Genomic DNA, 114,527 nt, shown 5'->3' with positions numbered 1-114,527 from the left:
CGATTCCACCGTGATATCGGACTGCCGCAGGTGCGCGTACGGATTGAGGGCACCGTTGCGACGATCCTTGGCGGCGACGATCGCGCCGACGTGGTCGGGCGCGCCGGACCGCCGGATGTACGAGCGCACATGCGGCGCGAAATAGCCGCCCGCCCCGGCGCCCACCGGCATCTGGAACGGCGGCAGGATCGACAGGCCCCACATGGCGTTGGACTCGGACTGCTTCTCGAAAGCCACCGTCAGCACTCGTTTGTGCACCCCGGCCTGCACGAGCGACGCCGCCACGAGCGCGGTCGAGCCGCCGACCGAACCGGCGGTGTGCACGCGCAGCAACGGTTTCCCGGTCGCTCCGAGCGCGTCAGCGAGGAACAGTTCGGGCATCATCACGCCCTCGAACAGATCCGGCGCCTTGCCGAGGACGACGGCGTCGATGTCGTCCCAGCCGGTCCGGGCGTCGAGCATCGCCCGGTCGATGGCCTCCCGGAGCAGCCCGGGCATGGACACGTCGGTGCGTTTGGCCTTGTGGTGGGTCTGGCCCGTTCCCAGTACGGCCGCGAGGTGCTTCACGAGAGGACCTCCAAGGTCGCGACCAGGTTCTGCTGGAGGACGGGGCCGCTGGTCGCGTGGGCGAGGGTCTTGCGCGCGCTGCCGTCGAGGATGCGGTTCGCCGCCTCGCCGATCCGCGCCAGCCCCGCCGAGAACATCGGATTGCCGGTCAGGACGCCGCCGGAGGGGTTGATCCGGACCTGGTCGCCGAGGCCCAGCGCGTCGCGCAGGATCAATTCCTGATGGGTGAACGGCGCGTGCAGTTCCGCGATCTCGACGCCGTCGAGATCGAGCGCCCGTCCGGCGGCCACCGTCGAAGGCGACTTGGTCAGATCCCGGACGCCGAGCGCGGGGGAGTCGACGCGGTGTTCGATCCCGGTGATCACCGCCGGGCTGTCGACGAGGTCCGCCGCCCGCTCGGCCGACGCGAGCACGACGACGGCGGCGCCGTCGGTGATGGGAGCGATGTCGTGGGCCCGCAAGGGATCCGCGAAGTAGGGGGCATCCAGGAGTTCGGCGATCTCGACCGTTCCGGAGACCTGCGCGGCCGGATTGCCGGCGGCGTCCGCGCGGCTCCGCGCGGCGACCTCGGCGAGATCTTTTTCCGACCAGAGCCCGGATTCGAGCCCCAGGCGCGCCTGGATCCCGGCGACGCTCACCGAGTCCGGCCACAGCGGCGCGACCACGTACGGGTCCATTTGCAGGGCCAGCACCCGGCGCAGCTGCCCGGCGGAAGACTTGCCGAAGCCGTAGACGAGCGCCGTGTCGACCTCGCCCATCCGGATCTTCAGCCAGGCCTCGTACAACGCCCAGGCGGCGTCCATCTCGACATGCGACTCGTGGATCGGCGGGAAGGCACCGATGGCGTCGACGGCGGCGATGAACGAGAACGCGCGGCCGGCGAGATAGTCCGAGGAACCCGAGCACCAGAATCCGATGTCCTCTTTGGATAGACCGGTGCGCTCGAAGACCTCGGCGAAGATCGGCACCAGCATTTCCACGCCGTTGGTGGTGCCCGGGGTGCTGCGGACGTTGGGGGCCTGCGCGAAGCCCACGACTGCTACATCTGGCACGGTGGTCCTCACAGATGGTGGGCGAAGGATTCGTACGGTGCGTCGGGCTCGCAGGTCGGCTCGAAATGGCCGATGTTCTCCAGCGACGTCCACCATTCGTCCCGCGGTTTCCACGCGGCCCGGACCCGCATGCCCATCCGGACCTCGGCGGCGTCGCAACCGAGGACCAGATGCAGGAACGCGATGTCCGCGCCGTCCAGCAGGATGTACGCGGCCACGTAGGGCGGTTTGATCTTCTGGCCGAGGAACGGCACGTTCACGATGCAGAACGTGGTGACGATGCCGGTGTCGGGCAGCTCGACCTCGTCGGTGGTCGGCACGCCGTCGGTCGGGCAGGCACCGCGCGGCGGGATGTAGACCTTCTCGCAGGACGGGCAGCGCTGGCCGATCAGCTTCCCCTCGGCGAGCCCGCGCAGGTACCGGCTTTCCTCCGGCGACGCGGAATGCTCGTAACGCAGGTGGATCGGCGTGATCACCACGCTGACCGGCGCGCCCTCCTCGCGTTTCGCGACCGGGGGAGGAGCTTCGGTGACTTCGGTGTCGGGGCCGTCGGCGGGGACGAAGTAGGCGATGTCGCGGATGTGGCCGACGGTCTCGTCCGCCCAGCGGATCCGCACCCGCTGTCCAGTGTGGACGTTCGACGGGCTGCCCGCGTCGACCGCGTGCAGGATCGAGGTGTCGGCGCCGTCGAGCCGGATCAGCGCCCACGCGAACGGCCGCGACAACGGCTGGCCGTCGACGGGTTCGGCGATCCAGGACCAGGAGACGATCACGCCTTCGGCGGCCACCGGCACGAATTCGGACAGCGCCTCGGCGGTCACGGGATCGTATTCCAGCGGTGGCACGTGGACGCGGCCGTCGCTGCCCCGGACGCCTTCGACGCGGCGCTCACGCAGGGCGTTGACGAACCGGCCGAGCACCGGGCCGACCGAACGCGTGTAGTCGAAGCCCACGTTGAGCGGGGCCGACAGCGGGAGTTCAGGTGCGCTCACATCTTGAGTGAAACATGTTCTCGATTTTCGAGCAAGACTGCCCATCTGGGCCTTGCTGACGGTTGCTCTTGAGTGGAACGCGTTCTAGATTTGCGAGTATGTCGACTGCCGCCGGGACACTTGGGGTCTGGAACATCGCCGAACGCCGGCCGGAGCGGGTCGCCCTCGTCGATCCGGACGGGCGCTCCATCGGATACGGAGAGCTCGCCGCGAAAGCGAACGCGTACGCACGGGGGCTGCAAGCCCTCGGGCTCGAGGCCGGGGACGTGGTCGTCGTTCTGCAGCCGAACGGCGACGAACTCGTCGCGGCCTACTTCGCCGCCATCCAGTCCGGTCTGTACATCGTGGTGGTCAACTGGCATCTGGTCGGGCCGGAGGTCGCCTACATCCTGTCCGACAGCGGCGCCAAGGCGTTTCTCGCACACGAACGCTTCGCCGACGTCGCGATCGCGGCCGCGGACGAGGCCGGGATCCCGGAGCGCGGGCGGTTCGCCGTCGGCGACGTCGAGGGTTTCCGCCGCATCGAGGAACTCGGCTCCGGCGAGGGCGACGGGCGTCCGGAGCGGCGCACGGCGGGCTCGCCGATGCTCTACACGTCAGGCACCACGGGGCGGCCCAAGGGGGTCCGCCGGCCGCTGACCGGCGCCGATCCCGACTCCGTCCCGGGCGCGTCGACGTGGTTCTTCGGCATCTTCGGGCTCGCGCCGCACGACGACCACGTGCATCTGTGCGGGTCGCCGCTCTATCACACGGCGGTGCTCAACTTCGTCGCGATCTCCCTGCAGCTGGGGCATACCGCGGTGCTGATGGACCGCTGGGACGCGGAGGACATGCTGCGGCTGATCGAGCGGCACCGCGTCACGCACAGCCATATGGTCCCGACGCAGTTCCGGCGCCTGCTCGCGCTGCCGGACGACGTCCGCGCGGCCTACGACCTGAGTTCGCTGCGCGTGATGATCCACGGCGCCGCGCCCTGTCCGCTGGAGGTCAAACGCCGGATGCTCGACTGGTGGGGCCCGGTCGTCACCGAGTACTACGCCGCCACCGAAGGCGGCGGGACGGCGATCTCGGGGGAGGAATGGCTCAGGAAACCGGGTTCGGTGGGCCTGCCGTGGCCGGGTTCGACGATCAAGATCCTCGACGACGAGGGCACGGAACTGCCCGCCGGCGAGACCGGCACGGTGTACATGAAGATGGGCGACTCGAAGTTCGAGTATCACAAGGACCGGGCCAAGACGGACAAGGCGCGGGTCGGGGATCTGTTCACCCTCGGCGACGTCGGGCATCTCGACGAGGACGGCTATCTCTTCCTGCACGACCGCAAGGCGGACCTGATCATCTCGGGCGGGGTCAACATCTACCCGGCGGAGATCGAGGGCGAACTGGTGATGCACCCGAAGATCGCCGACGTCGCCGTGTTCGGCGTCCCGCACGAGGACTGGGGCGAGGCGATCAAGGCTGTCGTCCAGCCCGCCGACGGCGTCGAGCCCTCGGAAGAGCTGACCGCGGAGATCCTCGAATACGCGGCGTCGCGCCTCGCGAAGTTCAAACTCCCGCGTTCCGTCGACTACTTGCCCGAACTCCCGCGCGACCCGAACGGGAAGCTCTACAAGCGCAAGCTCCGCGACCCCTACTGGGCCGGTCACCCCGTCCCCTGACGCAATTCGTCACCTACTTGCGACGTCTTCCTTCGCAAGTAGGTGACGAATTGCGGGGGTCAGCGGCCCCGGAAGACGGGTTTGCGCTTCTCGGCGAAGGCGCGGGGGCCTTCCTTCGCGTCTTCGCTCGCGAAGACCTCGATGCCGTACTGGGCGTCGAGTTTGAAGGCCTCTTCCTCGTGCATGCCCTCGGTGTCGCGCATCGTCTTGAGGATCGCGCGGACCGCCAGCGGGCCGTTCGCCGCGATCAGGCCGGCCAGCTCCATGGCCTTGTCGAGGGCCTTCCCGTCCGGGACGACGTGGCCGATCAGGCCGATCTCCAGCGCCTCGGCCGCCTTGATGTGCCGTCCGGTCAGCAGGAGGTCGGCTGCGACGGTGTACGGGATCTGACGGGGGAGCCGTACGGCCGAACCGCCCATCGGGAACAGGCTCCACCGCGCCTCGGACACGCCGAACTTCGCGCTCTCACCCGCGACGCGGATGTCCGTACCTTGCAGGATCTCCGTCCCGCCCGCGATCGCGGCGCCTTCGACGGCGGCGATCAACGGCTTCGTCAGCCGGCGGCCCTTGAGCAGGCCCTCGATCCGGCTGGGGTCGAACGTGCCCTTCTCGAACGAGTCGGACGGCGAGTTCTTCGACATCGACTTCAGATCCGCGCCCGCGCAGAACGCGCCCCCCGCGCCGGTGAGCACGCAGCACCGGATGTCGTCGTCCTCGTCGACCCGGTTCCACGCCTCGACCATGATCCCGAGCATCTCGCCGCTGAGCGCGTTGCGGGCCTCCGGCCGGTTCATCGTGACCACGAGGGTGTGTTCGATCTTTTCCACCAGCGCGTGCGGTTCGCCCACCGGGACCTCCGTCAAAAGAGCGGCCATTGCCCAGAACGATAACATGTTCTACTTTGTGGGAGTGGCACTCAACATCGCGGATCTACTCGAGCACGCCGTCGACGCCGTGCCGGAGCGCATCGCGGTCGTCTGCGGCGATCGGCGGGTCACCTTCGCCGAACTGGAAGAGCGCGCCAACCGGCTGGCGCACCATCTCGCCGCACACGGCGTGGGACCCGGATCCCACATCGGTGTCTATTCCCGGAACTCGATCGAGGCCCTGGAATCGATGATCGCCGCGTACAAGCTGCGCGCGATCGCGGTCAACGTCAACTACCGCTACGTCCACGGCGAACTGCGGTACCTGTTCGACAACGCCGACCTCGTGGCGCTGGTCCACGAGCGCCAGTACGCGGACAAGGTCGCCGCCGTCCTGCCGGAGACGCCGAAACTGAAACACGTTGTCGTTGTCGATGACGGAAGCGACGGCGACTACTCGTCTTACGGCGGCGTGGACTACGAAGCCGCGCTCGCCGAAGGATCCCCCGAGCGGGACTTCGCCGAGCGCAGCGCCGACGACATCTACATCCTCTACACCGGCGGCACCACCGGGTACCCCAAGGGCGTCCTGTGGCGCCACGAGGACATCTGGCGCGCGCTCGGCGGCGGCATCAACTTCGTCACCGGCGAGTACGTCCCGGACGAATGGACGCTCGCCGAACAGGGCAAGTCGGGCAGCCTGGTCCGGCTCCCCGCCGCGCCGCTGATCCACGGCGCCGCGCAATGGGCCGCGTTCGGCGCGCTGTTCACCGGCAGCCCGGTCGTGTTCGTCCCGCGGTTCGACGCGCACGACGTCTGGAAAGCCGTGCAGGACAACAAGGTCCAGGTGCTCACCATCGTCGGCGACGCGATGGCGCGGCCGCTGATCGACGCCTACCGCGAGGGCGACTACGACGCGTCGTCGATCGTCGCGGTGTCGAGTCACGCCGCCCTGTTCTCCCAGTCGGTGAAGCAGGAATTCCTGTCGCTGCTGCCGCACGTGGTGATCACCGACGCGATCGGCTCGTCCGAAAGCGGGTTCACCGGCATCGGCATGGTCAGCAAGGACAGCGATCATTCCGCCGGCCCCAGGGTCAACTTCGGCAAGGACGCGATCCTGGTGGACGACGACGGCGCGCTCGTCGAGCCGAAACCGGGCGCGATCGGCCTGATCGCCCGGCGCGGCCACGTCCCGCTCGGCTATTACAAGGATCCCGCGAAGACCGAGAAGATCTTCGTGGAGGTCGACGGCAAGCGTTACGTCGTCCCGGGTGACTACGCGCGCTACGAGGAAGACCTCACGGTGACCCTGCTCGGCCGGGGATCGCAGTGCGTGAACACCGGCGGCGAAAAGGTGTATCCGGAGGAGGTCGAGGGCGCGCTCAAGTCGCATCCGGACGTCTTCGACGCGCTCGTCATCGGCATCCCCGACGACCGGCTCGGCCAGCGGGTGGCCGCGGTGATCCAGCCGCGCTCCGGCAAGGAGCTCGATTTCGCCGCGCTCGAAGCACACGTGCGGACCGAGATCGCCGGGTACAAGGTGCCGCGCAGTCTCTGGCTCGCCGAGGAGATCGGGCGATCACCCAGCGGGAAACCGGACTATCCCTGGGCGCAGCGCTACGCCGCCGAGCACGAGCCCATCACCAGCCAACCGGCGTGAGCAGCCTGTCGGCGGAGCTGAAGAGTCACCTGGAAAGCGACCAAACGCGTGAACCCGCCCGGCCGCAGGCCCCGCTATCGCGGTGGCAGGACGCCCTCTCCGCATTGGTGAGGCCGAGGACGGTCGGCGTCCTGCCGACGTCGATCGCGGACGCGGGTTCACCAACCGGCGTAAGGAGTTACATGCGGACGTCTCTGTGCGAGCGGCTCGGGATCGACCTGCCGATCGTCGGGTTCACCCCGTCCGAGCACGTCGCCGCGGCGATCAGCCGGGCGGGCGGTCTCGGCGTGCTGGGCTGCGTGCGGTTCAACGACGCCGCCGAGCTCGACGCCGTCCTGTCCTGGATGGACGAGAACACCGGCGGGAAGCCCTACGGCGTCGACATCGTGATGCCCGCGAAGATCCCGGCCGAAGGGACGTCGATCGATCTCGCGAAACACATCCCGCAGGGGCATCGCGACTTCGTGGAGCGGACGCTGCGCGATCTCGCGGTACCGCCGCTGCCGGACGACACCGATGAACGCGCGGGAGTGCTGGGCTGGCTGCATTCGGTCGCCCGGTCCCATGTCGAGGTCGCGCTGAAACACCCCATCCGGTTGATCGCCAACGCGCTGGGGTCGCCGCCGGTGGACGTCATCGAGCAGTGTCACGCGAAGGGCGTGCCGGTCGCGGCCTTGGCGGGCAAGGCCGAACACGCCGTGCGGCACGTCGACAACGGCGTCGACATCGTGGTGGCGCAAGGTTACGAGGCGGGCGGGCATACCGGCGAGATCGCGTCGATGGTCCTGCTGCCCGAGGTGGTGGACGCCGTCGGCGACCGCGTCCCGGTGCTCGCCGCCGGCGGGATCGGCTCGGGCAGGCAGGTCGCGGCGGCGCTCGCGCTGAGCGCGTCCGGGGTGTGGATGGGTTCCTTCTGGCTCGCCACCGAGGAATACCTCCAGACCATGGGGGAGTCCGAGGCGATGCAGCGGGCGCTGGTCGCGGCGGGTTCGTCCGACACCGTCCGGACGCGGATCTACACCGGAAAACCGGCGCGGCTGCTCAAAACGCGGTGGACCGAGGCGTGGGCCGCGCCCGACGCGCCCGAACCGCTGCCGATGCCGTTGCAGAACCTGCTGGTCTCCCACGCCCACAACCGGATCCACCACGCGGCCGATCCGAGCGTGGTCTCGATGCCGGTGGGGCAGATCGTCGGGCGGATGGACCGGGTGCGCCCGGTCGCCGACGTGATCGCGGAGCTGGTGTCGGGCTACGAAGAGACACTGTCGCGTTTGGACAAAACCCGCTGAATTGCCCGCAAAGTCCGTGAAGGCCTCCTTGCCTACCCTGAAAGTAGGGAAGGAGGCCTTCACCACGACGGCTGACGTGAGGCTGAGGCGCCGGCACCGAGTTCGTGTCGCGAAAGCCACTTTCGCGACGTCTGATGTCCCGAAAGTGGCTTTCGCGACACGGTGTCCCGGGCACTGCCCCGTGAACGAGAAGGTCCCCTTCACCACGCCGTTGTGGTGAAGGGGACCTTCAGGGCATGCCGTGCGAGAGGCTAGAGACCGGCGGCCGCGTTCTTGATCGCGGTCGCGAAGGTGCTCACCTCGGTGTAGACGCCGGGAGCGTGCGCCCGCGCGCAACCCTCGCCCCAGCTGGTGATGCCGACCTGGATCCAGGCGCCGGCGCTGTCGCGACGGAACATCGGGCCGCCCGAGTCACCCTGGCAGGTGTCGACGCCGCCGGAGCTGACGTTGCCCGCGCAGATCTCGGCGCTGTCGATCAGGTCGGCGTAGCTGCCGCCCTGCGCCTTGCAGGTCGAGTCGGAGACGAACGGCACGTTGGCCTTGAGCAGGTAGCGCTGCTGCGCCCCGCCCTCGGTCGCGGCACCCCAGCCCGCGACGGTGAACGTGCCGCTGTTGTAGCCGGTGGTCGTGGCGATCGGCAGCGTCGGGATGCCGCTGACCGGGCTGGCGAGCTTGATCAGCGCCCAGTCACCGCCGGTGGAGGTGGGGTAGGTCGGCGACCGGTGCACATAGGTCGACTTGACCTTCGTGGCCGCCGTGCTCTGCAGGTCCACGACGCCGAGGGTGGCGGTGATACCCGTGTTGGCCCCGGTCCGCGACACGCAGTGCGCGGCCGTCAGCACGATCTGCGGGGTGTACAGCGCACCACCGCAACCCATGGAAAGCCTGACCATCCAAGGGAATTCACCCTGAGCGGCGCGGGTGCCACCGACCACGTCGGTGGACGGCGGCTGGGCGGCCGCGGCTTGTGGAGCGGTGGCGAGACCCGCCAGGGTTCCGGCCGCCGCGACGGCGATCAGGGTCTTTTTGAGCAGGCTGAACCGACGCTTGATGTCCAAGGGTTCATTCCTTCCGGCTGTCCACAGTGGAGGCAGGGAGACTGACTGCGGCCAACTGACTACAGCAGGTGGGCATACACCGGGACAACCAACTTTCTTCGGATCTTTCGGCCGATGATGGTGATTAACGGACGTTCGCGCCTGGTCGCCGACGAATGGCGTAGGCCGGAGCGCTCAACGCCCCTACTCCCGGAGCGGCGATCGCGGGAACCGCCGGAAGGCTGAACGCCCGCCGAAGGTGCCCTTTTCGGCCACCAGTGTGAGCGTGGCATGAACACTTCGTTCGGGTCAGTACAGGCATGGGGAAACGGGCCTAGGATCTGGATCGTGAAAGCGCGTTCGCCAAGACTTCATCCACCCGCCGACGGCCCGGTTCGGGACGGAATTCCCGAGCACGGCCGCATTCCCCGCTATTACGCGGTCAAAGTCGATCTGCTCGACGTGATCTCGGAATTAGGGCAAGGAGCGGTACTTCCCACCGAAAGGGAACTGTCCGAACGATTCGAGGTTTCCCGCGCGACGGTCCGCCAGGCCGTCGGTGAACTCGTGCTCGAAGGGCGCCTGAGCAGGCGGCAGGGCAGCGGCACGTACGTCGCGGGCCCCAAGCTCGTCCAGCCGCTCGCCTTGGTGAGTTACACCGAAGGACTCAGGAGGCAGGGCATTCAGCCGGGCCGGAATCTGATCTCATTGGAACGCCGGGAAGCGGGCCCGTCGCTGGCTTCGGAACTGGAAATCGATCCCGAAGACGACGTCATCCACATCGAACGGGTGCTGCTCGCCGACGACGAGCGGGTCGGGCTGGAATCGACCTATCTCACCGCCGCGCGATTCCCGACGCTGATGGATGTGTTCGATCCCACACAGTCGCTCTACGCCTGTTTGCGGGAACGGCTCGGCGTCGTCTTCGACGGAGCGGAGGAGCGGGTCGAGACCGTGCTCGCCACGCCCCGGGAGGCTCTGCTGATCGGGACGAACCCGGCCCTGCCGATGCTGCTGATGCACCGGACGTCGTGGGGGCCGGACGGGATCCCGTTCGAGCGCGTCCGGTCGCTGTTCCGCGGCGACCGGCTCTCCTTCGAGACCCGATTGGGCCGCGTGGAGTAGCCGCCCGCCGCATTTGGTCCTCTGAACGCGATACTTGCGGATTCAACGACCGCATCCAGAGGACGGAACGCCGGGGGTAATGTAACGCGAAGATAACAGGTCTGGTCCATATTTCGGAGGTCCTTCACCTGCGGTTAGGGCGGGGGTCACGGAGCGTTGGTGCGCGCAGGCGAGCGTCTGCGGTGTGCGAATCCTCATCATCGGCGGCGGAGTGCTCGGCACCCAGCACGCCTGGCAGGCCGTCGAACGCGGCCACGACGTCGTCCAGATCGAACGGGAACCCGAGGCCAGGGGCGCGTCCGTGCGCAACTTCGGCCTGGTCTGGGTCGGCGGCCGCGCCAGTGGCCCCGAACTGGAGACGGCCGCGCGGGCGCGAGTGCTGTGGGAGCGCATCGGGGAACGGGTCGAAGGGATCGGCTTCCGGCCGAACGGCTCCCTCACCGTCGTCCGTACGGAGGCCGAACTCGCCGTCGCCGAGGCCGCGGCCGCGAGCACGGAGGACCGTGGCTTCAAGCTGCTCGACGCCGCCGAGACCCGGGAGCTGAACCCGGCCCTGCGCGGCGACTTCCTCGGCGCGCTCTGGTGCGACCGCGACGCCGCCGTCGAACCGCGCGTCGCCCAGCCCGCCCTGCGCGCCGAGCTGGCGAAATCCGGCCGCTACACCTGGCTGCCCGGCCGCGAGATCCGCGACCTGACCGATCGTGGCGTCGTCGACGACGCGGGTGAGATCCACGAAGGCGACGTCGTGGTGCTGTGCACCGGCGCCTGGACCGGTGGCCTGGTCAAGGAACTCGCCGGCCAGACCCCGGTCCGCCGGGTGCGGCTGCAGATGGCCCAGACCGAGCCGCTCGGGGAAACCCTCACCACCACGGTCGCCGACGCGGACAGCTTCCGGTACTACCCGGCGTACCGCGGCGAGGCACTCGACGGCCTCAACGCGGGCCAGCCGCAAGGCGAAGTCGCCGCGACCCACAAGATGCAGTTGCTCATGGTCCAGCGGCTCGACGGCTCGCTGACCATCGGCGACACCCACGAATACGACGAGCCGTTCTCGTTCGACACCACCGAAGACCCGTACGACCACCTGGCCGAGGTCGCCGGGGCGCTGCTCGGACGGCCGCTCCCGCGCATCGCCCGCCGCTGGGCGGGCGTCTACGCCCAGACCACCGACACCACCCGGATCGTGCACCGCGCCCGCGTCGCGGACAACGCGTGGCTCGTCACCGGACCGGGTGGCCGGGGGATGACCTGTTCCCCCGCCATCGCCGAAGACACCGCAGAGGAGCTCTCCTGGTGAACACCGAACTCGTCGTCCTGGACATGGCAGGCACCACCGTCGCCGACGACGGCCTGGTGATCCGCGCCTTCACCGCGGCGATCGCCGCCGCCGGAGTGTCCGAAGAGGACAGCCGCTTCCCCGGCATGCTCGACTACGTCGTCGAAACGATGGGACAGTCCAAGATCGTCGTCTTCCGCGCCCTGCTCGACGGAGACGAAGAACTCGCCCGGCGCGCGAACACCGCCTTCCAGGACGCCTACGAGAAACTCGTCGCCGACGGCCACTGCGAGCCGATCCCCGGCGCCGAGCAGACGATCCAGGAACTGCGCGCCCAGGGAGTGAAGGTCGCGCTCACCACCGGCTTCGCGCCGGCCACGCAGAACGCGATCCTGGACGCGCTGGGCTGGCACGGCCTCGCCGACGCCGTGCTGGCGCCGGGCGAGGGTGTTCGTGGACGCCCGTACCCCGATCTGGTCCTCGCCGCCGCGTTGCGGCTCGAAATCACCGACATCCGCAGGATCGCCGTCGCCGGTGACACCCCTTCGGACGTCCAGACCGGGCTTCGCTCCGGCGCTTCGATCGTCGCCGGCGTGCTCACCGGATCGGCGAAGAAGCCGGAGCTCGAAGCCGCCGGCGCCACCCACGTCCTCGAATCCGTCCGCGACCTCCCCGCCCTGCTGTCCTAAAAGGAGCTTTGACGACATGAAGAAACTCGCGGCCACCGCCCTCGCCGGGATGCTCGCCCTCACCCTGGGCGCCTGTGGCGGAACCGCCGGCGGCGCCTCCGGCGACCAGACCGTCACGCTGTACACAGTGGACGGTCTCGAAGACTGGTACGCCCAGCGCTTCGAGGAGTTCAAGGCCAAGACCGGGATCACCGTCCAGGCGGTGACCGCCGGATCGGGCGAGGTCGCCTCGCGGGTGGAGAAGGAGAAGGCCAACACCCAGGCCGACATCCTGGTCACGCTCCCGCCCTTCATCCAGCGGGCCGCGTCGCAGGGCCTGCTCGCCACCACGGCCCCCGCCGGGATCGACCAGGTCGCCGCCGGGCAGAAGGACGGCCAGGGCCGCTACTTCGCGATCATGAACAACTACCTCAGCTTCATCCGCAACCCGCAGGCCTCGCCCAAGACCTGGGACGACCTCCTGTCCCCGTCGCTCAAGGGCAAGCTCCAGTACTCGACCCCCGGCGAGGCGGGCGACGGCACCGCGGTCCTGCTGCAGCTCCAGCACGTCCTCGGCGACCAGGGCGCGCTCGATTACCTCGCGAAGCTCGAAGCCAACAACGTCGGCCCGTCGTCGTCCACGGGCAAGCTGCAACCGAAGGTGGCCAAGGCCGAGATCCTGGTGGCCAACGGCGACGTCCAGATGAACCTGGCCGCGATCGAGAAGAGCGGCGGCCTCGAGGTCTTCTTCCCGGCCGACGCGCAGGGCAAGCGCTCCACCTTCGCCCTCCCGTACTACGCGGGCCTGGTGAACAACGCGCCGCACGCCGAGAACGCCAAGAAGTTCCTGGACTTCCTGCTCTCGCCCGAGGTGCAGGGCAAGGTCGTCGACGCCTTCGGTGCCCCGTCGCGGACCGATGTCACGCCGTCCGGCCCGCGGGCGGGCAAGGTGAAGGCCGCACTCGACGGCGTCGAGATCTGGCAGCCGGATTGGGACGCCGTCCTCGCGAAGCTCGACGCCGACCTGGCCGCGTACAAGAAGGCCGTGGGCCGATGACCCCGGCGGTCGAATTCCGCGGCGTTTCCGTCCGCTTCGGCCAGACGACTGCCCTTTCGCCACTGGACCTCACCGTGGCGAGAGGGGAGACGCTGGCGATGCTCGGGCCGTCGGGCTCCGGCAAGTCGACGGCCTTGAAGGCGCTCGCGGGTTTCGTCGTGCCGAGCACCGGCCGGGTCCTGCTCGACGGCGAGGACGTCACCGATCTGCCGCCGCACCGGCGCGGTCTCGGCGTCGTCGTCCAGAGTTACGCGCTGTTCCCGCATATGCGGGTCGAGGCCAACGTCGCCTTCGGCCTCAAGGCGAGGAAGACACCTCGCGCCGAGACGGCGAGCCGGGTCGCCGAAGCGCTGGAGCTGGTCGGGATGGGCAAGTACGCCCGTCGCTACCCGCGTGAGCTTTCGGGCGGGCAGCAGCAGCGGGTCGCGCTCGCGCGGGCGCTGGCGATCCGGCCACGCGTGCTGCTGCTCGACGAACCACTGTCCGCTTTGGACGCCGCCCTGCGCGAGGACATGGTCGCGGAACTGCTGCGGCTGCGGGCCGAACTCCCGGACACCACGCTGATCTACGTCACCCACGACCAGGGTGAGGCGCTGGCGCTGGCCGACCGGATCGCCGTCATGCGCGACTCCGAACTCGTCGAACTCGGCCCGAGCCGCGAGCTCTATCAGCGTCCTTCGACGGAGTTCACCGCGAGCTTCCTCGGTGCTTCCAACCTCATCCCGGTCGAGCTGATCCACCCCGATGGCACCAGGGTCCGGCTCGGCGACCGCGAACTGGCCGCCGACCCGTCCGGCGTGATCCGGGCGGGGCAGCCGGTCGCGCTCGGCGTCCGGCCACACCGGGTCGGGATCACCGCGGTGGACGCCCCCGGCGCGCTGCCCGCGGTGCTGCGCGGTGTCCAGTGGCGTGGCACGGGCTTCCGGCTCGACCTCGAACTCGCGCACAACGGGGACGAGGTCCGGGCCGAAGTGCCGGACATCGAAGGACTTCCGAGTGTGGGGGAGCGGGTCGGAGTGTCCATTCCGGACGGTTGCCCGCTGGTGGGCGTCGGATGACGGGCCTGGCACTGGCCGCGACGGCGGCACCGGCGCGGCGGCGGGAGAGACAACCCGGACGCGGATGGTTCCTGCTGCCGCCGGTGCTCGTCCTGCTCGGCTTCTTCGGCTATCCGCTCGTGCTGGTCGTCCTCCAATCCCTGGAGTCGAAAACCGGCGAGGTCGGCCTTTCGGTGTGGCTGGAGGTCCTGGGATCGGCGGAATTCCGGGACGCCGCCTGGAAGACCGTCGCGCTCGCGCTCGGCGCCACCGCGGGCTGCGTGCTGCTGGGGACGTTCCTCGCGCTGGTGATCGCGTTCGTGCCGTTCCCCGGCGCGCGGACGCTTTCGCGGCTGGTGGACACCGTGCTCGCGTTCCCGTCGTTCCTCATCGCGCTCGCGTTCACCTTCATCTACGGCAGCGCCGGGATTCTGGGCGCGGGCGGGTTCCTGTACTCGCCGTTCGGGATCCTGCTGGCGGAGATCACCTTCTACACGCCGTTCGTGATGCGGCCGGCGCTCGCCGCGTTCGGCCAGGTCTCGTCGGCGCAGATGGAGGTCGCGGCCAGCCTCGGCGCGAAACCCGGCCGCGTGCTGCGCCAGGTGATCCTGCCGGAAGCCTTGCCGTCACTGGCTTCCGGCGCCTGCCTGACCATGCTGCTGGCGATGAACGAGTTCGGCATCGTGCTGTTCCTCGGTGCGAAGGACGTCACGACGCTGCCGATGCTGGTCTACGGCAAGGGAATCGTCACCTTCGACTTCCCGCAGGCCTGTGTCATCGCGGTGGTCAACGTGGTCTTCTCCCTCGCCCTGTACGGAACCTACCGGCGACTGACGAAGGGAGGCCGCCGTGCTGCTGTGGACCAGGCGTAGCCGCGTCCTGCTGTGGGCGGTGTTCGCGGTGCTGTTCACCGCGATCGTGCTGGCGCCACTGCTGATGATCGTGCTGGCATCGGTCGCCGGGAACTGGACGGGGTTGCTGCCGGGTGCGCTCACCGGCTCGCATTTCGGGCAGGCGCTCTCCGGGGAGACGTTCGCGAGTCTTTCGGTGAGCATCCAGACCGGCGTCATCGCGTCGGTGGTCTCGGTGCTGCTGGGGACGTGGGCCGCGCTCGCCGCGCAGTCCGCGCCGTCGAAGCTGCGGAAGGCCGTCGACACCCTGTTCCATCTGCCGATCGCCGTGCCGTCGGTGGTGCTGGGGCTGGCGCTGCTGGTCGCGTTCAGCCGTCCGCCGCTCGCCTTCAACGGCACGCGCTGGATCGTGCTGCTGGGACACGTGATGATCCTGCTGCCGTTCTCCTACAGCACGGTCTCCGCCGCGATCGCGCGGATGGACCCCCTGCTGGCGCAGGCGGCGGCGAGTCTCGGCGCTTCGCCGGTCCGAGTGCTGCTGCGGGTGCGGCTGCCGGTCCTGCTGCCGTCGATCTCGGCGTCGGCGAGTCTCGCGCTGGCGATGTCGATGGGCGAACTGGGCGCGACGATGATGCTGTACCCACCGGACTGGCGCACGCTGCCCGCGAGCATTTTCGCGCTCACGGACCGGGGACAGGTGTTCCTGGCGTCGGCGAGCACGGTGCTGCTGCTGGCCGTCACGCTCGCCGGGGTGGTGCTCCTCGGGCTGGTCCGCGGCCGCGCGGCGCAGCGCTGATGCAACCGTCGGTGAGGTTCGTTCCGTCCTGGAACCATGATGAAGGCAGCGAAGACGCTGGGCGTGGGGCTCGTGCTCGCCGCGACGGCGGCCTGCGGCGCGGGCGGCCCCGGGGCACCGGCGAACACGAGCACCCCACCGGTCGTCACCACACCCCCGGATCTGCCCACCTCGCTCCCGGCGAGCCCGCCGGGAGCGAAACCACCGATCTCACGGCCGACCGTCGGCCCGCCTCCCTCGGACAAGATGCTGCCGCCGTCGCAGGTCGACACCAAGCTGCCCGCACAGGTCAGCGCCGAGAACGGCGGCTTGAACGTGCACCTCGAACTGAGCGGTTGCGACCAGGCGACGGCGAACCTCGCGGAAGAGAACGCGCAACGGGTCGTGGTCCACGTGACGATCGACCACGGGAAGCCAGGGGAGATGTGCCCGCAGGTGATCCGCTACGCCGTCCTGCCGGTGAAACTCGCCGAGCCGCTCGGGGCGCGGACCGTCGTTTTGTAAACGGGGCGAGCTCCTGTGCAACCCCCGAGCGGCCTCGTTCCGTCCTAGCCACATGAGGTACTTAACGAATGTCATCGGCCTTGGCCTGATCGTCGTTGCGGTATCCGCCTGCGGGGCGCAGAACCAGGCAGCGGAACCCGCGGCCGGACCCGGGAGCGGCACCCTGAGTACCGTGCCGCCGTCCCCGACCGCACCGCCGACCACGCCGTCTTCGTCCCCGACGCCCGCGCCGGGAAGCCAGCCGGGTGTGCCGGGCGCGCCTCGCCAGGAGGTTCCGGAAGGCAGCACCAAGCTGCCGGACAAGCAGCTCGACGCGTCGGCGCTGCCCGCGGACTATCCGCGTGAGGTGTACACCAGCAACGGCGGGACGATCTTGAACATCCGCGGCCAGGAAGGCGGTTGCGGGCACGCGACGGCGGAGGCCGCGCAGCAGGACGGGACCAGGGTCACCGTCAACCTGACCGAACTGAAGGGCCAGACCGGCCAGATGTGCACGATGGACATCCGGCATCCGGTGCTCTCGGTGACGCTGTCGGCGCCGCTGGGGGAGCGGACCGTGGTCCTGAAGCAGATGCGCTGACCGACCGGAATGCCGTGAAGGCCTCCTTGAGGGACCCAGAGTCCCTCAAGGAGGCCTTCACGGACCGGACGGTGACTACCGGAAGCTGATCTGCAGCACCGGCTCCGACGTGGCCTCGAAGAAGTCGTTGCCCTTGTCGTCGATGACGATGAACGCGGGGAAGTCCTCGACCTCGATCTTCCAGACCGCCTCCATCCCGAGCTCGGCGTACTCGAGGACGTCGACCTTCTTGATGCAGTCCTGCGCGAGCCGCGCGGCCGGGCCGCCGATCGAGCCGAGGTAGAACCCGCCGTGCTCGTTGCACGCGGCGGTCACCTTCTTGGACCGGTTGCCCTTCGCCAGCATCACCAGCGAGCCGCCGGCGGCCTGGAACTGCTCGACGTAGGAGTCCATGCGGCCCGCGGTGGTCGGCCCGAAGGAGCCCGACGCGTACCCCTCGGGAGTCTTCGCCGGGCCCGCGTAGTACACGGGGTGGTCGCGAAGGTACTGAGGCATCTCTTCACCCGCGTCGAGCCGCTCGGCGATCTTCGCGTGCGCGATGTCGCGGGCGACGACGAGCGGACCGGTCAGCGACAGGCGGGTCTTCACCGGCAGCTGCGAGAGCTGCGCGCGGATCTCGGCCATCGGCCGGTTGAGGTCGACGGTCACCACCTCGTCGGACAGATCGTCCTCGGTGACGTCCGGCAGGAACCGCGCCGGGTCGCGTTCGAGCTGCTCCAGGAAGACACCGTCGGCGGTGATCTTCGCCTTCGCCTGGCGGTCGGCCGAGCACGAGACGGCGACCCCGACCGGGCAGGACGCGCCGTGGCGCGGCAGGCGGATCACGCGGACGTCGTGGCAGAAGTACTTGCCGCCGAACTGCGCGCCGATGCCGAACTGGCGCGTCATCTCCAGCACCTGCTGTTCGAGGTCGACGTCGCGGAAACCGTGGCCCAGCTCGGAACCCTCGGTGGGCAGGTCGTCGAGATAGCGGGCGGAAGCGAGCTTCGCGACCTTCAGGTTGAACTCCGCCGACGTGCCGCCGACGACGATCGCGAGGTGGTACGGCGGGCAGGCGGCGGTGCCGAGGCTGCGCAGCTTCTCGTCGAGGAACTTCGCGAGCCGCTTCGGGTTCAGGACGGCTTTCGTTTCCTGATAGAGGAACGTCTTGTTCGCGCTCCCGCCGCCCTTGGCCATGAACAGGAATTCATAGCTCGGGTCGCCTTGACCGTCTTTGTGATAGAGCTCGATCTGCGCGGGCAAGTTGGTGCCCGTATTGCGCTCATCCCAGAAATTCACCGGCGCCATCTGCGAATAGCGCAGATTCAACTCCTGATAGGCGTCGAAAATACCGCGCGACAGCGCACGCTCGTCGTCGGCGCCGGTGAGCACGCCCTCGCCGCGTTTGCCGATCACGATCGCGGTGCCGGTGTCCTGGCACATCGGGAGCACGCCGCCGGCCGAGATCGCCGCGTTGCGCAGCAGGTCCATCGCGACGAAACGGTCGTTGCCGCTGGCCTCGGGATCGTCGACGATCGCGCGCAGCTGAGCCAGATGTGACGAGCGCAACAGGTGCTGGATATCGGTGATCGCGGTCTTGGCGAGCTTGGTCAGCGCCTCGGGCTCGACCTTGAGGAACTTCCGCCCCGCGGCTTCGACGACCTCGACACCTTCGGTGCCGATCAGCCGGTACTCGGTGCGGGTGTCCTTCGCGAGGGGAAGGACTTCGGTGTACTGGAACGTGGTGGGCGCCACTGCGCGGGCTCCTTTGCCGGCATCGGGAACCCGCCCACGGTACCCAAGCCCGGGGCCCGGTCCGGAGAGGCCACGGCGGAAGTAACCAGGGCCACTGCCGGTGGGTGCCAGTGCACGTGGGCCGTGAGTGGTAAGTGTCGTTAGAACGACACTTACCACTCACGACCCACGGGAGCGCGTGCAATTCCCGCGCTGCAATTTGTCGCCGGGCCCCACAAATTAGTTCGGGAGGCCGGGCCCACCCCGACGGACCCGACCTCCCGGGGAAAGCGATCCGGGTGCGAACACCCGACCGCGAAGACTTATTACCTGCTCGACGGTCTCGTGACGCAGGTCATAAGTCAACGCTGCCGAACGGGTGTTGCTTTCCGAGCCGAAACGGATCGGTGCCCGTTGGACAACCCGCGTCCGCGATCGCCTGCCACCGCGATAGCGGGCCTTCAGCTCCGCCGAAAGGGCCTTAGGGCATTACGAAGCGTAGGCGCGCAGGCGGTCCGCTCGCTCACCCTGACGCAGCTTCGACATGACCTCTCGCTCGATCTGCCGAACGCGCTCACGGGAAAGCCCGAAGTGCTTGCCGATCTGGTCGAGCGTGCGCGGCTGGCCGTCGTCGAGGCCGTAACGCAGGCGGATCACCTGGGACTCGCGGTCGTCCAGCGTCGCGAGCACGCGGCGCAGGTCGTCCTGGAGCAGGCCGGAGATCACGGCGCTCTCGGCGTCGGTCGCCTCGGAGTCCTCGATGAAGTCACCGAGCGGGGCGTCCTCCTCGGTGCCGACCGGCATGTCGAGGCTCACCGGGTCACGCGAGTGGTCGAGCAGGTCGGAGATCTTGTGCGCCGGAATGCCCGATTCGGCGGCCAGCTCCTCGTGGGTGGCGTCCCGGCCGAGCTGCTGGTGCAGGTCGCGCTTGATACGCGCCAGCTTGTTCACCTGTTCCACCAGGTGGACCGGCAGCCGGATGGTGCGTCCCTGGTCGGCCATCCCTCTGGTGATGGCCTGGCGGATCCACCAGGTGGCGTAGGTCGAGAACTTGAACCCCTTGGAGTAGTCGAACTTCTCCACCGCGCGGATGAGACCCAGGTTCCCCTCCTGGATCAGGTCGAGCAGCGGCATCCCCCGGCCGGTGTAGCGCTTCGCGAGCGAGACCACGAGGCGGAGGTTGGCCTCCAGCAGGTGGTTCTTCGCGACGTGGCCGTCACGCACGAGGGCGGACATCTCCGAACGCCGCTTCGGCGTGAGGCCCTCGGCCGTGTCGAGCATGTGCTGGGCGAACACGCCCGCTTCGATGCGCTTGGCCAGCTCGACCTCGTCGGCGGCGGACAGCAGCGCCGTCTTGCCGATTCCGTTGAGGTACACGCGAACGAGGTCCGCGGCCGGGCTCTGGGCGTCGAGGTCGGCGTCGGTGAGCGCCCCCGTGCTCACCGGCTCCTGGGTGGATTGCGCCGGGATACGGCGCTCGCGAATCCCGCGCGCTTCGCGTTCGAGAGTCTGGACTGACATTCTGCCTCCCCGGTCACGGGCTGAACGTGCTGCGGTTGTCCGCCGGGTCCGTCTCGGCGTAGCAGGCCCTGTGGAAAACCGGCTACTCCTCCTCGGCCCAGCTTGGCTGGACACTTGGCTCAACGCCGGGAGGTCCGAAAACGTTCCCGGCCGCTACAGAGGAGACGGGCGGCTGACCTGGGGCGTTGCTCCACCAACCCTGAGCTTTTCCTGAGAATGCCCGTGCCGGGGAGAGGGAAACGTGGTCTAGACCTCTATGAGGAGGGTGAACGGACCGTCGTTCACGCTCCGGACCGCCATCATGGCCCCGAAGCGGCCGGTTTCGACCCGTGCGCCGCGTTCGCGCAGGGCGTCGACGACGGCCGTCACGAGGGGTTCGGCGACCTCGGGCCGGGCCGCCGCCGTCCAGGACGGACGGCGGCCTTTGCGGGTGTCGCCGTAAAGAGTGAACTGGCTTACGACGAGCAGGGGAGCGCCGGTGGTGGCGCACGACTCCTCGTCGCGAAGTATGCGAGCTTCGTGCAGTTTGCGTGCCATCGTGGCGGCTTTCGTCACGTCGTCGTCGACGTGGATTCCCAGCAGTACCAGCAAACCCGGCTCGTCGATGGCGCCGGTCACCTCGTCGCCGACGGTCACGCTCGCTTCCGTGACCCTCGCCACCACCGCCCGCATCAGACGGCCGGGAGGAGCATGCCGTGCCGGACCAGTTCCCGGACGACGGGCAGCGCGGCTTCGGCCAGTTCCTCCGGTTCGAGCCCCTGAGCGGCCGCCAGGAGCACGGTCAGGTCCTCCAAGGGCAGCGCGCCCTGGCAGCCCGCGAGCAGCCGTGTCGCGAGTTCGTCCACTTCGTGCGACCACCCGGGACCGTCGGTGCGGTGCAGCCGCTGGACGGTCGTGGCCCAGCCTTCCGCACCCGGCTCGGCGACGCTTTCCAGGAGAACCGTTTCCGGCACCCGGAAACGGACGTCGAGGAGCGAATCACCGTTGGCGCGAAGCCATTCCACCCGATCCAGCCAGTTCGCGGCCTCGGCGCCCAGCGGGTCGTCGTAGGCCTGGCGCAGGTCTTCGCACACGATGGTCGGAGTCGCGCCGTCCGCCCGCCGGAGGGTGACGAAGCCGAACCCGATCCCCTGGACGTCGTTTTCGGCGAACCAGTCGAGCCACGCTCCGGATTTCGCGCGGCCTTCGGGGGAGCGGGGATCGATACCCGCGTCACGCAGCCACGTGCCGACATACAGTCCCGGGTCCGCGATGTCCCGCTGGACGAACCACGCGTCGGTCTCGGCGGGCAGCCAGCGGGTCACCCGATCGCCCCAGTCCTCACCCTTCACGTGCAGCCAGGACGCCAGGAGCTGGCCGGTGCCGCCGTCGTTGAGGAACCCGGGCAGCTGCCGCACCACGAGCGCGCTGGCGTCGTCACCCGCGAGACCGGAGTCGCGGTAGGTGTAGTCGACCCGCGGCGGGCCGACCACGAACGGCGGATTGCACACGATCTGGTCGAACCGGCGCCGCGCGACCGGCGCGAACCATTCGCCACGGACGAGCTCGACGTCCAGCTCATTGAGCCGGAACGTCGCCGCCGCCAGCGCCAGCGCGCGGGCCGAGACGTCGGTGGCGGTGACCTGCTTCGCGTGCCGCGTGGCGTGCAGCGCCTGGACACCGTTGCCGGTGCCGACGTCGAGCAGGCTGGCGACCTCGCGGCGGCTGGTGGCCCGGATCAGGCTGAGGGACGCGTGCCCGACGCCGAGCACGTGGTCTTCGGGGACGGTCGTGCCCAGGACGTCGGCGTCGAGGTCGGAGACGACCCACCACGAGCCTTCGTCGTCGCCGTGAGGGCGGACGTCCAGACCGGCCCGGTAGCCGTCGGTGGCCGGCACGAGCAGCGTGGCGGCGACCGCGTCATCGAGAGACAGTGGCGCGAAAGCGGCCTCGACGTCCTTCTCCGGTTCGGTCGAGCCCAGCAGGAACAGCCGGATCAGCGTGCCGAGTTCACCCGCGTCGCGGGTCGCGCGGTAGGCGAGTTCCGGTTCGCCGCGGCCGAGGGCGGCGTGCGCGGAGCCGAGGGCGCCGACCACGCCGTCGGTGTCGTACCCCGTCCGGCGGAAGGCGTCCCGCAACCTCGCGCAGACGTCGTCGGACAGGTCGGGGAGGGCCGCTCGTGTGCTCACGGTGGGTAATACTGCCAGGATGACGTCGTGAGCCTCGAGAGTGTCCTGGCACCGCTGCAGGCGGCGCTGCCCGGATTGGAAGACCTGTACACCGACCTCCACCGGCATCCGGAGTTGTCGTTCGCCGAAACCCGCACCGCCGCCGAACTGGCGAAGCGGCTGGAGGCCGACGGCTACGAGGTGCACACCGGCATCGGGCGCACCGGCGTCCTGGGCGTGCTGCGCAACGGGCCCGGCCCGAAGGTGATGCTGCGCGCCGACATCGACGCGTTGCCGGTCGAGGAGAAGACCGGCCTGCCGTACGCGAGCACCGCGCGCGGGATCGACGCCGACGGCCGCGACGTCCCGGTGATGCACGCCTGCGGCCACGACATGCACGCCACCTGGCTCTCCGGCGCCGCCTCGCTGCTCGCGGCCGGACGCGAGCACTGGTCCGGCACGCTGATGATCGTCTTCCAGCCGGGGGAGGAGGCGGGAGACGGCGCCGTCGGCATGGTCCGCGAGGGGGTCTTCGGGCCCGCCGGAAAGCCCGACGTCGTGCTCGGCCAGCACGTCGTACCCGGCCCGGCGGGCTGGGTGCTGACCAGGCCGGGGGTGATCATGGCGGCCACCGACGCGCTCCGCATCACCCTGCACGGCCGCGGCGGGCACGGCTCGCGGCCCGAAACCACGGTGGATCCCGCGGTGCTCGCCGCGTCCGTGGTGCTCAAGCTCCAGACCATCGTGTCGCGGGAGATCCCGGCGACCGAGCCGGCGGTGGTGACCGTCGGGTCGCTGCACGTCGGCACCGCGCACAACATCATCGCCGACCACGCCGTCCTCGAGGTCAACATCCGGTCGTTCGACCAGGCCGTGCGGGAGAAGGTCGTCGCGGCGGTCGAGCGGATCGTCCAGGGCGAGGCGGCCACCGCGGGCGCGCCGAAACCGCCCGAGATCGAGCGCATCGGCGCGTTCCCGGTCACCGAGAACGACGACGCGGCCACCGAGGCGCTCACCGCGGCCTTCCGCGACCACTTCGGCGAGAGCCGGGTGATGCCCGCGCCGCTGGTCACCGGCAGCGAGGACTTCAGCGAATTCGGCCGCGCGGCCGGTGTCCCCTCGGTGTTCTGGCTGGTCGGCGGCCTGGACGAGGGCAAGGTGATCGCCGCGATGACCGCCGGGCGCTTCGAGCAGGACATCCCGTCGAACCATTCGCCGCTCTTCGCGCCGATCCCGCATCCGACGCTTTCGGCCGGCGTTGAGACGCTCGTGGTCGCGGCTCTGCACCGGCTCACCCACCCGGGTGTCGGATGAGCCCGGCGAGTGGGAGCATGGAAGCCGGAGGTGGTGCTGTGAACGCGCCCGCCCACGGTCCCGAGCCGAGGGAACCCGCTCCGGTGCTGATCACCGAAGCCGCCCCGTCCTACGAAGACCAGCTGGCCAAACGGAAGCGGAAGTACATCATCATGATGTCGTTCCGCATCCCGTGCCTGATCCTCGCCGGGATCTTCTACGAGACCTGGTGGCTCGCGCTGGCGCTGATCGCGATCTCGATCCCGCTGCCCTGGGTCGCCGTCCTGATCGCCAACGACCGGCCGCCGCGCAAGAGCGAGAAGGTCAACCGCTACCAGGCCGAACCGACACGGATCGAAAGCTCCGGCCATCGCGTCATCGACGGCGGCTGACCCGTTTCGCACTTCGTGAGAGGTAAGGACGGGGTGGCTCAGGTACCGACCGCCGGTGTGCGAGCGGCGGTTTCGCGTGACTGACCGGACGACACGTGTGATCAGACGGACGACTCGCGTGATCAGACGGACGACTCGCGGCGAACCCCGGCCGCGGTCGTGTCGTCCATCCAGTCACGTGTGATCGCCGGTCAAGCCTCGCGAGTGGTAAGGACGGTCAAGGGTGCCTTCGGCACCTACGTGAATTCCGGCTGTAGTCGTCGAGTCCGTGAAGGCCTCCTTGAGGGACTCTGGGTCCCTCAAGGAGGCCTTCACGGCCACTCTTGCCTCACAGGCACCACGAGGCGTGTGGCTAGGGCTGCGGCCCGACCTTCGCGACCGCCTGGGCACCCAGCCGCGTCCCGGCCCGAAGCACCTCCACGGTGGACTCGCCGCGCAGCCACGCCGCCAGCACACCGGCGTCGAACGCGTCGCCGGCGCCGGTCGAGTCGACGCACTCCGCGGGCTGGGCGGGCACCGAGGTGATGGTGCCGCTCGCGTCCACCCAGCTGGCGCCGTCGAGACCGGCGGTGACCACGACCTCGCCGACGTAGCCCAGCAGTTCCTTCGCCGCCTCGGGATCGCTCGACCCGGTCAGCGCGATCAGTTCGCTGGTGTTCGGCATCAGCAGGTCGACGCCGCGCACGTCGTCGAGGAAGGCCGCGGGATCGGTGATCAGCGTCGCCGCCTGCGGATCGACCGAGGTCGTCAGCCCCGCCTTCTTGGCCGCCGCCAGCGACGCGAGCGCCGCGGGCCGTGACGACGGGTACAGCAGGACGTAGCCCGAGAGGTGCAGGTGGCTCGCGCCGCTCAGCGCCGCTTCGGTGATGTCCTCCGGGCTGAACCGCGCGTTCGCGCCGCGGTCGGCGAGCATGCTCCGTTCACCGGCGCCGTCGACGAGCACCACGACGCAGAAGGTCGGCTCTTCGGGATCGACGGCGAACTCGCACCGGACACCGGCCGCCTCCAGTTCGCCCTTCACCATGCGGCCGCCGGAATCGTCCCCGATCCGCGCGATCAGTGTGGTCTCCACGTCCTCGGCCCGCAGCCACAGCGCGGTGTTCGCGCCCGCGCCGCCGCTGGTGAAATGGACCTTCGCGCGGATGTCGCCGCCGTGCGGGATGGGGCCTTCGTGCCGCGCGACCACGTCCAGGCCGACGTCTCCGACGACCACGATCCCGCTCATGCCGCGCTCTTCACGAGCGCGACGGCGACCGAAGCGGCCAGCTCCGCGTTGGACAGCACCAGCGCCTCGTTCGCGTCGAGGCTCGCGCCTTCGCTGGCGGTGTGGAAGTGCTCCAGCAGTACCGGCGTGACGTCCTTGCCGTGCACGCCGCGTGCCTTGAGGAGCTCCAGCCCTTCGGCGAGCAGCCGGTCGTGCAGCTCCCTGTCCATTTCGGACGCTTCCGGGATCGGATTCGCCAGCAGGACACCGGAATCCGCGTGCGCCCGGTGGGCGGCGATGACCGAGGCGGCCTGCGCGGCGTCGTCGACCCGCCACGGCACCTCGAAGCCGGACGAGCGGAGGTAGAACGCCGGGAACTCGCCGGTGCGGTACCCCAGCACCGGTACGGAGTTGGTCTCCAGCACCTCGAGTGTCGCGGCGATGTCGAGCACCGACTTCACGCCGGAGCAGACGACCGTGGTCGGCACCTTCGCGAGCACACCGAGATCCGCCGAGACGTCCCAGCTCTGCACCGCGCCCTGGTGCACGCCGCCCAGGCCGCCGGTGGCGAACATCCCGATCCCCGCCGCGGCGGCCAGCGCCGCGGTGCTGGCGACCGTCGTCGCCCCGGAGCGGCCGAGGCCGACGGCCGGGCCGATGTCGCGCAGGGAGAGCTTGTCCAGCTCCGCACCGGGCGCGCAGACCCGTTCCAGCTGCTCGCCGGTGAGGCCGATCAGGGGGACGCCGTCGAGGACGGCGATGGTCGCGGGGACGGCGCCGCCGTCGCGCACGACCTTCTCCAGCCGCCGGGCGACGTCGAGGTTGCGGCCGGGCGGGAGACCGTGGGAGAGGATGGTGCTCTCCAGCGCGACGACGGGGTCACCGCCGGCGAGGGCGGAGGCGACCTCTTCGTGAAGGGACAGTTGCGGAGTCACGAACGAACATCATCGGTGATGTGGGTCCGCGTCACGCCATCGGGTCAGTTCGTGCGCGAGGTTGGCGCGCGCCTTGTTCTCCCAGCGTGCCCGCGCGATGTCGCTGCGGTACAGCCGCGGCCTGGCCAGCAGGTTCTCCAGCACGGCCGCGCGTCCCGCCCGCCAGTCCTCGTCCGAGTAGATCGAGTACTCCTCTCGGACGCCGTTCGCGTACTCCTCGTAGCGCCCCGGCGTGGCGCCGAGGATCGCGAGGTCGGCGTCGAGCAGCGCGGTGGCGAGGAGGTCGTCGTCCGGGGCGGCGTGATGGATCGTGCTCAGGACCAGCTCCCCAGCGCGTTCGACATCCGCCTCGGGGACGCCGGCGTTGGCCAGTTCGTCGCGTGTCCAGGCCGCGCTCGCCCGTTCGTCCTCGCCGGGGCGTGCGTCGTACACGACGTCGTGCGTCCACGCGGCGACGGCGACGAGAGCTCGCTCGCGAGACCCCAAACCGAAGGCGACGGCGAGGTCGCCGCTGTCGCGGGCGACGGCCGTGACGTGCCGGAGATCGTGATAGCGGCGATGCGGTTCGGCGTAGCGGGTTCGGAGGTCGTTCCACGCGACGGCGGCGATCAGGTGATCGCCGCCGAGCCGGGTGATCGCGGTGGGCCAGTCCATCAGTCGAAGATCCCGCGCGCTTTGGCCACCTCGTGCAGCCAGCCTTCGAGCTGTGGCTCCCACTGGAGCCGGTCCAGCGCCGCGTGGTCGACCTTGAACAGGCCGAGGAACTCCTGGCCGCGTCCGCCGAATCCGCCGCTCTTGGAGACCCGGACCCGTTTGGTCACCTCCAGCACGACCTGCGTCTCCGACGGCGACGACAGGAAGGTCACCGCCACGGAGGTGAAGACGGGCGCGAACCGCGGCGAAGGGGTGAAGCGGATCTCCTGGAAGAACGGCAGCTGCTGGACGGCGCCGTTGATCCGGCCGCGTTCCAGCACGGCCTCGCGGAAGACGAAGCCGATCCGGCTGAAGGCGTCCAAGATCCGTTTCTGCGCGGGCAGCGGCTCGATCGCGGCGCCGTCGACGTCGACCGGGTCGGTGACGGAGTTCGCGATGTCGAGGCTGGTCTGCAGGCCGACGGCCATCCCGGTCAGCGGTTTGCCGAAGACGCTCGAGATCGGCGTCTCCCAGGGCAGGGCCACCTCGAACGGGATCCGGACCTGCTGTCCCGGCCCGATCCGCTCGTTGCCCGCCAGCTGCTGGGTACCGAACTCGAGGTCCTCGACGCCGGGGCGGCGTTCGTCCGGGAGGGTGACCCGGGCGAGCAGCTTCACCGAGAGACCGTTGATCTCTTGATCGACTTCGCCGCCGAGCAGCAGGACCTCGCCGCGCAGCGGGCGGCCGGGGGAGACCGTGCGGTCGAGCAGCCGGGCGTCGATCTTCGCCCCGCCCGAGCCGAACGTCGCGAGCACCTTCTGGAACATGGGCGAGATCCTGCCAGGTCGCCGGTGTGCGCAGGAGGATTTGGGGCATTATGGAGGGGTGAGTACACAGACCCTTCCGAAGCCGGATACCCGTCCCGAGGGCACCGACGGCACCGACGACGACGCGCCGAAGATGTTCCACTACGTGCGCAAGAACAAGATCGCCGAAAGCGCGGTCATGGGCACGCACGTGGTGGCGCTGTGCGGCGAGGTCTTCCCGGTGACGAAGTCGGCGAAGCCCGGTTCGCCGGTCTGCCCGGACTGCAAGAAGATCTACGACGGCCTCAAGCCGGGCGACTGAGTGTCCGTCCGGTGTCCGAAACCGGACAAAATCTGAAAATCCTTCACATGGTGGCTGCCCGTCCCGGTTTTCGCTGGTAATCAGTACGCGCCAGCGAAAACCCGCCGGGACGGAGCCTTCATGCGTAGAACCGGGATCGTGCTCGCCATCGCCGCGTTGGTCGCGGTGTTCTCACCCGCCGCCGCCCAAGCCGTCACCGGCTGGACCACGGTCGGCTCGGACAACGCCCGCCCGCTCGACGAGGGCCAGGGCCTGGCCACCATCGAACGGCCGTCCGGGACGATCTACCGCTACACCGGGATCGCGACGGTTCCCATGAGCCTGTCCACCCAGGGCTGGAACCACGTCGGCGACCCGGGCTCCGCGCAGGGCTGGTACGTCGAGCCGTATCAGCGCGACGACCGGGGAGCGAAGCTCTTCCGCGTCGAGTCGCCCGACGGAAAGTGGGCGAACTACACGCACACGCTGGAGTCGTGGGAGGCGAACAACAACTCGTTCGCCGCCGTGACCCCCGACGCGCGCTGGATGGTGGCGGGAGAGTGGGGCACGATGGACCGGCTCCTGGTGCACCCGATGCCCGGGGTCGCGCACACGGATCCGTCGGCGAACCTGCCGTACGCGTCCGCGATCCGGCTCGACAAGCCGGTGCGGGACATCCAGGGCTGCGACTTCGTCACCGCGACCCGGCTGCTGTGCGCGTCCGACGACCCCGAAGGCTCGCTGTTCGGGAGCACCAAGCCACTGCTGCAGGTCGACCTTTCCGGCGCGCTGTCCGGTGCGGACGTGACCGGGCGGGTCACGTCGCTGGGGCAGCTGCCGCTGAAGAGCACCTGCAGCGGGAACTTCGAGACCGAGGGCATCGACGTCGCCGCCGACGGGACCCTGCGGGTGATCATGCTTTCACCCTCGTGGTGCGTGGCGTTCGACAGCAAGACGTGGCGGTTCCGGAAGGCGTGACTCGCGTAGTACGTGAAGGCCCCCTTCACTGCGTCTAGCGCAGTGAAGGGGGCCTTCACGTACTTGGGGCAGGCGCCAGGTCTACGAAGTCGGCTCGGGCGTCAGCGTTTCGGAAGACGGCGCTTCCGAAGGCGACCGGCGGGCGTCCTTCTTCGCACGGCGACGCTCTTTCCGGGTCTCGACCGTCGTGTACAGCGTCGGCACCAGGATCAGTGTCAGCAGGGTCGAGCTGACCAGCCCGCCGATGACCACGATCGCCAGCGGCTGCCCGATGAACCCGCCCTGGCCGGTCAGCCCGAGCGCCATCGGGATCAGCGCGAAGATGGTCGCCGCCGCCGTCATCAGGATCGGCCGCAGCCGTCGCCTGCCGCCTTCGACGACGGCGTCGGCGACGCTCATCCCCGAAGCCCGGTACTGGTTGATCAGGTCGATCAGCACGATCGCGTTGGTCACCACGATGCCGACGAGCATCAGCATCCCGATCAGCGCGGGCAGGCCCAGCGCGGTCCCGGTGGCCAGCAGCAGCCCGATCGCGCCGGTCGCCGCGAACGGGATCGACACCAGCAGGATCAGCGGCTGGATCAGGCTGCGGAACGTCGCCACCATGATCAGGTACACGATCGCCACCGCGGCCAGCAGCGCGAGGAACAGGTTCCCGAAGGCCTCCTGCTGGTCCTCACTGACGCCGCCGAGCTTGTACGCCGCGCCGCCGGTGAAGGTCAGGCCGTCCAATTTGGACTGGATGGCCTTCGTGGTGGCTGCCAGGTCCGCGCCGGTGTTCTTGGCGGTGACCGTGGTGCTCAGCTCGCCCGAGGTGCGGTGCACCGCGGCCGGGCCGTCCACTGTGGACACGTTCGCGACCGAGTCGAGCCGGACGACGCCGGTGGCGCCCGGGATCGGCAGCGCCTTGACCGCGTCGACCGACACCGGGGCCGTGCCCGCGCGCAGCACGATGTCCGTGCGCCGGCCGTCGACCGGCAGCTGGGTCACCGTGCGGCCGGCGATGGCCTGGTTCGCGATCTGGCCGATCGTGGTCGTCGAAAGCCCGCTCGCGGCGGCCTTGGCGGCGTCGACCTCGACCTGCACGCGCGGCGAACCCTGCGCGAGGTCACTGGTCACCTCGGTGAGGTCCGGGACACCGGACAGAGCCTGGCGGACCTGCTCGGCGGCGGGCTTCAGCGCCGCTTCGTCCGGTGCGGTGACGGTGATCGAGATCTGGTCCGAGTTGAACCCGCCCGCTTCCGCGCCGATCTTGACTTCGCCGAGTTCCGGCTTGTCGAGCTTGCCGCGCAACCGCTCGGAGAGCGCGTCGAGGTCGGTGTCCTTGGCGACGGTGACCTGGATGCTGGTCGCCATCCCGCCGCCACCGAAGAAACCGCCCCCGCCGATGCTCACCTGGTAGGTCTCGACGGCGGGTTCGGCGGCGAGCGCCTGCTCGACCGCGCCGGCTGCCTTCTCCTTGGCCTCGGAACTGGTGCCGGGCGGCAGCTTCTGCGAAAGGCTCAGCGTCGTCGAGCCGGACTGGTCGAGGAAGTTGGTGTTCAGTTGCGAGGCCAGCCCGACCGTGCCGCCGAAGATGATCAGCGCCAGCAGGACCACGGTGACGCGGCGCCGCGTGGCGAACCGGATCACCGGAACGTATCCGCGCTGCAGCAGCCCGCGGCGTTCCTTGTCTTCCGCGGCCTGGCGCGTGAGCTCGGCCTCGTGCTCGTTCGCGGGGGTCTTGGGCGGCTTGAGGAACCAGTACGCGAGCACCGGCACGATCGTCAGCGACACCAGCAGCGAGGCCAGCAGCGCCACGGTGACCGTGATCGCGAACGGCGAGAACAACTCGCCGACGAACCCGCCCACGAAGGCGATCGGCAGGAACACCGCGACCGTGGTGAGGGTGGACGACGTCACGGCGCCCGCGACCTCGCGCACACCGTCGAGGACCGCGCGCTGTTTCTCCTCGCCGTACGCCAGATGTCGTTTGATGTTCTCCAGCACCACGATCGAGTCGTCGACCACCCGCCCGATGGCGATGGTGAGTGCGCCGAGGGTGAGCAGGTTCAGCGACAGATCGCCGGTCCACAACGCCAGCAGCGCCACGACCACCGACAGCGGGATCGACACCGCCGTCACCAGCGTCGAGCGCACCGACATCAGGAACAGCAGGATCACCACGACCGCGAACGCCAGCCCGAGCAACCCTTCGGTGGTCAGGCCGCTGATCGCGTCCTTGACCGGGGTGCCCTGGTCGAACACGACGCTCATCTCGGCGCCGATCTTCTTCGACAGCTCGGGCAGTTTGTCCCGCACCGCTTCCGAGATCGCGACCGCGTTCCCGTTCTCCACCATGGTGATCGAGAGGCCGAGACTCGGCTTGCCGTTGGTGCGCGTGATCGACGTCGGCGGCGCGAACCCGGCCTGGACGTCGGCGACGTCACCGAGCTTCACGGGTTCGCCCGCCTGCGCGCCGGGACGGGAAGGCTGCGAAGGCGTCAGGTACAGGTTCTTGATCGTGTCCACAGTGGTCGGTCCGCCGCCGACCTGGACGGTGAGCGTCTTGTCGCCTTCGGTCAGCGTCCCGGCCGGGACCGCGGCACCGGCGGTCTGCAGCGTGGTGCCGATCGACGACGGATCGACCCCCGCGGCGGCCAGCTTCGCGTAGTCCAGCGCGATGGTCACCCGTGGCTGCCGCGCGCCGGTCACCTCGACCTCGCGGACACCGTCGATCTTCCGCAGTTCCGGCGCGACCTCCCCGGTCAGCGCGGGGGCGAGCGCCTGCGGATCACCGGTGGTGCCGGCGGCGAGCAGCACGACCGGGATGTCGTCGGTGGAGCCCGCCGACACCGACGGCTCGCTGTTCTGCGGCAGCCGTGCCTTCAGCCCGTCGACGACGCGCTGGATCTGCCCGACCGCCGCGTCGATGTCCGTGCCGAACTCGAACTGCGCGGTGATCCGCGACAGCCCCTCCGACGACGTCGAGTTCAGCTCTTCGAGCCCCTTCAACCCCTGCAGCCCGCCTTCGAGCGGCTCGGTGACCTGACGGTCGACCGCGTCCGGCGACGCGCCCGCGTACGGCGTGATGATCTGCGCCTGCGGGAACTGCAGTGACGGGAACAGTTGCTGCTTCAGCTGCGGCAGGGCGAAGGCGCCGAAGCCGATCACCACCAGGGCGAGCAGCCCGATGAGACTTCGGTTGCGCAGGCTCAGTCTGGCCAGCGTGGACATGGCGGTATCCCCCAGGAAATAGCTCGGAACGGGCGGGTTACCGCGAGCTTTTCACGGCGAGGGGTGGAGTGGATTCACACCACGGGTGGAATCGGGGTACGACTTCGGGATGAGGTCTTACTCCGACCGGCCTCAAATTCGCCGTTCGGTCACCTGGTCGGCTTCGCTCTGCGTTTCTTCGTTCACCGATTGTTCCGGCGCGTGTTCGGCGTCACTGTCCGGGGAATCGCCGTTCTGGCGAGGGCGGCGGAGCGGGACCGTCGTCCGTTCCCACAGTTTGCGGCCCTCTTCGGCACGGATCCGTTCGTTCGCGCGTTCCATTTCCAGCCGCCGCCATTTCCGGCGCTGCCGTTTCGTCGCCTTGGCGGGCCACAGTTCCTGGATCGCGCTGTTGAAGTACGCGCCGCCGACCACCGCGAGCCCGATGAAGAACATCAGCAACAGGAACGCGATCGGCGCGGCGAGCGCGCCGTAGGTGTAGCCGGTCTTGGTGATCCAGTTCAGATAGATCCGCAGCCCGATGCTGGAGAGCAGGAACACGACCATGGCGAGCATCGCGCCGGGGAGCCCGCGGTGCCACGGCAACCGGCGCGGCAGGGCCAGCTTGTACAGCGTCGTCAGCGCGAGCACGATCATCACGGCCAGCACCGGGTAGTACAGCGTGCCGACCCAGTACGACACCGTGCCGCGCCAGTCGGTGGGGAAGAACTGGGGGAGCAGGTCCGGCCCGATCGCCAGCAGCGGCAGCCCGACCACCAGGATGACCAGCCCGGCCAGGTACAGCAGCAGCGCGAAGATCCGCTGCCAGACGTCGTTGCGGACGCCGTACTGGTCGTGCGCCACGGTGATCGCGTCGACGAACGACGACATCGCCGACGAACCCGCCCACAGGGAGATCAGGAAGCCGACGGAGACGATCTCGCCCTTGCCGACGAACAGGATGCTGTTGACCGTCGGCTCGATGATGTCGTGGACGGCGTTGTCGCTGAAGATCGTCTTGCTGAAGGTGATGATCCGGTCGTGGACCGCGGTCACGACCTCCTGGCCGAACCAGTCGCCGACGAAGCCGAGGCAACCGAGGAGACCGAGCAGCAGCGGCGGCAGGGAGAGCGTCTGCCAGAAGGCGGCTTCGGCGGCCTCGGAGAAGATGTTGCCGTCCCACGCCTTGCTGAGCGTGCGGCTGAGCAGGCGCAACGGACCCCTGCGGCCCTTCGCGACCTCGGCGGCCGTATCCGGACGGCCGTTCTCCTCGCTCATGCAGCTCCTCCGACGGCGCGCGCGCCCTTGACGGTGTCCAGCATGGTCCATGCCACGCCATTCGGCTCGCCACCCCTGGTTTTTCGGGTGAGTAACCCGACAACGGGGGTGGCGCTTCCGGCGTTCCACGAGCCCGCGAGGTAGGCTCCCCGGAGTGCCCTCACCTCAGGCGCCGGCGTCGCGGCCGGATACCCAAGTGGGGGTTTTCGCTTGTGTCAGGGTGGATGACCAGGCGTTTCGGGTGAGGGAGGAGGGGAACCTGCATGTCGGAAACCGTTGAACGCGATCGAGGCGAGCTGGGCGCGCCTCCCGCGGCGAAGGACAGCACGGCCCGCCCGCTGCGTGCCTGGCAGCGGCGAGCGCTGACGAAGTACCTCACGAAGAAACCGCAGGACTTCCTGGCCGTCGCGACGCCGGGCGCGGGCAAGACGGTGTTCGGTCTCCGGATCGCCGCCGAGCTGCTGAGCGACCGGACCGTCGAGCGGATCACCATCGTCGCGCCGACCGAGCACCTGAAGCACCAGTGGGCCGCCTCGGCCGCGGCCGCCGGGATCGCGATCGACTCGAACTTCCGCAACGGCACCGGCGTCACCTCGCGTGACTACCAAGGTGTCGCGGTGACCTACGCGCAGGTCGCCGCGCATCCGACGCTGCACCGCGTGCGCACCGAGAACCGCAAGACCCTGGTCATCCTGGACGAGATCCACCACGGCGGTGACGCGAAGTCGTGGGGCGACGCGATCCGCGAGGCGTTCACCCCCGCCGTCCGCCGCCTGGCGCTCACCGGGACGCCGTTCCGCAGCGACGACTCGCCGATCCCGTTCGTCACCTATGAGGCCGACGGTTCGGGTTTCCAGCGCAGCAAGGCCGACCATGCCTACGGCTACGCCGACGCGCTCGCCGACGGCGTGGTCCGGCCGGTCGTCTTCCTCGCCTACTCCGGTGAGGCCTCCTGGCGCACGAGCGCGGGGGAGGAGTTCACCGCGCGGCTCGGCGAGCCGCTGACCGCGGAACAGAACGCACGGGCCTGGCGCACGGCGCTCGACCCGGCGGGCGAGTGGATCCCGTCGGTGCTCCAGGCCGCGGACACGCGTCTCGCGCAGCTCCGCGCCAACGGCATCCCGGACGCGGGCGGCCTGGTGATCGCCACCGACCAGGATTCGGCGCGGGCCTACGCCAAGATCCTGGAGCGCATCTCCGGCCAGACCCCGACGGTCGTCCTGTCCGACGATCCCAAGGCGTCCGGGCGGATCAAGGAGTTCTCCGATTCGACCGACCGCTGGCTGGTCGCGGTCCGGATGGTGTCCGAAGGCGTCGACGTGCCGCGGCTGGCGGTCGGCGTCTACGCCACGAGCGCGTCGACCCCGCTGTTCTTCGCGCAGGCCATCGGCCGGTACGTGCGTTCGCGCAAACCCGGCGAGACCGCTTCGGTGTTCCTGCCGAGCGTTCCGGTGCTGCTGGAACTCGCCAGTGAGCTGGAGGCGCAGCGCGACCACGTCCTCGGCAAGCCGCACCGCGAGAAGGAGGGCTGGGACGACGAACTCCTGGCCCAGGCCAACCGCACCGAGGACGAGCCGGGCGAGGAGGAGAAGGCGTTCACCTCGCTGGGCGCCTCCGCCGAGCTCGATCAAGTCATCTACGACGGCAACTCCTTCGGCACCGCGGTGTTCTCCGGTTCCGACGAGGAGCAGGAGTACCTCGGCCTGCCGGGGCTGCTCGAACCGGATCAGGTCCGCGCCCTGCTGCGGAAGCGGCAGGAAGAGCAGCTCTCCGACGAGAAGCGGCGCAAGCCCAAGGCCGAGGAGGCCGCTCCGGTCGCGCGGCCGCAGTCGGTCAGCGAGCGGCTCGGCAGCCTGCGCAAGGAGCTGAACGCGCTGGTGGGCGTGCACCACCACCGGACGAAGAAGCCGCACGGCGCGATCCACAACGAACTGCGCCGGGTCTGCGGCGGGCCGCCGACCGCGATGGCTTCGGTGGAGCAGCTCGAAGAGCGGATCGTCACCCTGCGTTCCTGGTGACCGCCCGTACCCCGTGCAATGAAGGGGCCTTTCATTGCACGGCGCGCGGGCATGGGGCGCGCGAAAGTACGGGGTCGTGAGTGTCTTGGGTGCGGGCTGCTGTGCTCGAACGGACGACACGCGTGATCAGGCGGACGACTCGCGGTGGCCCCGGCCCTACGCCGTGTCGTCCGTCCAATCACGCGTGTCGTCCGTCCGGTCACGCGTAACCAGCGGGTCGTCGGCGAATAGCCCGGTCCCCGCAGCGTGATCAGCAGCGCTGATCACGCTGAGTGAGTGGTGGCGGTCACACCGTCAGCGCACCTAGACTTCGTACGCCTTGCTACGGCCACGTTGCCAAACCGTGTCCATTTGAGGTGGCTTAATCGATCCAGCCGTCTTCCGCGAAACCCGTTCGGCGGCATATGTTGTCGCCCACAACATATGCGCGATGGTGCGACCGGTCCTTCAGGATCGCCGCCCGCGAGCAAGATCCGGAAGGAACGAGGATGCGCAGCAGAACCCTTACCCTCCTCGCCGCGACGGTGGGCGCCGGCCTGGTGCTCTCCGCCTGTGGCGCCAACACCGCCGACTCGGGCAGTGGCAACTCCTCGCAGTCCGCACCCGCCCCCGGCGGTGCCGCCGCCGGTGGCAAGGTCGGCGTCATCCTGCCGGAGACCGCCACCTCCGCGCGCTGGGAGTCCTTCGACAAGCCGTTCCTGACCAAGGCGCTCAAGGACGCGGGCTTCGACGCCGACGTCCAGAACGCCCAGGGCGACGTCCAGAAGTTCACCACGCTGGCCGACGGCATGATCGCGCAGAACGTCAAGGTCCTGATCATCGCCGCCATCAACGGCGAGGTCGGCGCGGCGGTCGCCCGCAAGGCGCAGGCCGCGGGCATCCCGACGATCGACTACGACCGCCTGAACCTCGGCGGCAGCTCCGACTACTACGTCTCGTTCGACAACGAGAAGGTCGGTCAGCTGCAGGGCCAGGGTCTCGCCGACGCGCTGAAGGACAAGAAGGGCGCCGAGGTCGTCATGATCGAGGGTGCCCCGACCGACAACAACGCGACGCTGTTCGCCAACGGCCAGAAGTCCGTGCTGCAGCCGAAGTTCGCCGCCGGCGACCTGAAGCTCGTGCGGGAACAGGCCATCGACAACTGGGACAACCAGAAGGGCGGCCAGACCTTCGAGCAGATCCTGACCGACAACAAGGGCAGGGTCGACGGCGTCGTCGCCGCGAACGACGGTCTCGCCGGCGCGGTCATCACCGTGCTGAAGAAGAACGGCCTCAACGGCAAGGTCCCGGTCACCGGCCAGGACGCCACCGCGGACGGCCTCATGGCGATCCTGCGCGGCGACCAGTACATGACCGTCTTCAAGCCGATCAAGGAAGAGGCCGAAGCCGCGGCGAAGCTCGCCGTCCTGCTGGCCAAGGGCGACAAGGCGGGTGCCGACGCGCTGGCCACCGGCAAGGCGAAGGACCCGAAGGGCAACCGCGAGGTCAAGTCCGTGCTCCTCGAGCCGAAGCTGACCACCAAGGACGGCGTCAAGGAGGTCGTGACGCAGGGCTACGTCAAGGCGGCCGAGATCTGCGGCGGCGACCTGGCCGCGGCGTGCACGCAGCTCGGTATCTCCTGACCCGTTCAAACCAGACGACCGGGCCGGTGCGTTCTCCCGACAGCGCGCACCGGCCCGGTACCCAGCCGGGAGAATTCGAGAACCCCCATGAGTGAACCCATCCTCGAACTGAAGCAGCTGAACAAGAGCTTCGGGCCGGTCCACGTCCTCCACGACGTGGACTTCAACGTGCGCGCCGGCGAGGTCACCGCGCTGGTCGGCGACAACGGTGCCGGTAAGTCCACTTTGGTCAAGTCGATCGCCGGAATCCACGGCTACGACTCGGGAACGGTGACGTTCCAGGGCAAGCAGGTCAACATCCACGGTCCGCGTGACGCCGCGGATCTGGGGATCGAGGTCGTCTACCAGGACCTCGCGCTGGCCGAGAACCTCGACATCGTGCAGAACATGTTCCTCGGCAGGGAACGCGGCAGCAAATGGCTGCTCGACGAGGCCAGCATGGAGAAGGCCGCCCGCGAGACGCTCGCGTCGCTGTCGGTCCGCACCGTGAAATCGGTCCGTACGCCCGTTTCGGCCCTCTCGGGCGGCCAGCGGCAGACCGTCGCGATCGCCAAGTCCGTGCTGTGGGACTCGAAGGTCGTCCTCCTCGACGAGCCCACCGCCGCGCTCGGTGTCGCGCAGACCCGCCAGGTGCTCGACCTCGTCCGCCGCCTCGCCGAACAGGGCCTCGGCGTCGTGCTGATTAGCCACAACATGGCCGACGTCTTCGAGGTCGCCGACCGTATCGCGGTGCTCTACCTCGGCCGTCTCGTCGCCGAAGTGCACACCAAGGACGTCACCCACGGCCAGGTCGTGGAACTGATCACCGCCGGTCGCTCCGGCGACCTCGGCCTTGCCCGCCCCGAAGCCGCCGTCCTCTGATCCGAGGCGAGAAAGAACCGGAAATGACTGAGACACCTGCAAAGTCCGCCTCGCCGGAGGGGGGCAAGTCGGCGGCCGCCGCGCTCAACCCGTCGGCGGCCATCACCGACTTCGGCATCGACACGACATCGATGTCGACACGCGAGGCCGTCGGCGACTACTTCTCCCGGCTCAAGGCGGGACAGCTGGGTTCGCTCCCGGCGTTGCTCGGCCTGCTCGTGCTGGTGATCGTGTTCGCCTCGCTGTCGGACACCTTCCTGACGATGAACAACATCGCGAACCTGATGGCGCAGGGCGCCGGCAAGGCGATCATCGCGATGGGCATCGTGTTCGTGCTGCTGCTCGGCGAGATCGACCTGTCCGCGGGCACCGCGTCCGGAGTCACCGCCGCGGTCCTCGCGATGCACTACGTGCGCAACGGAAACCTGTTGGGTGGCATGGGGAACGGCGTGTTCATCGCGTTCCTCGTCGTGCTCGCGATCGCCGCGCTGCTCGGCGTGGTCCTGCGGATCTGGGCGGGCGTCGGGTTCGCCGTGCTCGCCATCGCGCTCGTGCTCTCGGGAACCGCGGCGAACCCGTGGATCGAGATGCTGCTCGCGATCAGCGTCGGGGGCGCGATCGGTGTCCTCACCGGGTTCCTCGTCTCCAAGATCGGGATGCCCTCGTTCGTGGTGACGCTCGCGCTCTTCCTTGCCTGGCAAGGGGTCATTCTCCAGTTCATCGGTGAGGGCGGCACGCTCGGCATCAGCACCTCGGACGTGCTGTTCAAGGTCGCCAACGGCAATCTGTCCACTGTGGGCAGCTGGATCCTCTTCCTGATCGCCGCCGGTGGGTTCGCGGCGGTGACGCTGGGCCAGCACTTCTCGCGGCTCAAACGCGGCCTGGTCACCCAGCCGACGCCGATGGTGCTGTTCAAGGTCGGTGCGATCGCCGTGGTCGCCGCGATCGCGACCTATCTGCTGACGCTGAACCGCGCGCCGAACCCGAACATCGTCATCTCCGGTGTCCCGTACGTCGTGCCGATCGTGCTCGGCCTGCTGGTGCTCGGCACCTACGTGCTCAACCGCACCCAGTACGGCCGCCACATCTACGCCGTCGGCGGCAACCGCGAGGCGGCCCGCCGCGCCGGTATCAACGTCGAGAAGATCCGTGCTTCGGTGTTCGTCATCTGCTCGGCGGTGGCGGCGATCGGCGCGATCGTCTACTCGTCGAAGGTCGGTTCGGTCGACCCGCAGGCCGGTGGCCTCAACACGCTGCTGTTCGCGGTCGGCGCCGCCGTCATCGGTGGCACGTCGCTGTTCGGCGGCAAGGGCCGGGTCGTCGACGCGGTGATCGGTGGTCTCGTGCTGGCGGTCGTGGAGAACGCGCTCGGCCTGCTGAAGCAGTCGGCGGCGGTGGTCAACATCGTCACCGGTTTGGTGCTTCTTCTCGCGGCCACGGTGGACGCGCTGTCCCGGCGCCGCGCGGCTGCGTCGCCGCGCTGAGTCCGCATGGAATGATGAAGCCCGTGACCAGCACACCCGTTGCACGACCAGACGAGGTGCGCAGGCACAACCGCACGACCTTGCTCCGGTTGCTGCACGTCAGCGGCCCGAGCACCAGGGCGACCCTCGCCACCGAGCTGGGGCTCAACCGCAGCACCATCAAGACCCTCGTCGACGGCCTCGCGGAAGCGGGTGTCGTCGAGGAGCGGGTCCCGAGGCCGGGACGAGGGGCGGGCCGCCCCTCGCTCCTGGTCCTGCCGCAGCCGCACGCGGCGGTGGTGCTCGCGGTCGACCTCCAGGTCGAACACGTGGCGATCGCACTGGTCGGGTTCGGCGGGCAGATCCTCGGGCGCAACAGCTGGAACCTGCACGGCCGGATGCGGGAGGCCGACGAGGTGATCACGCACGTGATCGAGTCGACCACCGTACTGGCGGGCGACCTCGGCGTGCAGCCGATCGCCGCGGGGGTGTCCGTGCCCGGCGTCGTCCGCCGGGCCGACGGGCACGTCCACGAGGCGCCCAACCTGCGCTGGACGGACGTGGCGCTCGGGGAACGGCTCGGCGGTGTGCTGCGCATCCCCATCCTGGTCGGCAACGACGCCGAACTCGGCGCCATCGCCGAACACCTGCGCGGTGCCGCGCGGGGCTCTTCCGACGCCGTGTACGTCTCCGCCGACGTCGGTGTCGGGGGAGGGATCATCGCGGACGGTTCGTCGCTGCGCGGCGGCGCCGGCTACGTCGGCGAGATCGGGCACATGGCGATCCGGCCCGGTGGCCGTCCCTGCTACTGCGGGTCCAGCGGCTGCTGGGAGACCGAGGTCGGCGAGGCGGCGCTGTGCCGCGCGCTCGACCTGCCCGAGGACACCCCGCGCGGGGCGATCCTGTTCGAACTGCGCGAGCTGGGCCGGGATCCGCACGCGGCCGAGGAGCGGCTGGCGGAGTTCGCGGAATGGCTGACGCTGGGCCTGGTGAACGTGGTGAACCTGCTCGGCCCGCAGCTGGTCGTGCTGGGCGACCTGCTCACCGTGCTGCCCGACTCGGTCGTGAAGTCGGTGGCGGCCGAGGTCCGGCGGCGGAGCCTGGTCAGCCGGGCCGTGGGCGGAACGCAGATCGTGAGTTCGGCGCTCGGGGCGGACGTGAAGCTGCTAGGCGCCGCCGAAGCCGCTTTCGAGATGATCCTGGACACCGTCTAGCTCGCCGGCGTCTTGGCCTCATGCACTTGTGGGCCGTACGTGGCGGGCATCGAGTCCGTGAAGGGCTCCTTGAGGGACCCAGGGTCCCTCAAGGAGCCCTTCACGGACTGAGCTTGGGAGGGATCCGGTCGGAAGTGATGTCGCGGCCGACCGGCGGTCGTCATCAGGCGGACGACACGCGAGATCGCCAGACCGTAGGCGCTTGAGTCTGACTTGCCCCTCAATAACCGTCATTACCATTCACGAGGCCCGAGAGCAGGGCCACCAGGGCGGCGAGGGACTTCTCCTTGGCCGCCGCGGGGTCTTCGGCGTGCGCGATCATCAGCGCCGCCTCCGCGCAGGCGCTCAGCGCGAGTTGCGCCAGCTCCGGGATGGGCGCGTCGATCAGCAGCCCGTCCGCCGCGGCGGCTTCCAGGATCTCCGTGATCAGGCCCAGCCCGTACCGGTTCTCCAGCTCCCGCCATTCCTGCCAGCCGAGGACCGAGACGGCGTCCGTGAGCGCGATCCGCACCACCTCGGGCCGCAGGCACAGGTCCAGGAACCGGCTCAGCACGCCGAGCGCCCCCGCCCACGGGTCGTCCGTGGCCCGCAGGACGGTCTTCAGTTCCTCGGTGATCTCCGTTTCGATCTGCTCGATCACGGCCCGGAACAGGCCCTGTTTGTCCGCGAAGTGGTGATACAGCGCGCCGCGGGTGACGCCCGCCGCCCGGACGATCTCGTCGGCGGGCACGGCGGCGTACCCCTGTTCGGCGAACAGCGTCCGCGCCGCCGTGATCAACGCGGCCTGCGTCGAGTGCGATCGTTCGGTCTGGCTACGTCGTGGCGTGGGCACGCAGGAATTCCACCATCATGCCGCTCAGCCGCTCCGGCTGGTCCTCCGGCACGAAGGCGTAGGAGTCCTCGATCGTCTTCAGTTCGGCGTTCGGCAGGACCTCGGCGAGCTTGCGGCCCAGCCACAGTGGGAAGTGCCGGTCTTCGGGTGTCCAAGCCAGCAGCACGGGCTTGGTGAATGCGGGCAGCCGCTCGGCGGCGGTCAGCGTGTACCGGTTGTCGACGCTCGCCGTGAACCGGCGCAGATCGTCGCGGATCTCCGCGTTCCGGCGGCTGGGCAGCAGGTACGCGTCTAGGATGTGGTCCGGGACCGGGTGTTTGGCCAGCCAGAGGAAGTCCGTCTTCGTCAGCAGCCACCGCCAGCGCAGCGCCTGGACGATCAGCCGGGCCCCACCGGGAATCCGGGCCAGCGTGCTCAGCCCCGCGAACAGCGGCGGCAGGAAGCGCTCGTAGGAGTCCGACGGCGTCAGCACGACCCGGCCCACCCGTTCCGGGTTCGTGGTCATGAGCAGCTGGGTGAGCGCGCCGCCGGTGTCGTTCGCGACCACGGTGACGTCGGTCAGGTCGAGCACTTCGAGGAACCGCGCGATGAGCGCGGCGACCCCGGGCGGGCTCAGGTCGGCGTTCGGGACCGGGATCTCGTGCGCGCCCAGCGGCCAGTCCGGGGTCAGGCAGCGGAAGCCCGCGTCGGCGACCGCAGGGGCGACCTTGCGCCAGAGCAGGCCGTTGGTGAGCAGTCCGTGGACGAAGACCACAGGCGGGCCTTCGCCGCGGTCGCGGTAGCGGATACGGGCACCGCCGAGGTCTGCCTCGTGCGCTTCGCCGAGCAGATCGCTTGTGGTCATGGAAGTAACATACATGCTGTCTGTATGTTTTAGGAGACATTCGGCGAACCGGCCCGGCGCATCCCGCGAAAAACAGGGCGGCCGGCGCGCTCCCTACACAGGAGCGGCCGGCCGCCGGGTGGTCGTGGACTGGTGGGCTACCGCTGAATGTCCGCGGACATTTCCTTGAGCTTCGTTTCGTGTGCGCGGGCGTGGTGACCACAGAAGAGCAACTCGCCACCGGTGCTGAGAATGGCTCGAACCTGGGCTGCAGCTCCACACCGGTCGCATCGGTCGGCAGCGGTCAGTTCGGGGCGGGTGAGCGTCGGTGAAGTCATTGGAGTCTCCCTCCGTCCCGGCACCGGTGGCCCGGTGCCATCGATCCAGCTACGACCACTTCGGCACTGATGCCGGCAACGTTCGTTCCCGGCCCCGCCGTGTTCGTGCTTCCACTCTTCCAGACGTTTGGCGACCCGCAAGTGTTCCCGTGCGGGTGTCTCATTTGTCACTGGTAATTACCTCGTATGCCGTAGCGTAATCACGCAACGTGGGAGAAGACTCCCCGCCGAACCGTCTTTTCCCACGTCAGGCACCATGCGGGGGTGGGAATCGCAGTCGTCCGGAACCGTCTTCCGAGCGTGCCGTCGCCGGTCTTGTTCGTTCTCAGCGGAATTTCGATGTACGCCGGTGCGGCCATCGCCGTAGGTCTCTTTTCGGTCGCCTCCCCCGCGGGGGTGGCCTGGCTCCGCTGTCTCGGGGCGGCGCTGGTCCTCCTGGCGTGGCGCAGGCCACCCCGTTCGGCGTGGACCGGCCGCACGTTCTTGCTCGCGGGAGCCTTCGGCGTCGTCACCGCCGGGATGAACGTGCTCTTCTACGAGGCGATCGCGCGGCTGCCGCTGGGCACCGCGGTCGCACTCGAGTTCGCCGGGCCCGTGGTGGTGGCGGCGTTCGGCTCGCGCACGCGCCGCGACGTCTTCGCGCTGCTGCTGGTGGCGGCCGGAGTGGTCGCCATCGCGGACGTCCGGCTCGAAGGAAGCCTGCTCGGCGTGCTGTTCGCGCTCGGCGCGGCGGCCGCCTGGGCGGGATACATCCTGCTCGGGAAGCGGGTCGCGGTCGGCGGGAACGGGATCGACGGGCTGGCCGTCGGGTTCGCCGTGGGCACCGTGGTGCTGTCGCCGCTGGCGCTCGGCACCGGCGCGGTATGGGGTTCGCCACGTTTGCTGCTGCTCGGCATCGGGGTCGGGGTGCTTTCGACCGTCGTGCCGTACGCGCTCGACCAGGTGGTCCTGCGCAAGGCCGGGCGGGCGCGGTTCGCGCTGCTGCTCGCGTTGCTGCCGGTCACCGCGGGGCTGATCGGCTTTCTGTGGCTACGGCAGGTCCCGGCCCTGCCCGAGGCGATCGGCACCCTGGCCGTCGTCGCCGGGGTCGCGCTGCGGTCGCCGGGGAAACGTGATGGCCCGGCGCCTCCCTGAGCGGGATACTGACCAGTCTGTGGCGCTGCGAGCACCGGGAGGACATGTGGCCGAGATCCGGCGGGCGGTCACCGTCGAGGAGGTCGTCGCCGCTCAGCATCTGTTCGACGGGCCCGCGCAACGGGACGCGTCCGAGAAGTTCCTGGCGGGGGCGGAGAACCATCTCCTGATCGCCTACGAGGACGGCGAACCCGCGGGGATGATCACCGGCACCGAGGTGACGCATCCGGACAAGGGCACCGAGATGTTCCTCAACGAACTCGACGTCAGCCCGGACTACCAGCGGCGCGGGATCGGCCGCGACCTGGTCGACGCGCTGGCCGGGCTCGCGCGGAAGCGCGGCTGCCGGGGGATGTGGGTCGGGGTCGAAACGGACAACCAGGCCGCGCTGGCGACCTACACCTCGGCCGGGGCGTCGAACGACGGGCCGTTCATCATGCAGTCGTGGACGTTCGAAGACTGATGTCCTCCGGAATCGACGGCGACCGGACGGGGCTGTCCGGGCGGCGCTGGCTGCCCGGCGGCGAGCACCTCGTCGCCGTCGCGCGGGCCGAACTCCCGCAGAAGGACGGGCTCGCCGGGCCGTTCACCGCGCTGGCCGCCCTGCGCGCGGCGGGATTCGGTGTCGCGGGCCAGGACGAGGTCGCGGCGCTGTCGGGCACCACGACCGAAGGGCTGTCCCGGGCGATCGGGGCGCTGTCGGGCGGACGGCTCGCCGCCGTGTCCGCCAGCGGGAACTGGGCACCCCAGTCGTTGTTCATGCTCCTGGCCGCGCTGTGGCAGCTGCCGCGGGTCGCGGTGATCGCGGAGGTCGACCCGGCCGAGTTCGGCGCGCACGACACCCCGGCGCGAGCGCTGCTCGACTACCTCGACACGGGGATCCCGCCGCTGTGGTCGTCCCGCTGGCGCCCGGCCGCCGCGCACCACGTGCTGGCCGCCGGGCTGCGGATCGGCGCCGAAGGAACCTTGGTATCCATTATGGACGGTTATCCGTCCTTGGGGGACAACGGGTTGCACGATCAGCCGGTGGAATGGGTGGCCGCGGCGCTCAAGCGGATGCTGGTCGTGGTCGACGACGGCGACGCCGAGGCCGCCGTCGCCGCGATCACGACGGCCGGTCTGTGGAGCTGACGTCGTCCTTCGCGAACCGGGAATGCTCGCGCCCGTAGAAGACGTAGATCAGCAGGCCGAGCAGCAGCCACGCGGCGAACCGCAGCCACGTCATCACGTCCAGGTTCAGCATCAGGTAGAAGCACGCCAGCGCCGCCAGGATCGGCAGGTAGGGCGAAAACGGCACGGTGAACGGGCGGTCCAGGTCCGGACGGCGTTTCCGCAGCACCGGGACGGCCACCGCGACGATGATCATCGCCGACAGCGCGCCGATGCTGACCATGTCGGCGAGTTCGGAGATCGGCACGAACGCGGCCAGCGCCGCGATCAGCACCGCGCCGGCGATGGTCATCCGGTGCGGGGTGCCCCAGCGCGGGTGCGCCGTGCCGAACTTCTTCGGCAGCAGGCCGTCGCGGCCCATCGCGAACCCGATCCGGCCGATCGTCACCAGTTCCACCATCATCACCGACGTCAGCCCGGTGACCGCGCCGAGCGAGATCAGCGCGCCCACCCAGTGCTGCCCGACGCGGTCGAAGGCGTCGGCGAGCGGGGCGCCCGCGTCGATCTCGGTGAACGGCACCATCCCGGTCAGCACCAGCGAGACCCCGATGTACAGCAGGGCGCAGACACCGAGCGCGCCGAGGATGCCGACGCGCAGATCGCGTTTCGGGTTCACGGTCTCCTCGCCGAGGTTGGCGAGCGCTTCGAAACCGGTGTAGGCGAAGAAGACGACGGCCGCGGCCGTCACCATCCCGGCGATCCCGTAGACGGACTGTTCGAGCCCGAGCGCGGCCTGCACGATCGGCTGATGCAGGGTCCCGGCCGTCTCCGTCGGCGCCTGGGCGGGCGGGATGAACGGGGTGAGGTTCTCGCCGCGGATGTAGAACACGCCGACCGCGAGGATCAGCACGCAGACCGCGACCTTGACCAGGACGAGCAGGTTCGTCACCCGCGCCGACTCCTTGATCCCGAGGACGGCGATCACGGTCAGCACGGCGATGATCGCCACCGCGCCTATGTTCACCTTCGCGTCTTCGCCGAACCACTCGGGGGAGAGCCCCATCAGATTCGCGAGATAGCCGGACCAGCCGCGCGACACGACGGCCGCGCCGAGGGCGAACTCGAGCAGCAGATCCCAGCCGATGATCCAGGCGAAGGTCTCGCCGAGGGTGGCGAAGGCGTAGGTGTAGGCGCTTCCCGCAGTCGGCACGCTGGAGGCGAGTTCGGCGTAACACAGGGCGGCCATCCCGGCGACGACGGCGCCGAGCACGAACGACAACGTGACCGACGGGCCCGCGTGGGATTTCGCCTCGACCCCGGCGAGGGTGAAGATCCCGGTGCCGATGATGATGCCGACGCCGAACCCGATCAGGTCGCGCCCGTGCAGCCGGCGTTTCAGCTCACCCGAGTCCTGCCGTTTCAGGACCTCGTCCACGTCCAGAGTTCGCCGCATGAAGGGTCACGCTAGAAGATCACCGTCCACCTCGCAGATCGGTGCGGGTTCACTCCTCCAGGACGACGCCGTTCTCCTGGGCGAGGATCGCCGCCTGCACCCGCGACCGCAGTTCCAGCTTCGTCAGCACCCGGGAGACGTGCGTTTTCACCGTGGTCTCGCCGATGTGCAGCCGGGTCCCGATCTGCGCGTTGGACAGGCCGCCGCCCAGGCACGCCAGCACTTCGCGCTCGCGTTCGGTCAGGTCTTCGAGCCCGTCGGGGACCAGGGAAGGCTCGCGGGTCCCGGCGGCGAAGGCGGCGATCAGCTTTCGCGTGACCTGCGGGGCGAGCACTCCTTCACCCGCCGCGACCAGTTTCACCGCCTCGATCAGCCGCGACGCTTCGACCGACTTCAGCAGGAACCCGGCCGCGCCCGCCCGCAACGCGGCGTGGACGTACTCGTCGAGATCGAACGTCGTCAGCACGAGGACTTCGCACAGCCCCTCCGCGGTCAGCTCCCGGGTGGCCGCGATGCCGTCGACGCCGGGCATGCGCACGTCCATCAGTACGACGTCCGGTTTCAGGGCCTTCGCCTGCCGGACGGCGGTGGCGCCGTCCGCCGCTTCGCCGACCACCTCGATGCCCTCGGCGTTGCCGAGGATCATCATCAACCCGGCACGGATGGCGCCGTGGTCGTCGGCGACCAGCACCTTGATGTTCCCGTCGCTCAAGACCCCTCCAGAGGCAGTTCGGCACGGACCAGCCAGCCACCGCCGGACGGCCCGGCGGCGAGAGTGCCGCCCACCGCGGCGGCGCGTTCCCGCATGTTCAGCAGGCCGAGTCCGGTCCCGCCGTCGTCACCCGAGCCGGAGCCGGGACGAAGATCGTTGCGCACTTCGACGGTGAGTATGCCTCCGTCGGCGCGGATGTCGAGCACGGCCCGGCCACCCGCGGCGTGCTTGGCCGCGTTGGTGAGCGCCTCCTGCGCGATCCGGTACGCGGTCAGGTCGACCGCGGCGGGCAGGTGGGCCGGCTGGCCGGGGGTGGAACCGAGCTCGACCTCCAGCCCGCTCGCCCGCGCGGATTCGACCAGTTTGGACAGTTCGGCCAGCCGGGCGGGCGCGGTCGGCTCGATCTCGCTGTCCCCGGTGGACGGATCCGCGCGCAGCAGCCCGATCATCGCGCGCATCTCGTCCAGCGCGCTCACACTGTTCTCCCGCACCGATTCCAGGACCTTCCTGGACAGTTCCGGGTCGGCGGTGGCCATCGACAGCGCGGCCTCGGACTGGATCGCGATCGCCGAGAGATGCCCGGCGATGACGTCGTGCAGATCCCGCGCCATCTTCGAGCGTTCCCCCGCGACGGCGGCCTTCCGGTCCAGTTCGCCGATCGTGGCCAGCTGGACCGCGTTCGCCCGCTCGTTGTGGGCGATGTCCCGTTGCTGACGGACGTTGGCGGCCCACCACACCGGCGTGACCAGGAACGGCAGGAAGGCGAACGCGACAAGGATCGCCGTCCGCCACTGCGCGGAGAAGAGGAGCGCCAGGCAGACCGCCCCGAGCGTCCCGACCGCGGCGACGCCGATCATCACCCTGCTGACGCGTCGTGAGCCGTACAGCGTGGTCGCGTAGAGGAAGTCGGTGAAGATGACGAAGATCGGCAGCGAGGGACCGAACGCGATGTCCACGCCGAGGACGACCAGCCCGCACATCAGTCCCCAGGGGATCTTGCGGCGCAGCACCTGCAGGAGGCACAACACGGTCAGTTCGGTCAGCCGGATCCACAGCGGCGTGTCGTCCTTGCCGTTGAGCAGCACGTGCATCCCGCTGAGATAGACCAGCACGCCGAGGACCCAGGTGCCGAAGGCGATGGCGAGGTCCTGTTTCCATTCGGCGAGGTGGTTCAGGCGCGGGACGAACGTGGGCACCGCCCCATCCCAGCACACCGGGAGGGGCCGCGGGGTCCTACTAACTGATGACGGTGATCTCGTGCCGTACGCCGACGCGGAGGACCGGTGCGGTCGGCGAGGCTTACGGCGTGAACAAGATCTGGGACTTCATCGCGGAAAACCCGATGGCGGCCGTGGTCGCCGGCGGGGAGATCGGTTTCTGGGTCGCCATCGTCGCCGGCCTCGTGGCCCGCTATCTGCTCAAGCTGAAGCGGACCAGTGTCGTGCTGCTGCTCCTGACCCCGGTGATCGATCTCGTCGTGCTGGTCGCGACGGTCATCGACCTGCGCAACGGCGCCACGGCGAATTTCGTGCACGGCCTGGCCGCGGTGTACCTGGGCTTCAGCGTCGTGTTCGGGCATTCGATGATCAAGTGGGCCGACGTCCGGTTCGCCCACCGGTTCGCGGGCGGGCCGCCACCGCCGCCCAAGCCGAGGGGCCGGGAGAAGCTGCGCACCGAATGGCGTGACTGGTTCAAATGCGTGCTGGCCTGCGGGCTGGCCGCGGGGGTCCTGCTCCTGCTGATCTTCATGGTCGGCGACACCGAGCAGGTCGAGCCGTTGTGGGGCTGGCTGCCGAGGCTGGGGGTCGTGACGGCCATCTGGTTCGCCACCGGGCCGCTGTGGCAGGAACTGTCCCCCAAGGACGAGAGGGTCAAGGAAGGGGCTCGACGATGATCGAACTACTGGGAATCCTCCTGCTGGTGCAGGGCGGGGGCGGGCTGATCAACCGGCTGCTGGGCAGCACGAACCCGAGCTGGTTCGTGCAGCTCCACCTGCTCCCGTCCGGGATGCACGTGGTGGTGAGCGCGCTGATGGTGGCCGGGGGTGTGGGGCTGCTGTTCGCCGAACGGGCCCGCAAGCAGCGCCGCCGGTCAGAGTGAGACCAGCACCTGGAGGACGCCGAGGACGATGGTGACGACCGTCAGGACGACGGTGACCACGGTGAGCCGCGTGACCCGCGCGCTCACCGTGTTCTCGTAGGCGTACCGGGTCTCCTCGTCCATCGCCTCGGCCTGGCGGTCGAGCTGGGCGATGATCCGCTCCACACCCATGCTGGTGACCAGGCGGCGTTCCAGCGAATCGATCTCGGGCGGCAGCACCGAGTGCAGCATCTCGAGGATGTCGTCGAGCGAGCCGCGCAGCAGCCGGGTACGGCTCCCGGATTTCCTCATCGACGCCAGCCACTGGTCGGCCAGTGCCATCCGGATCAGGACGCGTTCGAGGATGAAGAGCATCCCGTGGTCGAGCCCGCCGATCTCGCTGTCGATGCCGAAGTACGGTTCGGCGGCGCCGAACGGGCCGCGCATCAGCTCGTCCTGGTGCTCGACGTACTCGGAGTCCTTGCTGTTGAGGCAGACGATCCCGCCCGCCATCGTGTAGGCGGCGACGAACGAGCGCGTGCCCCACGACGGGCCGAGCGCGTCCCTCGCGACCTCGCGGGGCACGAACCGCCAGCCTTCGTCACTGGTCGCCAGCCCGTAGTAGGGCCGGGGATCGGCGGCGACCCGCTGGGCGGGCGGATGCCCGTCGTGGGACCGCAGCTCGACGCACCAGCCCTTGCGGCCGAGCCCTTCGGTGAGGCCGCAGCCCCTGGTCAGGTCCTCGAAGATGTGGGTGACGGTTTTGAGAAGCGAGGGGAACGTCTTCTCGCCGTAGCCGCCGTGCAGCCCTTTCTCGCCGTTCGCCGTTTCACGGCCCTGAAGGCTTTGCAGCACGGCGATGGCCAGGTCGAATTCGGCGGCGGGACCGTCCGCGGCCGCGCCGGTGATCGTGATGGCGAGGACCAGCGTCATCGCGTGATAGGCGGGATGCCAGGTGACCACGAGTTCGCACGGCAGCCCGACCGCGCCGACGCGGATGGACAGCCGGGAGCCGCCGGTGCGTTTGCGCAGCACCCGTCTTCGCGGTGGTTTCGTGTAACTGGCCAGGAAGTTCTCCGCGGCCGTCCACTCCTCGCCGAGTTTCCCGTCGAGATGGACCAGCAGCCCGCGGTCCCGGCCGCCGTCCAGCACCTTCTCGGCCTCCCGTTCCGACAGCGGGACCGCCCAGGCGAAGGTGAGGAGCAGCGCGGTCATCCGCGGCGGAGGAGAGCGATCAGGTCCCGGCCGAGGTGACGGCGCAGCGGGCCGGAGGCGTTGACCAGTTCGTCGCGGTCGATGTGCTCGTCGGCCGGACCGAGATCGTCGAGGACGTGATACGTCCACTCCCACTCGGTGCGCCAGCCCGCCTCGGCCGCGTCGGCGGTGACCTCCTCGGGATCGAGGTAGTGCACCGGGAGCGCCGGGCCGCCGTCGCGTAATGCTTTGTCGAACTCTTCGCGCGAAACGCGGCGAGAGCGGACTTCGGTACCCGCCTCGACGCTGTCGAGGCTGAACGCGCCTTGCCCGATCGGCGACCGGCTGTAGGCCAGCACCAGTGCGCCGCCGGGCGCGGTGATCCCGGCCAGCCGCCGCAGGATCGGCCGGACGTCCGGCGTCGGCACGTGCTGGATGACGTGGCTGCACAGCACGAGGTCGTACGGGCCGCCGTCCAGTTCGGTGATCGGTGTGACGGTGAACGAGAGCTCGGTGTCTTCGATGGTGGTTTCCCGGGCCTTGGCCAGCCTGTCCGGGTCGGGATCCGCGGCGGTGACGTCGGCGGAGAACCGCGCGAGCCAGGGGAGAAGGCGTCCTTCACCGCAGCCGGCGTCGAGCGCCTTGACCTCTTCGCGCGGGCCGAGGATCGCGGCGAGCTCGTCGGCGACCTTGCCGAGCGCGCGGTCCTCGCTGGCCGTCCAGTAGCCGTCGTAGGGTTCGTGCCGTCGGATGAACACGCCGGTGACATGGTCGCCGGCGTCCGGGTAGCGGTAGCTCTCGGTCAGCACAGTCGCGAATATAGCCCGGATTCGAGGATTCTCCGGTGCTCCGCGCGGGTTTACCCTTAGTCGTGGCCATCGGGCCTGTCGCGCTGTACGCCGTTGTCGCCGTGGCGCCTTCGGTTCTTTTCTGGTGCGCGCTGAAGGTTCCCGAGGTGGTGCGCCGGTGGCGCCGCCGCCGCGAACCCGAGGTCCCGGCGGGCCCGCCCATCGAGAAGCTCGCCGCCGATCTGCGCCGGGTGCACCGCCTGCTGGCGGAACTCCCGCCCGGCGCCTCCGCCGTGCGCCGGTACGGCACCAGGCAGGCGTACGACGCGCTGCTCGTCCAAGCCTGCCGGGAGGTCGAGGTCGACCACCGGCTGGACGCGCTGCCGGAGGGCTTCGACCGGGAGATCGAACGGCTCCGGATCGAGGAATCCCTGGGCGAGCGCGGACTTTCGGTGTCCTGACGAGATTTGTATCGAACGTATGCGCGCGGCCGGGAGGCTCGCGGGTATGAAGAGGCTGGGACTTCTCGCCGCGCTGTTGCTGGTGTTCGGGCTCATCCCCGGGGTCGCGTCGGCCGCGGCCGCCTTCCCGAAGATGGACGCGGCCACGGTCGACGGATTCCGCTGGACGTCCGGTTCGACCTTCGACACCTACGGCGCCCGGATCGCCGCGCTGGAGAAACACCTCCCGCCGAAGGGCCTGCCCGACGTCTTGGCGTCGGCCAACCGGAAGGCGCGGCCGTTGTGCCACGCCACCTATCTCGCGACGGCGCTGAAACCGGCCGGATTCTGCTGGGAAGACGCGAACGACGACAAGACCAACGACTGGATCCCGCAAGGACTGACCGGCTCCGGCGACGCGGACGCGGCGACCGGGAAGGTCGGCGGCAAACGGGTCGTGGCGGCGTCCTGGCACACTCCGGGCGACACCATGGTTCGTCTGTCCTTTGTGGACGCTACCGGACTGGGATACCGGCACGTGCTGCTCGTCGAACCGACGTCGAACGACAACTTCGCCGTCGTGCAAGGACACGGGCACGGCATGACGTGGATCGGGAACCGGCTGTTCGTCGCGACCACCGGGGGAGTGGTGCGGGTCTTCGACACCACGCATTTCTGGAAGGTCGACGACAGCTCCGGCGTCGTCGGCAAGGGCCCGGACGGCAAGTACCACGCGGCGTTCTACGACTACGCGATGCCGCAGGTCGGCGCGTACTGGTACCCCGGCGGAGGCGGCTGCACCAACGCCCCCGGGACGCGGCCGTGTCTCGCGACGATGTCGTTCGACCACAGTGACGGCTCGATCGTGACCTCGGAGCACATCCCGAACGCGGCGGGCGGCCGGGTGCTGCGGTGGCCGTTCGACCGCGCGACAGGCCTGCCGAAGGTGTCCGCCGATGGCACCGTGCACGCGAAGGAAGGCTTCGTGTCGCCGGTGTGGGGCATGCAGGGAGCGGTGGCGCGCAACGGGTATTTCGTGATGACCGGCGTGTGCCCGGAGTACGCCGGGGTGGCGGGCGACCATCCGTCGTGCCTGCACGGCGGGGTCGGCGGCACTTCGACGTCGCGGCTGAGCGGCCGCGCGCCGGTGAACTCGCAGAACCTGTCGTACTGGCCGGCGACCGGGGAACTGTGGCTGATGAACGAGCAGTTGCGGGAGCGGGTGACCGTGCACGTCCCGTGGACGACCTTGACCGGCCGCCCCTGAGTTCGCCCAAGTCCGTGAAGGCCTCCTTGAGGGACCCAGAGTCCCTCAAGGAGGCCTTCACGGACTCGCGAATCGCCACATGCGCCCCACTTGCACCAGCAATCACAACGGCTGCGCGTGAAGACCCCCTTCCCTCGGCTCAGCCGAGGAAACTCGACCTTCACACCTTGCCAGGTACATCAGGTGGACGACACGCGTGATCAGGCGGACGACACGACCGCGGCCGGGTGCCGCCGCGGGTCGTCCGGGCTCAGGCCGTCCGGAGTTCACGGGGCGAAGTCCCAGCGCGTCGCGCCGTGGGGCTCCGCACCCGCCACGCCGATCGCGCGGCGCAGGGTGAGGCGGTACAGATACCAGGGCGGCGGTCCCGCACTGGGCGCGCTGAAGGGGGCCGTGAGCGCGTCGCCCTCGACCGACGCGGGCCAGCCGCCCGTCCGGTAGACCGCCGCCACGCGCTCCAGCGTCGCCGGGTCGGTGACGCGGTGCGCCTCGCCCTCCATCGTGAGGTCGATTCCCCGCAGCCGCACCGAAACGGTGCACGCCGGGCGCGCGGCCAGGTTGCGGGACCGGCGCGTGTCCGGCCCGCCCTTGAAGTACAGGGCGTCGTCCACCCAGACGGCGCCCACGCCTGCCGAGTGCGGACGCCCGTCGGGACGGACTGTCGTCACGAAGAAGGTCAGGTCGGCGGTCGGCGTGTCCTCGGCGAGGATTTCGCGCGGGCGGCTCCACGGCAGTTCCGCGGATCCGTATCGGTCCAGGTTCTCGGTGGCGTGAGGTTTCGTCATACCCACGCGTCGGACGAGCGGGCCGTGTTTCGACACCGGACGCGAAAAACCCCGCCACCGAAACCGGTGACGGGGTCTTCCGTGAACCCCGGGATCAGTCCAGGTAGTCGCGCAGCACCTGCGAACGCGACGGGTGACGCAGCTTCGACATCGTCTTCGACTCGATCTGCCGGATGCGCTCACGGGTCACCCCGTACACCTGGCCGATCTCGTCGAGCGTGCGCGGCTGGCCGTCGGTGAGGCCGAACCGCAGCCGCACCACACCCGCTTCGCGTTCGGACAGCGTCTGCAGCACCGACTGGAGCTGGTCCTGCAGCAGCGTGAACGACACCGCGTCGACCGCGACGACGGCCTCGGAGTCTTCGATGAAGTCACCGAGCTGCGAGTCGCCCTCGTCGCCGATGGTCTGGTCGAGCGAGATCGGCTCGCGGGCGTACTGCTGGATCTCGAGGACCTTCTCCGGGGAGATGTCCATTTCCTTCGCGAGCTCTTCGGGGGTGGGCTCGCGGCCGAGGTCCTGCAGCAGTTCACGCTGTATACGGCCGAGCTTGTTGATGACCTCGACCATGTGCACCGGGATACGGATGGTGCGGGCCTGGTCGGCCATCGCGCGGGTGATCGCCTGACGGATCCACCAGGTGGCGTACGTGGAGAACTTGTAGCCCTTGGTGTAGTCGAACTTCTCGACCGCGCGGATCAGGCCGAGGTTGCCCTCCTGGATCAGGTCCAGGAACGCCATGCCGCGGCCGGTGTAGCGCTTGGCCAGCGAGACCACGAGCCGGAGGTTCGCCTCCAGCAGGTGGTTCTTCGCCCGCTCACCGTCGCGCACGATCCACTTGAGGTCGCGCCGCATCTGGGTGACGAGTTTCTCGCCCTCCTCCTCGGCGTTGCGGACGCGCTCGGCGGCGTAGAGCCCGGCCTCGATGCGCTTGGCGAGCTCCACCTCCTCCTCGGCGTTCAGCAGGGCGACCTTGCCGATCTGCTTGAGGTACGCGCGGACCGAGTCGGCCGAAGCGGTGAGCTCGGCGTCCTTGCGGGCCTGGCGCAGCGCCTCGGACTCTTCCTCGTCCCAGACGAAGTCCGGGTTGTCGGAGGTCTTTCCGGCGTTCTTGTCGGTCGAGGTGCGGCGCCCGCGGGCGGGCGTCTCTTCGACGTCCTCGTCGGACTCCGCGTCCTCTTCCGTCTCCTCGGTGACGGAAGCGTCGACGACGTCCACCTCGACCTCTTCGAGGTCCGAGAGGTCCGGGGTTTCGAGGTCGGCTTCGTCGAGCTCGACCGGACCGTCTTCCGGATCGCCGTCTTCGGTCTTGACGCCCTTGGTGGTGGTTTTCTTGGCCGGAGCCTTCTTCGCCGGGGCCTTCTTCGCGCCGGCCGCCTTGGCGGCGGTCTTGCGCGCCGCGGGCTTCGCCGCGTCGGTGGCTGCCTCGTCGGCCGGCTCGCCGGCTGCGGTCGCTGTCTTCGTCCCGCTTCGGGTTGCGGTTCTTGCGGCTGCCACTTACGCCCTTTCGCAGCGGTCGATCATGACGAGCCGAGGCGTGATGGTCTCGGCTGCCTCAAACTTTCGGGGAACACCCCTCGGCCTGCGGTTTCCCTCGTTTTCGTGGGTGCCGCCGCCGTGGGCCGTGTTCCATTGTAACGACGATACGTGACAGCGTCGCGGCGCGGACCACCACCCGGCGGGCGCGACACGCCGTCCGACCCGCCGAAGTGACATCCGCGGCGCGGATGTCAGCGTGGGCGCGTCAGTGCTCGATGCCCTCCGCGGCGGCGGCCGCCGCGCCGACGATGCCCGCGTTGTTCTGCAACGACGCGACGATCACCGGCGTGCGGATGTCCAGCAGCGGGACCCATTTGTGCGACTTCTTGCTGACCCCGCCGCCGACGATGAACAGATCCGGCCAGATCAGGTTTTCCAGCACGGAGAGATACCTGTTCACCCGTTCCGCCCATTCGGGATACGAGAGTTCTTCGTTGTCCTTCACCGACGCCGCGGCCTTCTTCTCCGCGTCGAAGCCGTCGACCTCGATGTGGCCGAACTCGGTGTTGGGGACGAGCTTCCCGTCCTGGAAGACCGCGCTGCCGATGCCGGTGCCGAAGGTCAGCAGCGCCGTCACGCCGCGCCGCGCGGCCGGGTCGCCCCAGCGGATCTCGGCCATGCCGGCGGCGTCCGCGTCGTTGAGCATCGCGATGTCGTCCACGCCGCGGCCGAGGCGCTTGGCGAACAGGGCGTCGGCGTCGGTGCCGATCCATTTGCGGTCGATGTTGGCCGCGGTGTGCGCGACCCCCTTCTTGACCACCGCGGGCAGGGTGACGCCCACCGGGCCGTCCCAGCCCGCCTGGCCGGTGATCTCGGCGACGACGTCCGCCACCGCCTCCGGGGTCGACGGCTTCGGCGTGTCGATGCGGATCCGGTCGCCGATCAGCTGTCCCTCCGCCAAGTCGACCAGCGCGCCCTTGATCCCGCTGCCGCCGATGTCGATACCGAAACCTCGGGTCGCCTCCACCACGGACGTGGTCCCTTCTCGCACGATTCAGAAGCCTGCCTCGGAGACTTTAACCGGATGTGGTGACATGGCGGACGTGGGAGTTGACGAGACGTTGCTGAAGAGTGTCGCCGAGCGTGTCGCGGGCGAGGCCGCCGAGCTGGTCCACGAGGCCTGGACCGGGATGAACGCGGGCCGCGAGGTGCGCGTGGACACCAAATCCGCGGACACCGACGTGGTGACCGCGGTGGACCACGAGTCGGAACGGCTGGTGCGCGCCCGCCTCGCCGAACTGCGCCCCGGCGACGCCGTGCTCGGCGAGGAGGGCGGCGGGATCGCCGGGGACGGCGTGACGTGGGTGGTCGACCCGATCGACGGGACGGTGAACTTCCTCTACGGGCTGCCCTGGTTCGCCGTGTCCGTGGCCGCGCAGGTCGGCGGGGTGTCGGTGGCGGGCGCCGTCGTCGAACCGGTCAGCGGGCGCCGCTGGACCGCCGCGCGAGGGCAGGGCGCGTTCCTCGACGGGCGGCCGCTGACGGTCAACGCCCCTTCCCGGCTGGATTTGACGCTCGTCGGCACGGGGTTCGCCTACAAGGTCGAACGGCGGACGAAGCAGGCCCGGTTCGTCGCCGAGCTGGCGACCCGGGTGCGGGACGTCCGGCGCAACGGGGCCGCGTCACTCGATCTGTGCGCGGTCGCGGCGGGCTGGCTGGACGCCTACGTCGAGCACGGTCTCGGGCACTGGGACTGGGCCGCCGGGGCGCTCATCGCCGCCGAGGCGGGAGCGCGGGTGTCGTTGCCGGGGGAGGACACGGAGCTGGGGCCGGACGCGACCTTCGCGGTGGCGCCGTCGATCGAAGGGCCGTTGCGTCAGGCGCTGATCGAGTCGGGCGTGAGCGCCATCTGAGCCCCTCGCCCGGCGCTATGAACGGGGCGTTCCTTGCAGAATTTGCCAGGAACGCCCCGTTCGTAGCGCTTGAGGGACTGGCTCAGCAGGGAGCTTCGCGGGCGGCCTTCAGCAGCGCCTGGTCGATCACCGGGGCGCCGCCGCCCGCCGACTGCTCACCGCCACCGCTGCCCTGCTGCGCCTTCGACCATTTCGTGAGCTGGTCGAGCACCTGGCGGGCCTCCGCCTTCGGGCGGACGTCACCGAGCAGGGTGCCGGTGGTGAGCGTGACCGAAGCGTCCTTGCGGTTGTCCTTGACCAGTTCGGCGCACGGGACCACCAGGCTCAGCGTGCGGGCCGCGGCGGCGCCGTTCTCGCCGAAGCGGATCTGGCCGCGGCACTTGGCTTCGGTGTTCTTGTAGGCCGGGTCGACGTCCGGCTCGACGATCTGCGAGAAGCCGAGTTCCCGGAGCGTGCTGGTGACGATGCCGCCCTGGCCGCGGACCTGGGATCCGTTGAGCACCTGGACGGCGACCTTGTCCGGCGGCACCGGTGCCCGGTCGTCGAGCCCGTTGTGCGCCAGCGGCGTGTAGGTGACACCTTCCTGCGGGACGGGCGGCGGATCGCAGCGGACCCTGGCGTCGATATCGGATTTGCTCGCGACGACGTTCATCCAGACGATGACCGCGCCCAGCGCCATCACCCCGATGACGATGAGCGCGGGCAGCGGCTTGCGCTTGCGATACGGCCTCGCCCCGCGGTCCCCGATGCCGTTCCCCGACGCCACCTGACAGTCCCTTCCCCAAAGCCCGGATCCCCGGACGGTGCTTCATCTCACCATCGTGTCCGATCAGCCTATGCGTTGCGGCGAAGGTGATCGGCGCGGGCCTCCGGATAGCACCACGCGATGGCCACTCCGGGCAAGCAGCCGGGCCCAAGGGGTGAGGTACCCGACGCGGGGGCAACCCATTCGGACGACAGGCGTCTTGAACAATGGCTTCATCCCCCTCCCCTCCTGTTCCCCCTGTTGGGTGACGTAATCGCGGCAATGTCTGACTCGTTGCAGAGCCGGTATCAGCGTGAGCTACCCTTCGCGGGCTCAGGCGGCAGTAAGAGGCGCAAAAGAGAGACCTCGCTCACTGCCCAGCCGGGCACAAACAGGGGCGCTGGGACGTTAACCAGCGGCACGAAGGACTCACGAGCCGCGCGCTCGCGGGTCCGGGCCATCTGACATCGAAAGCATCGCAGGGGTGAGGGACTAATGGCGACCGACTACGACGCTCCGCGCCGCAGCGAAGCCGACGAGCTGGCCGAAGACTCGTTGGAAGAGCTGAAGGCAAGGCGTAACGAAAACCAGTCCGGCGTCGTGGACGTCGACGAGGACGCGACCGCCGAGAACTTCGAGCTGCCGGGCGCGGACCTCTCCGGACTTTCCGGTGAGGACCTGACCGTCAAGGTCGTGCCCAAGCAGGCCGACGAGTTCACCTGCTCCGTCTGCTTCCTGGTGCACCACCGCAGCAGGCTGGCCGAGGAGAGTGGCGGACGGCTCATCTGCCGCGACTGCGCCTGAGCCTACGGGCACAGGGGACGGCGCGACAGGGGGTTTCGGGATCTGAACAGGAATAAGGGGGCCGGCCAGGTGGCCGGCCCCCTTTCCTTGTCGTCTCAGGCCTTCTCGGCGGGGTGGCGGAGCAGCGCGGCCACCTTCTCGGGATGTCGGGTACTGAACAGCCAGTACGGCGTCGGGTCGCCGGGGTCGGTGAGCCAGACCCGCACGACCGGGCCGACCCAGCCCCGGTGCAGGACGAAGGCCGCCGGATCGGCGTCGCGGCCGAGCGCCTTGCGCTTCGCTTCCTTGTCGATGACGTCGACGTCGCCGACGAACTTGAGCGGCAGGTGCGCGTCGCGCAGCCACAGCTCCGGCTCGGCGCCGCCGGTCACCTTCACGCGGGACCGGCCGAGCGAGATCATCAGCGCGATCACGGCGGGGATCAGCACCACGTACGGCAGCCACCCGCGCAGCCCGGGATAGCCCATGTCGATCTCCGCCGCCAGCAGCCCCCCGCCCAGCAGCGGCAACGGCCAGCCCCACCACGGGACGTAGAGCCGCTCTGAATGCTTGACGGCGCCGCCTTCGGCCGTGTTCACGCTTTCACCCACGCGTTCAGGGTAGTCTCGCCGCCCGTGTCCACCGTTCAGGTACTGCTTTCCCGGATCGATCCTTCGGTCCCCCTTCCCGCCTACGCGCGCCCCGGCGACGCCGGCGCCGACCTCGTCACGACCTCGGATCTCGTGCTCGCGCCCGGTGAACGCGGCGTCGTCGGAACGGGCGTCGCGATCGCGCTGCCGCCCGGCTACGCGGGCTTCGTCCACCCGCGCTCGGGTCTCGCCGCCCGCGTCGGCCTCTCGGTCGTCAACACCCCGGGCACGATCGACTCCGGGTACCGCGGTGAGATCCGCGTCTGCCTGATCAACCATGATCTCTCCGAGAAGGTCGTGCTCACCCGCGGCGACCGGATCGCGCAGCTGGTCGTGCAACGGGTCGAACAGGCCGAGTTCGTCGAGGTCGCCGAGCTCGAGCCGTCCGAGCGCGGCGAGGGAGGGTATGGCTCCACGGGCGGACACGCCACACTGGGAGCCGGAGCCAGGGAAGGAACGGAGAACTAGTGGGGATTTTCGGACGCAAGCGCGCGAAGCCGACCGGACGGCACGCCGCGCCCGAGGTCGTGGAGCGTCCCGGCAGCGCTGCCGCCGAGGACGCCGACGACGAGATCGAGGCGCAGCTGTCGGAGACCTCCGACGGCCCCTTCGACCTCGCCGACGCGCCCGAGGACGGCATCCCGCGGATCGACCTCGGTTCGGTGAAGGTGCCGGTGCCCGACGGTTCCCAGGTCCAGGTCGAGATGGACCCGGAGAGCGGCGGTGTCCGCGCGGTGCACGTCGTCACCGAACAGGGCCAGATCACCGTCAGCGGCTACGCGGCGCCGCGCTCCGGCGGACTGTGGAAGGACGTCAGCACCGAGCTCACCGAGCAGCTGCGCGCCGACGGCGCCAAGGTCTCGGTCGGCATGGGGGAGTGGGGACTGGAGCTGTCCGCGATCGTCGGTGACGTCGCGCTGCGGTTCGTCGGGGTCGACGGTCCGCGCTGGATGCTCCGCGGCGTCATCGCCGGGCCGCAGTCGCAGGCGTCGCAGGCGCCCGCCGTGCTGCGGGAGATCGTGCGGCACACCATCGTCGACCGCGGTGACGCGCCGATGCCGGTCCGCACCCCGCTGACCATCACGCTGCCCGACGCCGTCGCTCAGCACATCGCCGAGCAGCAGGGCTAGCGAGCTTTCAGCCAGGCAAGGACGGTCGCCCGGCCCAGGGATTCCCGGTCCGCGCCGAGGGCGGTGAGCGTCGACTCGCCCACCTCGGCGCGCGGCAGGGCCTCGGCCCAGGCGCGGGCGACCTCCGCCGGATGGATCGGATCGTCCACGCAGGCGCCGATCCCCGCGGGTACGTCGAGGCCCTTCAGGTCCTCCAGCGACGGGGCGGGATGCCCCGCCGCCGTCCGCAGGCTCGCCGCCAGCCCGTCGCCGTGCCGCCGCCACGCGCGGCCGAGTTCCGCCGAAAGCCACCCCGGGACGCCGTCGGAGGATCGCGCCAGCGCGCCGTCGACCCCATTTGCGGCCACCAGATCCGCTGACAGCCGCGCGGCGAGCGACGCGGGTGCTTGCCCGGCCGGGCCGTTCCAGGCCGGGAGGGCGGCCAGCAGGCCGGTGCAGCGGGCCGGTTCGCGCGCCGCCCACTCCGCCGACAGGTGCGCGCCGAACGAGATGCCACCGACGAGCAGCGGACCGTGCTCGTCGGCCAGCTTGTCCAGCTCCTCGAGATAGCCGTCCGCCAGCCGGTCTCCGGGAGGCGGCGGCGGGGCGATCAGCCGGATGCCGAGCGCACGCAGCGGACCGGCGAACACGGCGCGCACGAACACTTCGTCGGACCCCGTGCCGGGGAGTACTACTGCCGTCGTAGGCGGAATAGCGGAGGTCACGTTGCGATATTCCCCTAAACCCGTTCTCCTGGTCCGAGCACAGTTACGCTGGATTACGCACGGGCCGTTCAAGTCGGGGGCCCCGGAGCACAGGAGCACCGTTATGTCCGCCAAAGACGGCGGCTACTTCAGCCGGCTGGTCCGCAAGCTGACCAGCGACGTCGAGGATCTCGACGCCGACGATCTGTCCGAAAAATCCGAGGCAGGCGGAGCGCAGCGTGCCTGCGACTGCCGGTCGGGTCAAGAGGTGACGGTGCTCGGGAGACTCCGCAGCGTGGAGCTCTGCCCGACCAACGAGGCGGCGACGCTGCAGGCCGAGCTGTTCGACGGCACACAGGGTGTGACGCTAATCTGGCTCGGACGCCGCCGGATCCCCGGGATCGAACCCGGGCGAACCATCAAGGTGCGCGGCCGGATGGCCGAACGTGATGGTCAGAAGGTGCTGTACAACCCCTATTACGAACTTCAGAGCCCTGTGAGTTGATCCCGCATCGTGACTGAACCCGTCGGCGGCGAAGAGAAGACCGAAGACAAGAAGCCCCAGCCCACCCTGTTGGAACAGATGGGCGGGCTGTCCGGACTGTTCTATTCCTCGCTGCCGGTCATCGTGTTCGTGATCGCGAACGCGATCTTCGGGCTCACGGTGGGGATCTGGGCCGCGGTGGGCAGCGCGGTGGCGATCACCGTGCTGCGGATCGTGCGCAAGGAGCCGCTGCAGCCCGCGATCTCCGGCTTCTTCGGGGTCGCGATCGCGGCGTTCATCGCCTACCGGACCGGCTCGGCCAAGGGATTCTTCCTGTTCGGCATCTGGACGAGCCTGGTCTACTGCGGCGTCTTCGTGCTGTCGATCGTCGTTCGCTGGCCGCTCGCTGGCGTGGTGTGGAACGCGCTCAACGGCAGCGGTCACGCCTGGCGCAAGGACAAGAAGTCGCTGATCTCGTACTCGATCGCGACCGCCGCGATGGCGCTGATCTTCGGCGCCCGGTTCGTCGTGCAGCGCTGGCTGTACGACGAGGACTACACCGGCTGGCTGGCCTTCGCGAAGATCGCGATGGGCTACCCGCTGTACGCGCTCGGCCTGCTCACGGTCGTCTGGGCGGTGCGACGGTCGGACAAGCACCTCAAGGCGCAGGCCGAAGAGGCCCCGTGCGAAGAGACCGACGAAGAGATCGAGGCACGACTGCGCGCGAAGTACGCGCAGGCGCCCGCTGTCGAGAACTAGCCTCTCCCGTCAAGCCCGGAATGCCATGAACGGGCCGTTCCTTGCAAATTTCGCAAGGAACGGCCCGTTCATAGCAGCCGAGGTGGGCGTGACAGGGACGTTCAGTAACCCAGCGCGGTCCGGATCTCCGGTTCCACGTCCGAAGTCGCCACGAACAGCAGCTCGTCACCCGGCTCCAGCGGATCCTCGGGCTGCGGCACGATCACGCGGTCCCCGCGCAGGATCGTCACCAGCGCCGCGTCACGCGGCAGGTTGATCTCGCTGACCGCCTTGCCCGCCAGCGGGGTCTCCTCCGGCAGGGTGAGTTCGACGAGGTTCGCCTGGCTCTGCCGGAACGTCATCAGCCGCACCAGATCGCCGACGCTCACCGCCTCCTCGACCATCGCCGCGAGCATCCGCGGGGTGGACACGGCGACGTCGACACCCCAGGCGTCGTTGAACAGCCACTCGTTGGCCGGGTTGTTCACCCGCGCCACCACCCGCCGCACCGCGAACTCGGTCTTCGCCAGCAGGGACACCACCAGGTTCGCCTTGTCGTCGCCGGTCGCGGCGATCACGACGTCGCACTCCTCGATCCCGGATTCCTCCAGGATCGACACCTCGCACGCGTCGCCCAGCACCCAATCCGCCTGCTCGACGGTGTGCGGCTCGAACTGGTCGGCCTCACGTTCGATGAGCATCACCTGGTGGCGCCCGTCGATCAGCTCCGCGGCGATCGACCGGCCCACCGCGCCGGCCCCGGCAATCGCGACCCGCATCAGTTCTCCTCTTCCGGTTCGCGAGCGGCGACGGTGGTCACGTCGCTGACAGTGCCCGATTTCGCGGCGACGTACACGACGTCGTCGGCCTGGATCACGGCCTTGGTGTCGGGCAGCACCGCGGTGCCGAACCGCATCATGAACGCGACCCGCGCGCCGGTGGTGTCCTGCAGTTCGCGCACGCTGCGCCCGACCCAGCCTTCGTGGAGCGGGAGCTGCAGGAGCGCCACGCTGCCGGACGGGTCCCGCCACACCGAGGCGACGCCGTCAGGGAGCAGGGTGCGCAGGAACCGGTCGGTCGTCCACGGCACGGTCGCCACGGTCGGGATGCCGAGCCGCTCGTAGACCGCCGCGCGCTTGTGGTCGTAGATCCTGGCGACGACCTTGTCGACCCCGAAGTTCTCCCTGGCCACCCGCGCCGAGATGATGTTGGAGTTGTCGCCGCTGGACACCGCCGCGAAGGCCCCCGCGCGTTCGATCCCGGCTTCGATCAGCACCTGCCGGTCGAAGCCGACGCCGACCACCTGCTGACCGTGGAAATCACTGCCGAGCCGCCGGAACGCCTGCCTGCTCTTGTCGATGACGGCGACGTCGTGCCCCAGCCGCTCCAGCGCCGCGGCAAGGGATGCGCCGACCCGGCCGCATCCCATGATCACCACGTGCACGCACTGCCTCCTTAGTCAGCGAACGTTTCACCCGTCCGCAGGTACCCAGACACACCAGCGCCGAACCTACCGTGAGCGCCGTCAGCTACTCCACCTTCCTCCCCACCGCCACCCTCAACGGAGACGCTGCGCGCCGCCGTTACTCTTCCCAGGTGTCGAAGTTCCCGACCGTATTGAAGCGGCTCGTCCTCGGACGTCCATTCCGGAGTGACCGCCTCTCGCATACGCTGCTGCCGAAGCGCATCGCGCTGCCGATTTTCGCGTCCGACGCGTTGTCGAGCGTCGCCTACGCGCCTGAGGAGATCTTTCTGACCCTCAGCGTCGCCGGGTTGTCCGCGTACGCCTTCGCGCCGTGGATCGGCGTCGCCGTCGCGCTCGTCATGTTGGTCGTGGTCGCGTCCTACCGGCAGAACGTGCACGCCTATCCCAGCGGCGGCGGTGACTACGAAGTCGCCAACACCAATCTCGGCGGCAAATTCGGGCTCACCGTGGCCAGCGCGCTGCTGGTCGATTACGTGCTCACCGTGGCGGTGTCGACGTCGTCCGGTGTGGCGAACATCGGTTCCGCGATTCCCTGGGTGGCGCAGCACAAGGTGATCGCCGCGGTCATCATCGTGGTCGTGCTCACCGCGCTGAATCTGCGCGGAGTGCGCGAATCGGGCAAAGCGTTCGCGATCCCGACCTACGGGTTCATCATCGGCATCCTCGGCATGGTGATCTGGGGCCTGATCGAGGCGGCCTCCGGCGCCGACATGCGGGCCGAGAGCGCGGATTTCCAGCTGCACGAAGAAGCCTCTTTGACCGGTTTCGCCTTTTTCTTCCTGTTGTTGCGCACGTTCTCCTCCGGTGCGGCGGCGCTGACCGGGGTCGAGGCGATCAGCAACGGTGTCCCGGCGTTCCAGAAGCCGAAATCGAAGAACGCGGCGACCACCCTGCTGATGATGGGGGTGCTCGCGGTGACGATGCTGATCGGCATCATCACGCTGGCGATCATCACCGACGTCAAATTCGCCGAGCACCCGGAGACGCAGCTCACCGGCACCCCGGCGGGCTACGAGCAGAAGACGATCGTCGCGCAGATCGCGCAGGCGGTGTTCGCCGACTTCACCCCCGCGTTCTACTACATCTCCTTCGCCACCGGCATCATCCTGCTGCTGGCCGCGAACACCGCGTTCAACGGCTTCCCGGTGCTCGGCTCGATCCTCGCGCAGGACCGCTACCTGCCGCGTCAGCTGCACACCCGGGGCGACCGGCTGGCCTTCTCCAACGGCATCCTGTTCCTCTCGACGTTCGCGCTGGTGCTGATCATCGCGTTCGACGCCGAGGTCACGAAGCTCATCCAGCTCTACATCGTGGGCGTGTTCGTCTCCTTCACGATCAGCCAAGCGGGCATGATCCGGCACTGGAACCGGTTGCTGGCCAGGGAGACCGATCCGGCGGTGCGGCGGCGGATGCGGCGTTCGCAGACGGTCAACGCGATCGGCCTCACCATGACCGGCACCGTGCTGATCATCGTGCTGGTCACGAAGTTCCTGCTCGGCGCGTGGATCGCGATCGCGGCGATGGTGGCGATCTACATCCTGATGACCGCGATCCGGAAGCATTACGACCGGGTCGCGGAGGAATTGCGCGAGATGGACCGCAAGCCGACCGTATTGCCTTCGCGCAACCACGCGATCGTGCTGATTTCGAAACTGCACCTGCCGACTCTGCGCGCGCTTTCCTACGCCAAGGCCGTGCGCCCGGACGTCCTCGAAGCCGTCACGGTGAACGTCGACGACGCCGAGACCCGTAAACTCGTCCAGGACTGGGACGACCACAATTTCAAGGTGCCGCTGAAGGTGATCGAATCGCCGTATCGCGAGATCACGAAACCGGTGCTCGACTACGTGAAGCGCGTCCGCGGCGACAACCCGCGCAACGTGGTGACCGTGTTCATCCCCGAATACGTGGTCGGGCACTGGTGGGAGCAGGTCCTGCACAACCAGAGCGCCCTGCGGCTCAAGGGCAGGCTCCTGTTCCAGCCCGGCGTCATGGTGACCAGCGTGCCGTGGCAGCTCGAATCGTCGGAAAAGGCGATCAAACGCGACCGGAAGGCACGTCCGGCGGCGGGCGACGTGCGACGTGGATTCTCCCCGATCGTCAAGCAACCCGAAACGAAGAAGGACAACGCAGAATGAGTGTGGACGCGTCGACCGGCACCTGGCTCGGACGAACGATCGAGCTGGAGGTCGGCGCGGTCGCGCACGGCGGGCACTGCGTCGCGCGGGCGGAGGGGCGGGTCGTGTTCGTGCGGCACGCCCTGCCCGGCGAGCGGGTCTTGGCGTCCGTCACCGAGGACAAGGGCGGGTCGTTCTGCCGCGCCGACGCCGTCGAGATCCTGGAGGCGTCGCCCGAACGCGTCGAGCCGCCGTGCCCGCTCGCGGCGCCGGGGGAGTGCGGCGGCTGCGACTGGCAGCACGCCACGCCCGGATATCAGCGTGAACTCAAGGCGGCGGTGGTCGCGGAGCAGCTCAAGCGGCTGGCCGGGATCGAGCGCGACGTCGTCGTCGAGGCGCTCGACGGTGGCCCGCTGGACTGGCGCAGCCGCGTCCGGCTCGTCGCGGGCAAGGACGGCAGAGCGGGTTTCCGGGCGCATCACAGTCACCGCGTGATCCCGATCGACGACTGCCCGATCACCGTCCCCGGCGCGCTCGACGACGTCGTGTCGCGGAAGTGGCGCCCCGGTAGCGAAATCGAGGTCACCAAGGACGGCGAGGGGCAGGTGCACCTCCGTGACCTGTCGACGGTCCACGGGAAGACCCGCTCGCGGCAGCTGGCCGGTGGTATCGCCGTGCAGCACGCCGCCGGTCGCGACTGGCGCCTGGACGCCCACGGCTTCTGGCAGGTCCACCCGGCCGCCGCGGACACGCTGGCCGCCGTCGTCGCGGAATGGGCGGAGGCGCCGCGTGATGGCGTGGCGTGGGATCTGTACGCCGGTGTCGGCCTCTTCGCGTCGGTGCTCGCCGAGCAGGTCGGCCCGCGCGGGCGTGTTCTGGCCATCGAATCCGGCCGCCGTGCCGTCGCCGACGGCGAGGAGAACCTGGCCGGCCTTCCGCAGGTCCGCTGGCGCTCCGGTCGCGTCGAGCACCTGCTGGCCGATGCCCCGAAGCCGGTCGACGTCGTCGTCCTAGACCCGCCGCGCAAGGGCGCGGGCAAGGCCGTCGTCGATTCCATCGTGGAGGGTTCGCCCGACCGGATCGTCTACGTGGCGTGCGACCCCGCGGCGCTGGCGCGTGACATCGCGCTGTTCGCCGGCCACGGATACGGCCTGGTGGACCTGCGCGCCTTCGACGCTTTCCCGATGACACACCACGTCGAATGCGTTGCGTTGCTGCAATAATTCGGGATTTGTAATCCGTCGGAATGGATCGGCTTCGTTCGTCTTGTCCTGATGTCTTCGTGCTCGCTAACTTGAGCCCGTGTTCACGAGGTAATGCGGGTACTTCGGGCACTTCGACGCGAACGGATTCCGAATCATGGATTATCTCACTTCGGTCTGTGGTGATTGTGACGGGAAGGGCTGTGCGGGCTGCGACGGGCACGGCACGATCACCATTGTGGAGGACTGACGAGTGGCAGAGCCGTCAATGCTTCCACCCGGTGTCACGGCGCAGGAGATCAGTTACCGGAGCGGCCGGAAACAAGTCATTTACACGGCGCCCTACCCCTCCGAGGGGCCGGTGCTCGCGCGCGATCTGCTCGGCAGGCAGGCGTGGATGTTCATGTATGCGCATTTCGTCTTCACCTGGGTGGAAGGCGCGGTGCAGGTGCAGGTCGGTCACGGAACCCTGAATGGGCCGAAAATGCCGCTGTGGAAGGGAATCAGCATTTCGGGTTGCTGGTCGGGTCCCGCGCTGGCGGAATTCGGGCAGGCGTGGGCGTTGCAGCAGATGCGAGGGGATCGGGGCACCCCGGCCGTCGTCTCCATTTGATGAGCGTGTGTCGCGGACACGGGCATGCCGAGAAGCCCGTCGCCGGTTTGGCAGGCGGGGTTCCGAGGTGGCGGCTGGCGCGAGACCTTCGGAGAAGTGATGTCGCGAAAGCCACTTTCGCGACATCTGGTGTCTCGAAAGTGGCTTTCGCGTCACTCCGCGGAGAACGGCGCTCGTGATCAGATGGACGACACGCGTGATTGGATGGACGACACACGTGATTGGGCGGACGACACTCGCGTGGCCGGACCTTCGCCATGAGGCGTCCGTCTGGACACAGGTGTCGTCCACCTGATCACGTGTGTCGTCCGTCCGATCACGCGGAATCGCGAGATCGCGAGATCGAACTCAGCGTTTCAGCGTGAAGGTGAAGTCCCCGGACACCTTCCCTCGCAATCGCGCCGCCGAAACCACCTTTCCTTCCTCGATCAGTCGCTCGACCTCGCTCCGCGAAAGACCGCACCCCTCGGCGATCAGCCGAGCAGGCCGGACGGGAATCGGTGCCTCGAAGCGCACCGAGACCTCGAGAAAGTCCCAGCGGCCCAAAGAGCCGGTATGGAGCCGCCAAGCACCGTCCCACTCCAGTGCGACGCGGTTCCGGCGCCGCACGACCGGATCCTGGAGCAGTTCCGCCGCCAGGGCGAGGTCGTTCTCGTGCAGCCGGTTCAGCAGTCCAGGTCGTACGGAGCGCACGTTCACGCGCTCCAGGATCGTCAGCTTCGCGGTGTCCCCGCAGCCGGTGCAGAGCACCAGGAGCCAGACGTCGATGAGCTTGTGGTTGGCGTTGACACGGAACTTGCCGTTCGCCCGGAAGCGCCCGGACGGGCAGACGTGGCAACGGCGGAGGACGACAGGCAGGCAGGTGGGGACGACCACCCAGTTTTCGAGCACAGGAATACACCCGTTCCAGTGAGAAATCCGCAGCAAAGGGAAGCGCGGCGCAAAGCGCGACGCGCGACGAAATCAGCGCTCGGGAGGTCTCACAGGGTGTACAACGGCAGGCCCTCGGCTCGGCGACGTGGTCCGGCAGCACGGTAATGGCCCGGGAGAGGTCGCTCCACCGGTTTTCCGGGCAAAGTGAAGGCCCCCTCCAGCCGAAGGGGGCCTTCACACGAACAGAGCTAGGAGCGCGCGTCCTCCTTCAGCATGTCCGCGCACTTCTCGCCGATCGCCATCGTCGTGATGCACGGGTTCACCGCCACCAGGAACGGCATCGCCGAACCGTCGGCGACCCGCAGGCCTTCGACGCCCCGCACTCGCAGACGCGCGTCCAGCACGGCCATCGGGTCGCCGTCGCCGCCCATTTTCGCGGTGCACGAGGGGTGATAGACGGTGTTGTGCGTCCTGCGCAGGTAGTCGGCGATCTCGTCGTCGGTCTTGACGTCCTTGCCGGGCGCCAGTTCCGTGCCCGCCCATTCGTCCAGCGCGGGCTGCTCGGCGATCTTGCGCGCCAGCTTGATGCCGTAGGTCATCACGCGCATGTCGTGCTCGTCGGTGAAGTACCGCGGGTCCACCTTCGGCTTGTCCCGGTAGTCGCGGCTGCGCAGCCGCACGGTTCCGGTCGACCGTGAGCGGGTGACGTTCGGGGTCAGACAGAAGCCGTTCTCCGTGGTCGGATACCCCTGCCGGAGGGTGTTCATGTCGAACGGCACCGAGCCGTAGTGGAACATCAGGTCCGGCCGGTCGAGACCTTCCTCCGTGGTGGTGAAGATGCCGATCTCCCACCATTGGGTGGACTCGGTGGTCATCGGCTGCAGCGCGTCCCACTGGATGACGCCTTCGGGGTGATCCTGCAGGTTCTCGCCGACGCCGGGGGAGTCCACCAAGACGTCGACACCGACCTCGCGCAGATGTTCGGCGGGGCCGATTCCCGACAGCATCAGGAGTTTCGGCGTGTCGATCGCGCCGGAGGACAGGATGACCTCGCGCCGAGCCCGCAGCGGCACGCCGTGGATCAGGTCGTCGGCCAGGTATTCCGCGCCGGTGCAGCGTTTGCCGTCGAACAGCAGCCGCCGGACGCGCGCGCCGGTGATGATCTCCAGGTTCGGCCGTTTGCCGATGATCGGGTGCAGGTACGACACCGACGCCGAGGAGCGGGTGCCGTCCTCGCGTGCGTTGATCTGGAACCAGTTCGCCCCGTGCGTCACGGTCTTGCCCGAGTTGAACTCCGTCCTCGGGATGCCCGCCTGCTCGCACGCCTGCAGCAGCGCGACACCGGTCGGGTCGTTCGGCGGCACCGAGCGGATGGTCACCGGACCGGAGCGGCCGTGGTGGTCACCGGGGCCGTCGTTGGTCTCGAGACGTTGGTACAGCGGGAAGATGTCCTTCGAAGACCAGCCGGGCAGGCCGAGCGACGCCCATTCGTCGAGGTCTTCGGCCGGCGCCCAGAACGCGATGCACGAGTTGTGCGACGAGCAGCCGCCGAGCACCCGCGCGCGGGCGTGGCGCAGGAAGGAGTTGCCGGACTCCTGCGGTTCGACCAGGTAGTCCCAGTCGTAGCCGGATTCCAGCAGCGCCATCCACTTCGTCAGTTCCAGCACCGCCGGATCGTCCACATCGGACGGTCCGGCTTCGAGGAGCGCCACGGTGACGTCCGGGTCTTCCGAGAGTCTCGCCGCGACCACCGAACCCGCCGTCCCGCCGCCGACGACGATGTAGTCGAACTCTCCGGTCACTGTGCTGCCTCCTCGGGAAGTGCTTCCGCGGCGTGATCGGCCAGGACGCCGCTCTTGTGCCGCAGGACGAACCAGTAATACGCGAAACCGGCGACCGCCACCGCGCCGACGAACAGCACGGCCCCCCATTCGAGGTACCAGTGATACGGCTCGGTCGCGTTGTAGACCTCACGCCGCGGCCAGGCCAGGTTCACCACGATCGCGCCGCCCCACAGCACGCCGAGGATGTTGACCGGCAGCCCCAGCTTGCCGAGGGAGAAGTACTTGGTGCCCTCGGCCTTCGGCGGCGGCCACTGCCCGCGCAGCCGCTTGACCAGCATCGGGATGGTGACCAGCAGGTACGCCAGGTAGATCATGATGATGCCGATACTGGTGATCACCGTGAAGATCTGCGGCTGGCCGACGTTGACCACCAGGATGAAGACCGCGATGACCCCGGAGACGATCGCGGGGACCACGGGCGTCTTCGTCTTCGGGGAAACCCTCGCGAGGTGCTTTCCGGCGGGAAGGTTGTTGTCGCGGCCCATCGCGAACATCATCCGGATCGACGCCGACTGCACGGCCAGGTTGCACACGGTGATCGCGATGACCACCGCCAGCAGGAAGATCGTGCCGATCGTGCTGCCGAGGACGTCGAGCACGATGAACTGGAGGCCCCCGGTCGCGATCTCCGGGTTGTTGATGTCGCCGACGGCCATCAGCGCGAGGATCAGGATGAGCCCGCCGATGACGAACGACGCGATCAGCGCGCGCAGGATCGCCTTGGGCGCGTTCTTGCGCGGGTCGTGTGACTCCTCGCCGAGCGAGCTGGCGGTGTCGAAGCCGTACATGACGTAGGTCGACGCGAGCGACGCGACCAGGAACGCCCCGAAATAGCCCCACGGCTGGTCGGCGCCGGTGTTGTTGGTCTGCATCACGACGTCGGGCCCGCGGGTGATGTTGACCGCGAGCGCCACGATGAGCAGGACCGCGGCGACCAGTTCGATGAACACGCCGGCGCTGTTGATCCGCGCCATCAGCTTGACGCCCCAGGCGTTCACCAGCGTCGTGAACACGATCAGCGCCGTACCCAGGATGACCGCGTTCACCGCGCTGTCACCCGAGAAGGAGAAGAACGACGAGATCTGCGGGAGCGTGATCTGGTAGGCCAGCGCGACCGCGGCGATGGTGACGATCGACGCGGTCAGCATCATCCAGCCCGCCAGCCACGCGACGTGTGGGCTGCCGAGCCGTTTCGACCAGTTGTAGATCGACCCGGCGACCGGATAGTGCGCGGCGAGTTCGGCGAACGACAGCGCGACCATCAGCTGGCCGACGAACACCATCGGCCACGACCACCAGTACGCCGGCCCGCCGAAGCTGAAGCCGAAGTAGAACAGCTGGAAGGTCCCCGTCAGGATCGAGATGTAGCTGATCCCGGCGGCGAAGGTGTGGAAATTGCCGAGCGTTCTTTCGAGTTCCTGTTTGTAGCCGAAACCGGCCAAGCCGTCGTCGGAAGGATTGCTCATCGGCAATTCCCCTCTTTAGTTGGACGCGGGCTCCCCGGAGAACCAGCGCTGTGGTGCGGGCCGGAGGTTCTGGTAGATGTGCTTCGCCTCCGTGTACTCGGCGAGCCCGGTCGGGCCGAGTTCGCGCCCGAAGCCGGACTGTTTGTAGCCGCCCCATTCCGCCTGCGGCAGATACGGGTGGAAGTCGTTGATCCAGATCGTGCCGTGCCGCAGCCGGTTCGCGACCCGCTGCGCGCGGGAGGCGTCCGAGGTGAACACCGCGCCGGCGAGGCCGTAGTGGGTGTCGTTGGCGATGCGGACGGCGTCGTCCTCGTCGGTGAAGGTCTCGACGGTGAGCACCGGGCCGAACGATTCGTCGACGACGGCGCTGCTGCCCTGCTTCACGTTGTCGAGGATGGTCGGCAGGTAGTAGTGCCCCTTCGCGAGCTCGCGATCGTCGGGGCGTTTGCCGCCGGTGCGCAGGACGGCGCCCTCTTCGAGCGCCGCGGCGACGTAGCGTTCGATCTTGGCCAAATGGGCGGCCGAGATCAGCGGACCGGTTTCAGCCTTCGGGTCGAAAGGTCCACCCAGTCGGATCAGTTCGGCGCGGCGGACGAGTTCGTCGACGAACCTGTCATGCCACTCCTCTTGGACGATCAGCCGCGCGCCCGCCGAGCAGACCTGGCCGGAGTGCAGGAACACCGCGGTCAGCGCGTAGTCGACGGCGGTCTCGAAGTCCGAGTCGGCGAAGACGACGTTCGGGTTCTTGCCGCCCAGTTCCAGCGCGACCTTCTTGATGGTCGCGGCCGCGGAGGCGGCGATGATCTTGCCGGTCGCGAGCCCGCCGGTGAACGACACGAGGTCGACGTCCGGATGCTCGGACAGCGGCGCCCCGGCCTGCGCACCGGCGCCGAGCACCAGGTTCGCGACGCCCCCGGGGAGCCCGGCCTCGGTCAGCAGCTTCATCAGCATGATCGAGGTGTGCGGGGTCAGCTCGCTGGGCTTGAGGACGAACGTGTTGCCCGCCGCGAGCGCCGGGGCGACCTTCCAGATGGTCTGCAGCAGCGGGTAGTTCCACGGCGTGATCAGCCCGCAGACGCCGACGGGCTCGTGCACGATCCGGCTGAACGCGTCCGGGTTGCCGGTGTCGACCACGCGGCCGGCGTCGTTCGCGGCGAGCTTGCCGAAGTAGCGCAGGCACGCGGCGATGTCGGCCATGTCGTATTCGCTCTCGACCAGCCGTTTCCCGGTGTCGAGCGACTCGGCGCGGGCGAAGGCCGCGGCGTCGCGGTCGAGCAGGTCGGCGGCCTTCAGCAGCAGGTCACCGCGCTGGGGAGCGGGCGTTCGCGGCCACGGGCCGGTGTCGAACGCCTTCCTCGCGGCGGCGATGGCCGCTTCGGTGTCTTCACGGGTGCCTTCGGCGACTTCCGCGACCAGCGACCCGTCCGCGGGGCAACGGATCTCCCGGCGACCACCGCCGACCGCGTCGACCCACTCGCCACCGATGAAAAAGTCCGCCATCAAGCCCTCCGAACCGGCTTCTGCTCAACCGTCGATCAGCGATTATCGCGGCCACCCGACGTGACCGCTACTTGGCAAAAGAGACCATGTTCACACCGCTGGGTGTCGAGTGGTGATTTTCTGACATGTGACCCGTGACGCGGCGGACGGAAGACTCTCAGGCGGCCTCCGTAGACTGGTCGGAACGGCGGAAGAGGAACCAGGCGAGGTGGGAGAGTGACGTTGCTCGAGTCCGTGCACGGACCGGCCGACTTGAAGCGGATGAACCCGGAGCAGCTCGACGAGCTGGCCGCGGAGATCCGGGATTTCCTCGTCGAAAAGGTGCGGCTCGCCGGTGGTCATCTCGGCCCGAACCTGGGTGTGGTCGAGCTGACGATGGCGCTGCACCGCGTCTTCGATTCGCCGAGCGACGCCATCGTGTGGGACGTCGGTCACCAGGCGTATGTGCACAAGATCGTCACCGGCCGTCATGACGGCTTCGGCAAGCTGCGCCAGCTCGGCGGCCTCACCGGCTACCCGGCGCGCTGCGAGAGCGAGCACGACCTCGTCGAGAACAGCCACGCCTCGACCGCGCTGTCCTATGTGGACGGTCTGGCGAAGGCGTTCGAGCTGGGCGGGGGTGGCAGGCACGCGATCGCCGTCGTCGGCGACGGCGCGCTGACCGGCGGCATGTGCTGGGAGGCGCTCAACAACATCGCCGCGAACCCGCGCCGCCCGGTCGTCATCGTCATCAACGACAACGGCCGTTCGTACTCGCCGACCATCGGCGGCGTCGCGGACCACCTCGCGTCGCTGCGGCTCAAGCCGGGCTACGAGCGCGTGCTGGACCGCGGCAAGGAACTGCTGCGGCACACGCCCGTCGTCGGCAAGCCGATCTACGCGGCGCTGCACGCGGCGAAGGCGGGGCTCAAGGACGCGCTGAGCCCGCAGATGATGTTCTCCGACCTCGGCCTCAAGTACCTCGGCCCGGTCGACGGGCACGACCTCGTCGCGCTGGAGAAGGCGTTCCAGAGCGCCCGCGACTTCGGCGGCGCGGTCATCGTGCACGTCGTCACCGAGAAGGGCCACGGCTACGAGCCCGCGGTGACCAACCAGGCCGATCAGATGCACCAGACCGACCCGATCGACCCGGAAACCGGCCTGCCGCCGGTCAAGGGCCCGAGCTGGACGGGTGTCTTCGCCGAGGAACTGGTCAAGATCGGCGCCGACCGCGAGGACGTCGTCGCGATCACCGCGGCGATGCTGCGCTCGACCGGGCTGCACAAGTTCGCCGAGGCGTACCCCGACCGCTGGTACGACGTCGGGATCGCCGAGCAGCACGCGGTCACCTCGGCCGCCGGTCTGGCGATGGGCGGCAAACACCCTGTCGTCGCCGTCTACTCGACCTTCCTGAACCGCGCTTTCGACCAGGTCCTGATGGACGTCGCGCTGCACCGCCAGCCGGTGACGCTGGTGCTGGACCGGGCGGGTATCACCGGGCCGGACGGGCCGAGTCACCACGGCATGTGGGACCTTTCGCTGCTGGGCATGGTGCCGGGTATGCGGGTCGCCGCTCCGCGTGACGCCGGCACGCTGCGCGAGGAACTGCGCGAGGCCGTCGCCGTCGAGGACGGGCCGACGGCGCTGCGGTTCTCCAAGGGCGGCGTGATCGACTCCGTTCCCGCGGTGGAACGCGTCGGCACGGTGGACGTCCTGCGCAAGCCCGAGGGCGACGCCGACGTGCTGCTCGTCGCGGTCGGCGCGTTCGCGATGCTCGGGCTCGCCGCCGCGGACCGGCTGGCAGATCAGGGCATCGGCGTGACCGTGGTGGACCCGCGCTGGGTCGTCCCGGCGCCCGCCGAGCTGGTGGCGCTGGCCGAGCAGCACAAGCTCGTCGTGACCGTCGAGGACAGCGGGCGGCACGGTGGTTTCGGCTCCGCGCTGGCCGCGCTGTTCCGCGACGCCGAATGCGATGTGCCGCTGCGGGATCTCGCGGTGCCGCAGGTGTTCCACGACCACGGGTCGCGCGAGGAGGTGCTGGCCCGCGTCGGGCTCACCGCGCAGGATGTGGCGCGGCGGGTGACCGAGTGGTCGGCGAAGCTGGCGAGCCGGACTCCGGCGCCGGAGGACACGCACCGCTGAGTCTGCGCCAGGACGTGAAGGTGACTGTGTGGATTTCTGGTCGTTGGATGACCACAAATCCACACAGTCCGGCGAGACAGTCACTGTCACGACCAGCTGTGTGGAAATAGGGACACTCAACGTCCCTATTTCCACACAGCTCCAGGCCCGCCTGAAGCACGCAGAAAAGTTCGGCGGTGCAAGCCGGCCTCCCCGGTAGACACCCAGTGGTCGCGCGAAAGGCGGCTCAGGTTCCCACGATCCGGCCGACCGCGCGGACGACGAGGTCGCGGGTCGCGGTGGGGGAGGAGAAGCCGAGGATCGACAGGTGCACGACGAGGCTCAGCAGTTCCTCGGCGTCGAAGTGGTCCGGCACGGTGCCCGCGCGTTGTGCCTCCCGGATCGCGGCGACCTTGTCCGCGTGCGCCCGGACCTCGGCCTCCGGCGTCGCGTCGAAGCCGTTCTCCAGCCGAAGCCAGCCCATGAGCCGGAGGAGCTGGGGATGTTCGAGGTAGCGGTCGAACAGCTTCCCCGCATAGCCGGGCAGGTCTTCGGGGGTGATCGTGAGCGTCCGGACGGCGAGGTCCACCTGCTCCTGGACGACCATCTCGAACAGGTATTCCTTGCTGCAGAAGTAGGCGTAGATCAACGCCTTGTTGGCGCCCGCGTTCTTCGCGATGCGATCCACCCTGGCGCCCGCGATGCCGTACGTGGCGAACTCGGTCGTCGCCGCGTCCAGCAGTCTCCGCTTGGTCGCTTCCTTGTCCCTGACCATGTGACCCAGTCTAACTAACTGGTTGGTTGACAGCTAGCCCGGACCCGTGTCACCCTGAATTGGCAACCAACCGGTTAGTTAGGAGCGGGACATGAAGGTCGCACTGGTCACAGGAGCTTCCGCGGGCATCGGCGAAGCCACGGCGCTCGCGCTGCACGAAGCGGGCTACACGGTCTACGGCGCCGCGAGGCGCGTCGAGCGGATGGCGGGGCTGGCCGAACGCGGCATCAAGGTCCTCGAGATGGACGTCACCGACGACGCGTCGATGGTCGCGGGGGTCGAGCGGATCATCGAGGAGTCCGGCCGGATCGACGTGCTGGTCAACAACGCGGGCTACGGCTCGTACGGCGCCTTCGAGGACGTGCCGCTCTCGGAAGGGAAGTACCAGTTCGAGGTCAACCTGTTCGGGCTCGCGCGGCTCGTCCAGCTGACCACGCCGCGGATGCGCGCCCAGGGCTCCGGCAAGATCGTGAACATCTCGTCGATCGGCGGCAAGATCTACGAACCGCTCGGCGGCTGGTACCACTCGACCAAGTTCGCCGTCGAAGGCCTCAGCGACTCACTGCGGCTGGAGCTCAAACCGTTCGGCATCGACGTCGTGGTGGTCGAACCCGGCGCCATCAAGACCGAGTGGGGCGGCATCGCCATCGAGAACCTGATGAAGACCTCGGGCGACACCGCCTACGCCGCACAGGCCAAGGCGCTCGCGAAGTTCTTCGACCAGGCCGCGCGCGGTTCCCACCCCAAGGTGATCGCCGACGTCATCCTGAAGGCCGTCCGGGCCCGGCGCCCGAAGACCCGTTACGCCGCGGGTTTCGGGGCGAAGCCGATCCTGTTCGTGCGCCGGGTGCTCCCGGACCGCGCCTTCGACGCGTTGTTCCTCGGTGCGCTGCGCCGCTTCGCCTAAACGGCGACGGCCGGTTCCGCGACGGGCTCCGCGTACGAGTAGACCTCCCGCGGCTCGGGGAAGAGCTTCACCAGCACGGGGTACGCGATCGCCGCCGTGCACAGCGTCACCACCATGCTGATGTCGACGCCGCCCGCGATGTCCTTGAGCGGCCCGGCGATCATCGGGGTGTTGGCGGTCAGCAGGCCCAGTGTCGTCGCCGGGATCCATGCCGCCATCGCGCGCCAGTTCACCCCGCGGGTGAACCAGTAGCGCCCGCCCTTGCGGCCCTGGTTGAACACCTGGAGGTCGTCCGGGTCGTAGAACCCGCGCCGCAGGACGAAGCCGATCATCATGATCACCATCCACGGCGAAGTGCACAGCACGATCAGCGTCGCGAAGGCGTTGATGCTGGACACCATGTCCAGCACGAAATTGCCGACGAAGATGAACACGACACTGAGCGAGCCGATCAGCAGCGTCGCCTGCACCCGGCTCAGCTTCACGAAGATCGAGCTGAAGTCCAGCCCGGTCCCGTAGAGCGACGTCGTCCCGGTGGACAGCCCGCCGATCAGCGCGACCACGATCAGCGGGATCGCGTACCAGAGCGGGGAGATCGCGGTCAGGCCGGTGATGTAGTCGGCCGGATCGGCGACCAGGGTCGCGGTGGCGATGCCGAATCCGAACGGCAGCAGCGTCGCCACCTGTGCCAGGAACGGCGCGGCCAGCAGGGAACGGCGGCTGTGGCGCGCGGGGATGTAGCGCGTCCAGTCGCCGAGGAAGGCGCCGAACGAGATCGGGTTCGCCATCGTGGTGAGCGCGGCGAGGATCCAGGTCGGCCAGAAGTCCCCGAGCGCGTAGGTGCCGGTGCCGGCGAACCCGGGGTCGAAGGTGCCGCCGTAGGCCACGATCCCGAGCAGCATGATCGCCGTGCCCAGCACCACGGCGACCCGGTTCACCAGCAGCATGAACCGGTAGCCGTAGATGCACACCACCAGCGTGGCGATCGCGATGACGCCGTACGCGACACCCCGGAGCACTTCGCCGCCGTCGAAGCCGAAAAGCCGTTGTGCCGCACCGGCGACGGCGTCGCCGCTCACCCAGACCGAGATGGCGAAGAACGTGATCGCCGTCAGCAGGGAGAGGAAGGAGCCGACACAACGGCCGACGACGCCGAAGTGCGCGCCGGAGGAGACGGCGTTGTTGGTCCGGGTGAGCGGGCCGAACAACGACATCGGCGAGAGCACGAGCGCGCCGACGACCACGCCCGCGACGGTGGCCGCCACCGCCGCCCGGAAGCTCAGGCCGAAGGCGATCGGGAGCGTCCCGAGGATGATGGTGGCGAAGGTGTTCGCGCCGCCGAACGCCATCCGGAACAGGTCGCGCGGGCGCGACGTCTGTTCCTCGGGCGGGATCGGCGCGATACCGTGCTGCTCGACTTCGGTGACCTTGTCACCCATGGGGACCTCCAAGTACGCGATTCGGCACCTGATTGCGGTCGTTGGCCTCGCGAACTATCGCAATCAGGTGCCGAATTGCGGTCAGGCGAAGCGGGTCATGACGTGCTTCACGCGGGTGTACTCGGCGAAGGAGTAGGACGAGAGGTCCTTCCCGTGGCCCGAGTGCCCGAAGCCGCCATGGGGCATTTCCGAGACCAGCGGCCCGTGGGTGTTGACCCAGACGCAGCCGAAGTCGAGTTCGCCCGAAACGCGGGTCGCGCGTGACAGGTCGTTGGTCCAGATCGACGAGGCGAGCCCGTACGGGACGCCGTTGGCCAGGCGCACCGCCTCGTCCTTGTCCACAAAGGACTGAACGGTGATCACCGGGCCGAAGATCTCCTCCCGCACGATCTCGTCGTCCTGCTTCAGGCCCGAGATCACGGTGGGGGAGAAGAAGAAACCGCGGTCACCGGCGGGTACGCCGCCGGTCTCCACGCGAGCGTGTGACGGCAGCCGGTCGACGAGGCCGCGCACCCGGCCGAACTGCGCTTCGCTGTTGAGCGGGCCGAAGTCCGTACCGGGCTTCTGCGCGGCGGCGGCCTTGGTCAGCTCCGCGACGAACTCGTCGTGGATCGCCGCGTCCACCAGCACGCGGCTGCCCGCGGTGCAGTCCTGCCCGGCGTTGTAGAACGCCGCGCCGACGATGCCCTCGGCCGCCTCGGCGAGGTTCACGTCGCCGAAGACCAGCAGTGGCGCGTTGCCCCCGAGTTCGAGGTGCGTGCGCTTGAGGTCGGCCGCCGCGACGGTGGCGACGTCGATCCCGGCGCGGGTCGAGCCGGTGATCGACACCAGCTCGGTGATCGGGTGCTTCACCAGCGCGCGGCCGGTGTCGCGGTCGCCGCACAGCACGTTGAACGCACCCTGCGGCAAGAACTCCGCCGCCACCTTCGCCAGCAGCACGGCCGTCGACGGCGTGGTCTCCGCGGGCTTCATCACGACGGTGTTGCCCGCGGCCAGCGCCGGCGCGATCTTCCAGACGCCCATCATCAGCGGGTAGTTCCAGGGCGCGATCTGCGCGCAGACGCCGACCGGCTCGCGACGGATCGCGGACGTGTGCCCGGGCAGGTACTCCCCGGACGCGGTGCCTTCGAGCTGCCGCGCCGCACCGGCGAAGAACCGCAGCGCGCTGACGCATTCCGGGATCTCCTCGTCCAGCACGACCGCGCGGATCTTGCCGGTCTCGCGGATTTCGAGGTCGGCGAACTCCTCGGCGCGGGCCTCCACCGCGTCGGCGATCTTCAGCAGTGCGAGCTGGCGCTGGGCGGGCGTGCTCTTGCGCCACACCTTGAACGCGCGTTCGGCGGCTTCCAGCGCGGTGTCCACATCGGACTGCTCGGACAGGACGCTGGTGCCGAAGACCTCGCCGGTGGCGGGGTCCACCAGGTCGAGCGTCCGCGAGCCCGACGCCGGTACCTCGGCGCCGTCGACGAAATTCAGGACCTGAGTCATTTCTTCTCCAGGTGGGTCGGCTCGAACATCTTCAGGAGGGCGGGGAGGACGACCACCGACGGACCGGGCGTGCCCAATGCGTCCGCCAGGTCCTTCCCGACGGTGTCCAAAGAGGACACGGTGGCTTCGACGCCGAAAGACCGTGCCAGCGCGGCGAAATCAGGCCGGGCGAGCTCGGTGGCCGTGGACTGGCCGAACGCGCCGGTCAGGTACTCGCGCAGGATGCCGTAACCACCGTCGTCGATGACGAGCCACGTGACGTCCAGCCCGTGCTGGACCGCCGTGGCCAGCTCCGCGATGCCGTACATCGCCCCGCCGTCACCGGACACCGCGAGCGCCGGGCCGCCGGTCGCCGCCGCGCCGCCGAGCGCGCCGGGCAGGCCGTAGCCGAGCCCGCCCGCGCCCTGCGCGGTGTGGATCGGCGCGCCCTCGGGGTTCCACGCCGACCAGGCCCAGTAGGCCGCGATCGTCATGTCCCAGAACGTCTGGGTGCCTTCGGGGATCGCCGCGCGGATGTCGTCGATCAGCTTGCGCTCGGTTTCGAGTTCCTGGCCGTCGAGGCGTTCACGCACCTTGGCCAGCAGATCCGCGACCGCCTTCTCGGCGACTCCGTCGCTCTGCCGGAACGGAACCTGCTCCAGAAGTCCTTGCAGGGCAAGGCGGACGTCGGCGTGGATGCCCAGCGCCGGGTAGTTCGACTCCAGCTTCCCGAGGTCGGCCTCGATCTGGATCACCCGGCCCCGCGGGGCGAATTCACGATAGTTGCTGGACAGCTCACCGAGCCCGGAACCCAGTACCAGCAGCACATCCGCGGCCGAAAGGAACTCCGTGCTGTGCCAGTCTTCGAGCCACGACCGGCCGGACAGTTCGTGGTCCCAGCCGAAGACGCCCTTGCCGCCGAACGTCGAGAGCACCGGCGCGCGCAGTGCCTCCGCGAGCGCCTTGAGTTCCGCCTGCGCGCCGGAGCGCAGGGCGCCACCGCCGGCGAGGATCACCGGATTCTTGGCCGCGCCAAGGAGATTCGCGGCTTCGGTGACGAGCTCCGGCAACGGTTCGAGCGGTGCGGGCCGCGCCGTCACCGACGTGATCCGGGGCAGCTCCACCGGTGCCAGCAGGATGTCCTGCGGGATCTCGACCCACACCGGGCCGTACGGCGCGGTCGCCGCCGATTCCCAGGCTTCGCGCAGCGCCGTCGGGATCTGGCTGACGGTGCGCACCACGTGCACCGACTTCACCACATCGCGGAAACTGGCCTGCTGATCGGGCAGTTCGTGCAGATAGCCGTGCCGTCCACCGCCGAGCCCGGCCACCGGGATCTGGCTGGAGATCCCGAGCACCGGGACCGACGCGGCCCGGGATTCCTGCAGTGAAGCCAAAGTCAGCAGCGCGCCGGGGCCGGTCGACACGATCATCGGCGTCACCGGGACCGGGCCTTCGGGATCCGCCGCGAGCCGGGCGCGGGCGTGCCCGTCGGCCGCGAACGCCAGGTTGTTCTCCACCCGCGAGCTGATGACGCGCAGGTCGTCCGTGCGCCGCAGCGCTTCGAACAGGCCGAGCGCGTGCTGGCCAGGCAGGCCGAACACGGTGTCCGCCCCGAGCGCGTGCAGGGTTTCGACGACTACGTCGCCGCCTATCCGTTCAGTGCTGGTCATGCGCCCTTCCCCAAACTGAGCAGGCTCACCAGGTCGTAGGCGACGTGGGAAGCCGCGATGGCGGTGATCTCGGCATGATCGTAAGCCGGGGCCAGCTCCACCACATCGGCTCCGACGAGGTTGCAGTCCCGCAGCCCGCGCAGGATCTCCAGCAGTTCGCGGCTGGTCATTCCGCCCGCTTCGGGGGTTCCGGTGCCCGGCGCGTGCGCCGGGTCGAGCACGTCGATGTCGACCGAGATGTAGAGCGGGCGGCCGCCGATGCGCTGGCGCAGCGCGTCGACCGTCTCGGCGACCCCGCGGCGCATGACGTCGCCGGAGGTGACGATGCCGAATCCGAGGCGGCGGTCCTCTTCCAGATCCCGCTTGCCGTACAGCGGGCCGCGCGTGCCGACGTGGGACAGCGCTTCGGTGTCGAGGAGGCCTTCCTCGGACGCCCGCCGGAACGGGGTGCCGTGGGTGTACGGCTCACCGAAGTAGGTGTCCCAGGTGTCGAGGTGCGCGTCGAAGTGCAGCAGTGCCACCGGTCCGTGTTTCTTCGCCGCCGCCCGCAGCAGCGGCAGCGCGATCGTGTGGTCGCCGCCGACGGTCACCAGCCGCGTCCCGTTCGCGGTCAGCGCCTCCGCCTCGCTCTGCAGGGTCTCGATCGCCTCGCCGATGTTGAACGGGTTGAGCGCGATGTCGCCGGCGTCGACCACCTGCGTTTCGGCGAACGGGGACACGTCGAGTTCGGGGTGGTACGGGCGAAGGAGCCGGCTGGCCTCGCGGAGCGCCGCGGGGCCGAACCGCGCGCCGGGGCGGTAGGACACCCCGGCGTCGAACGGCACCCCGACGACGGCGACGTCGGCATGCTCGACCTGATCGATCCGCGGCAGCCTCGCGAAGGTCGCGAAACCGGCGAACCGGGGCACCCTCGAAGAGTCGACGGGTCCGATCGGGGTCTGCTCAGGCACTGTGTCTCCTTCGAATGGTTTTCAGGACTGGGAAGCGGCGAGTTTCGCCTCTTCTTCTTCGGCGGCCGCGCTGCCGTTCAGGCGGCGCGTCCACACGGTGAGGATCTCGTCCGAGGTACGCGGGGTGAGGAAGCTGACCAGCAGGTACACCGCCAGGCTGGACCCGAGGCCCCAGTAGATCGGGCTGTTGGCCTCGACCCCGTCGACGACCATGAACGTGATGACCACGACGGTGCCGACGACCATCGACGCGAGCGCGCCCTGGCGGGTGCCGCGTTTCCAGGCCAGCCCGCCGATGATCGCGACCAGCAGCCCGCCGACGAGGATGTCGTAGGCGATGGTCAGCGCGTTGACGACGTCGTCCACGACCATCGCGATCCCGATCGCGACGATGCCGAGGACGAGCGTGGTGACCCGGTTCCTCGCGACCTCGTCGGCCGCCTTCTTGAGGCCCAGCTTGGAAAGCAGGTCCGAGGTGCTGACCGTCGAGCACGCGATCAGGGCGCCGCTCGCGGTCGACATCATCGCCGAGAGCGCCGCGGCGAGCACCAGGCCGCGGACTCCGGCGGGCAGCTGATCCTCGACGATGGTCGCGAACGCGTCCTGCGCGCTGGCCAGGTTCGGGTACAGCGTCTTGGCCGCGGTGCCGATCAGCGCGCCGGCGAGACCGTAGACCAGGCAGTAGACGCCGGAGATGACACCGCCACCGGTCGCGATGCCCGGCGTCCGCGCGGTGAACACGCGCTGCCAGATGTCCTGTCCGATCAGCAGGCCGAAGCTGTAGACGAGGAAGTAGGTGAAGATGGTGTCGCCGCCGATGGCGGTCAGTTCGAAGTAGCTCTCGTCCAGCCGCGCGGCCATCCCGTCGAAACCGCCCGCCGAGACGATCGAGACCGGCAGCAGGATCAGCAGGATGCCGATGGTCTTGATGACGAACTGGACGATGTCGGTCAGCGTGATCGACCACATGCCGCCCAGTACCGAGTAGAGCACCACGATCGAACCGCCGATGGCGATGCCCGCCCAGCTCGGCACGTCGAACAGGACCTTGAAGATGGTGGCGAACGCCAGCGTCGAGGTGACGGTCAGCATGAGCGTGTAGCCCCACATGACCACGCCGGAAATGGTGCTGGTGGAACCGCCGTAGCGCAGGTCGAGCATCTCGCCGACGGTGTAGACGCGCAGCTTCACCAGCCGCCGCGCGAACAGCACGTGGAGGACCAGGATGCCGACGCCGATCGCGATCACGAGCCAGGCGCCGGAGATGCCGTAGGTGTAGCCGAGCTTCACTCCGCCGACGGTCGAAGCGCCGCCGAGGACGACCGCGGACATCGTGCCGGAGTACATGAACCAGCCGAGACGGCGGCCCGCGACGAGGTAGTCGGATTTGGTCTTGGCGAGCCGCAGCCCGAACCAGCCGACCCCGATCATGCCCGCTATGTAGAGCGCGATCACCGCGTAGTCACCGGCCACGGTGTCCTCCTTGACTTGGGGCTGTTCGCTTCGTTCGGGTCACCGTAGGTTCGTTCGCAGCTTGAACGACATGGGATGATCCATCCGAACTCCGGCACGAGCGAGGATGAAATGACCCGAACCCATGATGTGTTCGACTCGGATGTGAATGTCCCGTTACGGGCCGTGGTCGGCAACCCGGAACTGGCGGTCGACCCGGTCGTGGAGACCCTGCGGCCGGGTTCGCTCGACGCCCCGGTGCGCTGGGCGCACGTCAGCGAGCTGCTGGATCCCGCGCCGTACCTGCTCGGGGCGGAACTGCTGCTCACCGCCGGGGTGAACCTGCCGGTGGAAGCGGCCGAGATCGACCGCTACGTCCGGCGGCTGGCCGAAAGCGGGATCTCCGCGCTGGGGTTCGGGCTCACGCCGGGTGCCTACGAGACGCTGCCGCCGCCACTGCGGACGGCGTGTGCCCGGCATGGGCTCCCGCTGCTGGTCGTCCAGCCGCGGACGCCGTTCCTCGCGATCAGCCGGGCGGTGTCGGTCGCACTGGCCGAGGCGGGGCAGCGCGAACAGCGGCGGATCGCGGTCGCGCGCGAGGCGCTGACCAGGGCGGCAGGCGACGGACTCGGCGAACTCGCGAGCGCGCTGGCCGGGCGGCTCGGGGCCTGGGTGGCGCTGGTCGGCGTCGACGACGTCCTGGCCGCGGACCACGGGGCGCCGTCGCCGCTGCCGCCGGAAGTCCGGGAGGTCGTCGCCACGCTCCGGACGGGCCGGGGGATCCGCAGCGCCACGACGGAACTCGCCGACGGTACGCACGTCGTCGCGCAGCCGGTGTACCCGCAGGCGACGGCGTCGCATCTGGTCGTGGTCGGCCGCGTCGCGCGGTTCGACGGCGCGGACCGCTCGATCCTGTCGGTCGGGGCCGCGCTGCTCGGGCTGGTGGGCCGCGCGGGTTCGGACGCGGCCGGACTGGGCGCCACCGCCACGGCGTTGCTGCTGGGCGAGACCGACGTGATCGGCGGGGACGAACGCCGTCTGGTCGCGGGGATCGCGTACCGCCGCGGCCCGAACGAGGTCGCCGCCCGCTACGACTGGCTGCGCGCCCGGCTCGACACTCCGCTCGTCCGGTTGCGGCCGGGGCCGCGGTTCACCGCGATCGTCCGCGAGGCGCCGGAAATCGGCGACCTCGACCGGCTCCGGGCCGACGGCTGGCTCGCGGTCGTCGGCTCGCCCGTCCCGCCCGGACGGCTGCCCGAGGCGGCGGGCGAAATCGAGGTGCTGCTGACGCGGGCCGCCGCGCTGGAACGGCCGGTGGTGGCGGAAGGTGGTTCGGGGCTGGACGCGCTGATCGAGCCGGGCGCCGCGGCCGGGTTCGCCGCCCAGGCGCTGGCGCCGCTGCGGGAACTCGACCGGAAGGGCGACCGCGAACTGGTCGGCACGCTGCGGACCTGGCTCGCGCACCACGGCGGCTGGGACCGGACGGCCGCCGAACTCGGCGTGCACCGCAACAGCGTCCGGCACCGGATCGGGCAGATCGAACGGGCGCTGGGGGTGGATCTGGCGGATCCGGAGATCCGGATGCGGCTGTGGTTCGCCCTGCGGTGGTCCTCGTGACTTGACCGGCGATGTCACGTGACCGACCGGACGACACGATCGCGGCCGGGGTCCCGCCGCGTGTCGTCCGTCTGATCACGCGTGTCGTCCGTCCAGTCACGCGAACCCGCCGCTCGCGCACCGACAGTAGGTAACTGAGCCACCCTCGGCACTCACGGGACTCGACGGCCTTCGCGCGGCCCTGTGACTGCTGATACCGGTGGGGCGTACGTGGCGAGAACCGAGTCCGTGAAGGCCTCCTTGAGGGACCCAGAGTCCCTCAAGGAGGCCTTCACGGACAGAGCCGGGAATCGACCGCAGCGGGCGCTGACCGTCCTTACCCACTCACGAGTCCAATAAGGTCACTCTCAGGAATGTGTGGCAACGTAGGGTCGTGCGAATTCTGGTAGTCGAAGACGAAGAACCCCTCGCCGACGCGATCGCACGCGGCCTGCGGCGCGAGGGCATGGCGGTGGACATCGCGCTGACCGGTGACGACGGGCACGAGAAGGCCGCCGTCACCCGGTACGACGTCGTGCTGCTCGACCGCGACCTGCCCGGGATGTCCGGTGACGACCTGTGCCGCGAGATCGTCGCGTCCGGCGAGCTGACCCGTGTCCTGATGCTGACCGCGAGCAGTTCCGTTTCGGACCGCGTCGACGGGCTTTCCCTCGGCGCCGACGACTATCTCGCCAAGCCGTTCGCCTTCCCCGAACTCGTCGCGCGCGTGCGGGCGCTCGGGCGCCGCGCGACCCCGGCCGCGCCGCCGCTGCTGACTTCGGGCGACGTCGAACTGGATCCGGCGAGGCGGACCGTCCGCCGCGCGAGCGGCCCGGTCGAGCTGACCCGCAAGGAGTTCGGCGTCCTGGAGGTGCTGCTGTCGGCCGCCGGTTCGGTGGTCAGCAGCGAGGAACTGCTCGAACGCGTGTGGGACGAGAACGCCGACCCGTTCACCACCACCGTCCGGGTCACGGTGATGACCCTGCGCAAGAAGCTCGGCGAGCCGGGCATCATCGAGACCGTCGTCGGCTCCGGCTACCGGGTGCCGGAGCAGGGGACCGCACGCGGGTGAACCTGTCCGGTGCCCGCAGCCTGCGCGCGCGGGTCACGCTGCTCGCGACCGGGCTGGTGGCGCTGGTCAGCCTCCTGTTGCTCTGGCTGACCTGGAACCTGGTCGGCGACGCGGTTTCCGCCGTCCCGCAGCTGCCGCCGGGCACCACGGTGCGGGTCGACGGCGTCGACGTCGACGCTTCCGCGGTCACCGAACACCTGGGGGTGTACGCCAGGAACCGGGTGCTGCTGTTCGGCGCGGTCGCGTTCTGTTTCGTCGTGCTGGCGGCGGGGATCCTCGCGTGGACGTTCACCGCGCGGGTCCTGCAACCGCTGCGCGAGATCACCGGCACCGCGCGGCGCCTGTCGATCGAATCGATGGGGGAGCGGATCGGCGAGGTCCGGACGAAGGACGAACTCGCCGAACTGGCCGAAACCTTCGACGACATGCTCGACCGGTTGCAGGCCGCGTTCGACGCGCAACGGCATTTCGTCGCGAACGCCAGCCACGAACTGCGGACGCCGCTCGCGGTCATCCGCACCGAACTCGACGTCACCCTGGCCGACGAGCACGCGGACGAAGCCGAATTACGCCGGATGGCGGGTGTGGTCCGCGACGCGACCGAGCGGGCCGAGCGGCTGGTCGGTTCGCTGCTGCTGCTCGCGCGCACGGACGGCGCGGGACTGGTGGCGAGGGAACCGGTCGATCTCGCGGTGATCGTCGCGATCGCGTGGCGCGCGGCGCGGCCGGACGCGGAGAAACGCGGCCTCCGCGTCGAGTTCGCCACCCAGGGAGCGCCGACGTTCGGCGATCCGGCGCTGCTGGAACGGATCGCGGGAAATCTGCTGGAGAACGCCGTGCGGCACAACGTCGACGGTGGCTGGCTGGACGTCGTCACGCAAGCGGGTCCACAGTGGTCGGTGCTGCGGGTGCGGTCGTCCGGCGGTCTGCTCGACCCGGCCGCGGTCCCCGAACTGTTCGAACCGTTCCGCCGCGCCGGCGTCGCCAGGACCGCCCGCACCGGCGCCGGGCTGGGACTTTCGATCGTGCGGGCCGCGGTCCAGGCGCACGGCGGCACGGTGTCCGCGGAACCCGTTGTGGGCGGCGGTCTTTCGGTGACCGTGCACCTGCCCGCGCTGCCTTGACCCCCGGCTGGGGTTACGGTTCGAATATGGTCCCCAGCATTCGGCTGAACAACGGAACGTCCCTCCCGCAACTCGGGTTCGGGGTGTACAAGATCGGCGACGACGAGGTCGTGGGCGCGGTCCGCACCGCCATCGAGGCGGGTTACCGGGCGATCGACACGGCGACCCTGTACGCCAACGAACGCGGCGTCGGCGAGGCCGTCCGCACGAGCGGGCTGCCCCGCGAGGAACTGTTCGTCACCACGAAACTGTGGAACACCGAGCACGGCTACGACTCGGCGTTGCGTGCCTTCGACACGAGCCTGAGTGAACTCGGTCTCGAGTATGTCGACCTGTACCTGATCCACTGGCCGCTGCCGTCGCAGGACAAGTACGTGGAAACGTGGCGGGCGCTGGAAAAGATCGCCTCCGATGGCCGGGCGAAGGCGATCGGCGTCTCGAACTTCCAGATCCCGCATCTGGAGCGGCTGATCGAGGAGACCGGGATCGTCCCGGCGGTGAACCAGATCGAATGCCACCCGTGGCTGCAGCAGCCGTTGCTGCGAAACTTCCACGAGAAGCACGAGATCGTCACCGAGGCGTGGGGTCCGCTGGCGCGCGGCGGGGACCTGCTCGCCGACGAGAAGATCACCACGATCGCGGAGAAGCACGGCAAGACGCCGGCGCAGGTCGTGCTGCGCTGGCATATCGAGATGAACCACCTGGTGATCCCGAAATCCGTCACGCCGGAACGGATCAAGGAGAACATGGACGTCTTCGACTTCGCCCTCGACGCGCACGACGGCGCCGCGATCGCGACGCTGGAGCAGGGGAAGCGGCTGGGGCCGGATCCGGACACCCTCGGCTCGTGAGTGGTAAGGACGGTTAGAACCGTCCTTACCACTCACGAGGCCCAAGGACTACCGCACGTCCACGAAGATCGGGTTCCCGTAGAGCCACAGGTCTTCGAACGGGTTCGACTGCCCGATCACGTCGGCGCTCGGTTCGATCCCGCCGGGCACGTGCTTCTTGCCGTCCGTGCCGCGCGTGCGTACGAAGAACGGCTCACGCACGTTGCGGAAGGTGTGCCGGAAGGCGACCCGCCGCCCCGGCGCCCACCGTGGTTCGAAGGACCGCACGACCCGCGTGCCAGGGGCGGTCTGCGTGTCCCGGTCGGCGGCCGGGCCGGTCACCGGTCCCGAAACGAGGTCGAGCCGCGCGAGCCGGGGGATCGTGCCGCCGCCGTTCGGCCGGGCCGCCAGTTTCGCCGAGACGACGACCGTGACGTCGGATCCGCGCCGGACCCGCAGCCTGCCGCCCATCGTCGCCGAGCTCCAGCCGCTGTGCGCGCCGAACTCCAGTTCCTGTGCGAGCCCGCCGTGCACCACCCAGACACGTCCCGCGCGCAGGCCTTCCAGCACACCTTCGTGGCTTCGCCGGGACACGCCGACGACGGTCCGGCTGAACTCCGCGGGCGCGAAGTCCGCGTACGGGGGCAGAGTCTGCGGCACACCGGTGTCGATCGGGTCCGGGTAGGCGCCGTGCTCGTCGTAGTACCCGTCCGGCACACCGGGCCGCACGTGGGTGTCGCCGCGGTTGTAGTGCGAGTCGGAGTTGCTGGTGATCCACCACGGCTTTCCTTCGGCCAGCAGCGAATCCCAGAGCCCGCCGACGGTCGCGGTGCTCCAGTCGAAGCCGCCGTAGGTGCGGTAGGCCGACTCCGGGAAACCCGGCCACGAGTTCGACCCGGGGGAGTTGCCGTAACCGCCGCGCGCGCCACCGCCGCTGCCGAGCGGTTTCGGGAAGCCGTCGGCCTGGGCACCCGGCGCGCCTTCCATGCCGATGACGATGCCGGGCGCGGCGTCGCGCAGCGCGCGGATCTCGTGCGGGGCGATCCGGCCGTTGCGCAGCGGATGGTTGACGACCACCACCGGCGCGTGGATCCGGCGGGCCCGCTCTTCGGCGGCGAGCCAGCGGATCGCCGCGACGGCCAGCGCCTCGTTGGCCGGGGTACCCGGTTCGGTCCCGGTCAGCCGCCAGTCGAAGGCACGCTCGAACTCGCGCAGTTTCGCGGCCTGGTTCGCCCCCGCCTGGAAGAACAGCGTCGCGTGCTCGGCGCCGGGCACGTTCCACTCCATGCCTTGCCACAGCAGGAGATCGGGGTGCGCGCGCTGTGCCGCCCGGATAGCGGCGTCCGTGCGCTCCACCGACGACTTCTCGTGCGCGGCGTGGCCGTGATCGGTGATCACCGCCCAGTCCGCCCCGTGACGGCGGGCGTCGACGGCGATTCCGTCCACTGTGTACATCGCGTCGTAGGAGTACTGGGTGTGGATGTGGTGATCGCCCACCAGCCACCGGTAGCGGTCCCGGCCGAAGAGCAGGTTGACATCGATGTCGAGATCGAGGTCGAGGGCTTCCGCCGGGGCGGTGGCGGCGAGCGGGGCGCCCGCGGCCGCCGCGGACACGAGGCCCGCACGCTTGAGGAATCCGCGGCGGTCGACGCCGGGTTTTTCGCTGTTCACCGGCGGCACGCTAAAGAGCCTCGCTGAACGGGTGGTGTCCGGACGGCCAACGAACGGCGCCGTGTGACGATCGTCGCTGCGGTGCGAAAGCCCGGCTCCCCGGAGGATGGCCGGGGAGCCGGGCCTCCCGGCTAGAAGTCCCGGTTGGCCGGAGTGACACCGAAGTCGCGGTTGTCCACTCCGGTGATCCGGACACTGCCCGTCTCGTCGCCGGTGATCCGGACGCTGTCGTCAGCACCCGCCACACCCGCTCCGAGCATCAGGCCCAGAACCATCGCGCCGGCTCCCAGGCCCACGCGTACGACGATCTTTTTCATCGGTTTTCCTCCCAGTGTTCCGTTGTGTTCCCCAGTGCCCTGGACATCCAGGGTCAGAGCGAGTGTTCCCGAAATCGAAGTTCGATGCGACAAAGTCCACGAAAAACGCGAAAAGCCACCGTCGGCGACGTAATGGTCGCCGACGGTGGCCTTTCGCCGAGCCCTAGGAGAGCGGCACGCTCGCCACGCCCGGGGCCAGGAACGGCTTGCCGTTGACCTTCTCGGACACGCCCGCCCGGTCCAGGTACGGCGTGATGCCGCCCAGCCAGAACGGCCAGCCCGCGCCGAGGATCAGGCACAGGTCGATGTCCTGCGCCTCCGCGACCACGCCCTCGTCGAGCATGATCCGGATCTCCTCGGCGATGGCGGCCAGCGCGCGGTCACGCACCTGCTCGGACGTCGACGGCGAGTCGCCCCGCTGCCAGAGTTCGGCCACCTCGGGGTCGACGGTGGCGTTGCCCTTGTCGTCCCACTGCCAGACGCCCTTCTTGCCCGCCTTGACGAAGCGGTCGAGGTTCTCGCTGACGGTGAACCGGTCCGGGAACGCCCCGTGCAGGGTTTCCCCGACGTGCAGGGCGATCGCCGGGCCGACGAGCTGCATCAGCGTCAGCGGCGTCATCGGCAGTCCCAGCGGCTCGAGTGCCTTGTCGGCGACCTCGAACGGCGTGCCTTCGTCGACGGTCACCAGCACCTCGCCGAGGAAGCGCAGCAGCAACCGGTTGACCACGAACGCGGACGCGTCCTTGACCAGCACGCTCGACTTCTTGAGCTGCTTGCCGAGCGCGAACGCCGTCGCGAGGGCGGCGTCGTCGGTCTTCTCCGCGCGGACGATCTCCAGCAGCGGCATCACCGCGACCGGGTTGAAGAAGTGGAACCCGACCACGCGCTCCGGGTGCTTCAGCTGCGACGCCATCGCGGTGATCGACAGCGACGAGGTGTTCGTCGCCAGGATCGCCTCCGGCGAGACGTACTGCTCCAGGTCGGCGAAGACCTTCTGCTTGACGCCCAGCTCCTCGAACACCGCCTCGATCACGAAGTCGGCGTCGGCGAACGCCGACTTGTCGAGCGAGCCGGTGACGAGCGCCTTAAGCCGGTTCGCGCCGTCCGGCGAGACCCGCTTCTTGGCCAGCAGCTTGTCGATCTCACCGTGCACATAGGACACACCCTTGTCGACGCGCTCCTGGTCGACGTCGGTGAGCACCACGGGCACCTTGAGACGGCGGACGAACAGCAGCGCCATCTGGCTGGCCATCAGGCCCGCGCCGACGATGCCGACCTTGTTCACCTTGCGCGCCAGCGCCTTGTCCGGCGCGCCCGCCGGCCGCTTGGCCCGCTTGTTGACCAGGTTGAACGAGTACAGCCCGGCGCGCAAGGTGTCGTCCATCAGCAGTTCGGCGAGCCCGTCGGTCTCGGCCGCGTAGCCGCGGTCGAGGTCGTTCTCGCGGGCCAGCTCCAGCAGCTCGACGGCCTTGGTCGCGCCGGGGGACGCGCCCTTGGTGCGTCCGTCCACAATGGCCTTGGCGCGGGCGATCGCGGCGTCCCAGCCCGCACCGCGGTCGATCTCGCGGCGGGCGGGGGTGATCTCGCCGTTGACGACCTTCGCCAGCCACAGCAGCGACTGCTCCAGGTAGTCGGCCGAACCGAAGACCTCGTCGACGATGCCGAGCTCGGCCGCCTGCGCGACCTTGAGCATCTTGTTCTGGGCCAGCGCGTTCTCGATGATCACGGTGACCGCGGCGTCCGGCCCGATCAGGTTCGGCAGCAGCTGCGTGCCGCCCCAGCCCGGGAACAGGCCGAGAAAGACCTCGGGGAACGCGATCGCGGCGGTGTTCTCCGAAAGCGTGCGGTAGTGGCAGGAAAGCGCGAGTTCGAGCCCGCCGCCCATCACCGCGCCGTTGACGAACCCGAAGGTCGGGATCTCGGATTCGGTGAGACGGCGGAACACGTCGTGCCCGGTCTGCGCGATCTCCCGCGCCAGCGCCGGATCCGCGACCGCTTCGACACCGGAAAGGTCGGCGCCGACGGCGAAGATGAACGGCTTGCCGGTGACCGCGATCGCGGCGGGTTCCGCGGCGAAGGCGGTGTCGATCGCGGCGTCGAGGCTCACCAGGCCCTGCGGGCCGAAGGTGTTCGGCCGGGTGTGGTCGTGGCCGTTGTCCAGGGTGATCAGCGCGACCGGCTTGTCGAGGCCGGGCACCTTCACCAGACGCGTGACCGCGTTCGTGACGACCTCGTCGGGGAAGGCGGCTTTCGCCTGCTCAGCGGTGAAAGTCATTACTTCGCCCCCTCGGAGCCGTTGTAGGCCGGGTTCTCCCAGATCACGGTGCCGCCCATGCCGATGCCGATGCACATGGTGGTCAGGCCGTAGCGCACGTCGGGGCGCTCGGCGAACTGACGGGAAAGCTGCGTCATCAGCCGGACGCCGGAGGACGCGAGCGGGTGACCGCAGGCGATCGCGCCACCCCACTGGTTGACCCGGGGGTCGTCGTCGGCGATGCCGAAGTGGTCGAGGAACGCGAGCACCTGGACCGCGAACGCCTCGTTGATCTCGAACAGGCCGATGTCGTCGATCGACAGACCGGTGCGCTTGAACAGCTTCTCGGTGGCGGGCACCGGGCCGATGCCCATGACCTCCGGCTCGACACCGGCGAAGGAGTAGCCCACCAGGCGCATGCCGATCGGCAGGCCGAGCTCGCGAGCGGTGTCCTCGTCGGCGAGCAGGGCCGCGGTGGCGCCGTCGTTGAGGCCGGCCGCGTTGCCCGCGGTGATCCGGCCGTGCGGGCGGAACGGCGTCTTCAGCCCGGCGAGCTGCTCGACCGTGGTGCCGGGACGCGGCGGCTCGTCCTCGGTCGCGAGACCCCAGCCCAGTTCCTTGGACCGCGTGGCGACCGGGACCAGCTCGGGGCCGATCTTGCCGGTCTTCACGGCCTCGGCGTACTTCTCCTGGCTGCGCGCGGCGAAGGCGTCGGTGCGCTGCTTGGTGATCGCGGGGAACCGGTCGTGCAGGTTCTCCGCGGTCTGGCCCATGACGAGCGCCGTCGGGTCGACGAGTTTGTCGGCGATGATGCGCGGGTTCGGGTCGACGCCCTCGCCCATCGGGTGGCGGCCCATGTGCTCGACGCCGCCGGCGATGGCGATGTCGTACGCGCCGATGCCGATCCCGCTCGCGGTCGTGGTGACCGCGGTCATCGCGCCCGCGCACATCCGGTCCAGCGCGAAGCCGGGCACCGACTTCGGCAGGCCGGCCAGCAGCGCGGCGGTACGGCCGATGGTCAGGCCCTGGTCCCCGATCTGGGTGGTGGCGGCGATCGCCACCTCGTCGACGCGCTCGGGCGGCAGCCCGGGATGCCGCCGCAGCAGTTCACGGATGGCGTTGACGACGAGATCGTCGGCACGAGTGCCGGCGTACATACCCTTTTCGCCTGCCTTGCCGAAGGGCGTTCGCACCCCTTCGACGAAGGCGACATTGCGTACCGACCGCGCGTTCGGCGCGAGCGGTGTTGCTCCTGCGGCCACGAATGCTCCTGAAGTAGAGGTAGTCCTGACCGCACCCTAGCCCCGGTTACCGGTCGGTAACCAGGATGGTGGCCCGGTCGAGTGGGGGAAGGCACACTCCCGGGGTCACCCGCCTCGGCCGCTTGGCCGATCCGGGGGCGGTGGGGAAGTTGCTATGTTCGAAGTGATCAGGGGGAGGGATCACGATGAACTCGCCGGGGCCGGCCGTCGCCCGTCGTGCGCTACTGGGGATGGCGGTCCTCGCGTCGCTGGCCGCCTGTACTCGCGGGACTCCGCCGCCGAGCCCGTCGACCCCTCCGCCGCCTCCGCCGTCCACCACGCGCCAGTTCCATGACCGGTTGATGGAGCTGGAGAAGAAGTTCGATGCCAGGCTCGGTGTGTACGCGGTCGACACCGGCGGCGGTGCCACGATCGAGCACCGCGCCGACGAGCGCTTCGCGTTCTGCTCGACGTTCAAGGGTGTGGCCGCCGCCGCGGTCCTGCAGCGCAATCCGTTGTCACATCTGGAAACACGGGTCGAATACTCGCGGGACGACCTGGTGGAACACGCTCCGGTCACCGGGCGGCACGTGGCCACCGGCATGACGATCCGCCAGCTGTGCGATGCCGCCATCCGGTTCAGCGACGGCACCGCGGGCAACCTGCTGCTGCGGGACCTCGGCGGCCCCGCCGAACTGACCGCGTTCACGCGCGGTCTCGGCGACACCGTCACCCGGATGGACCGGATCGAACCGGCCATCACCGAGGCCACCCCGGGCGACCTGCGCGACACCACGACACCGCGGGCCTTCGCCGCCGACTACCGGAAGATCGTGCTGGGCGACACGCTGCCTGCCGACAAACGGGACTTCCTGCGCGACCTGTTCCAGCGCAACACCACCGGCGCCCAGCGGATCCGGGCGGGCCTGCCGTCCGGCTGGACCGTCGCCGACAAGACGGGGACCGGCGGCTACGGCACGGTGAACGACATCGCCGTCGTCTGGCCGCCGGACAAGGCGCCGCTCGTCGTCGCGATCATGTCCAGCAAGGCGACCGAGGACGCCCCGCACGACCAGGCTCTGCTCGCCGAAGCCGCGAAGTACGTGGCCGAAACGCTGGCCTAGACGTAACTCGCGTGATCGAAGGCGTAACTCACGTGATTGAAGGCGTAACTCGCGTGTCTGGAGGAGTTACGCCTCTGATCACGCGAGATACGCGTCCAGACACGCGAGTTACGCGTTAGTTGCCGGTGGCGCTGGGAAGCAGGGCGGGGCAACCGCCGGTCTTGTAGGCCGGGTCGTACTCGAAGTGCCATTTCTCGTTGTCGTAGCGGCGGCACCAGCCGAGCGCGCCGCCGTTCTTGTCCACCCACGAGGCCGAGTTCAGCGGCTGGATGTCGACGGCGATTCCCTTGACGTGCATGGACGTCTCCGGCTGCAACGCCCACTTCTTGGCCTGCTCCACGGAGCCGAACCGCTCGACGGCCTTGTCGAACTCGCGCTGCTGCTGGCTCCGGCTGCGCTTGCCGTCGTTCACGCACAGCGTGACGTTCTGTGCCTTGGCCTTGGCGCGCAGGGCGTTCCACGCTTCGACCACGTCCGGGCGCATACCGAAGGTGTCCTCGTCGACATAACGCTTGTCGACGGCGCACGTCGGGCCGCTCTCGGGTCCGGGGACCTCTTCGAGGACCGCGAGCGCCTGCCCGTTCACCGGCTTGACGGCCACTCCGGTGGCGCCCAGGGTCACCATCGCGGCCCCGACGAGGCCCAGCGCCACGAGCACACTGATCGCGGTCCGGCGGCTGGGGGCGGATGTGGTCGGCACCACCCCGAAGCTACCCGGTGTCCGGCGGGGCGCCAGGGTTTGTGAGGTTGTTCCCAGAACGGCCCGGAAGACCAACCAAATCGGAAAAGGCCTGGTGGTGGGGTGAGGATGCCCGACTTCTCTGGGGAGTGACGTGGTCGTGGGCGGCACACGCAGGGTTCCCAATGTCGCATTGGAGACGCTCAGCGTCCCTGATGCGACATTGGGAACATCCGGCCCGGCAACGGCACCTACGCAACCCTCAGCGGCTCAGGTACCCGAGCCACCCGCCGTACCTCGTGATGTCCTCGGCGCCCTCCACCGCGCCGGGCTCGCAGACGAACCCGGACACCTCGCTTCCGTCGGCCAGCCGCACCTTGCCGATCGCCAGCGGCGCGGGAACGCCCGCCACGAACTCGCCGAAGCCACCCGACGGCAGGTCCCACACCTCGGCCTCGATCGCCGCTCCGCCCGAAGCGACCCGGACGAGACCGGGTTTGGGCGGCACGGTGTCCAGCGCGTGGAGCCGGTATTCCGCCGCGGTGGGTCCGGCGGAAACGAACCTGCCGCCCCGCGAGGTCAGCTCGTGGTTCAGCGGCTGACCGCGCAGATGGGCGCCGACGACGGCGATCCGCGTCCGCCGCGGCACCGAGCGGGCGACGTCGGCGAGGATCCGGTCGGCGTACGCGGCGCCGACCAGCATCACCCCGAACGGCAACCCGCCGACGGTGCCGGCGGGCACGGCCAGCGACGACAGGCCCAGCAGGTTCGTCGAGTTCGTGAACCGGCCCAGCCGCGCGTTCACGCCCAGCGGATCGGCCTCGACGTCGGCGATCCTCGGGTGTTCCGTCGTCGTGGGAAGCAGCAGGCAGTCCACAGTGGACAACACTGCCGACGCTTCACGAGAGAGATCCCCGAGCGTCGCGAGGTCGCTGAACAACCGGTGTGCCGGGATGTCCTTCGCCGCGCCGATGATCCGCCGCACGGCGGGATCGACGGCATCCGGGTGAGTGTCGATGAACTCACCGACCGCCGAGTACCGCTCGGCGACGAAGGCGCCTTCGTACAGCAGGCGCGCCGCGGCCAGGAACGGTGATATGTCGACAGGGACCAGTTCCGCGCCCGCGTCACGGAACTCCCGGGCCGCCGTGGAGAACGCCTCGGCCCACCCCTCCTGGAGCGGCCCGACCTCGGACGGCACGCCGATGCGGAAGGGACGGTTCAGCACCGCGAGATCCCGGGGTTCGCTCAGGCAGGCGAACGCCGCCGAAGCCTCGTCGACCGTCCGCGCGAACACGGTCACACAGTCGATGCTCGCGCACGCGGGCACGACACCCGCCGTCGGCAGCAGCCCCCGCGTCGGCTTCAGCCCGACGATCCCGTTGAACGCCGCCGGGACCCGGCCCGATCCGGCGGTGTCGGTCCCTAGCGCGAGATCCGCGATCCCGAGCGCCACCGCGACCGCCGACCCCGAGCTCGACCCGCCCGCGACGTACGCCGGATCGCTCGCGTTCCGGACCGCGCCGTGCGGGCTGCGCGTCCCGACCAGCCCGGTCGCGAACTGGTCCAGATTGGTCGTGCCCAGGATCAGCGCCCCGGCCGCGCGCAGCCGCGCCACCACCGGCGCGTCCTCGGCGGGCAGGTAGGCGTACTCGGGGCACGCCGCTGTCGTAGGTAGCCCCGCGACGTCGATGTTGCCCTTGACCGCGGCGAGTTTCCCGTACAGCGGCAAGGATTCCCCGGCCGCGCGGCGGGCGTCCAGTTTCTCCGCGTCGGCGAGGACGTCCTCCTCCGGACGCAGGTCGATCCAGATCTCGGGCCGGTCGACCCGCGCGATCCGGTGGTACGCGGCGCGCACCCGCTCCAGCACGCTCATCCCGCGCTCCTTCCCAGTACCACCAGCGGCGTGCCGGGGGCGACCTGATCGCCGGGGGAGACGAGTACCTCGACGACCTCCCCGGCGGCGGGCGCGGGGATCCGCGCCTCGGTCTTCATCGCTTCGAGGATCACCAGCGTCTCCGCCGGATCGACCTCCTTGCCGGGCTCGACGTCCACTCGCCACACGGTCGCGGCGAACGGTGCTTCGACGACGTGCCCACCGGGCGGGGCCTCGACCTTCGTGGTCGGGACCTTGGCTCCGGCGGGTTCCGGCCGAGGATCGAACTCACCCGCCGCGGCCCAGGCCCGCCGCTCCGCTTCGAAGGCCGCGCTCTGCTTCGCCCGGAACGCGGCGATGTCGGCGGCGTTGTCGGCCAGGAAGCGTTCGTGGTCGGCCAGCGCGAACTCGCCGTCGGTGATGTCGAGTTCCAGTTCGCCCGCCGAACTCCGAGCCCGAAGGTCGAGCAACTCCTCCGCGGTCACCGGGTACCACGAGATCCGGTCGAAGAACCGCAGCAGCCACGGCGATCCCGGCTCGAACGACCCGCGTTGCCGCCAGCCGCTCCACACCTGAACGGTCCGCCCGACGAACTGGTACCCGCCGGGGCCTTCCATCCCGTAGATGCACAGGTACGAGCCGCCGATGCCGACCGAGTTCTCCGCGGTCCAGGTCCGCGCCGGGTTGTACTTCGTGGTGACCAGCCGGTGCCGCGGGTCCAGGGGAGTGGCCACCGGCGCGCCGAGATAGACGTCGCCGAGGCCGAGCACCAGGTACTCCGCGTCGAACACCGTGCGGTAGACGTCGTCCACACTGGACAGACCGTTGACCCGCCGGATGAACTCGATGTTCCACGGGCACCACGGCGCGTCGTCGCGGACGCCCGCCATGTACCGCTCGATCGCCTCGCGCGTCGCCGGGTCGTCCCACGACAACGGCAGCCGCACGGTCCGGCTCGGCACCACGAGATCGGCGGTGCGCGGCAGATCGTGCTCCACCTCCTGCACGAGGCCGAGCAGTTTCGGCACCGGCAGCACGTCCGGGTCGACGTGCACCTGCAGCGAGCGGATGCCCGGCGTCAAATCGACGACGCCGTCGAGCCCTTCCGTGGCCAGCCTGTCGGCCAGGGCGTGGACCCGCATCCGCAGGGCCAGGTCGAGTTTCATCGGCCCGTACTCGACCAGCAGGTTGTCGTCGCCGCTGCGCCGGTAGGTGACCTCGGGATTCTCGTCTGATGTGGACAGCCGGCCGAGGATGCCACCGTCGTCGATCGGCGTCCGGCTCGCCTTGACCGCCTTGGCCGGTTCGTCACGCAACGCGCCGGCGTGTTCGAGGGTGACCGGCACGAACCGCACGGTGTCGCCCGGCCGCAGCTGCCCGAGTTTCCAGCGCTGCCCGGTCACGACGGTCGCCGGGCAGACGAAACCGCCGAGGCTCGGCCCGTCCGGGCCCAGCAGGATCGGCAGGTCGCCGGTGTAGTCGACGGCGCCGATCGCGTACGGCGTGTCGTGGATGTTCGACGGATGCAGGCCCGCCTCGCCGCCGTCCTCCCGCGCCCAGCGCGGCCGGGGCCCGACGAGCCGGACGCCGGTCCGCGCGGAGTTGAAGTGCACTTCCCAGTCCGTGGCGTAGAACGTCTCGACGTCGTCCGGGGTGAAGAACTCCGGTGCGGCGTGCGGTCCCTCGGCCGCGCCGATCTCCCAGTGTGTGGCGAAGACCGGACGTTCGGCTTCGGGAACAGGTCCGGTGACGGCGTGCTCCGGTTCAGGACCGGGGGAGAGGACGTCACCGGTCGCCAGCGCGCGCCCGCCATGCCCGCCGAAGCCGCCGAGGGTGAACGTCGCCGCGCTGCCCAGGAAGTCCGGCACGTCGATCCCGCCGCGGACGAGCACGTACGCGCGGAGCCCGGCGGTCCCGGTGCCGACGTCGAGCACGCCACCGGCGGGAATCTCAACGGGTGTCCACTGTGGAACGGGTGAACCGTCGACGGTCACCGGCGACGGCGATCCCGTGACGCAAACGATTGCGTCTTCGGTGAACCGCAGCGCGACACCGTCCACAGTGCACTCCAGGCCGGCCGCGCCTTCGGGATTGCCCAGCGCGCAGTTGCCCAGGCGCAGGGACAGGTCGTCCATCGGCCCGTTCGGCGGCACCCCCACGTGCCAGAAGCCCAGCCGCCCCGGCCAGTCCTGGACGGTGGTCATCGTGCCGCCCCGCAGGACCTCGATCCGCGGCTCGGGATCGGCGATCGTGTCCAGCGTCGCGGTGTCGTGGCCGACGTCGTGCAGCCGCCGATCGGCGGTGGCCGCGCGCAACTGGCCGAGGTTCGTCCGGACGCCGTCGACCCGGCTTTCGCCGAGGGCGGTGCGCAGTGCGGCCAGTGCCTCGTCCCGGTCCGCGCCGACGGTGATCACCTTGGCGAGCAACGGGTCGTAATGCGTCGTCACGTTCGCCCCGGCCTCGACCCAGGTGTCGACCCGGACGCCTTCGGGGAAGTCCGCGCGGGTCAGCAGGCCCGCGCTCGGCCGGTGCCCGGCGGCCGGGTCCTCGGCGTAGACCCGCGCCTCGACGGCGTGCCCCCGCGGTGACGGCGTGGTCGTGAACATCCCGGTGTCGCCGTCGGCGAGCCGGAGCATCCACGCGACGAGGTCGATCCCGTACACCGCTTCGGTGACCGGATGCTCGACCTGCAACCGCGTGTTCACTTCGAGGAACGCGGCCTCTTCACGGTCCGGGTCGTAGATGAACTCGACGGTCCCTGCCGACCGGTAGCGCACGGAAGCGCAGAGGTCGACGGCAGACGAGACCAGCTTCTCCCGCACCGCTTCGGGCAAACCCGGTGCCGGGCACTCTTCGAGCACCTTCTGGTTACGCCGCTGCAAGGTGCAATCCCGCGTGCCGAGCGCCAGCACCTTGCCCGCGCCGTCGCCGAACACCTGGACCTCGACGTGCCGCGCGCGGGTCACGAGCCGTTCGAGGAACACGCCCGGGGTCGAGAAGCTCTTGGCCGCGATGCTCTGCACCGCTTCCCAGGCGTCCCTCAGTTCGGCCGCGGACCCGCAGGCACGCATCCCGATCCCGCCTCCACCGCCGGTGGCCTTGAGCATCACCGGATAGCCGACCTCGGCGGCCGCGGCTTCGGCGTCGGCCAGGGTGTCCAGCAACCCGGTGCCGGGCAGCATCGGGACACCGGCCTCGGCGGCCTTCGCCCGCGCGGTGTGCTTGCTGCCGAAGACTTCGAGATGGTCCGCGGCCGGTCCGGCGAACCGGATCCCGGCCGCTTCCACCGCCCTGGCGAAAGCGGTGTCCTCGGAAAGGAAACCGTAGCCCGGGTGGATGGTGTCCGCCCCGGTCTTCACCGCGGCTTCGATGATGGCGTCGGCGAGGAGATAACTCTCCCTCGCCGGTGCCGGGCCGAGCCGGACGGCTTCGTCGGCAAGCCGTACGTGCGCGGCCGTCCGGTCGGCGTCGGAGTAGACGGCGACCGTCGGAATGCCCATCTCCCTTGCGGTCCGGATGACGCGGACCGCGATTTCCCCCCGGTTGGCGACGAGCAGCTTCACACGCCACCGCCGGTGACGATCATCCGGACCGGTGTCGGGTCGAATCCGTTGCACGGGTTGTTGATCTGCGGGCAGTTCGACACCAGTACCAGAACGTCGGTCTCGGCGCGCAGCTTGACCTCCAGGCCGGGCGCGGAGATGCCGTCGACGATGCCCAGCGTGCCGTCCTGTTCCACCGGCACGTTCATGTACCAGTTGACGTTGCTGACCAGATCCCGTTTGCCGAGACCCCATTTGGCGCCTTCGGTCAGGAAGTTCTCGACGCAGGCATGCTGGTACCGCGTGTGCTGGCCGTAGCGGAGGCTGTTCGACTCCTTGCTGCAGGCGCCGCCGATCGTGTCGTGCCGTCCGCAGGTGTCTTCGACGACGGTCAGCAGCGGCGCGCCCTCGCCGGTGCGCAGCACACTGCCGGTGGTCAGGAAGATGTTGCGCTGTGCGGCGATCGTGGCGGCCGCGCTGTATCTCTTCGCCGTGTCGGCGGCGTCGTAGCAGAGGAGGTCGACGGCCTGGTTGCCGCCGAGGTCGATGATCGCGAGCGTCTCGCCCTTCCGCAGCACGGTGGAGTACGGCGCCCGCGCGGCGACCTCGGTGTCGGAGATGATCGTCATGCCAGGCCCCTTGCGGTGAGGTAGTCGGCGGTGTTCTCGAAGGCGCGCTGTGCCTCGGGTGACGCGGTCCATTCAGGACTGTCCGGAGTGGACGGCGCGGAGCGCTGGGCGAGCACGCGCAGCGGGGTGACCGTGTAGTCGGGGCGCGGGTCGAGCGGATGCGGCACGTTGGCGATCAGGACGACCACCGGCAGCTCCGTGCGCAGGACCACGGTCTTGCCGGCGCCCGCCGAGCCGGTGAACGTCAGCCCTCCGTCGGCCTCCACGTGCACGCCCTGGAAGAAGGACAGGCTCGGCGGCAGATCGCGCGGGGTGAGGCCGTGTTTGGCGGCGGCGAGGGTGAACAGCGCGTTCCCCGACGGCGAACCGCCCTGCGGGCTCCCGTCCCCGTAGCGCTCGGCGTTGCCGTCCACAGTGGACGTTCCGCAGAGGGCGTCGTGTTTGCCGCTCTCGTCGGTGACGACGGTCGCGAGCACCCGCGCCTGGTCCGAAAGCAGCGCGATCGCCTCGCCGAGATAGGCGTTCCACTGGACCTTCACCGTGTCCGCGACGTTCAGCCGCTCCCAGGGCTGGTCCGCGTTGAACAGCAGCAGGTGTGCGCAGGCGTCGCCCTCGACGTCGGTCAGCCGCAGCTCTGTGCCGCGGGCGAGGACCTTGTGGGTGTAGCCGCCACCGGCGACGGTCTCGGCCCAGACCAGCTTCGCCGGGTCGACTCCGGGCGGCGGATCCGGCCAGGTGGACGCGGGGATGGCCGGCATCGCTTCGGCCACCGTGCCCGCTTGGGCGCGGGCGTGGTCGCGAGCGCCGTACGTGGTCGATGTCGTGCTCATGGAACCTTCCTTCAGGTCGCGGGGACGGGAACCGTGGTGAGCGCGGAGCGGCGGCGCCAGCAGAGGTAGCCGGTGAGCAGCGCGGCGCCGACGAACTCGATCGGGAACAACAGGACCCAGACGGAACCGGTACCCGCCAGGTCGTAGATCTCGGCTCGTGGCCAAGCGATGTTGACGATCATCATCGCGCCGTACCCTACTGCCGCGATGTTGACCGGAATAGCCCATCGTCCCAAGGAGAAATGGCCGGGCTCGGCGCTGAACCGGCCTTGGCGGCGCCGGACCAGCAGTGGCCCGGTCACCAGGAGATAGGCGAGATAGACCACGACCACCGAAGTGCCGGTGATGGTGCTGAAGATCGTCGGATTCCCCAGATTCAGCAGCAGGAGCCCGATGGCGAGCATCCCGGAAAGCACCGCGGGCGCGATCGGTGTGCCGGTGCGGGCGTTGACCGCGGAAAGCCGCCTGGCGCCGGGGAGCGCGCCGTCGCGGGCCATCGAGTAGATCAGCCGGACGGTGCCGGTCTGGATGGTCAGGGTGCAGACGACGACCGCGATCGCGACGTCGGCGAGGAAGATCCGGCCGAGCGTGTCGCCGAAGACGGCCGTGATCACGTACGGCAGGCCTTTCCCCGCGAGTTGCCCGTCGGTCAGGCTCGGTGCCGCCATCAGCGCGGTGATGACGACGGCGAGCCCGCCGGCTCCGGAGATCAACAGCGCGCGAAGGACGGCGCGCGGTGCGATGCGGCGGGCGTCCTTGGTCTCCTCGGCGACGGAGGCGGCGGTATCGAAGCCGTACAGAACGTAAGCCGCCATCAGTGCCGAAGCGAGAACACCACCGGCTCCCGGGCTTTCGCCGGCGGGCTGGAGCACGACCTGCGGGCCCCGGACGGCGAACAGCGCGAGACCGATGATCAGCACGAGCACGCCGACGAGTTCGGCCCCGACCCCGATGTCGTTGACCCTCGCCATCAGCCGGACGCCGCCCGCGTTGATCGCGGTGGTGAGGACGATCAGGAGGGTGCCGAGCAGGACTGCGTTGCTGGCGCCGGTCGGCGAGGTGATCGCCGGATCCCCGCCGACGACCTGGAAGCCGCTCCAGACCGACGGGAGGACGACCTGCAGCGCGATCGCGGCGCCGGCGAGCGCCACCACGCAGCCCACCAGCATCATCCAGCCGGCGAGCCACCCCGCGAATCCGGGGGAGAGGTGTTTCGCCCACTGGTAAACCGAGCCGGCCAGCGGGAATCGGGCGGCGAGTTCGGCGAAGTTGAGCGCGACGAGCAATTGCCCGGCGATCACCAGCGGCCAGGTCCAGAAGAAGAGCGTGTCGCCGAAGGAATAGCCGAAGGCGAACAGCTGGAACACCGTGGTCAGGATGGAAACGAAGGAGAAACCGGCGGCGAAGGCGGAGAAACCGCCCAGCGTCCGGCGGAGTTCTTGGCGGTACCCGAAGGCGGAAAGGTCTTCGGAAGGCATTTGCGGAGGCTCCTGTCTCAAGGGCCGGATTTCGATCGGCTGACCGAAATTAAGCGCGTGCGGGATCCTTCCGATCTCCGCCGGGTAAGCGCGGTGTTAACAGATACCGGATTCGGTAACCTGGGCCGACCGCCGGACGTAACAAAGATCTTCGCGGAGAAATGGCAGGATCGGATAGATGACGAAAACGACCGGGGTGGGCAGACCGAGAGCCAGCGGCGCGGCCGCGAGCAAGCGGGAGGCGAGGCTCGCCGTCCTGGACGCGGCGGGGGAGCTGTTCACCGGCGCCGGGTACGCGGCGACGACCACACGGGCGATCGCCGAACGCGCCGGACTGCGCCAGGCGTCGCTCTACTACCACTTCCCGTCCAAAGAGGACATTCTCGCGGCACTGCTGGAGGACACCGTCCGGCCGTCACTGGACGTCGCGGGCGGGCTTTCGGCCAAGCTCGCGCCGGTCGGCACACGGCTGTGGGCACTGGCCTACGCGGACATCCACCTGCTCGGCAGCGCGCGGCACAATCTCGGCGCCCTGTACCTGCTGCCCGAGATCTCTTCGCCGCGGCTGGCCCGCTTCCGGGCGGAGCGGGCCGAACTCAAACGCGTCTACGGCTCGCTCGTCGCGGCGGCCGGCGTCCCCGGTGACCTTCGCGGCATCCGGACCGATCTCGTGTTCGGGCTCGTCGAGAGCATCGCGATCGTCCGGCGTGACCAGCCGGATCTGGACGTCGAGGCGCACGCCGTCGAAGGGGCCGACGGCGTGCTGAGGCTCGCCGGTCTCGGGGAACCGGACGCCGCGCTGCGCGAAGCCGGGCGGGACCTGCTGGAGGGCTGAAGCCGGGTCAGGCGGCGGTGGCTTGAAGCGCCTTGCTCAGCACCGCCACCGTCAGCTCGACCTGCCAAGGCCGGGCACCGCCGTCACGGAGGACCTGGGCGACCGAGTCCTCGCTCAGATCCGCGGGCGGACGCCAGCAGGTGCGGCGCACCAGCTCCGGCAGCAGCAGGTTCTCCACCGGGAGCCGCCGGTCCTCCGCGATCGCGGACAGCGCCGCGCGGGCCGCCGAAAGCCGGGCGGCGGCGTCGGGATCCTTGTCCGACCACCGGTTCACCGGCGGCGGTCCGTCGGTCTGCTGCGCGGGGGTCGGCAGTTCGTCGGCGGGGAGCGCCCGGGCGGCCTGCAGATGCCGCAGCCAGCTCGCGGTGTACTTGCGCTGGACCCGGCCGCTGAACACCGGCAGCGCCTGCAACTGGTCGACGGTCTTCGGGTCCGCGGTGACGGCGTTGATGATCGCGCTGTCGGGCAGGATCCGGCTCGGCGCGCGGTCGCGTTTGCGGGCGAGCTCGTCGCGCGCCTGCCACAGTTCGCGCACGGCGGCGAGACCGCGGGCGCTGCGGATCTTGTGCACGCCGGACGTCCGGCGCCACGGCTCGGCCCGGGGGGCGGGCGGCGGCGCGGTGCGGACGGCCTCGAATTCCTGCTGGGCCCATTCGAGCTTGCCCTGGGCGGCCAAGTCGGCTTCGAGTTTCTCCCGCAGCTCGATGAGCAGCTCGACGTCGAGGGCGGCGTAGTTCAGCCAGTCGACGGGAAGCGGGCGCTTCGACCAGTCGGCGGCGCTGTGGCCCTTCTCCAGCTGGTAGCCGAGGAGGAGTTCGACGAGGGTGCCGAGGGCGACCCGTTCGTATCCGGCGAGCCGTCCGGCGAGTTCGGTGTCGAAGAGGCTCTTCGGGTGCAGGTCGAGTTCGGCGAGACACGGCAGGTCCTGAGAGGCCGCGTGCAGCACCCATTCGGCGTTGTTGAGCACTTCCGCGAGGGGTTCGAGCTGCCCTTCGAGCGGAATGGGGTCGATGAGGAAGGAGCCGGCACCTTCGCGGCGCAGCTGCACGAGATAGGCCTTCGGCCAGTATCGGTAGCCGGACGCGCGTTCGGTGTCCACGGCGATGGCCCCGCTGCCGCCCGCGATCTTCGCGCAGGCTTCGGCGAGGGCGGTCGCGTCGGCGATCACCGGTGGAGTGCCCTCGGCGGGCTCACGCAGGAGGACCGGTCCACCGGTGTCATCGGTGCCGGTCTTCGGGTCCGTCTGCGGTTCTCCGGGTCGGTCGCCTTCCATAGGTGAAGACCCTACGGGACGAGCGGGCCGCGCCTGGTCCGCCCGCCCCGCAGGGCTGTTCGCCTTTGTCAGCGGATCACGCCGGCACGCATGGCCAGCGCCACCATCTGAGCCCGGTCACCCGTGCCGAGCTTGCGCCCGATGCGGGAGAGGTGAGACTTCACCGTGAGAGCGGAGAGGCTGAGTTCCTCGCCGATCTCCTTGTTGCTCTGGCCGTCGGCCACGAGCTGCAGCACCTCGACCTCGCGCGCCGAAAGCTCGCGCGGGGTGTTGTCGGTGCCGGCGACCCGGGTGCCGGTGGCCAAGACCGGTGCGACGCTCGGGTCCGCGTAGACGCCGCCCTCGAGCACCCTGCGGACGCCGTCGGTCACTACGACCGGCGATGCCGACTTGAGCAGGTATGCCTGGGCGCCGGCCTGGAACGCCGACCTGACCGCGTACGGGTCGTCTGATGAAGCGAGCACCACTACTCGAGGCCAGCCATGGCTACGGAGTTCCGTAACCAGCTCGATGCCGCTGCCATCCGGCAGTCCGAGATCGAGGATCGCCAGGTCACAAGGCCCGGTGGCCTGTGCTCGCGCCCTCGCCTCGGCCACCGTGGCGGCCTCGTGGACGGTGCCCGCACCCATCTGTGCGAGTCTTGCTGAGATTGCCTCCCTCAACAGCGGGTGGTCATCGACCACCAACACGGAAAAAAGCTCTTCCCGCGGGTGCGGAACCATGCTCGCCGGCAATGAACCGGCTGGCGTGGATCGGACGGCCTGAGAAATGCCGACGGTAGCCACGTCACTACCTCCCTGGAGTCGGTCGTGCCCCCCGACCGGCACCGGGACTTTCGGCCGTTTAGCCGCGCCAGCTTTAGACCGAAAGTGGTGTCGTCGATGGCACTGTAGCCGCCCTGAGGCCTTCGCGGGGGGATCGAATGGGTATCTATCTCAAACGAGTAGTCACTCAGGGAGTTCGTCGTAACACGATCGGGCTAGTACACAGCCGGTGGCTAACACATCGCCGAAAGAACACGATGGACTTCAGTTACCGGGGCTGGACCGACTGTGCAGATGGGCCGTGCACCTGCCGGTGCCTCTGCCCGGGACCCTCGGCGGGCGGTGCGTCGGGGGCCGGAAACCGCCTCCGGCATGGGGCTTGATCAACTTCGCGGAGCGTCATGATCGCTTCGCTCGGTGACGACGATGGTAACGCTCCGGAAGCGTTCAGGCCCACTCCGGACGGTATTTGATCTTGTTGCGGACGGTGACGGCCCGGTTAGCACGAACGGGGTGGTCCAGACCTCTGAACGACCGGCTCCGCGCTGGTCGGAGCTGGTCTAGTCCAGATGGCTCTGAAGGGTCGCTTGGCGGCGTACGGACGCTCTGAGGGGCTCGCAGGCGGAGCAGTCGGGGCGCCTTTGAGTGCTTCGCGCGGCCTCTGCGGACGTCGCGGCTGTCCGTGAAGGCCTCCTTGCCTGCCTTGAGCGTAGTGAAGGGGGCCTTCACGGATTTGCGGGCGGAAGCAAGGGACCTTTAGTACCGCTAGCTTTCCTAGCGCCGCTAGATGGGCCGCCGATCGCAATATAACCCGAATGCCATGTCTCGATTGATGGGAATCCGGCGTGTCGGGACCGTGGCCGACGCTCTCACGGGTCGAAGCGGCTCAGGAGGACTGGCGCGCGCTGCACGTGAGGCGCTCGAGCGAAGTGCGTGAAGGCCCCCTTCCCTCGGCTGAGCCGAGGGAAGGGGGCCTTCACGCGCGGTCGTTGTGGCTGGTGGTGCTACTGAGGCGGTGAAGACCGAAGAGCCTCAGGAGGACTGGCGCTGTTCGAAGAGGGTCACGCCGACCGGCGGCAGCCCCACGACGCTCGCCATCACCTGGCAGAACGCCTGCCCGTGCGGCCGCAGCGCCGCGTCCGTCGGCGTCCAGGACGCCCGGAGTTCCAGATCGTCGGTGCGCGCGGGCCCGGAAATGTCGCCGAACCGGGCCGACGACGTCTCGGTGACCGTGCCGCCCAGCGCCGTCCAATCCGCGCCGGAGCTCTCCAGCGCGTCGGTCAGCCAGGACCAGCCCACGGCGGGGAGGAAGGGATCGGTCGCCAGTTCGCGGTCGAGTTCCGCGCGGACGTACATGACCAGCCGCAGGACCCCGTCCCAGCCTTCCTGGCCCTCCGGATCGTGCAGCAGCACCAGCCGTCCCGACGCCAGCACGTCCGCCGGCCCTTCCACCTCGCAGCTCACCGCGTAGGACCACGGCGCCAGCCGCTGCGGCGGGCGCATCGTCTCCAGCTGGACTTCAGGGCGGGGCCGGACCGATTGCAACGCCGCGACGGCTTCACGGAAGAGATCGGGTACAGACGTCATCGCGGTCACCAACCGACTGTAAGACGCGATCGTCCGGTTCGGGGCGCAGGCGCGCCGAGAGTAAGGCCCCTGAGCGCACATGGCACCATGAACCGTGATGTCTCCTTCAGTTGCTTCTCCCGCGCAGACCGTCCCCGCGGCCCGTCGCGCCCTGCCCGGTGCGCCGTTCCTGGCCGCCGCGCGCGGCGAACGCCCGGCTCACACCCCCGTGTGGTTCATGCGCCAGGCGGGCCGGTCGCTGCCCGAGTACCGGGCGCTGCGCGAGGGCACCTCGATGTTCGAAGCCTGCTTCGACCCCGAGATGCTCGCCGAGATCACGCTCCAGCCGATCCGCCGTCACGGCGTCGACGCGGCCATCCTCTTCAGTGACATCGTGGTCCCGCTCAAGGCGGCGGGCCTCGACATCGACATCGTCGCGGGCACCGGCCCGGTCGTCGCCGAGCCGATCCGCGACGCCGCGGGCGTGCGTGCGCTGCCGGTGCTGGAACCGGAGCAGGTGGAGCGCGTCGCCGAAGGGGTCCGGCTGCTGGTCGGGTCGCTGGGCGAGACGCCGCTGATCGGGTTCGCGGGCGCGCCGTTCACCCTGGCCTCGTATCTCATCGAGGGCGGGCCGAGCCGCAACCACGAGCACACCAAGGCGCTCATGCACTCCGAGCCGGAGCTGTGGCACGAGCTGGCCGGGCGTCTCGCGGACATGGCGATCACCTCCCTCTCCGCGCAGCTCGACGCCGGGGCCGACGCGATCCAGCTGTTCGACTCGTGGGCGGGCGCGCTCTCTGAGCGGGACTACCGCGAGTTCGTCCTGCCGCATTCGGCCAAGGTGCTGTCCGCGGTCGCGGGCTACGGCGTACCCCGGATCCACTTCGGCGTCGGCACCGGCGAGCTGCTGGTCGCCATGCGCGACGCGGGTGCCGACGTGGTCGGCGTCGACTGGCGCATCCCGCTCGACGAAGCCGTCCGGCGGCTCGGCGGCGGTGTCGTCCAGGGCAACCTCGACCCGGCGCTGCTCCACGCGGCCTGGCCGGTGCTCGAAGCGGAGGTCCGGCGCATCCACGCCGAGGGCCGCGCGGCCGACGGCCACATCTTCAACCTCGGCCACGGCGTGCTGCCCGGCGTCGACCCGGACGTGCTGACACGCGTGGTCGGGCTGGTGCACGAGCTCCAGCCGTGAAGACCGTCGCCGTCGTCGGTGGCGGTATCTCGGGACTGACCGCGGCGTACCGGCTGCGGACGCTGCTCGGCGAAGCCGCCCGGATCGTCGTCTTCGAGGCGACCGACTCGCTCGGCGGGAAGCTCCGCACGGTGGAATTCGCCGGTGAACGCTACGACGTCGGCGCGGAGGCCTTCCTCGCCCGCCGCCCCGAAGCGCTCGCCTTGGTCCGCGAGGTCGGGCTGGACGAAAGCCTCGTGCATCCCACCAAGGCCCGCGCCAAGATCCACGCCGGCGGCTCCGTGCTCGGCCTGCCGCCGGGCACGGTCATGGGTGTTCCGGCCTCGGCCGACGCGGTCGCGGGGGTGCTGTCGGAGAAGGGGCGTGCCCTGGTCGAGGCCGAGGCTTCGCTGCCTCCGCTGAAACTGCACGCGGAGGACGTGCCGCTCGGCGAGCTGCTGCGTGAGCGGTTCGGCGACGAACTCGTGGACCGGCTCGTCGACCCGCTGCTGGGCGGCGTCTACGCCGGGGGAGCGGACGGCCTCGGGCTGCGCGCGACCATGCCCGGTCTCGCGTCCGCGATCGATCGCGGCGCGCGCTCGCTCACCGAAGGCGCCGCCTCGCTCATGCCCGCCTCGCCGAGTACGGCGCCGGTCTTCGGCACCCTGCTGGGCGGACTCGGAACACTGATCGCCCGGCTCGCGGAGCTGTCCCGCGCCGAGATCCGGACCGGGACCACGGTGACGGCGCTCGAGCGCACCCCCACCGGCTGGAAGGTCGGCGACCTCGACGCCGACTCCGTTCTCCTCGCCGTCCCGGCGCCTTCGGCACGACGGCTGCTCGACGGTGTCGCGGAAGTGGCCTCGACGGTGTTCGCCAAGATCGAACTCGCGTCGATGGCGGTGGTCGCGCTCGCGCTTCCGCCGGGGACCGCGTTGCCGGAGTCGTCCGGCGTGCTGATCGGCGCAGGGGAGCGGGATGCGGCCGGGAAGCCGTTCGCCGCCAAGGCGTTCACCTTCTCCTCCCGCAAGTGGGCGCAGTACGGCGAAGGCCCGGTGCTGGTGCGCGGCTCGGTCGGCCGCTTCGGCGAACCGGGAGCGCTGCACGCCGACGACGACGAACTCGTGCGCGTGGTCCGCGACGACCTGGCCCGGCTGACCGGGGTCACCGCCGAGCCGATCGACACCCTGGTGACCCGCTGGGGCGGCGGGCTCCCGCAGTACGGCATCGGGCACCTCGTCCGTGTCGAGCGGATCGAACGGGCCGTCGCCGCCGTCCCCGGCCTCGCCGTGGCGGGCGCGACGCTGCACGGCGTCGGGATCCCGGCCTGCATCGCCACCGCCGACGCGGCCGCCCGCCGCATCGCCGGGATCACACCGACCCACGAGGGCTCCTGAGCACCGGCAGTGCCAAGATGGCGGTATGGCGCGGCTGAACTACAACGAGCTCAATGACACCATCCGCTACACCGCCTGGTCGGTCTTCCGGGCCGAGCAGGGCAAGCTCGGCGAAGACCGCGCGAAGGCGACCGCGGAGACCACCGAGTACCTCGACGCCCTGGAGGCCAAGGGCGTCGTCGTCCGCGGCGTCTACGACCTCTCGGGGCTGCGCGCCGACGCCGACTACATGATCTGGTGGCACGCCGAGGAGATCGAGCAGGTCCAGGCGGCCTACAGCGGCTTCCGGCACACTCCGCTCGGCCGCGCGTCGGCGCCGGTGTGGAGCCAGGTCGCGCTGCACCGCCCGGCGGAGTTCAACAAGAGCCACATTCCGGCGTTCCTCGCCGGTGAAGAGGCCCGCAAGTTCATCTGCGTCTACCCGTTCGTGCGCTCCTACGAGTGGTACCTGCTGCCGGACGACGAGCGCCGCAAGATGCTCGCCGACCACGGCAAGGAGGCCCGCGACTACCCGGACGTCCGCGCCAACACGGTCGCGTCGTTCGCGCTGGGCGACTACGAGTGGATCCTGGCCTTCGAGGCCGACGAACTGCACCGCATCGTCGACCTCATGCGGCATCTGCGCGGCACCGAGGCCCGCCTCCACGTGCGGGAGGAGATCCCGTTCTACACCGGGACCAAGGTGGAACCGGCCGAGCTGATCGCGCTCCTGCCCTAGTGAAGGCCTCCGTGGACACGCGCGTCTGGACCACGCTCACCGGCGAGACCCTCGCCGAAGACGCCGTCGAGATCACCGGCCCCGATTCGGTGCTGCCCGGGACCTTCCGGGTCGAGGAGGCGGCGACGACGAGTATCGCCGCGGCGACGCTGGCCGCCGGGGAACTGTTGCGGCTGCGCGGAATCGAGCCGGGCAAGGTCTCGGTCGACACCCGGCACGCCGCCGCGTCGTTCCACAGCGAGCAGTACATCCGGGTCGACGGGGAACCGGTGCCGTTCAGCGCGCCGCTGTCCGGCGACTACCGCGCGAACGACGGCTGGGTGCGGTTGCACTGCAACTACCCGCGGCACGTCTCCGCCGTGTGCTGGGGCCTGGGCGTGCCCGCGACACATGCGGCGTTCGAGAAGGTCGTCGCGGCCAAGTCGAAGTACGAGGTCGAGTCGGCGGTCATCGGCGCCGGTGGTGCCGCCGCCGTCATGCGCACGCGCGAGGAATGGCTGGCGCACAAGCAAGGACAGGCGTCGAGCGCGTTGCCGGTCGCCGAGATCCGGCCGCTCGGGCCGTCGGAACCCGTGCGGCTGTTCGAGTCCGACCGGCCGCTGGGCGGGGTCCGGATCCTGGACCTGACCCACGTCATCGCCGGGCCGGTCGCGGGCCGCGTGCTCGCCGCGCACGGCGCCACCGTCATGCACATCGGGTCGGCCCAGCTGCCGACCGTGCCGCCGCTGGCCGTCGACACCGGGATGGGCAAACTCTCGGCGTACGTCGACCTGGAGACCGAAGCCGGACGCTCGCGGCTCCGTAAGCTGATCGCCCGCGCCGACGTCGTTCTCCAGGGTTTCCGGCCGGGTTCGTTGGTGGCCAAGGGTTTCTCGCCGGAAGCGATCGCCGAACTCCGGCCGGGCATCGTCGTCGCGGACCTGTCGGCGTACGGCTGGGAAGGGCCATGGGCGCGCAGGCGCGGGTTCGACAGCCTGGTGCAGATGGCGTCGGGAATCGCCGATGAGGGCGGCAAGGCCGCCGGGCTCGACGGCCCGGGACCGCTTCCGGTGCAGGCGCTCGACCACGCGACCGGCTGGCTGACCGCGGCGGCGATCATGACCGCCGTCCGCCGGGCCGCCACCGAGGGCGGCAGCCAGCACGTCCGGACGTCGCTCGCCGGGACGGGGGAGTGGCTGAACTCCTTGGGGCGCAAGGAAGCCGGGCCCGCCGGCTTCGACGGCGGCGAATGGCTCGAAGACGTCGAAGGCCGGCTCGGCCGGATCACCCGGGTCAAGATGGCGGGAACCCTGCCGAGCTCGAATCCACAGTGGACCGAAGCGACGCACGTACCCGGAAGCGACCGCCCGGTCTGGTGATCGTGCCGCAAGCAGGTGACTAATTGCGGCGTAGCCAGGTCGAGAACCGGCCCCGGGGCTTCGGTACTTCGCCGCGGTCCACGAGCCAGGCGCCGAAAGCGTCGGCGTAGGCCCGCGCGCGGATCGCGTCGGTCTTCGGATGGCTGGTCGCGTACTCGCGGAACAGCGCGGCGAACCGGTCGCCGAGGGCCTCGGCGAGGTCCGGACGGAGGTAGGCGGCGAGCCTGCTTTGCTTGTTCCGCAGGACGTTCGCCTCGATACGGAGCCTGTCCGCGTCGAAGCCCGCCGGGGCGTCGCCTCCCGCGAGGAGCGCCTTGAGCAGCTCCGCCTGCTGGGCGGCGAGCCGCTCCCGGGGCGACGTCACGGCGAGACCGCTTCTCGCAACGCGGCCAGCTCGGCCGCCAGTTCCGTGTCGGACGGGTAGTCGTCGTCGCGTTCCAGCAGGACACCCGGTGGCTCGGTGCGGCGGCGCAGTTCGCGCAGCAGATCCAGTACCGCCGGGACGACGGGATGGGCGTGCGTGTCGTGGTAGACGCCGTCGCGTTCGACACCGCCGGCCATATGCGTGTACGCCAGCCGTTCCCACGGGATCTCGTCGAGGAACCGTTCGGGATCGGTACCGAGGTTGCGGGCGTTGGCGTACAGGTTGGCGACGTCGATGATCAGCAGGCAGCCGGTCCGGTCAGTGAGCTCCCGCAGGAACTCCGACTCGGTGAACTCCGCGTCCGGCCAGTCCAGCACCGCCGCGATGTTCTCCAGCGCGAACGGGACCTCCACGATGGACTGCGTCAGTTTGACGTTGTCCACCAGGACATCCAGCGCTTCCCGGGTGCGGGGGAGCGGCATCAGATGACCCGAGTCGAGCCCGCCCGCGCGCACGAAGCACACGTGGTCGCTGGCCATCGGCGCGCCGAGCGCGCGGGTGACCTCCGCGAGATGCTCGACGCGCGCGGTGTCCAGCGGCTCGGCCCCGCCCAGCGAGAGCGAGACCGCGTGCGGCAGGACCGGCATTCCCTTGTCGCGCAACGCGACCAGGGTTTCGGGAAGGTGCCCGGCGTGCAGGTTCTCGGCGACGACCTCGACCCAGTCGACGCCGGGCAGCCGCGCGATCGACAGGTCCAGCTCGTGCCGCCAGCCGATGCCGATCCCGAGCCTGCCCGGCGCGTCAGCC

Annotated in this window: 106 protein-coding genes (3 of these 106 running past the window's edge); 49 read left to right on the top strand and 57 right to left on the bottom strand. The window is 69.5% G+C overall.

From position 1 onward, the window contains the following. The 3 genes in view from CVV72_RS16520 to CVV72_RS16510 are tightly spaced (at most 8 nt apart) and all read right to left on the bottom strand, a layout consistent with a single transcriptional unit that may run on beyond the window. Positions 1-567 carry the start of a thiolase domain-containing protein gene (locus CVV72_RS16520; RefSeq protein ID WP_219153235.1) on the bottom strand. The gene continues 594 nt to the left of window position 1, outside the view, so 567 of the gene's 1,161 nt are visible here — the first part of the coding sequence; its start codon is at positions 565-567; its stop codon lies beyond the left edge, outside the window. Continuing rightward, a complete protein-coding gene (locus CVV72_RS16515; protein WP_219153234.1) occupies positions 564-1,619 on the bottom strand; it encodes a thiolase domain-containing protein in 1,056 nt (351 codons plus the stop codon). The genes CVV72_RS16520 and CVV72_RS16515 overlap by 4 nt, the downstream gene beginning before the upstream one ends. A gap of 8 nt (positions 1,620-1,627) precedes the next feature. Then, entirely contained in the window at positions 1,628-2,656 is a 1,029-nt protein-coding gene (locus tag CVV72_RS16510; RefSeq protein WP_370641923.1) for a Zn-ribbon domain-containing OB-fold protein, read from the bottom strand. Between the two features lie 53 nt (positions 2,657-2,709). On the opposite strand from CVV72_RS16510, the gene CVV72_RS16505 reads away from it, so the two are divergent. Next, positions 2,710-4,269: an acyl-CoA synthetase gene (locus tag CVV72_RS16505; protein WP_219153232.1), complete on the top strand. Its 1,560-nt coding sequence runs from the start codon at positions 2,710-2,712 to the stop codon at positions 4,267-4,269. A gap of 59 nt (positions 4,270-4,328) precedes the next feature. Here CVV72_RS16505 and CVV72_RS16500 read toward each other — a convergent pair whose 3' ends face one another. Continuing rightward, positions 4,329-5,117 (bottom strand): crotonase/enoyl-CoA hydratase family protein, encoded by a 789-nt coding sequence (locus CVV72_RS16500; protein ID WP_219153992.1) that lies wholly within the window; start codon positions 5,115-5,117, stop codon positions 4,329-4,331. Positions 5,118-5,178: 61 nt separating this feature from the next. Here CVV72_RS16500 and CVV72_RS16495 point away from each other — a divergent pair, with 61 nt between their 5' ends. Further along, complete coding sequence (locus CVV72_RS16495) at positions 5,179-6,795, top strand: acyl-CoA synthetase (protein WP_219153231.1); 1,617 nt, start codon at positions 5,179-5,181, stop codon at positions 6,793-6,795. A 182-nt stretch (positions 6,796-6,977) separates the two neighbouring features. Then, positions 6,978-8,084, top strand: coding sequence for a nitronate monooxygenase family protein (locus CVV72_RS16490; protein WP_219153230.1), 1,107 nt, complete (start codon positions 6,978-6,980; stop codon positions 8,082-8,084). A gap of 251 nt (positions 8,085-8,335) precedes the next feature. On the opposite strand, the gene CVV72_RS16485 is transcribed toward CVV72_RS16490, so the two are convergent. Beyond that, the gene (locus tag CVV72_RS16485) at positions 8,336-9,142 is read right to left on the bottom strand and encodes a trypsin-like serine protease (protein WP_219153229.1); all 807 of its coding nucleotides are present in this window, start codon (positions 9,140-9,142) and stop codon (positions 8,336-8,338) included. A gap of 327 nt (positions 9,143-9,469) precedes the next feature. Here CVV72_RS16485 and CVV72_RS16480 point away from each other — a divergent pair, with 327 nt between their 5' ends. From CVV72_RS16480 to CVV72_RS16440, 9 genes are all read left to right on the top strand, one after another. Next, complete coding sequence (locus tag CVV72_RS16480; RefSeq protein WP_007033614.1) at positions 9,470-10,246, top strand: GntR family transcriptional regulator; 777 nt, start codon at positions 9,470-9,472, stop codon at positions 10,244-10,246. 184 nt (positions 10,247-10,430) lie between these two features. Next, positions 10,431-11,543, top strand: a complete 1,113-nt coding sequence (locus CVV72_RS16475) for a TIGR03364 family FAD-dependent oxidoreductase (RefSeq protein ID WP_219153228.1) — start codon at positions 10,431-10,433, stop codon at positions 11,541-11,543. Continuing rightward, positions 11,537-12,211: a phosphonatase-like hydrolase gene (locus tag CVV72_RS16470; RefSeq protein WP_219153991.1), complete on the top strand. Its 675-nt coding sequence runs from the start codon at positions 11,537-11,539 to the stop codon at positions 12,209-12,211. The genes CVV72_RS16475 and CVV72_RS16470 overlap by 7 nt, the downstream gene beginning before the upstream one ends. A 16-nt stretch (positions 12,212-12,227) precedes the next feature. Then, positions 12,228-13,247 carry a 2-aminoethylphosphonate ABC transporter substrate-binding protein gene (locus CVV72_RS16465; protein ID WP_219153227.1) on the top strand — a complete coding sequence of 340 codons (1,020 nt, stop codon included), beginning with the start codon at positions 12,228-12,230 and terminating at the stop codon, positions 13,245-13,247. Further along, positions 13,244-14,305: an ABC transporter ATP-binding protein gene (locus CVV72_RS16460; protein WP_219153226.1), complete on the top strand. Its 1,062-nt coding sequence runs from the start codon at positions 13,244-13,246 to the stop codon at positions 14,303-14,305. Before CVV72_RS16465 ends, CVV72_RS16460 begins: the two co-directional genes overlap by 4 nt. Continuing rightward, on the top strand, positions 14,302-15,156 hold the full coding sequence (locus CVV72_RS16455) for a 2-aminoethylphosphonate ABC transporter permease subunit (protein ID WP_219153225.1): 855 nt from the start codon (positions 14,302-14,304) through the stop codon (positions 15,154-15,156). The genes CVV72_RS16460 and CVV72_RS16455 overlap by 4 nt, the downstream gene beginning before the upstream one ends. Next, complete coding sequence (locus tag CVV72_RS16450; RefSeq protein ID WP_219153224.1) at positions 15,134-15,931, top strand: ABC transporter permease; 798 nt, start codon at positions 15,134-15,136, stop codon at positions 15,929-15,931. Before CVV72_RS16455 ends, CVV72_RS16450 begins: the two co-directional genes overlap by 23 nt. Positions 15,932-15,967: 36 nt before the next feature. Next, positions 15,968-16,435, top strand: a complete 468-nt coding sequence (locus CVV72_RS16445; RefSeq protein WP_219153223.1) for a hypothetical protein — start codon at positions 15,968-15,970, stop codon at positions 16,433-16,435. Between the two features lie 172 nt (positions 16,436-16,607). After that, positions 16,608-17,015 (top strand): hypothetical protein, encoded by a 408-nt coding sequence (locus tag CVV72_RS16440; RefSeq protein ID WP_219153222.1) that lies wholly within the window; start codon positions 16,608-16,610, stop codon positions 17,013-17,015. Between the two features lie 75 nt (positions 17,016-17,090). On the opposite strand, the gene CVV72_RS16435 is transcribed toward CVV72_RS16440, so the two are convergent. The 4 genes from CVV72_RS16435 to CVV72_RS16420 form a co-directional block, all read right to left on the bottom strand. Further along, positions 17,091-18,749, bottom strand: a complete 1,659-nt coding sequence (locus CVV72_RS16435; RefSeq protein ID WP_219153221.1) for a fumarate hydratase — start codon at positions 18,747-18,749, stop codon at positions 17,091-17,093. A gap of 468 nt (positions 18,750-19,217) precedes the next feature. Further along, positions 19,218-20,249 (bottom strand): sigma-70 family RNA polymerase sigma factor, encoded by a 1,032-nt coding sequence (locus CVV72_RS16430; protein ID WP_255632714.1) that lies wholly within the window; start codon positions 20,247-20,249, stop codon positions 19,218-19,220. A 246-nt stretch (positions 20,250-20,495) separates the two neighbouring features. Continuing rightward, positions 20,496-20,921, bottom strand: a complete 426-nt coding sequence (gene dtd, locus CVV72_RS16425) for a D-aminoacyl-tRNA deacylase (RefSeq protein ID WP_219153220.1) — start codon at positions 20,919-20,921, stop codon at positions 20,496-20,498. Continuing rightward, positions 20,921-22,417: a methyltransferase gene (locus CVV72_RS16420; RefSeq protein WP_219153219.1), complete on the bottom strand. Its 1,497-nt coding sequence runs from the start codon at positions 22,415-22,417 to the stop codon at positions 20,921-20,923. The genes dtd and CVV72_RS16420 overlap by 1 nt, the downstream gene beginning before the upstream one ends. A gap of 27 nt (positions 22,418-22,444) precedes the next feature. Between CVV72_RS16420 and CVV72_RS16415 the strand changes: the two genes are divergently transcribed. Together CVV72_RS16415 and CVV72_RS16410 are read left to right on the top strand one after the other, a co-directional pair. After that, positions 22,445-23,710, top strand: a complete 1,266-nt coding sequence (locus CVV72_RS16415) for an amidohydrolase (protein WP_219153218.1) — start codon at positions 22,445-22,447, stop codon at positions 23,708-23,710. 17 nt (positions 23,711-23,727) lie between these two features. Beyond that, positions 23,728-24,081 carry a DUF3099 domain-containing protein gene (locus tag CVV72_RS16410; protein WP_126731478.1) on the top strand — a complete coding sequence of 118 codons (354 nt, stop codon included), beginning with the start codon at positions 23,728-23,730 and terminating at the stop codon, positions 24,079-24,081. 352 nt (positions 24,082-24,433) lie between these two features. Here CVV72_RS16410 and CVV72_RS16405 read toward each other — a convergent pair whose 3' ends face one another. The 4 genes from CVV72_RS16405 to CVV72_RS16390 are packed head-to-tail and all read right to left on the bottom strand — an operon-like array spanning position 24,434 to position 27,680. Beyond that, positions 24,434-25,306, bottom strand: coding sequence for a carbohydrate kinase family protein (locus CVV72_RS16405; RefSeq protein WP_219153217.1), 873 nt, complete (start codon positions 25,304-25,306; stop codon positions 24,434-24,436). Further along, positions 25,303-26,220, bottom strand: coding sequence for a pseudouridine-5'-phosphate glycosidase (locus CVV72_RS16400; protein WP_219153216.1), 918 nt, complete (start codon positions 26,218-26,220; stop codon positions 25,303-25,305). The genes CVV72_RS16405 and CVV72_RS16400 overlap by 4 nt, the downstream gene beginning before the upstream one ends. Before the next feature lie 9 nt (positions 26,221-26,229). After that, positions 26,230-26,874, bottom strand: coding sequence for a hypothetical protein (locus CVV72_RS16395; protein ID WP_219153215.1), 645 nt, complete (start codon positions 26,872-26,874; stop codon positions 26,230-26,232). Beyond that, positions 26,874-27,680: a sporulation protein gene (locus CVV72_RS16390; RefSeq protein WP_219153214.1), complete on the bottom strand. Its 807-nt coding sequence runs from the start codon at positions 27,678-27,680 to the stop codon at positions 26,874-26,876. Before CVV72_RS16390 ends, CVV72_RS16395 begins: the two co-directional genes overlap by 1 nt. A 58-nt stretch (positions 27,681-27,738) precedes the next feature. On the opposite strand from CVV72_RS16390, the gene CVV72_RS16385 reads away from it, so the two are divergent. Both CVV72_RS16385 and CVV72_RS16380 read left to right on the top strand, forming a co-directional pair. Next, positions 27,739-27,981 carry a DUF3039 domain-containing protein gene (locus CVV72_RS16385; RefSeq protein WP_005164469.1) on the top strand — a complete coding sequence of 81 codons (243 nt, stop codon included), beginning with the start codon at positions 27,739-27,741 and terminating at the stop codon, positions 27,979-27,981. Positions 27,982-28,101: 120 nt separating this feature from the next. Beyond that, complete coding sequence (locus CVV72_RS16380; protein ID WP_219153213.1) at positions 28,102-28,938, top strand: hypothetical protein; 837 nt, start codon at positions 28,102-28,104, stop codon at positions 28,936-28,938. An 81-nt stretch (positions 28,939-29,019) separates the two neighbouring features. Here the strand turns inward: CVV72_RS16380 and CVV72_RS16375 are convergent, their stop codons facing one another. Both CVV72_RS16375 and CVV72_RS16370 read right to left on the bottom strand, forming a co-directional pair. Continuing rightward, positions 29,020-32,154, bottom strand: coding sequence for an efflux RND transporter permease subunit (locus CVV72_RS16375; protein ID WP_219153212.1), 3,135 nt, complete (start codon positions 32,152-32,154; stop codon positions 29,020-29,022). 132 nt (positions 32,155-32,286) lie between these two features. Next, positions 32,287-33,411 (bottom strand): YihY/virulence factor BrkB family protein, encoded by a 1,125-nt coding sequence (locus CVV72_RS16370; protein ID WP_219153211.1) that lies wholly within the window; start codon positions 33,409-33,411, stop codon positions 32,287-32,289. Between the two features lie 263 nt (positions 33,412-33,674). Here CVV72_RS16370 and CVV72_RS16365 point away from each other — a divergent pair, with 263 nt between their 5' ends. The 5 genes from CVV72_RS16365 (at position 33,675) to CVV72_RS16345 (ending at position 40,589) form a co-directional block, all read left to right on the top strand. Then, entirely contained in the window at positions 33,675-35,429 is a 1,755-nt protein-coding gene (locus CVV72_RS16365; RefSeq protein WP_034317045.1) for a DEAD/DEAH box helicase, read from the top strand. 488 nt (positions 35,430-35,917) lie between these two features. Then, positions 35,918-37,051, top strand: coding sequence for a sugar ABC transporter substrate-binding protein (locus CVV72_RS16360; RefSeq protein ID WP_034317042.1), 1,134 nt, complete (start codon positions 35,918-35,920; stop codon positions 37,049-37,051). Between the two features lie 87 nt (positions 37,052-37,138). Further along, a complete protein-coding gene (locus tag CVV72_RS16355) occupies positions 37,139-37,912 on the top strand; it encodes an ATP-binding cassette domain-containing protein (protein ID WP_005164482.1) in 774 nt (257 codons plus the stop codon). A gap of 23 nt (positions 37,913-37,935) precedes the next feature. Beyond that, complete coding sequence (locus tag CVV72_RS16350; protein ID WP_034317039.1) at positions 37,936-39,396, top strand: sugar ABC transporter permease; 1,461 nt, start codon at positions 37,936-37,938, stop codon at positions 39,394-39,396. 11 nt (positions 39,397-39,407) lie between these two features. Then, positions 39,408-40,589, top strand: coding sequence for an ROK family transcriptional regulator (locus tag CVV72_RS16345; protein ID WP_091597315.1), 1,182 nt, complete (start codon positions 39,408-39,410; stop codon positions 40,587-40,589). Positions 40,590-40,809: 220 nt separating this feature from the next. Here the strand turns inward: CVV72_RS16345 and CVV72_RS16340 are convergent, their stop codons facing one another. The 3 genes from CVV72_RS16340 to CVV72_RS41655 form a co-directional block, all read right to left on the bottom strand. Further along, on the bottom strand, positions 40,810-41,421 hold the full coding sequence (locus CVV72_RS16340; RefSeq protein ID WP_219153210.1) for a TetR/AcrR family transcriptional regulator: 612 nt from the start codon (positions 41,419-41,421) through the stop codon (positions 40,810-40,812). Next, on the bottom strand, positions 41,402-42,265 hold the full coding sequence (locus CVV72_RS16335) for an alpha/beta fold hydrolase (RefSeq protein ID WP_219153209.1): 864 nt from the start codon (positions 42,263-42,265) through the stop codon (positions 41,402-41,404). The genes CVV72_RS16340 and CVV72_RS16335 overlap by 20 nt, the downstream gene beginning before the upstream one ends. A 137-nt stretch (positions 42,266-42,402) precedes the next feature. After that, entirely contained in the window at positions 42,403-42,582 is a 180-nt protein-coding gene (locus tag CVV72_RS41655) for a hypothetical protein (RefSeq protein ID WP_016332937.1), read from the bottom strand. A gap of 339 nt (positions 42,583-42,921) precedes the next feature. Here CVV72_RS41655 and CVV72_RS16330 point away from each other — a divergent pair, with 339 nt between their 5' ends. Genes CVV72_RS16330 through CVV72_RS16320 form a run of 3 tightly spaced genes read left to right on the top strand, consistent with a single transcriptional unit; the run spans position 42,922 to position 44,847 of the window. After that, entirely contained in the window at positions 42,922-43,716 is a 795-nt protein-coding gene (locus CVV72_RS16330; protein WP_219153989.1) for a DMT family transporter, read from the top strand. A gap of 46 nt (positions 43,717-43,762) precedes the next feature. After that, the gene (locus CVV72_RS16325; protein ID WP_219153208.1) at positions 43,763-44,179 is read left to right on the top strand and encodes a GNAT family N-acetyltransferase; all 417 of its coding nucleotides are present in this window, start codon (positions 43,763-43,765) and stop codon (positions 44,177-44,179) included. Continuing rightward, positions 44,179-44,847 (top strand): hypothetical protein, encoded by a 669-nt coding sequence (locus CVV72_RS16320; RefSeq protein ID WP_219153988.1) that lies wholly within the window; start codon positions 44,179-44,181, stop codon positions 44,845-44,847. Before CVV72_RS16325 ends, CVV72_RS16320 begins: the two co-directional genes overlap by 1 nt. Here CVV72_RS16320 and CVV72_RS16315 read toward each other — a convergent pair. From CVV72_RS16315 to CVV72_RS16305, 3 genes are all read right to left on the bottom strand, one after another. Further along, positions 44,822-46,261 (bottom strand): APC family permease, encoded by a 1,440-nt coding sequence (locus tag CVV72_RS16315; protein ID WP_219153987.1) that lies wholly within the window; start codon positions 46,259-46,261, stop codon positions 44,822-44,824. The two genes, CVV72_RS16320 and CVV72_RS16315, sit on opposite strands and share 26 nt — an antisense overlap. Before the next feature lie 67 nt (positions 46,262-46,328). Beyond that, the gene (locus CVV72_RS16310) at positions 46,329-46,991 is read right to left on the bottom strand and encodes a response regulator transcription factor (protein ID WP_126731506.1); all 663 of its coding nucleotides are present in this window, start codon (positions 46,989-46,991) and stop codon (positions 46,329-46,331) included. Continuing rightward, positions 46,988-48,187 (bottom strand): sensor histidine kinase, encoded by a 1,200-nt coding sequence (locus CVV72_RS16305; RefSeq protein WP_219153207.1) that lies wholly within the window; start codon positions 48,185-48,187, stop codon positions 46,988-46,990. The genes CVV72_RS16310 and CVV72_RS16305 overlap by 4 nt, the downstream gene beginning before the upstream one ends. 110 nt (positions 48,188-48,297) lie before the next feature. On the opposite strand from CVV72_RS16305, the gene CVV72_RS16300 reads away from it, so the two are divergent. After that, complete coding sequence (locus CVV72_RS16300; RefSeq protein ID WP_219153206.1) at positions 48,298-48,885, top strand: hypothetical protein; 588 nt, start codon at positions 48,298-48,300, stop codon at positions 48,883-48,885. Beyond that, positions 48,882-49,091 (top strand): hypothetical protein, encoded by a 210-nt coding sequence (locus tag CVV72_RS16295; RefSeq protein WP_125675274.1) that lies wholly within the window; start codon positions 48,882-48,884, stop codon positions 49,089-49,091. Before CVV72_RS16300 ends, CVV72_RS16295 begins: the two co-directional genes overlap by 4 nt. Here CVV72_RS16295 and CVV72_RS16290 read toward each other — a convergent pair. Together CVV72_RS16290 and CVV72_RS16285 are read right to left on the bottom strand one after the other, a co-directional pair. After that, entirely contained in the window at positions 49,083-50,285 is a 1,203-nt protein-coding gene (locus CVV72_RS16290; protein WP_219153205.1) for a hypothetical protein, read from the bottom strand. The two genes, CVV72_RS16295 and CVV72_RS16290, sit on opposite strands and share 9 nt — an antisense overlap. Further along, positions 50,282-51,073, bottom strand: coding sequence for a bifunctional 2-polyprenyl-6-hydroxyphenol methylase/3-demethylubiquinol 3-O-methyltransferase UbiG (locus CVV72_RS16285; protein WP_219153204.1), 792 nt, complete (start codon positions 51,071-51,073; stop codon positions 50,282-50,284). Before CVV72_RS16285 ends, CVV72_RS16290 begins: the two co-directional genes overlap by 4 nt. 62 nt (positions 51,074-51,135) lie before the next feature. Between CVV72_RS16285 and CVV72_RS16280 the strand changes: the two genes are divergently transcribed. Together CVV72_RS16280 and CVV72_RS16275 are read left to right on the top strand one after the other, a co-directional pair. Further along, positions 51,136-51,513 carry a hypothetical protein gene (locus tag CVV72_RS16280; RefSeq protein WP_219153203.1) on the top strand — a complete coding sequence of 126 codons (378 nt, stop codon included), beginning with the start codon at positions 51,136-51,138 and terminating at the stop codon, positions 51,511-51,513. Positions 51,514-51,559: 46 nt separating this feature from the next. Beyond that, positions 51,560-52,759 carry a hypothetical protein gene (locus CVV72_RS16275; protein ID WP_255632713.1) on the top strand — a complete coding sequence of 400 codons (1,200 nt, stop codon included), beginning with the start codon at positions 51,560-51,562 and terminating at the stop codon, positions 52,757-52,759. Positions 52,760-53,025: 266 nt separating this feature from the next. Here the strand turns inward: CVV72_RS16275 and CVV72_RS16270 are convergent, their stop codons facing one another. The 3 genes from CVV72_RS16270 to ppgK all read right to left on the bottom strand — a co-directional run bounded on the left by CVV72_RS16270 (position 53,026) and on the right by ppgK (position 56,048). Next, a complete protein-coding gene (locus CVV72_RS16270; RefSeq protein WP_219153201.1) occupies positions 53,026-53,544 on the bottom strand; it encodes a pyridoxamine 5'-phosphate oxidase family protein in 519 nt (172 codons plus the stop codon). Between the two features lie 94 nt (positions 53,545-53,638). After that, positions 53,639-55,039: an RNA polymerase sigma factor gene (locus CVV72_RS16265; protein WP_219153200.1), complete on the bottom strand. Its 1,401-nt coding sequence runs from the start codon at positions 55,037-55,039 to the stop codon at positions 53,639-53,641. A gap of 247 nt (positions 55,040-55,286) precedes the next feature. Beyond that, on the bottom strand, positions 55,287-56,048 hold the full coding sequence (ppgK, locus tag CVV72_RS16260; protein ID WP_219153986.1) for a polyphosphate--glucose phosphotransferase: 762 nt from the start codon (positions 56,046-56,048) through the stop codon (positions 55,287-55,289). A gap of 67 nt (positions 56,049-56,115) precedes the next feature. On the opposite strand from ppgK, the gene CVV72_RS16255 reads away from it, so the two are divergent. After that, the gene (locus CVV72_RS16255; protein WP_219153199.1) at positions 56,116-56,934 is read left to right on the top strand and encodes an inositol monophosphatase family protein; all 819 of its coding nucleotides are present in this window, start codon (positions 56,116-56,118) and stop codon (positions 56,932-56,934) included. 82 nt (positions 56,935-57,016) lie between these two features. Here CVV72_RS16255 and cei read toward each other — a convergent pair whose 3' ends face one another. After that, entirely contained in the window at positions 57,017-57,700 is a 684-nt protein-coding gene (gene cei, locus CVV72_RS16250) for an envelope integrity protein Cei (protein WP_219153198.1), read from the bottom strand. 474 nt (positions 57,701-58,174) lie between these two features. On the opposite strand from cei, the gene CVV72_RS16245 reads away from it, so the two are divergent. Further along, on the top strand, positions 58,175-58,483 hold the full coding sequence (locus CVV72_RS16245) for a DUF4193 domain-containing protein (RefSeq protein WP_005164528.1): 309 nt from the start codon (positions 58,175-58,177) through the stop codon (positions 58,481-58,483). Between the two features lie 95 nt (positions 58,484-58,578). On the opposite strand, the gene CVV72_RS16240 is transcribed toward CVV72_RS16245, so the two are convergent. Further along, on the bottom strand, positions 58,579-59,073 hold the full coding sequence (locus tag CVV72_RS16240) for a DUF3093 domain-containing protein (RefSeq protein ID WP_219153197.1): 495 nt from the start codon (positions 59,071-59,073) through the stop codon (positions 58,579-58,581). 24 nt (positions 59,074-59,097) lie between these two features. On the opposite strand from CVV72_RS16240, the gene dut reads away from it, so the two are divergent. Beyond that, on the top strand, positions 59,098-59,580 hold the full coding sequence (dut, locus tag CVV72_RS16235) for a dUTP diphosphatase (RefSeq protein ID WP_007033571.1): 483 nt from the start codon (positions 59,098-59,100) through the stop codon (positions 59,578-59,580). Beyond that, positions 59,580-60,242 (top strand): DUF3710 domain-containing protein, encoded by a 663-nt coding sequence (locus tag CVV72_RS16230; RefSeq protein WP_219153196.1) that lies wholly within the window; start codon positions 59,580-59,582, stop codon positions 60,240-60,242. Before dut ends, CVV72_RS16230 begins: the two co-directional genes overlap by 1 nt. On the opposite strand, the gene CVV72_RS16225 is transcribed toward CVV72_RS16230, so the two are convergent. After that, positions 60,239-60,946 carry an alpha/beta fold hydrolase gene (locus CVV72_RS16225; protein WP_219153195.1) on the bottom strand — a complete coding sequence of 236 codons (708 nt, stop codon included), beginning with the start codon at positions 60,944-60,946 and terminating at the stop codon, positions 60,239-60,241. The genes CVV72_RS16230 and CVV72_RS16225 overlap by 4 nt on opposite strands. Before the next feature lie 103 nt (positions 60,947-61,049). On the opposite strand from CVV72_RS16225, the gene CVV72_RS16220 reads away from it, so the two are divergent. Beyond that, complete coding sequence (locus CVV72_RS16220; protein WP_034316985.1) at positions 61,050-61,430, top strand: OB-fold nucleic acid binding domain-containing protein; 381 nt, start codon at positions 61,050-61,052, stop codon at positions 61,428-61,430. 9 nt (positions 61,431-61,439) lie between these two features. After that, the gene (locus CVV72_RS16215; protein WP_219153194.1) at positions 61,440-62,168 is read left to right on the top strand and encodes a DUF3159 domain-containing protein; all 729 of its coding nucleotides are present in this window, start codon (positions 61,440-61,442) and stop codon (positions 62,166-62,168) included. Between the two features lie 101 nt (positions 62,169-62,269). On the opposite strand, the gene CVV72_RS16210 is transcribed toward CVV72_RS16215, so the two are convergent. Then, positions 62,270-62,926 (bottom strand): TrkA family potassium uptake protein, encoded by a 657-nt coding sequence (locus tag CVV72_RS16210; protein WP_016332961.1) that lies wholly within the window; start codon positions 62,924-62,926, stop codon positions 62,270-62,272. Continuing rightward, complete coding sequence (locus CVV72_RS16205; RefSeq protein ID WP_034316979.1) at positions 62,926-63,591, bottom strand: TrkA family potassium uptake protein; 666 nt, start codon at positions 63,589-63,591, stop codon at positions 62,926-62,928. The genes CVV72_RS16210 and CVV72_RS16205 overlap by 1 nt, the downstream gene beginning before the upstream one ends. 152 nt (positions 63,592-63,743) lie before the next feature. Between CVV72_RS16205 and CVV72_RS16200 the strand changes: the two genes are divergently transcribed. The 3 genes from CVV72_RS16200 to CVV72_RS16190 all read left to right on the top strand — a co-directional run bounded on the left by CVV72_RS16200 (position 63,744) and on the right by CVV72_RS16190 (position 67,565). Beyond that, entirely contained in the window at positions 63,744-65,771 is a 2,028-nt protein-coding gene (locus tag CVV72_RS16200) for an APC family permease (protein ID WP_219153193.1), read from the top strand. Continuing rightward, the gene (locus CVV72_RS16195) at positions 65,768-66,973 is read left to right on the top strand and encodes a class I SAM-dependent RNA methyltransferase (protein ID WP_219153192.1); all 1,206 of its coding nucleotides are present in this window, start codon (positions 65,768-65,770) and stop codon (positions 66,971-66,973) included. Before CVV72_RS16200 ends, CVV72_RS16195 begins: the two co-directional genes overlap by 4 nt. A 232-nt stretch (positions 66,974-67,205) precedes the next feature. Continuing rightward, positions 67,206-67,565 (top strand): hypothetical protein, encoded by a 360-nt coding sequence (locus tag CVV72_RS16190; RefSeq protein WP_255632712.1) that lies wholly within the window; start codon positions 67,206-67,208, stop codon positions 67,563-67,565. Positions 67,566-67,913: 348 nt separating this feature from the next. Here the strand turns inward: CVV72_RS16190 and CVV72_RS16185 are convergent, their stop codons facing one another. From CVV72_RS16185 to CVV72_RS16170, 4 genes are all read right to left on the bottom strand, one after another. Beyond that, positions 67,914-68,456, bottom strand: coding sequence for a DUF1062 domain-containing protein (locus CVV72_RS16185; protein WP_219153191.1), 543 nt, complete (start codon positions 68,454-68,456; stop codon positions 67,914-67,916). A 230-nt stretch (positions 68,457-68,686) separates the two neighbouring features. Continuing rightward, positions 68,687-70,240, bottom strand: coding sequence for a GMC family oxidoreductase (locus tag CVV72_RS16180; RefSeq protein WP_219153190.1), 1,554 nt, complete (start codon positions 70,238-70,240; stop codon positions 68,687-68,689). Continuing rightward, positions 70,237-71,748 (bottom strand): APC family permease, encoded by a 1,512-nt coding sequence (locus CVV72_RS16175; RefSeq protein WP_219153189.1) that lies wholly within the window; start codon positions 71,746-71,748, stop codon positions 70,237-70,239. The genes CVV72_RS16180 and CVV72_RS16175 overlap by 4 nt, the downstream gene beginning before the upstream one ends. Positions 71,749-71,763: 15 nt before the next feature. Continuing rightward, positions 71,764-73,248 (bottom strand): aldehyde dehydrogenase family protein, encoded by a 1,485-nt coding sequence (locus tag CVV72_RS16170; protein ID WP_219153188.1) that lies wholly within the window; start codon positions 73,246-73,248, stop codon positions 71,764-71,766. A 216-nt stretch (positions 73,249-73,464) separates the two neighbouring features. Between CVV72_RS16170 and dxs the strand changes: the two genes are divergently transcribed. Continuing rightward, complete coding sequence (gene dxs / locus CVV72_RS16165; protein ID WP_219153187.1) at positions 73,465-75,369, top strand: 1-deoxy-D-xylulose-5-phosphate synthase; 1,905 nt, start codon at positions 73,465-73,467, stop codon at positions 75,367-75,369. Positions 75,370-75,595: 226 nt separating this feature from the next. Here dxs and CVV72_RS16160 read toward each other — a convergent pair whose 3' ends face one another. Further along, positions 75,596-76,123: a TetR/AcrR family transcriptional regulator gene (locus tag CVV72_RS16160; RefSeq protein WP_219153186.1), complete on the bottom strand. Its 528-nt coding sequence runs from the start codon at positions 76,121-76,123 to the stop codon at positions 75,596-75,598. A 91-nt stretch (positions 76,124-76,214) separates the two neighbouring features. Here CVV72_RS16160 and CVV72_RS16155 point away from each other — a divergent pair, with 91 nt between their 5' ends. Further along, positions 76,215-77,030, top strand: a complete 816-nt coding sequence (locus tag CVV72_RS16155) for an oxidoreductase (protein WP_219153185.1) — start codon at positions 76,215-76,217, stop codon at positions 77,028-77,030. On the opposite strand, the gene CVV72_RS16150 is transcribed toward CVV72_RS16155, so the two are convergent. The 5 genes from CVV72_RS16150 to CVV72_RS16130 all read right to left on the bottom strand — a co-directional run bounded on the left by CVV72_RS16150 (position 77,027) and on the right by CVV72_RS16130 (position 84,032). Then, on the bottom strand, positions 77,027-78,469 hold the full coding sequence (locus CVV72_RS16150; protein ID WP_219153184.1) for a cytosine permease: 1,443 nt from the start codon (positions 78,467-78,469) through the stop codon (positions 77,027-77,029). The genes CVV72_RS16155 and CVV72_RS16150 overlap by 4 nt on opposite strands. Before the next feature lie 81 nt (positions 78,470-78,550). After that, positions 78,551-79,957 (bottom strand): aminobutyraldehyde dehydrogenase, encoded by a 1,407-nt coding sequence (locus tag CVV72_RS16145; protein WP_219153183.1) that lies wholly within the window; start codon positions 79,955-79,957, stop codon positions 78,551-78,553. Beyond that, the gene (locus CVV72_RS16140; RefSeq protein WP_219153182.1) at positions 79,954-81,609 is read right to left on the bottom strand and encodes a thiamine pyrophosphate-binding protein; all 1,656 of its coding nucleotides are present in this window, start codon (positions 81,607-81,609) and stop codon (positions 79,954-79,956) included. The genes CVV72_RS16145 and CVV72_RS16140 overlap by 4 nt, the downstream gene beginning before the upstream one ends. Beyond that, positions 81,606-82,559 carry an agmatinase gene (gene speB, locus CVV72_RS16135; protein ID WP_034318045.1) on the bottom strand — a complete coding sequence of 318 codons (954 nt, stop codon included), beginning with the start codon at positions 82,557-82,559 and terminating at the stop codon, positions 81,606-81,608. Before speB ends, CVV72_RS16140 begins: the two co-directional genes overlap by 4 nt. A 21-nt stretch (positions 82,560-82,580) precedes the next feature. Continuing rightward, positions 82,581-84,032: a sodium:solute symporter gene (locus CVV72_RS16130; RefSeq protein WP_219153181.1), complete on the bottom strand. Its 1,452-nt coding sequence runs from the start codon at positions 84,030-84,032 to the stop codon at positions 82,581-82,583. A gap of 111 nt (positions 84,033-84,143) precedes the next feature. On the opposite strand from CVV72_RS16130, the gene CVV72_RS16125 reads away from it, so the two are divergent. From CVV72_RS16125 to CVV72_RS16110, 4 genes are all read left to right on the top strand, one after another. After that, positions 84,144-85,628, top strand: coding sequence for a PucR family transcriptional regulator (locus CVV72_RS16125; protein ID WP_219153180.1), 1,485 nt, complete (start codon positions 84,144-84,146; stop codon positions 85,626-85,628). A 373-nt stretch (positions 85,629-86,001) separates the two neighbouring features. After that, positions 86,002-86,679, top strand: a complete 678-nt coding sequence (locus CVV72_RS16120; protein ID WP_007033550.1) for a response regulator transcription factor — start codon at positions 86,002-86,004, stop codon at positions 86,677-86,679. Further along, positions 86,676-87,803 (top strand): cell wall metabolism sensor histidine kinase WalK, encoded by a 1,128-nt coding sequence (locus CVV72_RS16115; protein WP_219153179.1) that lies wholly within the window; start codon positions 86,676-86,678, stop codon positions 87,801-87,803. The genes CVV72_RS16120 and CVV72_RS16115 overlap by 4 nt, the downstream gene beginning before the upstream one ends. A gap of 26 nt (positions 87,804-87,829) precedes the next feature. Further along, on the top strand, positions 87,830-88,654 hold the full coding sequence (locus tag CVV72_RS16110; RefSeq protein ID WP_219153178.1) for an aldo/keto reductase: 825 nt from the start codon (positions 87,830-87,832) through the stop codon (positions 88,652-88,654). 48 nt (positions 88,655-88,702) lie between these two features. Here the strand turns inward: CVV72_RS16110 and CVV72_RS16105 are convergent, their stop codons facing one another. The 4 genes from CVV72_RS16105 to CVV72_RS16090 form a co-directional block, all read right to left on the bottom strand. Next, on the bottom strand, positions 88,703-90,304 hold the full coding sequence (locus CVV72_RS16105; RefSeq protein ID WP_219153177.1) for a PHP domain-containing protein: 1,602 nt from the start codon (positions 90,302-90,304) through the stop codon (positions 88,703-88,705). 131 nt (positions 90,305-90,435) lie between these two features. Further along, the gene (locus CVV72_RS16100) at positions 90,436-90,621 is read right to left on the bottom strand and encodes a hypothetical protein (protein ID WP_219153176.1); all 186 of its coding nucleotides are present in this window, start codon (positions 90,619-90,621) and stop codon (positions 90,436-90,438) included. Positions 90,622-90,784: 163 nt separating this feature from the next. Then, entirely contained in the window at positions 90,785-92,896 is a 2,112-nt protein-coding gene (locus tag CVV72_RS16095) for a 3-hydroxyacyl-CoA dehydrogenase NAD-binding domain-containing protein (RefSeq protein WP_219153175.1), read from the bottom strand. Beyond that, a complete protein-coding gene (locus CVV72_RS16090; protein WP_219153174.1) occupies positions 92,896-94,137 on the bottom strand; it encodes a thiolase family protein in 1,242 nt (413 codons plus the stop codon). Before CVV72_RS16090 ends, CVV72_RS16095 begins: the two co-directional genes overlap by 1 nt. Positions 94,138-94,322: 185 nt before the next feature. Here CVV72_RS16090 and bla point away from each other — a divergent pair, with 185 nt between their 5' ends. Further along, the gene (gene bla, locus CVV72_RS16085; protein ID WP_219153173.1) at positions 94,323-95,240 is read left to right on the top strand and encodes a class A beta-lactamase; all 918 of its coding nucleotides are present in this window, start codon (positions 94,323-94,325) and stop codon (positions 95,238-95,240) included. Positions 95,241-95,355: 115 nt separating this feature from the next. Here the strand turns inward: bla and CVV72_RS16080 are convergent, their stop codons facing one another. From CVV72_RS16080 to CVV72_RS16055, 6 genes are all read right to left on the bottom strand, one after another. Next, the gene (locus CVV72_RS16080) at positions 95,356-95,943 is read right to left on the bottom strand and encodes a D-alanyl-D-alanine carboxypeptidase family protein (RefSeq protein ID WP_219153172.1); all 588 of its coding nucleotides are present in this window, start codon (positions 95,941-95,943) and stop codon (positions 95,356-95,358) included. A gap of 238 nt (positions 95,944-96,181) precedes the next feature. Beyond that, complete coding sequence (locus CVV72_RS16075) at positions 96,182-97,795, bottom strand: allophanate hydrolase (protein WP_219153171.1); 1,614 nt, start codon at positions 97,793-97,795, stop codon at positions 96,182-96,184. Next, a complete protein-coding gene (uca, locus tag CVV72_RS16070) occupies positions 97,792-101,358 on the bottom strand; it encodes an urea carboxylase (protein ID WP_219153170.1) in 3,567 nt (1,188 codons plus the stop codon). Before uca ends, CVV72_RS16075 begins: the two co-directional genes overlap by 4 nt. After that, the gene (locus CVV72_RS16065) at positions 101,355-101,966 is read right to left on the bottom strand and encodes an urea amidolyase associated protein UAAP2 (RefSeq protein WP_219153169.1); all 612 of its coding nucleotides are present in this window, start codon (positions 101,964-101,966) and stop codon (positions 101,355-101,357) included. The genes uca and CVV72_RS16065 overlap by 4 nt, the downstream gene beginning before the upstream one ends. Beyond that, entirely contained in the window at positions 101,963-102,796 is an 834-nt protein-coding gene (locus CVV72_RS16060) for an urea amidolyase associated protein UAAP1 (protein WP_219153168.1), read from the bottom strand. Before CVV72_RS16060 ends, CVV72_RS16065 begins: the two co-directional genes overlap by 4 nt. A gap of 11 nt (positions 102,797-102,807) precedes the next feature. Then, complete coding sequence (locus tag CVV72_RS16055; protein WP_219153167.1) at positions 102,808-104,274, bottom strand: amino acid permease; 1,467 nt, start codon at positions 104,272-104,274, stop codon at positions 102,808-102,810. Between the two features lie 178 nt (positions 104,275-104,452). On the opposite strand from CVV72_RS16055, the gene CVV72_RS16050 reads away from it, so the two are divergent. Continuing rightward, positions 104,453-105,109 (top strand): TetR/AcrR family transcriptional regulator, encoded by a 657-nt coding sequence (locus CVV72_RS16050; RefSeq protein ID WP_219153166.1) that lies wholly within the window; start codon positions 104,453-104,455, stop codon positions 105,107-105,109. A gap of 7 nt (positions 105,110-105,116) precedes the next feature. On the opposite strand, the gene CVV72_RS16045 is transcribed toward CVV72_RS16050, so the two are convergent. From CVV72_RS16045 to CVV72_RS16035, 3 genes are all read right to left on the bottom strand, one after another. Beyond that, the gene (locus tag CVV72_RS16045; RefSeq protein WP_219153165.1) at positions 105,117-106,382 is read right to left on the bottom strand and encodes a ribonuclease D; all 1,266 of its coding nucleotides are present in this window, start codon (positions 106,380-106,382) and stop codon (positions 105,117-105,119) included. A gap of 68 nt (positions 106,383-106,450) precedes the next feature. Next, the gene (locus tag CVV72_RS16040) at positions 106,451-107,167 is read right to left on the bottom strand and encodes a response regulator transcription factor (protein ID WP_034318331.1); all 717 of its coding nucleotides are present in this window, start codon (positions 107,165-107,167) and stop codon (positions 106,451-106,453) included. Positions 107,168-108,178: 1,011 nt separating this feature from the next. Continuing rightward, positions 108,179-108,742 (bottom strand): DUF3000 domain-containing protein, encoded by a 564-nt coding sequence (locus CVV72_RS16035; protein WP_034318088.1) that lies wholly within the window; start codon positions 108,740-108,742, stop codon positions 108,179-108,181. 88 nt (positions 108,743-108,830) lie between these two features. Here CVV72_RS16035 and hemE point away from each other — a divergent pair, with 88 nt between their 5' ends. Genes hemE through CVV72_RS16015 form a run of 4 tightly spaced genes read left to right on the top strand, consistent with a single transcriptional unit; the run spans position 108,831 to position 113,356 of the window. Continuing rightward, a complete protein-coding gene (gene hemE / locus CVV72_RS16030; RefSeq protein ID WP_219153164.1) occupies positions 108,831-109,904 on the top strand; it encodes a uroporphyrinogen decarboxylase in 1,074 nt (357 codons plus the stop codon). Continuing rightward, a complete protein-coding gene (gene hemG / locus CVV72_RS16025) occupies positions 109,901-111,280 on the top strand; it encodes a protoporphyrinogen oxidase (RefSeq protein WP_219153163.1) in 1,380 nt (459 codons plus the stop codon). The genes hemE and hemG overlap by 4 nt, the downstream gene beginning before the upstream one ends. Before the next feature lie 25 nt (positions 111,281-111,305). Further along, a complete protein-coding gene (gene hemQ / locus CVV72_RS16020; RefSeq protein WP_126731581.1) occupies positions 111,306-111,998 on the top strand; it encodes a hydrogen peroxide-dependent heme synthase in 693 nt (230 codons plus the stop codon). Positions 111,999-112,009: 11 nt separating this feature from the next. Then, a complete protein-coding gene (locus tag CVV72_RS16015) occupies positions 112,010-113,356 on the top strand; it encodes a CoA transferase (RefSeq protein WP_219153162.1) in 1,347 nt (448 codons plus the stop codon). A gap of 19 nt (positions 113,357-113,375) precedes the next feature. Here the strand turns inward: CVV72_RS16015 and CVV72_RS16010 are convergent, their stop codons facing one another. Then, a complete protein-coding gene (locus tag CVV72_RS16010) occupies positions 113,376-113,720 on the bottom strand; it encodes a hypothetical protein (protein ID WP_219153161.1) in 345 nt (114 codons plus the stop codon). Continuing rightward, positions 113,717-114,527, bottom strand: the 3' portion of a protein-coding gene (locus CVV72_RS16005; protein ID WP_219153160.1) for a DUF692 domain-containing protein. 5 nt of this gene lie beyond the right edge of the window; the window shows 811 of its 816 coding nt (coding positions 6-816); its start codon lies beyond the right edge, outside the window; the stop codon is at positions 113,717-113,719. Before CVV72_RS16005 ends, CVV72_RS16010 begins: the two co-directional genes overlap by 4 nt. Continuing rightward, positions 114,522-114,527, bottom strand: partial view of a TIGR04222 domain-containing membrane protein gene (locus tag CVV72_RS16000; protein WP_219153159.1) — the 3' portion only. 930 nt of this gene lie beyond the right edge of the window; only the last 6 of its 936 coding nucleotides appear in the window; its start codon lies off the right edge, out of view; it ends in the stop codon at positions 114,522-114,524. Before CVV72_RS16000 ends, CVV72_RS16005 begins: the two co-directional genes overlap by 11 nt.

This window comes from Amycolatopsis sp. TNS106 (assembly GCF_019330265.1).
Lineage (GTDB): Bacteria > Actinomycetota > Actinomycetes > Mycobacteriales > Pseudonocardiaceae > Amycolatopsis > Amycolatopsis lurida.
The sequence above is the reverse complement of the archived record's forward strand: the minus strand, read 5'-3'. Positions and strand labels throughout refer to the sequence as shown.

Coding starts and splice junctions, on each gene's coding strand:
- CVV72_RS16095 (WP_219153175.1), bottom strand. CDS start 92,896: ATGACTTTCACCGCTGAGCAGGCGAAAGCCGCCTTCCCCGACGAGGTC.
- CVV72_RS16465 (WP_219153227.1), top strand. CDS start 12,228: ATGAAGAAACTCGCGGCCACCGCCCTCGCCGGGATGCTCGCCCTCACC.
- CVV72_RS16100 (WP_219153176.1), bottom strand. CDS start 90,621: ATGAAAAAGATCGTCGTACGCGTGGGCCTGGGAGCCGGCGCGATGGTT.
- CVV72_RS16210 (WP_016332961.1), bottom strand. CDS start 62,926: ATGCGGGTCGCGATTGCCGGGGCCGGCGCGGTGGGCCGGTCGATCGCC.
- CVV72_RS16065 (WP_219153169.1), bottom strand. CDS start 101,966: ATGACGATCATCTCCGACACCGAGGTCGCCGCGCGGGCGCCGTACTCC.
- CVV72_RS16330 (WP_219153989.1), top strand. CDS start 42,922: ATGTACGCCGGTGCGGCCATCGCCGTAGGTCTCTTTTCGGTCGCCTCC.
- CVV72_RS16355 (WP_005164482.1), top strand. CDS start 37,139: ATGAGTGAACCCATCCTCGAACTGAAGCAGCTGAACAAGAGCTTCGGG.
- CVV72_RS16170 (WP_219153188.1), bottom strand. CDS start 73,248: ATGGCGGACTTTTTCATCGGTGGCGAGTGGGTCGACGCGGTCGGCGGT.
- dtd (WP_219153220.1), bottom strand. CDS start 20,921: ATGCGGGCGGTGGTGGCGAGGGTCACGGAAGCGAGCGTGACCGTCGGC.
- CVV72_RS16220 (WP_034316985.1), top strand. CDS start 61,050: ATGTCCGCCAAAGACGGCGGCTACTTCAGCCGGCTGGTCCGCAAGCTG.
- hemQ (WP_126731581.1), top strand. CDS start 111,306: ATGGCGCGGCTGAACTACAACGAGCTCAATGACACCATCCGCTACACC.
- CVV72_RS16270 (WP_219153201.1), bottom strand. CDS start 53,544: ATGACGAAACCTCACGCCACCGAGAACCTGGACCGATACGGATCCGCG.
- CVV72_RS16365 (WP_034317045.1), top strand. CDS start 33,675: ATGTCGGAAACCGTTGAACGCGATCGAGGCGAGCTGGGCGCGCCTCCC.
- CVV72_RS16290 (WP_219153205.1), bottom strand. CDS start 50,285: ATGACCGCGCTGCTCCTCACCTTCGCCTGGGCGGTCCCGCTGTCGGAA.
- CVV72_RS16490 (WP_219153230.1), top strand. CDS start 6,978: ATGCGGACGTCTCTGTGCGAGCGGCTCGGGATCGACCTGCCGATCGTC.
- CVV72_RS16050 (WP_219153166.1), top strand. CDS start 104,453: ATGACGAAAACGACCGGGGTGGGCAGACCGAGAGCCAGCGGCGCGGCC.
- CVV72_RS16345 (WP_091597315.1), top strand. CDS start 39,408: ATGATGAAGCCCGTGACCAGCACACCCGTTGCACGACCAGACGAGGTG.
- CVV72_RS16255 (WP_219153199.1), top strand. CDS start 56,116: ATGGCGGACGTGGGAGTTGACGAGACGTTGCTGAAGAGTGTCGCCGAG.
- CVV72_RS16380 (WP_219153213.1), top strand. CDS start 28,102: ATGCGTAGAACCGGGATCGTGCTCGCCATCGCCGCGTTGGTCGCGGTG.
- CVV72_RS16245 (WP_005164528.1), top strand. CDS start 58,175: ATGGCGACCGACTACGACGCTCCGCGCCGCAGCGAAGCCGACGAGCTG.
- CVV72_RS16390 (WP_219153214.1), bottom strand. CDS start 27,680: ATGTTCCAGAAGGTGCTCGCGACGTTCGGCTCGGGCGGGGCGAAGATC.
- CVV72_RS16145 (WP_219153183.1), bottom strand. CDS start 79,957: ATGACTCAGGTCCTGAATTTCGTCGACGGCGCCGAGGTACCGGCGTCG.
- CVV72_RS16110 (WP_219153178.1), top strand. CDS start 87,830: ATGGTCCCCAGCATTCGGCTGAACAACGGAACGTCCCTCCCGCAACTC.
- CVV72_RS16195 (WP_219153192.1), top strand. CDS start 65,768: ATGAGTGTGGACGCGTCGACCGGCACCTGGCTCGGACGAACGATCGAG.
- CVV72_RS16155 (WP_219153185.1), top strand. CDS start 76,215: ATGAAGGTCGCACTGGTCACAGGAGCTTCCGCGGGCATCGGCGAAGCC.
- CVV72_RS16410 (WP_126731478.1), top strand. CDS start 23,728: ATGGAAGCCGGAGGTGGTGCTGTGAACGCGCCCGCCCACGGTCCCGAG.
- CVV72_RS16405 (WP_219153217.1), bottom strand. CDS start 25,306: ATGAGCGGGATCGTGGTCGTCGGAGACGTCGGCCTGGACGTGGTCGCG.
- CVV72_RS16125 (WP_219153180.1), top strand. CDS start 84,144: ATGACCCGAACCCATGATGTGTTCGACTCGGATGTGAATGTCCCGTTA.
- CVV72_RS16055 (WP_219153167.1), bottom strand. CDS start 104,274: ATGCCTTCCGAAGACCTTTCCGCCTTCGGGTACCGCCAAGAACTCCGC.
- CVV72_RS16505 (WP_219153232.1), top strand. CDS start 2,710: ATGTCGACTGCCGCCGGGACACTTGGGGTCTGGAACATCGCCGAACGC.
- CVV72_RS16275 (WP_255632713.1), top strand. CDS start 51,560: ATGAAGAGGCTGGGACTTCTCGCCGCGCTGTTGCTGGTGTTCGGGCTC.
- CVV72_RS16060 (WP_219153168.1), bottom strand. CDS start 102,796: ATGAGCACGACATCGACCACGTACGGCGCTCGCGACCACGCCCGCGCC.
- CVV72_RS16430 (WP_255632714.1), bottom strand. CDS start 20,249: ATGTCAGTCCAGACTCTCGAACGCGAAGCGCGCGGGATTCGCGAGCGC.
- CVV72_RS16160 (WP_219153186.1), bottom strand. CDS start 76,123: ATGGTCAGGGACAAGGAAGCGACCAAGCGGAGACTGCTGGACGCGGCG.
- CVV72_RS16335 (WP_219153209.1), bottom strand. CDS start 42,265: ATGACCACAAGCGATCTGCTCGGCGAAGCGCACGAGGCAGACCTCGGC.
- CVV72_RS16360 (WP_034317042.1), top strand. CDS start 35,918: ATGCGCAGCAGAACCCTTACCCTCCTCGCCGCGACGGTGGGCGCCGGC.
- CVV72_RS16075 (WP_219153171.1), bottom strand. CDS start 97,795: ATGAGCGTGCTGGAGCGGGTGCGCGCCGCGTACCACCGGATCGCGCGG.
- CVV72_RS16295 (WP_125675274.1), top strand. CDS start 48,882: ATGATCGAACTACTGGGAATCCTCCTGCTGGTGCAGGGCGGGGGCGGG.
- bla (WP_219153173.1), top strand. CDS start 94,323: ATGAACTCGCCGGGGCCGGCCGTCGCCCGTCGTGCGCTACTGGGGATG.
- CVV72_RS16375 (WP_219153212.1), bottom strand. CDS start 32,154: ATGTCCACGCTGGCCAGACTGAGCCTGCGCAACCGAAGTCTCATCGGG.
- CVV72_RS16140 (WP_219153182.1), bottom strand. CDS start 81,609: ATGACCAGCACTGAACGGATAGGCGGCGACGTAGTCGTCGAAACCCTG.
- CVV72_RS16455 (WP_219153225.1), top strand. CDS start 14,302: ATGACGGGCCTGGCACTGGCCGCGACGGCGGCACCGGCGCGGCGGCGG.
- CVV72_RS16460 (WP_219153226.1), top strand. CDS start 13,244: ATGACCCCGGCGGTCGAATTCCGCGGCGTTTCCGTCCGCTTCGGCCAG.
- hemE (WP_219153164.1), top strand. CDS start 108,831: ATGTCTCCTTCAGTTGCTTCTCCCGCGCAGACCGTCCCCGCGGCCCGT.
- CVV72_RS16045 (WP_219153165.1), bottom strand. CDS start 106,382: ATGGAAGGCGACCGACCCGGAGAACCGCAGACGGACCCGAAGACCGGC.
- CVV72_RS16350 (WP_034317039.1), top strand. CDS start 37,936: ATGACTGAGACACCTGCAAAGTCCGCCTCGCCGGAGGGGGGCAAGTCG.
- CVV72_RS16320 (WP_219153988.1), top strand. CDS start 44,179: ATGTCCTCCGGAATCGACGGCGACCGGACGGGGCTGTCCGGGCGGCGC.
- CVV72_RS16175 (WP_219153189.1), bottom strand. CDS start 71,748: ATGAGCAATCCTTCCGACGACGGCTTGGCCGGTTTCGGCTACAAACAG.
- CVV72_RS16150 (WP_219153184.1), bottom strand. CDS start 78,469: ATGGGTGACAAGGTCACCGAAGTCGAGCAGCACGGTATCGCGCCGATC.
- CVV72_RS16445 (WP_219153223.1), top strand. CDS start 15,968: ATGATGAAGGCAGCGAAGACGCTGGGCGTGGGGCTCGTGCTCGCCGCG.
- CVV72_RS16370 (WP_219153211.1), bottom strand. CDS start 33,411: ATGAGCGAGGAGAACGGCCGTCCGGATACGGCCGCCGAGGTCGCGAAG.
- CVV72_RS16395 (WP_219153215.1), bottom strand. CDS start 26,874: ATGGACTGGCCCACCGCGATCACCCGGCTCGGCGGCGATCACCTGATC.
- CVV72_RS41655 (WP_016332937.1), bottom strand. CDS start 42,582: ATGACTTCACCGACGCTCACCCGCCCCGAACTGACCGCTGCCGACCGA.
- CVV72_RS16510 (WP_370641923.1), bottom strand. CDS start 2,656: ATGGGCAGTCTTGCTCGAAAATCGAGAACATGTTTCACTCAAGATGTG.